The sequence below is a fragment of the Vibrio sp. SCSIO 43137 genome (assembly GCF_028201475.1).
Taxonomy (GTDB): Bacteria; Pseudomonadota; Gammaproteobacteria; order Enterobacterales; family Vibrionaceae; genus Vibrio.
The window spans coordinates 1-115,343 of record NZ_CP116384.1 but is presented as its reverse complement, the minus strand read 5'-3'; the positions used below and the strand labels follow the sequence as shown (position 1 = coordinate 115,343).

At 46.2% G+C, this 115,343-nt stretch carries 89 protein-coding genes and 1 pseudogene; 32 read left to right on the top strand and 58 right to left on the bottom strand.

Features of this window, described 5'->3' with window-relative positions:
* Positions 1 to 414 precede the first annotated feature (414 nt).
* A complete protein-coding gene (locus PK654_RS16330) occupies positions 415 to 3,033 on the top strand; it encodes an AAA family ATPase (RefSeq protein ID WP_271700012.1) in 2,619 nt (872 codons plus the stop codon).
* Between the two features lie 113 nt (positions 3,034 to 3,146).
* Positions 3,147 to 3,704, top strand: coding sequence for a hypothetical protein (locus tag PK654_RS16325; RefSeq protein ID WP_271700011.1), 558 nt, complete (start codon positions 3,147 to 3,149; stop codon positions 3,702 to 3,704).
* 365 nt (positions 3,705 to 4,069) lie between these two features.
* Here PK654_RS16325 and PK654_RS16320 read toward each other — a convergent pair whose 3' ends face one another.
* Complete coding sequence (locus PK654_RS16320; RefSeq protein WP_271700010.1) at positions 4,070 to 4,315, bottom strand: hypothetical protein; 246 nt, start codon at positions 4,313 to 4,315, stop codon at positions 4,070 to 4,072.
* A gap of 2 nt (positions 4,316 to 4,317) precedes the next feature.
* Complete coding sequence (locus PK654_RS16315) at positions 4,318 to 8,790, bottom strand: hemagglutinin repeat-containing protein (RefSeq protein WP_271700009.1); 4,473 nt, start codon at positions 8,788 to 8,790, stop codon at positions 4,318 to 4,320.
* A gap of 367 nt (positions 8,791 to 9,157) precedes the next feature.
* Here PK654_RS16315 and PK654_RS16310 point away from each other — a divergent pair, with 367 nt between their 5' ends.
* Positions 9,158 to 9,316: a hypothetical protein gene (locus PK654_RS16310; protein ID WP_271700008.1), complete on the top strand. Its 159-nt coding sequence runs from the start codon at positions 9,158 to 9,160 to the stop codon at positions 9,314 to 9,316.
* Between the two features lie 268 nt (positions 9,317 to 9,584).
* On the opposite strand, the gene PK654_RS16305 is transcribed toward PK654_RS16310, so the two are convergent.
* The 15 genes from PK654_RS16305 to hpaH form a co-directional block, all read right to left on the bottom strand.
* Entirely contained in the window at positions 9,585 to 9,791 is a 207-nt protein-coding gene (locus PK654_RS16305) for a hypothetical protein (protein WP_271700006.1), read from the bottom strand.
* Positions 9,792 to 9,802: 11 nt separating this feature from the next.
* On the bottom strand, positions 9,803 to 18,850 hold the full coding sequence (locus tag PK654_RS16300; RefSeq protein WP_271700005.1) for a two-partner secretion domain-containing protein: 9,048 nt from the start codon (positions 18,848 to 18,850) through the stop codon (positions 9,803 to 9,805).
* 16 nt (positions 18,851 to 18,866) lie between these two features.
* A complete protein-coding gene (locus PK654_RS16295) occupies positions 18,867 to 20,558 on the bottom strand; it encodes a ShlB/FhaC/HecB family hemolysin secretion/activation protein (protein ID WP_271700003.1) in 1,692 nt (563 codons plus the stop codon).
* A 314-nt stretch (positions 20,559 to 20,872) separates the two neighbouring features.
* A complete protein-coding gene (locus PK654_RS16290; RefSeq protein WP_271700002.1) occupies positions 20,873 to 21,388 on the bottom strand; it encodes a nuclear transport factor 2 family protein in 516 nt (171 codons plus the stop codon).
* A gap of 13 nt (positions 21,389 to 21,401) precedes the next feature.
* Positions 21,402 to 22,340, bottom strand: a complete 939-nt coding sequence (locus PK654_RS16285) for an alpha/beta hydrolase (protein ID WP_271700000.1) — start codon at positions 22,338 to 22,340, stop codon at positions 21,402 to 21,404.
* 514 nt (positions 22,341 to 22,854) lie between these two features.
* Positions 22,855 to 24,303: an NAD-dependent succinate-semialdehyde dehydrogenase gene (locus PK654_RS16280; protein WP_271699999.1), complete on the bottom strand. Its 1,449-nt coding sequence runs from the start codon at positions 24,301 to 24,303 to the stop codon at positions 22,855 to 22,857.
* Between the two features lie 31 nt (positions 24,304 to 24,334).
* Positions 24,335 to 25,552, bottom strand: a complete 1,218-nt coding sequence (locus PK654_RS16275) for a multidrug effflux MFS transporter (RefSeq protein WP_271699997.1) — start codon at positions 25,550 to 25,552, stop codon at positions 24,335 to 24,337.
* An 8-nt stretch (positions 25,553 to 25,560) separates the two neighbouring features.
* Complete coding sequence (locus tag PK654_RS16270; protein WP_271699996.1) at positions 25,561 to 26,007, bottom strand: GlcG/HbpS family heme-binding protein; 447 nt, start codon at positions 26,005 to 26,007, stop codon at positions 25,561 to 25,563.
* A gap of 3 nt (positions 26,008 to 26,010) precedes the next feature.
* The gene (hpaD, locus tag PK654_RS16265; protein ID WP_271699995.1) at positions 26,011 to 26,862 is read right to left on the bottom strand and encodes a 3,4-dihydroxyphenylacetate 2,3-dioxygenase; all 852 of its coding nucleotides are present in this window, start codon (positions 26,860 to 26,862) and stop codon (positions 26,011 to 26,013) included.
* Positions 26,863 to 26,929: 67 nt separating this feature from the next.
* Entirely contained in the window at positions 26,930 to 27,322 is a 393-nt protein-coding gene (locus PK654_RS16260; RefSeq protein ID WP_271699993.1) for a 5-carboxymethyl-2-hydroxymuconate Delta-isomerase, read from the bottom strand.
* An 84-nt stretch (positions 27,323 to 27,406) separates the two neighbouring features.
* A complete protein-coding gene (gene hpaE / locus PK654_RS16255) occupies positions 27,407 to 28,927 on the bottom strand; it encodes a 5-carboxymethyl-2-hydroxymuconate semialdehyde dehydrogenase (RefSeq protein WP_271699991.1) in 1,521 nt (506 codons plus the stop codon).
* A gap of 176 nt (positions 28,928 to 29,103) precedes the next feature.
* Complete coding sequence (locus PK654_RS16250; RefSeq protein WP_271699990.1) at positions 29,104 to 29,874, bottom strand: fumarylacetoacetate hydrolase family protein; 771 nt, start codon at positions 29,872 to 29,874, stop codon at positions 29,104 to 29,106.
* A 2-nt stretch (positions 29,875 to 29,876) separates the two neighbouring features.
* A complete protein-coding gene (locus PK654_RS16245) occupies positions 29,877 to 30,530 on the bottom strand; it encodes a fumarylacetoacetate hydrolase family protein (RefSeq protein WP_271699989.1) in 654 nt (217 codons plus the stop codon).
* A 19-nt stretch (positions 30,531 to 30,549) separates the two neighbouring features.
* Positions 30,550 to 31,356 carry a 4-hydroxy-2-oxoheptanedioate aldolase gene (gene hpaI, locus PK654_RS16240; protein WP_271699987.1) on the bottom strand — a complete coding sequence of 269 codons (807 nt, stop codon included), beginning with the start codon at positions 31,354 to 31,356 and terminating at the stop codon, positions 30,550 to 30,552.
* 10 nt (positions 31,357 to 31,366) lie between these two features.
* Entirely contained in the window at positions 31,367 to 32,170 is an 804-nt protein-coding gene (hpaH, locus tag PK654_RS16235; RefSeq protein WP_271699986.1) for a 2-oxo-hept-4-ene-1,7-dioate hydratase, read from the bottom strand.
* Between the two features lie 475 nt (positions 32,171 to 32,645).
* On the opposite strand from hpaH, the gene hpaC reads away from it, so the two are divergent.
* Positions 32,646 to 33,158 (top strand): 4-hydroxyphenylacetate 3-monooxygenase, reductase component, encoded by a 513-nt coding sequence (hpaC, locus tag PK654_RS16230; RefSeq protein WP_271699984.1) that lies wholly within the window; start codon positions 32,646 to 32,648, stop codon positions 33,156 to 33,158.
* Positions 33,159 to 33,247: 89 nt separating this feature from the next.
* On the opposite strand, the gene PK654_RS16225 is transcribed toward hpaC, so the two are convergent.
* From PK654_RS16225 to PK654_RS16205, 5 genes are all read right to left on the bottom strand, one after another.
* Positions 33,248 to 34,012 (bottom strand): substrate-binding periplasmic protein, encoded by a 765-nt coding sequence (locus tag PK654_RS16225; RefSeq protein WP_271699982.1) that lies wholly within the window; start codon positions 34,010 to 34,012, stop codon positions 33,248 to 33,250.
* A 129-nt stretch (positions 34,013 to 34,141) separates the two neighbouring features.
* Positions 34,142 to 35,437 carry a hypothetical protein gene (locus PK654_RS16220; RefSeq protein ID WP_271699979.1) on the bottom strand — a complete coding sequence of 432 codons (1,296 nt, stop codon included), beginning with the start codon at positions 35,435 to 35,437 and terminating at the stop codon, positions 34,142 to 34,144.
* A gap of 1 nt (position 35,438) precedes the next feature.
* Positions 35,439 to 35,972 (bottom strand): hypothetical protein, encoded by a 534-nt coding sequence (locus tag PK654_RS16215; protein WP_271699976.1) that lies wholly within the window; start codon positions 35,970 to 35,972, stop codon positions 35,439 to 35,441.
* A 277-nt stretch (positions 35,973 to 36,249) separates the two neighbouring features.
* Positions 36,250 to 37,638: a sigma-54-dependent transcriptional regulator gene (locus PK654_RS16210; protein WP_271699975.1), complete on the bottom strand. Its 1,389-nt coding sequence runs from the start codon at positions 37,636 to 37,638 to the stop codon at positions 36,250 to 36,252.
* Complete coding sequence (locus PK654_RS16205; RefSeq protein ID WP_271699974.1) at positions 37,625 to 39,505, bottom strand: sensor histidine kinase; 1,881 nt, start codon at positions 39,503 to 39,505, stop codon at positions 37,625 to 37,627. Before PK654_RS16205 ends, PK654_RS16210 begins: the two co-directional genes overlap by 14 nt.
* Before the next feature lie 387 nt (positions 39,506 to 39,892).
* Here PK654_RS16205 and PK654_RS16200 point away from each other — a divergent pair, with 387 nt between their 5' ends.
* From PK654_RS16200 to PK654_RS16190, 3 genes are all read left to right on the top strand, one after another.
* Positions 39,893 to 40,903: a C4-dicarboxylate TRAP transporter substrate-binding protein gene (locus PK654_RS16200; RefSeq protein ID WP_271699972.1), complete on the top strand. Its 1,011-nt coding sequence runs from the start codon at positions 39,893 to 39,895 to the stop codon at positions 40,901 to 40,903.
* Positions 40,904 to 40,981: 78 nt separating this feature from the next.
* A complete protein-coding gene (locus tag PK654_RS16195) occupies positions 40,982 to 41,596 on the top strand; it encodes a TRAP transporter small permease subunit (protein ID WP_271699970.1) in 615 nt (204 codons plus the stop codon).
* Between the two features lie 10 nt (positions 41,597 to 41,606).
* Positions 41,607 to 43,016 carry a TRAP transporter large permease gene (locus tag PK654_RS16190; RefSeq protein ID WP_271699969.1) on the top strand — a complete coding sequence of 470 codons (1,410 nt, stop codon included), beginning with the start codon at positions 41,607 to 41,609 and terminating at the stop codon, positions 43,014 to 43,016.
* Between the two features lie 119 nt (positions 43,017 to 43,135).
* Here PK654_RS16190 and PK654_RS16185 read toward each other — a convergent pair whose 3' ends face one another.
* Complete coding sequence (locus tag PK654_RS16185; RefSeq protein ID WP_271699968.1) at positions 43,136 to 43,666, bottom strand: GNAT family N-acetyltransferase; 531 nt, start codon at positions 43,664 to 43,666, stop codon at positions 43,136 to 43,138.
* Positions 43,666 to 44,214 carry a GNAT family N-acetyltransferase gene (locus PK654_RS16180; RefSeq protein ID WP_271699966.1) on the bottom strand — a complete coding sequence of 183 codons (549 nt, stop codon included), beginning with the start codon at positions 44,212 to 44,214 and terminating at the stop codon, positions 43,666 to 43,668. The genes PK654_RS16185 and PK654_RS16180 overlap by 1 nt, the downstream gene beginning before the upstream one ends.
* A 268-nt stretch (positions 44,215 to 44,482) precedes the next feature.
* Here PK654_RS16180 and PK654_RS16175 point away from each other — a divergent pair, with 268 nt between their 5' ends.
* The 3 genes from PK654_RS16175 to PK654_RS16165 all read left to right on the top strand — a co-directional run bounded on the left by PK654_RS16175 (position 44,483) and on the right by PK654_RS16165 (position 47,889).
* The gene (locus tag PK654_RS16175) at positions 44,483 to 45,160 is read left to right on the top strand and encodes a helix-turn-helix transcriptional regulator (RefSeq protein ID WP_271699963.1); all 678 of its coding nucleotides are present in this window, start codon (positions 44,483 to 44,485) and stop codon (positions 45,158 to 45,160) included.
* A 238-nt stretch (positions 45,161 to 45,398) separates the two neighbouring features.
* On the top strand, positions 45,399 to 47,303 hold the full coding sequence (locus PK654_RS16170; RefSeq protein ID WP_271699961.1) for a methyl-accepting chemotaxis protein: 1,905 nt from the start codon (positions 45,399 to 45,401) through the stop codon (positions 47,301 to 47,303).
* Positions 47,304 to 47,502: 199 nt separating this feature from the next.
* Entirely contained in the window at positions 47,503 to 47,889 is a 387-nt protein-coding gene (locus tag PK654_RS16165; RefSeq protein WP_271700750.1) for a glycine zipper family protein, read from the top strand.
* A gap of 71 nt (positions 47,890 to 47,960) precedes the next feature.
* On the opposite strand, the gene PK654_RS16160 is transcribed toward PK654_RS16165, so the two are convergent.
* The 3 genes from PK654_RS16160 to PK654_RS16150 all read right to left on the bottom strand — a co-directional run bounded on the left by PK654_RS16160 (position 47,961) and on the right by PK654_RS16150 (position 50,318).
* A complete protein-coding gene (locus PK654_RS16160) occupies positions 47,961 to 48,212 on the bottom strand; it encodes a DUF2999 family protein (RefSeq protein WP_271699958.1) in 252 nt (83 codons plus the stop codon).
* A gap of 336 nt (positions 48,213 to 48,548) precedes the next feature.
* Positions 48,549 to 49,682, bottom strand: a complete 1,134-nt coding sequence (locus PK654_RS16155; RefSeq protein WP_271699956.1) for a LuxR C-terminal-related transcriptional regulator — start codon at positions 49,680 to 49,682, stop codon at positions 48,549 to 48,551.
* Positions 49,683 to 49,733: 51 nt separating this feature from the next.
* The gene (locus PK654_RS16150) at positions 49,734 to 50,318 is read right to left on the bottom strand and encodes a hypothetical protein (RefSeq protein WP_271699954.1); all 585 of its coding nucleotides are present in this window, start codon (positions 50,316 to 50,318) and stop codon (positions 49,734 to 49,736) included.
* Positions 50,319 to 50,507: 189 nt separating this feature from the next.
* Here PK654_RS16150 and PK654_RS16145 point away from each other — a divergent pair, with 189 nt between their 5' ends.
* The gene (locus tag PK654_RS16145) at positions 50,508 to 51,545 is read left to right on the top strand and encodes a hypothetical protein (RefSeq protein WP_271699953.1); all 1,038 of its coding nucleotides are present in this window, start codon (positions 50,508 to 50,510) and stop codon (positions 51,543 to 51,545) included.
* Between the two features lie 10 nt (positions 51,546 to 51,555).
* Here PK654_RS16145 and PK654_RS16140 read toward each other — a convergent pair whose 3' ends face one another.
* Positions 51,556 to 52,515 carry a hypothetical protein gene (locus tag PK654_RS16140; RefSeq protein ID WP_271699952.1) on the bottom strand — a complete coding sequence of 320 codons (960 nt, stop codon included), beginning with the start codon at positions 52,513 to 52,515 and terminating at the stop codon, positions 51,556 to 51,558.
* A gap of 202 nt (positions 52,516 to 52,717) precedes the next feature.
* Here PK654_RS16140 and PK654_RS16135 point away from each other — a divergent pair, with 202 nt between their 5' ends.
* Positions 52,718 to 53,626 (top strand): esterase-like activity of phytase family protein, encoded by a 909-nt coding sequence (locus PK654_RS16135; RefSeq protein WP_271699951.1) that lies wholly within the window; start codon positions 52,718 to 52,720, stop codon positions 53,624 to 53,626.
* A 70-nt stretch (positions 53,627 to 53,696) separates the two neighbouring features.
* Here the strand turns inward: PK654_RS16135 and PK654_RS16130 are convergent, their stop codons facing one another.
* Complete coding sequence (locus PK654_RS16130; RefSeq protein ID WP_271699948.1) at positions 53,697 to 54,344, bottom strand: glutathione S-transferase family protein; 648 nt, start codon at positions 54,342 to 54,344, stop codon at positions 53,697 to 53,699.
* A gap of 92 nt (positions 54,345 to 54,436) precedes the next feature.
* On the opposite strand from PK654_RS16130, the gene PK654_RS16125 reads away from it, so the two are divergent.
* Entirely contained in the window at positions 54,437 to 54,865 is a 429-nt protein-coding gene (locus PK654_RS16125) for a winged helix-turn-helix transcriptional regulator (RefSeq protein WP_271699946.1), read from the top strand.
* 357 nt (positions 54,866 to 55,222) lie between these two features.
* Here the strand turns inward: PK654_RS16125 and PK654_RS16120 are convergent.
* The 6 genes and pseudogenes from PK654_RS16120 to PK654_RS16095 all read right to left on the bottom strand — a co-directional run.
* Positions 55,223 to 55,546: pseudogene (locus tag PK654_RS16120) on the bottom strand (transposase); the annotation flags it as partial.
* Between the two features lie 73 nt (positions 55,547 to 55,619).
* Positions 55,620 to 57,539 carry a methyl-accepting chemotaxis protein gene (locus PK654_RS16115; RefSeq protein WP_271699944.1) on the bottom strand — a complete coding sequence of 640 codons (1,920 nt, stop codon included), beginning with the start codon at positions 57,537 to 57,539 and terminating at the stop codon, positions 55,620 to 55,622.
* Positions 57,540 to 57,705: 166 nt separating this feature from the next.
* Positions 57,706 to 59,277 carry a BCCT family transporter gene (locus tag PK654_RS16110; RefSeq protein ID WP_271699942.1) on the bottom strand — a complete coding sequence of 524 codons (1,572 nt, stop codon included), beginning with the start codon at positions 59,275 to 59,277 and terminating at the stop codon, positions 57,706 to 57,708.
* A gap of 29 nt (positions 59,278 to 59,306) precedes the next feature.
* A complete protein-coding gene (locus tag PK654_RS16105) occupies positions 59,307 to 60,428 on the bottom strand; it encodes a mandelate racemase/muconate lactonizing enzyme family protein (protein ID WP_271699940.1) in 1,122 nt (373 codons plus the stop codon).
* Positions 60,429 to 60,485: 57 nt separating this feature from the next.
* Positions 60,486 to 61,661 (bottom strand): UxaA family hydrolase, encoded by a 1,176-nt coding sequence (locus PK654_RS16100; RefSeq protein WP_271699938.1) that lies wholly within the window; start codon positions 61,659 to 61,661, stop codon positions 60,486 to 60,488.
* Between the two features lie 2 nt (positions 61,662 to 61,663).
* Positions 61,664 to 62,005: a UxaA family hydrolase gene (locus PK654_RS16095; RefSeq protein WP_271699937.1), complete on the bottom strand. Its 342-nt coding sequence runs from the start codon at positions 62,003 to 62,005 to the stop codon at positions 61,664 to 61,666.
* A gap of 236 nt (positions 62,006 to 62,241) precedes the next feature.
* Here PK654_RS16095 and PK654_RS16090 point away from each other — a divergent pair, with 236 nt between their 5' ends.
* Positions 62,242 to 62,901 (top strand): GntR family transcriptional regulator, encoded by a 660-nt coding sequence (locus tag PK654_RS16090; protein ID WP_271699936.1) that lies wholly within the window; start codon positions 62,242 to 62,244, stop codon positions 62,899 to 62,901.
* 80 nt (positions 62,902 to 62,981) lie between these two features.
* Here the strand turns inward: PK654_RS16090 and PK654_RS16085 are convergent, their stop codons facing one another.
* From PK654_RS16085 to PK654_RS16055, 7 genes are all read right to left on the bottom strand, one after another.
* On the bottom strand, positions 62,982 to 63,326 hold the full coding sequence (locus PK654_RS16085; protein ID WP_271699934.1) for a RidA family protein: 345 nt from the start codon (positions 63,324 to 63,326) through the stop codon (positions 62,982 to 62,984).
* Between the two features lie 116 nt (positions 63,327 to 63,442).
* The gene (locus PK654_RS16080; RefSeq protein ID WP_271699932.1) at positions 63,443 to 64,573 is read right to left on the bottom strand and encodes a GGDEF domain-containing protein; all 1,131 of its coding nucleotides are present in this window, start codon (positions 64,571 to 64,573) and stop codon (positions 63,443 to 63,445) included.
* On the bottom strand, positions 64,566 to 65,039 hold the full coding sequence (locus PK654_RS16075) for an oxidoreductase (RefSeq protein ID WP_271699931.1): 474 nt from the start codon (positions 65,037 to 65,039) through the stop codon (positions 64,566 to 64,568). Before PK654_RS16075 ends, PK654_RS16080 begins: the two co-directional genes overlap by 8 nt.
* A gap of 224 nt (positions 65,040 to 65,263) precedes the next feature.
* Positions 65,264 to 66,562 carry a TRAP transporter large permease gene (locus PK654_RS16070; RefSeq protein WP_271699929.1) on the bottom strand — a complete coding sequence of 433 codons (1,299 nt, stop codon included), beginning with the start codon at positions 66,560 to 66,562 and terminating at the stop codon, positions 65,264 to 65,266.
* Entirely contained in the window at positions 66,559 to 67,086 is a 528-nt protein-coding gene (locus PK654_RS16065; RefSeq protein ID WP_271699927.1) for a TRAP transporter small permease, read from the bottom strand. The genes PK654_RS16070 and PK654_RS16065 overlap by 4 nt, the downstream gene beginning before the upstream one ends.
* Before the next feature lie 5 nt (positions 67,087 to 67,091).
* A complete protein-coding gene (locus tag PK654_RS16060) occupies positions 67,092 to 68,117 on the bottom strand; it encodes a TRAP transporter substrate-binding protein (protein ID WP_271699925.1) in 1,026 nt (341 codons plus the stop codon).
* Between the two features lie 259 nt (positions 68,118 to 68,376).
* Positions 68,377 to 69,546 carry a p-hydroxyphenylacetate 3-hydroxylase oxygenase component gene (locus tag PK654_RS16055; protein WP_271699924.1) on the bottom strand — a complete coding sequence of 390 codons (1,170 nt, stop codon included), beginning with the start codon at positions 69,544 to 69,546 and terminating at the stop codon, positions 68,377 to 68,379.
* 234 nt (positions 69,547 to 69,780) lie between these two features.
* On the opposite strand from PK654_RS16055, the gene hpaA reads away from it, so the two are divergent.
* The 8 genes from hpaA to PK654_RS16015 all read left to right on the top strand — a co-directional run bounded on the left by hpaA (position 69,781) and on the right by PK654_RS16015 (position 80,538).
* Complete coding sequence (gene hpaA, locus PK654_RS16050) at positions 69,781 to 70,659, top strand: 4-hydroxyphenylacetate catabolism regulatory protein HpaA (protein WP_271699922.1); 879 nt, start codon at positions 69,781 to 69,783, stop codon at positions 70,657 to 70,659.
* A gap of 53 nt (positions 70,660 to 70,712) precedes the next feature.
* Positions 70,713 to 71,141: a homoprotocatechuate degradation operon regulator HpaR gene (gene hpaR / locus PK654_RS16045; RefSeq protein ID WP_271699921.1), complete on the top strand. Its 429-nt coding sequence runs from the start codon at positions 70,713 to 70,715 to the stop codon at positions 71,139 to 71,141.
* A gap of 844 nt (positions 71,142 to 71,985) precedes the next feature.
* Positions 71,986 to 73,404 (top strand): EAL domain-containing protein, encoded by a 1,419-nt coding sequence (locus tag PK654_RS16040; protein WP_271699920.1) that lies wholly within the window; start codon positions 71,986 to 71,988, stop codon positions 73,402 to 73,404.
* A 368-nt stretch (positions 73,405 to 73,772) separates the two neighbouring features.
* Positions 73,773 to 74,483, top strand: coding sequence for a purine-nucleoside phosphorylase (gene deoD, locus PK654_RS16035; protein WP_271699919.1), 711 nt, complete (start codon positions 73,773 to 73,775; stop codon positions 74,481 to 74,483).
* Positions 74,484 to 74,539: 56 nt separating this feature from the next.
* Positions 74,540 to 76,009 carry a lactate dehydrogenase gene (locus PK654_RS16030; protein WP_271699918.1) on the top strand — a complete coding sequence of 490 codons (1,470 nt, stop codon included), beginning with the start codon at positions 74,540 to 74,542 and terminating at the stop codon, positions 76,007 to 76,009.
* Positions 76,010 to 76,161: 152 nt separating this feature from the next.
* Positions 76,162 to 77,643, top strand: a complete 1,482-nt coding sequence (locus tag PK654_RS16025; RefSeq protein ID WP_271699916.1) for a tetratricopeptide repeat protein — start codon at positions 76,162 to 76,164, stop codon at positions 77,641 to 77,643.
* Positions 77,636 to 79,219 carry a GGDEF domain-containing protein gene (locus PK654_RS16020; RefSeq protein WP_271699914.1) on the top strand — a complete coding sequence of 528 codons (1,584 nt, stop codon included), beginning with the start codon at positions 77,636 to 77,638 and terminating at the stop codon, positions 79,217 to 79,219. The genes PK654_RS16025 and PK654_RS16020 overlap by 8 nt, the downstream gene beginning before the upstream one ends.
* Positions 79,220 to 79,515: 296 nt before the next feature.
* The gene (locus tag PK654_RS16015; protein WP_271699912.1) at positions 79,516 to 80,538 is read left to right on the top strand and encodes a sensor domain-containing diguanylate cyclase; all 1,023 of its coding nucleotides are present in this window, start codon (positions 79,516 to 79,518) and stop codon (positions 80,536 to 80,538) included.
* Positions 80,539 to 80,573: 35 nt separating this feature from the next.
* Here PK654_RS16015 and PK654_RS16010 read toward each other — a convergent pair whose 3' ends face one another.
* Positions 80,574 to 81,929, bottom strand: a complete 1,356-nt coding sequence (locus PK654_RS16010; RefSeq protein WP_271699911.1) for a diguanylate cyclase domain-containing protein — start codon at positions 81,927 to 81,929, stop codon at positions 80,574 to 80,576.
* A 108-nt stretch (positions 81,930 to 82,037) separates the two neighbouring features.
* Here PK654_RS16010 and PK654_RS16005 point away from each other — a divergent pair, with 108 nt between their 5' ends.
* Entirely contained in the window at positions 82,038 to 82,637 is a 600-nt protein-coding gene (locus PK654_RS16005) for an alpha-ketoglutarate-dependent dioxygenase AlkB family protein (RefSeq protein WP_271699910.1), read from the top strand.
* 102 nt (positions 82,638 to 82,739) lie between these two features.
* The gene (nhaD, locus tag PK654_RS16000) at positions 82,740 to 84,182 is read left to right on the top strand and encodes a sodium:proton antiporter NhaD (RefSeq protein ID WP_271699908.1); all 1,443 of its coding nucleotides are present in this window, start codon (positions 82,740 to 82,742) and stop codon (positions 84,180 to 84,182) included.
* 34 nt (positions 84,183 to 84,216) lie between these two features.
* Here the strand turns inward: nhaD and PK654_RS15995 are convergent, their stop codons facing one another.
* Positions 84,217 to 84,468 carry a DUF3081 domain-containing protein gene (locus PK654_RS15995; protein WP_271699906.1) on the bottom strand — a complete coding sequence of 84 codons (252 nt, stop codon included), beginning with the start codon at positions 84,466 to 84,468 and terminating at the stop codon, positions 84,217 to 84,219.
* Positions 84,469 to 84,657: 189 nt separating this feature from the next.
* Between PK654_RS15995 and PK654_RS15990 the strand changes: the two genes are divergently transcribed.
* Positions 84,658 to 85,524: a glycerol kinase gene (locus PK654_RS15990; protein WP_271699905.1), complete on the top strand. Its 867-nt coding sequence runs from the start codon at positions 84,658 to 84,660 to the stop codon at positions 85,522 to 85,524.
* A gap of 46 nt (positions 85,525 to 85,570) precedes the next feature.
* Here the strand turns inward: PK654_RS15990 and PK654_RS15985 are convergent, their stop codons facing one another.
* Entirely contained in the window at positions 85,571 to 85,927 is a 357-nt protein-coding gene (locus PK654_RS15985; RefSeq protein ID WP_271699903.1) for a YibL family ribosome-associated protein, read from the bottom strand.
* Positions 85,928 to 86,202: 275 nt separating this feature from the next.
* Here PK654_RS15985 and PK654_RS15980 point away from each other — a divergent pair, with 275 nt between their 5' ends.
* On the top strand, positions 86,203 to 87,867 hold the full coding sequence (locus PK654_RS15980) for a methyl-accepting chemotaxis protein (protein WP_271700749.1): 1,665 nt from the start codon (positions 86,203 to 86,205) through the stop codon (positions 87,865 to 87,867).
* An 84-nt stretch (positions 87,868 to 87,951) separates the two neighbouring features.
* Here PK654_RS15980 and PK654_RS15975 read toward each other — a convergent pair whose 3' ends face one another.
* The 8 genes from PK654_RS15975 to PK654_RS15940 form a co-directional block, all read right to left on the bottom strand.
* Positions 87,952 to 88,956: an alpha/beta hydrolase gene (locus PK654_RS15975; RefSeq protein WP_271699902.1), complete on the bottom strand. Its 1,005-nt coding sequence runs from the start codon at positions 88,954 to 88,956 to the stop codon at positions 87,952 to 87,954.
* A 15-nt stretch (positions 88,957 to 88,971) separates the two neighbouring features.
* Entirely contained in the window at positions 88,972 to 89,838 is an 867-nt protein-coding gene (locus PK654_RS15970; RefSeq protein ID WP_271699901.1) for an AraC family transcriptional regulator, read from the bottom strand.
* Positions 89,839 to 89,979: 141 nt separating this feature from the next.
* Positions 89,980 to 90,462 (bottom strand): Lrp/AsnC family transcriptional regulator, encoded by a 483-nt coding sequence (locus PK654_RS15965; protein WP_271699900.1) that lies wholly within the window; start codon positions 90,460 to 90,462, stop codon positions 89,980 to 89,982.
* A 127-nt stretch (positions 90,463 to 90,589) separates the two neighbouring features.
* On the bottom strand, positions 90,590 to 90,838 hold the full coding sequence (locus PK654_RS15960) for a hypothetical protein (RefSeq protein ID WP_271699899.1): 249 nt from the start codon (positions 90,836 to 90,838) through the stop codon (positions 90,590 to 90,592).
* A gap of 211 nt (positions 90,839 to 91,049) precedes the next feature.
* The gene (gene putP, locus PK654_RS15955; RefSeq protein ID WP_271699898.1) at positions 91,050 to 92,543 is read right to left on the bottom strand and encodes a sodium/proline symporter PutP; all 1,494 of its coding nucleotides are present in this window, start codon (positions 92,541 to 92,543) and stop codon (positions 91,050 to 91,052) included.
* A gap of 66 nt (positions 92,544 to 92,609) precedes the next feature.
* On the bottom strand, positions 92,610 to 93,299 hold the full coding sequence (locus tag PK654_RS15950; RefSeq protein ID WP_271699897.1) for a 1-pyrroline-5-carboxylate dehydrogenase: 690 nt from the start codon (positions 93,297 to 93,299) through the stop codon (positions 92,610 to 92,612).
* Positions 93,299 to 96,427 (bottom strand): bifunctional proline dehydrogenase/L-glutamate gamma-semialdehyde dehydrogenase PutA, encoded by a 3,129-nt coding sequence (gene putA / locus PK654_RS15945; RefSeq protein ID WP_271699895.1) that lies wholly within the window; start codon positions 96,425 to 96,427, stop codon positions 93,299 to 93,301. Before putA ends, PK654_RS15950 begins: the two co-directional genes overlap by 1 nt.
* A 172-nt stretch (positions 96,428 to 96,599) precedes the next feature.
* Positions 96,600 to 97,412, bottom strand: coding sequence for an AraC family transcriptional regulator (locus PK654_RS15940; RefSeq protein ID WP_271699894.1), 813 nt, complete (start codon positions 97,410 to 97,412; stop codon positions 96,600 to 96,602).
* Positions 97,413 to 97,797: 385 nt separating this feature from the next.
* On the opposite strand from PK654_RS15940, the gene PK654_RS15935 reads away from it, so the two are divergent.
* Both PK654_RS15935 and PK654_RS15930 read left to right on the top strand, forming a co-directional pair.
* Positions 97,798 to 98,901 carry a PEGA domain-containing protein gene (locus PK654_RS15935; protein ID WP_271699892.1) on the top strand — a complete coding sequence of 368 codons (1,104 nt, stop codon included), beginning with the start codon at positions 97,798 to 97,800 and terminating at the stop codon, positions 98,899 to 98,901.
* A gap of 161 nt (positions 98,902 to 99,062) precedes the next feature.
* Positions 99,063 to 100,886 (top strand): SUMF1/EgtB/PvdO family nonheme iron enzyme, encoded by a 1,824-nt coding sequence (locus PK654_RS15930; protein WP_271699890.1) that lies wholly within the window; start codon positions 99,063 to 99,065, stop codon positions 100,884 to 100,886.
* 75 nt (positions 100,887 to 100,961) lie between these two features.
* Here the strand turns inward: PK654_RS15930 and pdxH are convergent, their stop codons facing one another.
* Positions 100,962 to 101,597, bottom strand: a complete 636-nt coding sequence (pdxH, locus tag PK654_RS15925; RefSeq protein ID WP_271699888.1) for a pyridoxamine 5'-phosphate oxidase — start codon at positions 101,595 to 101,597, stop codon at positions 100,962 to 100,964.
* 487 nt (positions 101,598 to 102,084) lie between these two features.
* Here pdxH and PK654_RS15920 point away from each other — a divergent pair, with 487 nt between their 5' ends.
* From PK654_RS15920 to PK654_RS15905, 4 genes are read left to right on the top strand one after another with little or no spacing between them, the layout of a single operon-like run.
* Positions 102,085 to 103,476 (top strand): HlyD family type I secretion periplasmic adaptor subunit, encoded by a 1,392-nt coding sequence (locus PK654_RS15920; RefSeq protein ID WP_271699886.1) that lies wholly within the window; start codon positions 102,085 to 102,087, stop codon positions 103,474 to 103,476.
* Between the two features lie 38 nt (positions 103,477 to 103,514).
* The gene (locus PK654_RS15915; protein ID WP_271699885.1) at positions 103,515 to 104,180 is read left to right on the top strand and encodes a transglutaminase-like cysteine peptidase; all 666 of its coding nucleotides are present in this window, start codon (positions 103,515 to 103,517) and stop codon (positions 104,178 to 104,180) included.
* A gap of 5 nt (positions 104,181 to 104,185) precedes the next feature.
* Complete coding sequence (locus PK654_RS15910; RefSeq protein WP_271699883.1) at positions 104,186 to 106,096, top strand: bifunctional diguanylate cyclase/phosphodiesterase; 1,911 nt, start codon at positions 104,186 to 104,188, stop codon at positions 106,094 to 106,096.
* 14 nt (positions 106,097 to 106,110) lie between these two features.
* Positions 106,111 to 108,225, top strand: coding sequence for a type I secretion system permease/ATPase (locus PK654_RS15905; RefSeq protein ID WP_271699880.1), 2,115 nt, complete (start codon positions 106,111 to 106,113; stop codon positions 108,223 to 108,225).
* A 76-nt stretch (positions 108,226 to 108,301) separates the two neighbouring features.
* Here the strand turns inward: PK654_RS15905 and PK654_RS15900 are convergent, their stop codons facing one another.
* The 4 genes from PK654_RS15900 to PK654_RS15885 form a co-directional block, all read right to left on the bottom strand.
* The gene (locus tag PK654_RS15900) at positions 108,302 to 109,996 is read right to left on the bottom strand and encodes a DUF342 domain-containing protein (protein ID WP_271699879.1); all 1,695 of its coding nucleotides are present in this window, start codon (positions 109,994 to 109,996) and stop codon (positions 108,302 to 108,304) included.
* Between the two features lie 197 nt (positions 109,997 to 110,193).
* The gene (locus PK654_RS15895) at positions 110,194 to 112,212 is read right to left on the bottom strand and encodes a tRNA(Met) cytidine acetyltransferase TmcA (RefSeq protein WP_271699877.1); all 2,019 of its coding nucleotides are present in this window, start codon (positions 112,210 to 112,212) and stop codon (positions 110,194 to 110,196) included.
* A 342-nt stretch (positions 112,213 to 112,554) separates the two neighbouring features.
* The gene (locus PK654_RS15890) at positions 112,555 to 113,538 is read right to left on the bottom strand and encodes a ParB/RepB/Spo0J family partition protein (RefSeq protein ID WP_271699875.1); all 984 of its coding nucleotides are present in this window, start codon (positions 113,536 to 113,538) and stop codon (positions 112,555 to 112,557) included.
* A 6-nt stretch (positions 113,539 to 113,544) separates the two neighbouring features.
* A complete protein-coding gene (locus tag PK654_RS15885) occupies positions 113,545 to 114,762 on the bottom strand; it encodes a ParA family protein (RefSeq protein ID WP_271699874.1) in 1,218 nt (405 codons plus the stop codon).
* Positions 114,763 to 115,343 lie beyond the last annotated feature (581 nt).

Sequence of the window (115,343 nt, the reverse complement as noted above, 5' to 3'; positions counted from 1 at the left end):
GATGTTTGTATATCTACGTGATGTCTTTGGATCTTTAAACTAATTTGGGACAAAACAATTTAGGACTACTGCTATAAGTCTAATTAGCGCGGTCATTAAGTGACTTCGCATGCTTTAATTCTGCTTATTTCCCGAAACTCACGGTAGAGATTTCTGCGTTTGAAATATTAACTTGCATATCTAGCTCAACTTCTCCCAACTCATTATGAAACATGTGACACAAACCATAATCTAACAAAGTTAAATGCTCTAAAGTGGGTTAGCTATTTGATTACACTCAGTATAGCTATAAAAAAATAGCTGATCAGTAGTCGTTAAGCTACAGGTCTCTGGGAATAATGGCAAGCTAAGCTGAATCGTTCGATAGTCAGGTGGTCAAGCCAATGATTAAGATAATTTGAAAGGAGAAACATAGTGATAAGGGCTGAATATTTACGATTTCTTCAAACTCTACAGGACTCCGGTACTTCGGATTCGGTACGTAAGATAGCTAATATAGTTTCAGCTCATTTAGATGAAGTAATCCCGCTGGGCACGCACCAAGGGCAACGCATAAGGAAAATAGTTCAGCTGTGCCATGCTCATTGGGATGGAACTCCTACACAAGTCCCTGCTATTTCACTCAATAACGGTGAACAGACTGCTCAAATTTCTTCTTTGAGAACCATGACGGTTGGTCCTTTTAGAGGGTTTTCAAGGCAAGAAGTGTTTGACCTCAATAGTCGCCTCGTCCTGATATATGGTCCTAACGGAACTGGCAAATCAAGCTTTTGTGAAGCACTGGAATATTCACTGTTAGGTAATGTGGCCGAAGCTGAAAGTAAGCGTTTTCGTGAACAAAACGAATATTTAAAAAATGCGTTTGTTAATGCTTTAACCCATCCTGAAGTTGTCGCACTAGATTACGAAGGAAATGATGTACGAATCGAGTCAAATGAGTCTGTATATCGATTCTGTTTTGTAGAAAAGAACCGTATTGATAATTTTTCCCGTATCGCCGCACAAGCACCCGCGAAACAAACCGAGCTTATTGCAACACTATTTGGCCTAGAAAAATTTACGGAGTTTGTCCGTAGCTTCACCTCAGACATTGGTAATCAATATATCGACGTGCAGGGCAAGCAGGCTATCCAACTGTTGCAGAAACAACAGGGATTACAAGGCGCCGAACAACAGATCCAATTAAACAATACTGAGCTACAACGGATTGCCAGTGAAGAGATAAATTTAGCCAACAACTATAGAGTTGGTGCAACTTATGATCAGTTGATAGTCGAACTTAACGGTAACACTCAAACACTAGGGCTCATAAGGCAACTAGACGCAGAGTTGCAACAGGCTCCGCCGTTAAAAGCAAATCTTGTAAAAGCTAACTTAGTTACAGTAGGGAACGAAACAGCTGCAACGATCAATGAGCTTAGACAAAAGCAAAAACAGCTTACAGAAGCAGGTCAACAAGTGTCATTTAAGCAACTGTATGAGGCTGTGACGCAACTTCAGCCGAGTAGCCCTGATGTATGCCCTGCATGCAAAACTCCTCTACAACAGGTGGTAGTTAATCCATATATGTATGCAGGACAAGAGTTGAATAAGTTGCATCAGCTAGCTGAGTTACAACAAAATGTAGCTCTGCTTGAGCAACAAGCTTTGCAGGGGCTTTTCAATATCTCACAAACATTAAATACTTGTTTGCGATTCTTCCCTCAGAATAACCCATTGCAGTTTCTACAAATAACCAATGGTCAACCAAGTTTGCTATGGTGGGACTCTTTATTGAGCCAATTACCTGACAACTGTAGTGGTTGGCAGCATTTAGTTGGCCAAGTTGAACAACTAGAAGCAATGGACAAACAAGTTGATAAGGCGCTAGGACTAAGGGAAAGCAAACTGTCAGAGTTAAACCGATTACGTGAAATAGACCGCCAAGTTACAGTTTTAAGTACCCAGAAGAAGACGGCACTGAATAACCTAGCTAAAGCAAGAATGCTAATCAACAATTTCCAAACTGATAACGCACAGTTGATCGCGGACGTTGAAGCTGAAAAAGCAGCCGTTGCCAAGAACAAGGAAATTGTTACTGCATATGCAATGTTTGTTCAGAAAATAAACGGCTATAACAATGGATTACCAGCTAAACTGGTCGCTGATCTAGGTGAACAAGTAGTCGAACTGTACAACGCCTTTAATCGAAATGATGTGCAAACTGAACTATTGGCAAGTGTTCAGCTTCCGCTAGCACAACACCAGCGTCTGAAAATATCCTTTAAAGATCAACCCGACAAGTTCTTCGACGCACTTCATATATTAAGTGAAGGGCATGTCCGTTGCCTTGGTCTAGCTATATTGCTTGCAAAAAACCTTAAGGAACAAGCTCCTATTTTGATATTTGATGACCCTGTAAATGCAATTGATGATGATCACCGCGAGTCAATCCGTCGTTCCTTATTTGAAGATGGTTACTTTAGCGAAAAGCAAATTATCCTTACCTGCCACGGAGAAGAGTTCTTTAAGGATATTCAAAATCTGCTGCCAGCAGGTGAAGTTCGTGAGTCTAGGCTGCTAAGTTTTTTGCCTAGATTGGGTGAACAGCATATCCGCGTTGACTTTAACTGTGCACCCAGAAATTACATTTTGGCTGCTGCCAACCATATAGAGCGAAATGAAGTACGGGAAGCTTTATCAAAGGCTAGACAAGCATTAGAAGCTCTTACAAAGGGCAAAGTGTGGAAATACGTAAATCGACATGGTGACGGAAATTTAAGCATTAAGCTACGGTCTTCGTCAGCTCCCATTGAACTTAGGAATTTAACTGATCAGCTAAGAAGTAAAATCAATAAACCTGATTTTCAAGATATAGATAAAAGTGCTGTGTACGACCCAATTAATGTGTTGTTGGGTATCAATGGTGGCAGCCGAGAGTGGCGATACCTGAATAAAGGGACACATGAAGAAAATGATCGTTCTGAGTTTGATAGAGGAACCGTCAATGCGATTATTGCAGCTCTGACTAGCTTAGATCAGGCTTTAAGCTGAGCAATGCTAGTTGGACCTTCGATTCTTTAATGCTGGTAAGAAGATTATATAAGTAATCTTCGACACAAGTTGTGCGGATATATACGCTTATCTGACGATAAGGGGGGAGAGTAATGATTAAGTTTCCAAAGATTGGACATGACACAAGCTTTGAAGAATTTTGCGAATTGATGCCTGAAGAACTACGTAACTTCCCGGAAGATGTCCTAAAACAATGGGTTTATGAACATGGAAAAGGAGATGGAGATGTCATTGATGCCCTTAATCTCATTCCAAACCTATCGCAGTGGGACTTTCAGTTGGTTGATTTGTCTAACGGTGAGATTGAAATCATCAAGCATTATCCTTACGACGAGAAGCGGCTGCTAGAAAAAGGAGAGTGGTGGTTGAGATCAGGACGCAATAACGCGCCGGCTTTTTGTGATTTCATGCTTGAACACGGTACAACCCCCGTCCCTATTATTGTTGCTCAAAACGCCTCTGACCAAAATCATCCGATATTGGAGTTTCGTTATCCAGAGCATGAAGGACCAATGCTAGAGCCTTTTCACTTACTTGAAGGTAATCGTCGCTTTGCCTTTCTTAGAGCAATGATTAACAGTGCAGAAACGACGTTGAAGGATAAACATGCGGTATGGGTAGTCACTTTGCCGGAACAAGCAAATACATAGTATGCTCAGTGAGCTCAGATTTTATATCGCGCACTATGATTTGCGGAACTCGCTTTTCGGCAAAAAAAGAGCTGGGAAAATCCCTGAATTCTCCTAGCTTATACCCACTAGAAGCAGGTTTCCTTCGTACCGAACTGCTCTCATATCTATCCTGTGTGATTCATACCTTGACGAATAAACCGATTCTCACTCCGAACCAAAGTGCCCAGATTACAGCCCTAATACCGCAGGGTTTAACAATATATTCCCGTGGCTGATACCGTTGGAATATGCTGTTTCTGGTGGCGAGAGAGGGTTCCGTGGGTGGATTGGGTGATTGTGGGAAGGGACGCCACTCGGATGAGTGGCGTCTGAATCAATACAATTTAGCTTAGAAAATCATCATCCCAACCCTCAGCTTCCAACCAGAGCATTTGCTCCGCAGACTCAAGAGTTTCTGCAGTACCATCTAAGTGATTATTAGGACCTGACGATCTGTGTTCTGCACTCGACCACACCTCATAACCATTATTGGTGCTTTTAATTGAAATGATCACATCAGTACCATCCGGGTATGTACGATGGATTGTGAACTCATATTGATTTTCAACTATACTCCAACCATCAAGCATTCTTATTGTCCCTTTTTCTTTCTATTTTTCTTAATCTTATCAACTTCCTCTTTAGATAAACGAGTCGTATTAACTATTTTATCTGCTGGAATGTCTCCTTCAACAACCGACTCCCCTGCAACATCAATAGGACTACGAGGCTGTCTATTTAAAGTCTCACTATAAATTTTATCAACATTAATAGGATTCATATCATTAATATTTAACTCATCAATTCTTATAACTGCATTATCTTCTTTCAAAGTCTGTCTGCCTGTGCGAATTGCTGTGTTTAGAGCGTCATGAGGGATTTCTTTAACACCGACGAAGTCTGTATCTCTAGGAAATGGACTTCCTTCAACGTATTGAACAACTCTATCTTCTAATGGGGAACTCTCTGGTAAGGCTGCTCCTACCTCTTGAGTTACTCCTCTGGACTTACCTGTTGAAAAACCATTTTCAGAAATTGATTTGTCTATTTCAGGTGTTACTGCATTAGCCCTAAACACAGATCCCTCTTGTGCTTCAATAGCAAGTCCATGAGAGTCTACATAGATTGTAGATGTACCCTTTTTATCATGTTTTCCGTCCACACTATTTAATTTGTCTGGTAACCTCCCCCCATCCGGAAGAGATACACCCTTAGTTCCCTTAACCAATACAGTACCGACACCAACATCAAGTCCTAACTGCACCGTTCCAGCAGTTCCAGATTTCGCAGCGTTATAGTTATCCCCTTGTAAAGAAGACAAAACAGAGTTTACTTGGCTATCTACGTAGCCCTCATATATACCCTCTACAACTTCCTCAGGATTATTCAGTATCTCTTGATAGCCATATGAAGGCAGTTTTATTCCTTCTTCGGGATTTTTTATTCCCCACTCCAGCACATCAACGACATCTAGAATTGGTTTAGCTACACCAGCAACCGTGCCCGATGCTGTTTCTCCGAGATCTGATTTATGTTCACCAAGGTTGTTAATATAAAAGTCTTGTTGCTCTTTATCTCCTGTTACCAGACCCTCACCATACAAGGTGGCGTCATTGTATCGATGCTCATAGTTATCTTTATAATTAACAAGATCAGCTTTTACACCATCAGGGGTATAAATGGCTTCAGGGTCGGGTATTAAGTCTGGTTGTACGTAGTTTGCACCTAATGAGCTTAAGGCCTCTGACAAATGGTTGAGTGCTTCACCATCTGCCTTGCGCCCCTTAGATTTGTAATACTCCTGCCAATCACTATCAACACGCGTGACTAGCTCTTCAGCCATTCTTTTCTCGGCTTCTTCTGTCGATATACCGAGCTCCTTAGCCATCTGAGGAGCATGCTTTCGTATAGCTTGTATTTCAGGAGTGTCTAGCTGGCGATAATTAACCACCCCGTCACCCTGTGCATCACGATTAATATCTTGATACATCTTGGTGGTATTATTAACTAACTGAGTATTACCAATCAGCTTACCGCTATCAGCCTTAGGTACATTCAGCTGTACATTGGTATAACTACCCGCGGAGAACTCCATACCATCCGATGAATACTCACCAAAGGTATCTGCGTACTCTTCTGCCAGAGCCCCTTCACGATACCTTGTTTGCCCTTGATCGATTCGTACGTGAGCCGCTTCATGTCCCATGGTTTCAGCAACATCTGTCGCTCCACCATTATTGTTATAATCAATCGAGACCCTAGAGTTTGTCGCGTTACCATCCGCTGAATTGGAATATGTCATTCCTCGGAACTTCTCAGTCGCGACCGCTTTAGCGCTCTCGATAGTGACTCCGTAAACACTTGCGTAAGCCTTAGCATACTGATCTAACGCTTGGTCATACTCCTTAACGCTGTAGTTCTCCTTGTTCTCTAAGATATCGACTGACTTGCCGCCATCAGACAGCGCGAGATTCTTCTGTACATCGAGATCTTTTTGCACGTCACCAATATGATCTAAAGTATCAGTAATAGTGATGGACTCTTTAGTAGCCACATCTCCAACAGCTTGACCCAACCTTTTTGTTCTCTCGACATCTTCCGCTATCGCTTTTCGCCCATCTTCGATCAACAGACGGTGATCAACCGTAACATCTATATCCCCCTGCTTACGGTCAACAGTGAACAAGTCCTTTTCTGTATGTTCGGTGTCGCGATTTAAGGCAGTCAGGTCATCAGATTTATCGGTATCACCTATGGTCAGGTTACCTTTACCCACTGTCGCCAGTGTTTTTGATTTGCTATAGCCTGAGGTGTTTTTGTACTTCAGGCTAGAGCTGGTGTAGGTGCTGTCTATCAGTGACTGGTCTTTCGCGGTATCATTTTTGGGTTGAGCCGCCGTTGCCTGACCACTTGCCTCGCCTTCTCCTTTGCTGTTTATGCTAACACCGCTATTTACTGCAAAGTTACGGCTTTGGTTATAATCTGTGTTTGTCAGGTTCGCATACGTCAGCGTCTCTGTGGCCAGATTCAGGTTGCCCTGATCTTTGCCTTCGCCATCGACTGTAGCAACCAATGCACCTTTAATATCGGTGTTGTCCGCGACAGTGATATCTGCGGTGTTTCCTGACGTGACACTGGTCAGCACCGTCTGCTTGCTTCTTTTACGGTCAGACGATGTATGTGTGCCTGCGTTTACTCCCGTAACATCCCCGGCTCCTTCACCAGTATAACTATGGGTTACTCCTTCATATGTTTTAACAGATGCATCTGAATCAGCAGCAGACAAACTTATGCCACCGTTTACCCCCATACTCTTGCTGCTGGAATTCTCTCTGTCCGACACCGATTCTATGTTCAGGTCGCCACCCACATTCATTGTCAGCACATCCGTCGCCGCTACGTTTGCTCCTTTAATATTGGTGTCGTTGTCACTGCGGATATCGATGCTATTGCCCGTTACCGTGCTGTTAGTATGAGTGGTCGTGTTGCTGTTATTGCGCCCTTTGCTGTAACCAAGGTTGACGTTAGCACCACCTGTAGCACCAAACAGGGTCATAGATATTGTGCCGTTGACACTCTCATTACTGCCTTGGCTGTTACTGGTATCTGTGGAGGCCAGCAGGTTTACCTCACCGGCATCAATAGACACCCGGTCATTAGCCTTAAGCTGGCTGCCTTGAACGTCTACCTTATCGCCCTTATTATTCCCCGCATCAATGGTGATGTTTTCACCGGTCAAAGATGACGCCAGTGAATGGGTTGACTGGGATTGGTTCTCTGATTTAGAGGCAGACAAATCCAGCTCCAATCCGGCATTAAAGCCCATGGCAAAAGAACTGGTGCTTTCGGATAACGCCCTGCCCTGCTGGTAGGCCAAAGTGGTTTTTGAAACCACATCTTCTGTCGCCAATACAATCCCTGCCTGATACCAGCTCTCATCACCCTTCACATCCGACACCAAGTCCCGCAGCTCTTCCACGTCCTCAAAGTTCACGCCGGGCTCTTTATCGCGATACTGTTGCTCCAACGTGGCAAGAGTATGCTCAAGAGAGTCCACTTGCTTTTTGTAACGGCTGTAATCTTCTTTTGCCTGCTTAAGCCGCTGAGTAGACTCTTCTAATGCTTTAATCGCCTTCGCAACTTCCACGCCCTGATGTTGCACCACGAAACTAGCTTCCGCCTTACCGTGCACTTCTTTACGTTGGGTGCTTTCAGTGTTTTTTGCCTCCGTAATGCGGATATTGTCCTTGGCGGTCAGAGTGATATCGCCGCTGTTGTTGCCGTCCGTATCTGCCGCAAGGGCTGAGCCGGTCACGCTGATATCTGATTCGGCATTTACGGCAATGTTCTCTGTGGCGTTGAGCTGGCTGCCCTTATGAGTGCCGGTCTGGGTCTTCTCATCCACTTTATCGTAGGTGGCTTTACCCAGTGTGATTTTCAGCTTACCGTCTTTTACGCTCACCAGCTTACTGGTGTCGCCCAACCCGATGGTGAGCTTCTCATGGTCGTAGTAACTCTGGCGGCTCTCTTTGGCGGCGGCAATGTCGACACTTCCGGTATCTGCACTCAGGTTAATGCTGCCTTGGGCATCAAGCTCAGAGCCCACCACACTCACCGAACCGGCATCTACCGTCAAGTTGCCTTGGCTACGCACCGCACTGGCCTGCGCCGTGCTGCTCTGCTCACCTTCGCGCTTGCTCTCCATCTCAAACAGGTTGCCGCCGCTTAAGAAGCGGGTTTTCTTATCCCACTGCTGGCTGAGTTTAAGAACCTCTCCGGCGTTTATCAGCACATCATCCACGGCGGTCAGGTTCACCTCACCGTCACTCACTACTTCACTGGCTACGATGCCAATATCTTTACCTGAGTTGAGCGTGGTGTTGCCTGAGGTGATAAGGTAACCGCTATCGAGCAAGGTGGCGTCTTTTACACTGCCTTTCTGGCGGCCACTCAACCCGCCAAAGCCTTTTTTAATGGTCTCTTTACGGGCGTACTCCCGGTACTGCTGAGCCGTGAGCAAGATGTCACCATCGGCGGTAAGGGTAGCTTCGCCATCGGCTTTCAACTCTGAGCCGACAAGGGAGATGTCATTTAAGAGGAAATAAAATAAAGATATAGACTCCGATAACTCGCAAACCACGCACCAATTATTGACACAGAAACTCAATAAAACATATGCTTACCGCGCACCGGCAAAATCCGGTGCCCGTAGGTTTTGGCGAGCCTCTGATAACTACAAGGCGTATATATCCAACATTTAAGTTGGTCTGAGTATGCGGCTTCCGCACATCTGTAGAATTATGGTGATGTGGATTGGGATACCTTCGGGTATGCCGGATTCCTTGTAGACCGGTTCGCCAACCTGATCCATGTCACCACCTCTGTTTGGCGACCTTGGTGATGACAATTACGTTGTTTACAAGGAACTAATCATGACTACATCAAAACACTCCGACTTCTATCTGCAAGTTGAAGATTTTATTCTGAATGCCACAACCAATAGCCTTGGCGAAATTAGCCCGCAGGAAAATGAAATTCGCATTTTTCTTTTGACGCTATTGAATCATTTTAAGTATCAGGATAAGGAATAACGGATAAAGGAAAGGCACCGTAGTGTTTGCGGTGCCTATGTTATTAAAACTTGCCTTTTCTTGAGGTGTGTGTCCCCAATAATTCGGGGTTTAACAATATATTCCCGTGGCTGACACCGTTGGAATTTTCTGTTTCTGGTGGCGAGAGAGGGTTCTGTGGGTGGATTGGGTGGTTGTGGGAAGGGACACCACTCGGATGAGTGGCGTCTCTTAATCTATTGCAGCTTTGATTGTCTTTATAACCGCTTAACCTAAACTCAGAATATTATTAACTTTCCGAAACCGCTATCTCAGACCACAATGGTTCCAGGTCAATTGATTTCATATAAGAGCCAAAATCAACAAAAGACTTACTGTCAATTTCTGACTTATTAAACCAAGTTGCCTCGCACTCATCACATACATAGATCGTATTTTGCGTTTTTTTAATCGTTGCTTTGACAACTTCACCTTGTTCACAACGTGGACACCACATAAAAAACCTCTCTATTTAAGTGGAAATGCTGTTATCACTTCATTCGTGCCTGGTCTGACAACTACTTTGATATTTGTTTCTCCTTCAGTACCAACTTCTCTTCCCATCGGAATAATATAAGCACCCGGATCATTAGCCACCGGAGTTCCTTTCTTGCTCCATGCCTCATCGATTAAACCCAGAACTTCATTCCGATCAACATTAAACACACTATGCTTCTTTTTGTTGGGGTTTGGATCAGCATGGTCTAAAACATGCTCAATACGATTACCATGTTTTGAACCTTGGCCATATATAAGTCCCGCCGAAGTAGTCCACGACTTACTTTCGGTGTCATAGTCTAACTTTATTCCCTTTGGTGAACCATACCCATTACCCTCGCTATAGTAAACATTTGGTCCTGACTCACCTGTCTGATCTGGAGTCTCCGTCTTGACTAGCACTTGCTCGCCTGAGGCAGGTGTCACAGTGGTCGAGTCTAGCTTATCAGCTTCTGGAGTAACGAGAACAACAGCTTCTGGTTTTTTAATCTCACTACCACTAGGCATCGGAAGTGGATCTGGTATTGGCTGACCGCCAGTACTAGCTATTGTTCCTTCGTTCGTTAGCTTCTCCTGTACCCCGCTAATCACATCATAAGGTTGCTTACTTAAAATATATAAAGCTTCATCTATTCTTGCATTCAGCTCATTAACTCGTTCAATGTCACCTTCAGCTTGTGCTAATTTTATTTCAGTCTCAAGTGTGGACAGCTTATCAGCATGATGGTCGATCATGTCTGCTTGGCCGTCTGCTCCAATCAATCTATCCCATGTTTGCTCAGCACCATCTAAGAGCTTATTAACTCCTTCAAGCGGTTTATTAAGAATTTCTTCAACTTCTTTAGTCGTGACAACTGTCTTGTTACCCGAAGCCCCCGCACCTCCCGCTAATGCAGCATTTTGAGCAGGTAGAGCTATTGCTCCTAGCATGTGATCAACATTCGCATCACCTACTTTGTTGACACGCTCTGTACCAAGTTGAGCTGTACTACTATTAACTAACGAGCTATTCCAATTGTTGTCTACCGTGCTATCTAAATCTCCCCCTGCGGCCTGATTAACCCTATCTTCAAGCTGATTTCCGAAAGATTTCGCTAAATCTTCCTGTGCGGCAGTTTGCTCTCCAGTGGTATTTTCAGTAATGGATTCATAGGTCTCATGACCCAGAGTATTCAGAAGATCAGTTTTAGTGGTAGCGTCACTGACATCTACGTTAACTTCACCGTGCAGTTCATGGTCATCGTCTGTTACTACACCACCCTTAACATCTCGAACATCATTATCTTGCATCGCGACTGATGTAGTTTTATCAGCGTTATAGAAGTTTACCTTCTCAGGTTCTAATCCGTATTTCTTCTGAGCCAACTTGCTGATTTCAGCCTGAGCGGCTAATACCTTATCTGGGTCTGTACTTTTCAGGTCGTTTAGTAAGTCCAGTCCCTCTTGGCTACTAAGCAGCTCATTTTTCAGCTCTGTGACTTTTCGGTTATCGCTGACTGATTTACCGAAGTCGAACAGATCCATGTCGTCACTGTTGACATAGGTTTCAGCAGCACGATAGACGTCCTGACCTGCTTCATGAGTGGTTTCTACGTCTTTCGCAATTGCCTTCCTACCCTCTTCGGTCAGCAGACGGTGATCAACCGTAACATCAATATCCCCCTGCTTACGGTCAACAGTGAACAAGTCCTTTTCTGTATGCTCGGTGTCGCGATTTAGGGAAGAGGTGTCGTCGGAGTTTTCTGAGTCCTTGATGGTCAGGTTACCTTTACCCACTGTCGCCAGCGTTTTTGACTTGTTGTAGCCTGAGGTGTTTTTGTATTGCAGGCTGGTTGAGTTGTTGGTGGCATCTATTTTACCGCCGTTTACCCCAACGCTTGTGTTTACCCCCATACTGCGGCTTTGGTTATAGTCCGTATTGGTCAGGTCGACATACGTCAGCGTATCTGTAGTCAGGTTCAGGTTGCCTTGGTCTTTCCCCTCGCCATCGACTGTAGCAACCAATGCACCTTTAATATCAGTGTTGTTCGCGACGGTGATATCTGCCGTGTTTCCTGACGTCAGCGTGGAGAGCACCGTCTCTTTGCTTCGGCTACGGCCGTTTGAGGCATTCAGGCCGCCGCTGGCACCGGTAAGGTCTCCAGCATTACCATCAAAATTATCTATTACACCACCCTTTCGTCCTGCGTTGTCTTGCGGGACTTCACCACCCGACAAGCTCAATCCGCCACTGATGCCCATGCCCTTATGGCTGGCACTGTGCCGGTCTTGTACCGAAGCCACATTCAGGTCATTGCCGACATTCACCGTCAGGCTGTCACCGGCATCCACATTAGCCCCTTTCACATTAGTATCCTGTGCCGAGACAATGCGGATGTTCTCACCGTTTAATACGCTGTTGGTGTGAGTCGTTGAAGACGACTTACTTTGATTACGGCTGAGGCTGGCGTTCAGGTTAATACCACTGGAGCCACCATAGACTGTCATCGAGGCACTCACCGAGCCGGATTCACTGTCGTTTTTCTGGTTTTGCGTATCGACAGACGCCAGAAGGTTTATCTCATTACCTTCTACACTCAAGATGTCGTTGGCTTTTATGGAGGAGCCCTGAACCTTAACTTCTTTGCCTTGCTCGTTTCCGGCACGAATATGAACGTTTTCACCACTCAGAGTTGAGGCCACCGAACTAGTCTGCTGGCTGTCACTGGAGGTTTTGGTTGCATCCATATCGAACTGAAGCCCGGCATTAAAGCCGTAGGTTCCGGTACTCTTCGCTGCTGCTGCGGTCTGCTGAACCAACTGAGTAGACTTGGAAGCCACATCGGCCGCGGCCAATGCGATGCCGGTCTGGTACCAACCTTCATCACTTTTTACCTCGGCTATCAGGTCGTTCAGCTCTTCAATATCTTCATAAGCCACCCCTGGTTTACGTTCAGCGTACTCCTGTTTTAGGGTGTCTAGTGTGTCTTCCAGTGAATCAAGCTGCTTCTGGTACTGCTTATAATCACTCTTGGCTTTTTTAAGGTTACTGGTCGCCTCCTGAAGTGCCTGAGCGGCTTTCGCCACCTCGGCAGCCTGATGCTGCACCACTAAGCTCACTTCCGCCTTACCGTGCACTTCTTTACGTTGGGTACTTTTGGTGTTTTTCGCTTCCGTAATGCGGATATTGTCCTTGGCGGTCAGAGTGATATCGCCGCTGTTGTTGCCGTCCGTATCTGCCGCAAGGGCTGAGCCGGTCACGCTGATATCTGATTCGGCATTTACGGCAATGTTCTCTGTGGCGTTGAGCTGGCTGCCCTTATGAGTGCCGGTCTGGGTCTTCTCATCCACTTTATCGTAGGTGGCTTTACCCAGTGTGATTTTCAGCTTACCGTCTTTTACGCTCACCAGCTTACTGGTGTCGCCCAACCCGATGGTGAGCTTCTCATGGTCGTAGTAACTCTGCCGGCTCTCTTTGGCGGCGGCAATGTCGATACTTCCGGTATCTGCACTCAGGTTAATGCTGCCTTGGGCATCAAGCTCAGAGCCCACCACACTCACCGAACCGGCATCTACCGTCAGGTTGCCTTGGCTACGCACCGCACTGGCCTGCGCCGTGCTGCTCTGCTCACCTTCGCGCTTACTCTCCATCTCAAACAGATTACCACCGCTTAAGAAGCGGGTTTTCTTGTCCCACTGCTGGCTAAGTTTGAGAACCTCTCCGGCGTTTATTAGCACATCATCCACGGCGGTCAGGTTCACCTCACCGTCACTCACTACTTCACTGGCTACGATGCCAATATCTTTACCTGAGTTGATCCTAGTGTTACCGGATGTAATGAGGTAACCGCTATCAAGCAAGGTGGCGTCTTTTACACTGCCTTTCTGGCGGCCACTCAACCCGCCAAAGCCTTTTTTAATGGTCTCTTTACGGGCGTACTCCCGGTACTGCTGAGCCGTGAGCAATATGTCACCATCAGCAGTAAGGGTGGCTTTACCATCGGCCTTGAGGGCTGAGCCGACAAGGGAGATGTCACTGTCACCACCGGCTTGCTGTACTCCGGTGTGCTTTTGAGCCGTGATGGTCAGGTTACCGCCGGCATCAACCTCACTGCCCTGCACGGTTTCATGCAGGCTTTCAATAATGGTGGTTTTGCTGCGGCCAAAGGATTTCTTAGTTTTCTTCTTGTAATAGCTGTACTGGCTATTGTTCACCGCCAGAATATCTACATCGCCTTTTGCCGTAAGCTCTGCATCGCCTTTCGCTTTTAGTTTGCTGCCCGACAAGGTGATGTTTTCTCCGGCATTGATAGTGACCTTGTCACCGGAAAGCTGGCTGCCCTGATGGGTTTTACTGTGATTGGTGGTTGTGACGTTTCCGCGATTTTTATGGCTGTAATTCTGATTCAACCCGCTATTAATAGTGACACTATTGCCCGCATTCAGGCTCAGCTCATCGTTGGCGGCAATGGTACCAGCAGTAAGCTGTATGTCTTTACCTGCTGATACACTGATGGCGCCGTTACTGGTAACCTCTGAACCAAGGTGCTTGACATTACGGTTCACCTCCCTGCCATAACTACTTTTATCGAAGCTCACCTCTTTAGCGGCCTCAAAACGAACATCCCCGCCGGCTGCCAGCCTCATATCGCCGCCAGATTTAAGCTCCGCCGCCTGATTGACGATATCCTTTCCGGCAGTGATGGTGAAACCAGATGTGGCAGTTATCGAGCTTTTAGCGCCTTTTTCTGTAAAGGTGTGGGTAATACCTGTCGCTGCTGCATCCTGAGTTAATTGGCCGGTTCCAGCAGCATGAATCTGCTGTACCCGGGTTTTATTGACCACACTTCCTTCAGTAGAGGTAATATCAACCTTATCCCCGCGAATGGTGCCGCTGATATTGGTGATATCCTGTTTTGCCAACAGTGTGGTGTCACCTTGGGCAGTAAGGCTGCCGCCGATATTATCGATGCCCTGTTGGCTGACGATATTAAGCTTATCTGTGGCCGCTACCGTGCCGCTGTTATCGAAATCGCCGGCGTTAATGGTGGTGTTGTTACCAGCTAAGCGCGCCCCGCCAACCATGTTCTGTTTAGTGGCTTTGGCAAGATACAGCTTAGGTGCCAGTACTTTCCTGCCGTTCACTTCTATCTCTTCATACCAGAGGATATCCTGAGTGAGGTTAGCCACCTGCTCAGGGGTTAAGGCAATACCGGCGGAGAGGTTCAGTGCGCTTTGCTGCTGAGCGGCTGCGTCCATCAGTTGCTGCATCTGGCTCAGGTCACTGCCGACACTGTCATTAAGATAACGCCTGCCCGTCTGCTCAAAAATGGCCTGTGTAACTACGCGGGTATCGTAAAAAGCATCACCTAAAAAGGTCACATCGCGGTTAGGGTTAAAGCCCAGCTTGTTCTGAAAATATTCGGAGCCTAAGTAGGTGCCGATATTGGTTAGCGCCGGACTGGTCTCTATCAGGTAATTCCCTTTGGGGTCGGGGGAGTAGATAAACAAGCCGTGAGGACTATCCGGTAACTGATAAGCAGGAAACACAACCGTATTACTGCCGGGTAAGTTAATCGCTGCCGAAGTCACGGCTATATTCGTATTCCCGGAGGCCGACTGGGTATTTTGTGCCTGTGTAGAACCTTTACTTAAGGTTACCGGGCCAGCATTAGCTCTGATGGTGGCGTTATTTACCTTGTTGGTAACATTCAGGTTTAGGTTATTGGTAGCAGTAATGGAGGCGTTTAGGCTCTTTCCTGAGCTGGTTTCAACCTTACGGACATTTATTCTTTGATAAGCTCTTCCATGTGAGTTTCTAAAATTTTGGTACTCACGGCTAAATTTATGCGTCGACCAAAGACTATAGTCATAATAAGTTGAATACGTTTTAAGATCATATCCTTGGTTTGTCAGTGTATTTGCAGAAATACTGACGGTATCAGCAGCGATTAAGCTTGCATTATTAGTGACTGTATTACTATCTATCCCCAAGTTTTCTCTGGCTTTTATCGTGCTAATCTTTACATCGCTCTTTCCTTTAAGCACATCTTTTTTTACTTCTACGCTAAAACTCTCTGGAGACAGAAGTGTAAAATAAGTTCGTGTACCACCATAGTGGCCACGGCTATCATCATAATCTTCTTCTCTGTAGTTAAACCTTAATCTATGTTCCGTATGCTCAAGTGTTGAAAGTTCTGGGTAACTCGCACTAATATCTTTTGAACTAATTAACTCTACAATATCTCCTACTGCTTTATTCTCCACCGTATCCGCATATATCCCGATATCCCCGCCTAAGGACTCAATGGTACCTGAGCTGTTGGTCATCCGGCTGCTGCGTTGCTTAGCCGCATTTCTGGCTATCAGCAGGTTTTTCCCCACCACAATATCGCTGAAGTTCGTCAGGGCATTAGAGTATAGATTGGCGTGATTACCGGCATAAAGCAGGCCATGATTAGTTACATCACCCGAGAGAGTGAGGGTGGCATCCTGTAATGCTACCACTGAGCCACGGTTGTCTAATGAAGCCGCCGTTAGGCCTAAATCCGTCAGAGCCTGCAGACGACCATGATTGGTTACACCGTTCGCTGACAAGGTGGTATTGCTACCCGATATCAGCCCGGTAGTCTGATTCGTCAGGTTGCCGGTCAGGGTAATGTTGGTGTTGCCGGAAGAAGAAAGCTCCGCACGGTTATCCAGACTTTGTGATGTCAGGCTCAGGTTTCTTCCTGCCACGATATTGTTGGCAGTGGTCAGGCTGCTTTTGGTATCCAGTACGATATCCCGGCTGGCCGTCAGCTGGCTATTAAGCTCCAGCGTATCGGCATTAAAACGGATATCCTCCCCTGCCTTAAAGGAGCCACCGGTTAATTCAATATGATTGGCGGTGCTGGCGATACTGGTGCCTGCACTCACTTGCCCTGCCTGATTAAGATTATCGGTTGTCAGGCTCATCGCTCCGTTAGTGCGGGTAGCACTATTGGTTCCCAGAGTAATGCTGCTGTTGGCTGCCGTCAGGCTGACATCTTGCTCGCTCAGCATGGTGCCTTCGGAGCGTAGCTCACCGGCACTTATGGTCAACGCACCTTGGGTTTCCAGTGTGCCTGTACTTTGGTTGGTCAGTTGTTCTTGTGTGGTAAGTGATAGCGTCTGGTCACTCTGTATCCTTCCGTGGTTATCAAGAGAATCCGCGTTCAGAGTTAATGTTTCTGTCGCCAACATGTTGGCAGCAGTACCGGTTGTAACCGCATCACGGGCAGTGACACTTAACTTCCGGCCAGATTGCAGTTCACCATCTAAGGTCAGGCGGTCTGTGGTTATCCCGGCGTTATGCGCCGCGCTGCTTCGCCCTGCAAGGGTAAGTTGTTTACTGGTAATCGTAAGGGCTTCATTGGCTTGAAGCACTCCCTGCTGACTGAAGGTCTCAGCATTCACCGTCAGGTTAGCCGCCTCTGTTTTACCGGTTTGAGTCAGGGTGTTGACGGTCAGCGAGGCATCGCCCTGCGCCGTGAGTTGTCCGTTCTGGTTAAGGGTGTCACTGTGTATGGTCATCCCTTGCTGACTGGTCAGCGCCGCCGTATCAGCAATATCAAGCTGGCCTGTTGTGCGCAAATCGAGTGTGCCACTGTTTAAGGTCGTGGCGAGATTAGCCTGATTGGCCTGTACATTGGCATTCTCTGCATTTATCCTGCCTGCACCGGTCACCGCTATTATCTCTCCCGACAGAGTGAATGTGTCAGACACAGAGACGGTTCCATCATTGCTCAGTTGAGTCAGGTTATTCAGGCTCACTGTTTTACTGTTTATCTCACTGTCACTGTCCAGCGTGATATTGGCTGACTGGCTGGTGAGAGTGTCAACGGCGTTAATGCGGCTATCGGTCAGTTGGGTATGGTCAGCGGTTAGCTTGATATCCCCGCCAGTCAGGCGGTTACCGTCTCTATCCACACCGGATGCAATGGTTGAGCTGGTTAGCTGAACGTCATTGCTGGCGTTTAGGCTGACTTCTTTTTCACTGGCTAAGGTGCCGTTAGTGGCGCTAATGTTGTCAGCCGATACACTCAGGCTGTTTTCTGCAAACTGCTTACCGGTTAACGCCACCGTATCACTGCTGCTGATGGTGATATCGCTGCTACTGCTGGCGTCAGCCAGTTGTATTTTGCCGTCAGCGGTCAACACCAGCTTGCCCTGAGTGGCGGCCAGATTGCCTACATTGACTCCCACACCATCTTCGGTGGCTATCAGGGTAATGCGTCCGGCGTACATGCCGCCAAGGGAGGAAGAGTCGATGGCCAGTTGTGGTTTATCGCCAACCGTAGCGGCTTTTTCTGTGACCTGATTGGTCTGGTAGCGGACGTTGTTCTGACCGGTAATCACCGTCAGCTCTTTGGCATTTATGGCGGCGTTTAGCTCAGCGGTGCGGCTGATAATATCAAAGTAGCTCTGGCGGGTGGCATCCAGCCCCAAGCCTTCAATCGTAACTGCGCCTTCGGCCACATCAAAGCTGGTGACCTCCCCGTTAGTGATGTCTGGCGCCCCCGTTGATAGGGTGACTCTCGGGGTGTTGATAAAGCCGCAACCACTGCAGGTGATGCCATAAGGGTTAGCCAGTATCACATTGGCCTGACTGCCAAACACTTCGGTGTAGCCCTGAAGCTGACTGGCATTGGCGCCGGTCACTTCATTTAAAATCACCGAGGCCGCCCCGCCCGTCAGGTTAGGGTTGTTTTGCAATATGCCGCCTAACTGCGACACACCAAGGTGCTCTGTGGAGTTGTTTAAAATCAACCCCGAAGAGTCAACATCAAACTGCTGATACTGGTTATGGGAGAGCCCTTTGCCATTAGGGGTGGCAATGTTCACCACTTCTACCCCGTTTACTGCATTGGTCACCGTGGTATTGCCGCCACTCACCACCACATTGGCCAGTACCGGCTGCACATTAATAAGCCCGCAAAGGAGATAAACCAATCCGCGCTGCCATCTGGCTACCGGTTTTGCCGCAAGGTCTGAATGGAACGATGGATGTCTTTTCATATCGGTAACTCCCTGCTTAGTGAGTGGCAATGTTGATTTGGTAATACACTACGGTGTCGTCAGCATTCAGGCGCTGAGGCGAGTGCAGTGGCGCACCTAGCGTCAGGCTGGTGCTGATATGGGCATTACGGGTGTTCAGGCTCAGGCTGGTGCCCAGTAATGAGCCCCTTTCCAGTTCGTCACGGCTGTCTGTCACAATGGCGCCGCTGTCCAGCGCCAGTTGGGCATTAACCCTTCCCAGATAAGGGAGCTGACCGAGCGACCAGTTCACATCATTTCGCCAGTAGTAGCCTTGGTCACCGGAAACAGAGACGTCTTTAAACCCCCTGACGGAGTGAAGCCCGCCGATACTCAGGCGCTGACTGCCGTACAAGGTATCGTCACTCCACTGGCCAAACAGGGTGCTACTTAAACGGAGCGTTTTTGTCAGCGGATAGCTGTAACTGGCGGTAAGGGTGGCTTTACTAAACTGCGCTTTGGGCATCGCTGTAGTTTTATTGCTGTCCTCTTCACCACCAAACCAGTCAGTTCCGACGACATAGCGGGGTGAGATACTGAGAAAACCACCGGCCAAGCGAGTGCTGTAATCAAGAGAGAGTGACGCCGATGACAACCGGCGTGAACCCGTTTGCAGCAAGTTGCCCAGAAGGTAGTTTTTCTCTTTGCGGTGATTTACGTTCAGCTTTAGCGAGGCTTTGCTCTCACTGTCGCGATAAAACAGCCTTTTGAAGTCAAGATCGTGGCTATTGGTACGACCGGTCGATTCAAATTCCAGCGTGTTATTGTCGATGGTGCGTTTATAGTCGCTGTAAGAGGTGCGATAGCCGATATTCCAGTAGCCTGACGGGATATCAACACTCAGAGAAATACTCTGGGCATCTTTACTGGTGCGCAGCTCACTGCTTTTACTTGCTGATAGCTGCCAGTTATCCAGCATATTCAGCGCGTTCCCCCAGCCAAGGTTGGCAGAAAGCTGAGTTTCGCCCGTGGATTCCTGACCGCTGTTGGCAAAACCGAGTGACGCTGTGCCGGCGCTGTTTTCCTTCGACTGGATATCAACCACAGAGTAGCCCTGCTTACTACCGGGCGGCAGCTTAATTTGTGCGTTATAGCGGGAGAGGCGGTTAATTTGCTCAAGCCCCTGTTCGATATCTCTCAGGTTAAGCACCTTTCCGGTTAGCCCGGGTAAGGCATGCAATAGAAAGTCCGCCGGCTGGCCATTAAAACGAAGGGCTTCAACTTTGCCCTCAATGATCAGAATTGTGAGTTCGCCGGATGACAGTTCCTGAGGAGTAAGGAAAGCACGCGAAGTAACATATCCGGCATCGACATAGTGGTTGGTGATCAAACGAAGGTAGTTATTGATGCTATTTAAGCCAATGCAGGACGGCTTAAAGGCAACGACTTTCAACAGGTCTTGCGCAGTAAATACCGTATTACCCTGAAAACCCACCTTCTCTACCTGAAAACAGGCGGATTGATCACTATCCGGTTCAGTAACCGGCTCCGGCAAAGCCGGAAGGGGCTGAAGCTTTTCTACGGCTTGTTTATTCTGCTCTAACTGCTGTAAACGCTCTTTTTGTTGTCGCTCAATATCACTCTGAACCGCGGGTGAAATATCACTCAAGGGAGAAGAGTGAGCCAGAAACGAAAAACAACTTAAAAACAGAGCCAGAAAAGCCCTTATTGTTTCTTTTCGGTACGCCATACGTATAAACCCTGCCTAACCAACTAATTAATTGTTTTTATTTGTCTAATTTTTAGGCTGGTGACTATACAAAAATGGAATCCACTTCAAAAGATAAAATTTACATTTACATACAATTTCTCTTATATTTTTTGAAATATTTGACATTGAGCCGATAAGAAAAGTATCAATAAGAAGCTTAATGGGGCTATATTGTGATATGCAGCGAAGGTATTTATCAGATAAAGGTCTGCACGAGTAAGTCAGGTTTTCTACATAAAAAAGCTCCGCTAACTAAGTTAACGGAGCTTTTGACTGAGTGGATAACTCTTAATCTATTTGCTGTTTTTCACTGCTTCGATGGCCTGACCAAGGACATCACGGGAGCCTTGTTCATCACCTGCATGCAGGGTCAGTGAGGCAATCTGCCAGTCGTTAGCCGTTTTCACCATCTCATAGGTGTATGTCCCTGCAATTTGCCAGTAACCGTCTTTGCCAATGTAGTGGCTGGCGACGATATCTGCGGTAACGGTGGCTTTATTACCTTTTTGCACAACCTTAATGTTGGTCAGATCGTGGTAGGTAACATCAAAGCCCGGAAGCAGCGCAGCCCAGTTGTTCATCAGGTCGCCACGTTTAATTGTGGCTGCCTCACCGCCGAACGCAGAGGTGTAGTCCACTAATACTTCCGGCGCAAAGATCTGCTCCAGCTGCGTGTACTGATTGTTATCAGCCAATGTCCCCATGCTCTGTGCTGTCAGGGCAATCTTAGCTTCATCACGGGTCAGTTCATAAGCCTGTACATTCATAACCGTTAAACCTAAAAGTAAAAGTAAGCCTTTCTTAAACATGTGCTCCCCCTGATTAACGGTTAGATGCGAAGAAGTCTGTTACTGCGTCTGTTGCTGCCTGAACATCTTTCTCTACGTCATAGAAGTCAAACTGAGAAACGTTTTCCAGCCATACTGCTTCTACGTTATCACCCGCTTTCTCAAGGTAACCGTGAGTACCGGCAGGAATCGCCATTGATTCAGATGCCACCAGCAGGACAGGTTTATCTTGCTGAGCCGCTGTAGCATGCGCATCGTAAGTCAGCCAGCCGGCCCATGAACCAAGGTTAAACTGGTTGTCCCACTCAGCAATACGGCCGCGGTCATCTTCTGTGTAATAAGGTACTTTGTACATTAGTGAAGCGTCGTTAGTGTTACTTGCACCTTCAATATATTGCGGCTTATCGCTGGTTAAAGCAGAGATACCGGTCTGAATCAGGTTCGCCACAGATTCAGCACCACCGTATACTGCATTTACAATTGAACGGTCATGTAGCCATGGGGCAACCGCCGCTGCTGCTTTCACGTCGTCATTGCCCAGTACCGCATCCAGCATATAACCTGAAGAAGCACATACACCTAAGCCATAAGCGTTTGATGCATCTACGCCTTTGATTTGTCCCAAAGAGGCAAATACCGCTTTGATATCAGCAATTTTACGCTGTGGATCTTCCAGATATTTCTTCTCGTCTGCTGATTCACCCCAGCCACGGAAGTCAAAAGTAACCGCTGCGTAGCCTTGTTCTGCAAGGTGCTCAGCATAAGTTGCCGGCATCTGCTCTTTTACTGTTGTCCACGCGCCTGTCACAACAACAACCGGTGGGTTTTCTACGTTATCAGGCAGATAAACGTTGGCTGCAAGCTTACCAACCTCAGTGTTTAAGGTAGTGTGTTTGATTGTTGTATCTGCATAAGCGTTAGAGGCCAGAACTGCAGATGTAATTGCTGTTACCAGAGCTTTCTTTACCATCATATTTCTCACAATGTTATTGCCATTCACGGCAGGTTGATCGAACAGCGGCTTACGTCTTGTTGCTTTAGTAGTCGCTGCGTATTGTCTTGGTTGATGGTTATAATTTAGGGGATAGCCTGATAAAGATATTGAAGATAATTGATTTAGTTTTTTTAAAAAATTGCTCGGGATAAATACCGTTTAAACTGAAAACTAACCACTCTCAGTCTTTAATCAGTTTTGTCGTGTCAGAGTCTTTCGGCAGAAAGGCGAGTTACAAAACGGTGATGAAAAACCTGGTTCAACAAAGAAAAACAACGGCTTTTTTGGTGACTTTTGCAGCCGCAGGCAAAAGTTACTCGCCCACGCAAGGGCGAAACAAAAAGGTAGGTCTGAATGAAAACTCAGCCACAAATAATGAAAGGAGAAATAACATATACACTCTCACCGGAGTAGAGATTTCTTTAGATATGTATTCCCACGCGGGAAGCGTGGGAACAACAGTGTTAATCTAATACTGCAAAAAGGGTTACTCCTACAAGCCCCCCATCAGCATATATTTAGATTCAAGATAGTCATCCATACCTAAGTGTGAGCCTTCACGGCCAAGGCCGGACTCTTTTACTCCGCCAAACGGGGCAAGGGTTGTAGAGATAAGCCCTTCGTTAATGCCGACAATACCGGTTTCCAGTTCTTCCGCCACATTCCATGCACGGGCAAGGGAACGGGTGTAGATATACGAAGCCAGACCAAATTCTGTGTTATTTGCGCGTTCCAGCACCTCTTCGTCTGAGCTAAACTTAAACAGTGCCGCCAACGGGCCGAAGGTCTCTTCACTGGATACCTTCATAGTATCGTCCACACCGGTAATCACATGTGGTACCACAAGCTTGCTGTTTCCTTCAGGCAGCGAACCGTAGATCACCTTGGCCCCTTTATCGCAGGCGTCCTGAATATGTTCGGCAACCTTACTCACCGCGGCATCGTTGATTAACGGGCCAATAGCCACATCTTTTTCAAAGCCATCTCCCACTTTTAGGGCCGACACTTTGTTCGCCAGTTTTTCAGCAAACTCGTCGTACACCTTTTCATGTACAAACAAACGGTTAGCACAAACACAGGTTTGGCCGGCATTGCGGAACTTAGCGATCATAGCGCCTTCAACGGCGGCATCGATATCGGCATCTTCAAATACTATAAATGGCGCGTTACCACCCAGTTCCAGCGATAACTTCTTCACCGAGGAAGCAGACTGCTCCATCAGGATCTTGCCCACATTGGTGGAACCGGTAAACGACAGCTTACGTACTGTTTTACTGTTAGTCAGTTCTCCGCCGATAGCAATGGCATCGCCGGTAATTACGCTAAATACACCTTTAGGCAGCCCGGCACGCTCCGCCAGTTCTGCCAGAGCGAGTGCGGTATATGGGGTATCCGGTGCAGGCTTCAGAATTACCGGGCAACCAGCAGCAAACGCAGGGCCGCATTTACGAGTGATCATGGCCGCCGGGAAGTTCCACGGCGTAATCGCCGCGACCACACCAATAGGCTCTTTGGTCACCAGTATACGTGCGCTGCTTTTATGGGTAGGAATAATATCGCCGTAAGCACGACGGGCTTCTTCAGCAAACCATTCAATAAAACTGGCCGCGTAGGTTACCTCACCTTTCGCTTCAGCAAAGGGTTTTCCCTGCTCTGTGGTCATGATCGTCGCCAGATCATCTGCATGCTCCAGCATTAGCTCATACCAGCGGCGCAAAACTTTAGCCCTGTGCTCGGCAGTCTCTTTTTTCCATAGCTTAAAGGCAGCTTGTGCGCTCTCAATGGCCTGCTGGGTCTCTTCCGCGCCCATATCCGGCACCAACCCAATTACCTCGTCAGTAGAAGGATTGGTAATCTCGGTGGTTTTACCGCTATTGGCTGATTTCCACTCGCCATTGATATAGCACTGCTGCCTGAAGAGTTTTGTATCTTTTAATTGCATGACTCAGATCCTTCTAATTATTCCGCCTGTCCTAAGAAATAGAGCTGGCTGATGAGATGTTTTTCTCTTGTTGCGGCATCAGGGTGTAATGGCAATAGAGATATAAAGTAGTTGCGATTAATGCAAAGCTGGCCAGAAACAGAGGCAGCATAGCAAACCCGACATGTTCCGTCAGTGTTGCCACCAGCTGAGCAAACAGTGCCCCCAGCAGCAGTTGAATAAAGCCCAGCAGCCCAGAAGCCGACGCCCGGTTAACAGGAACGGCAGAGATTGAAAGTGACTGCAGGTGCGGCTGGCTTAACCCTCTGCCAAAGGTAAATAGCGCCATGGTCAGAAACATTCCGGCAAAGCTGATGGGGTAAAAGCCGATAGCAACAAACATAGCAAGAGCGCCGGTTAAGGACAATCCATGCCCCAGCAATACCATCCGGCTATGTGACAGCGCCGATGAAAGCTGCGCACTGACAAAGCTGCCCGCCATAAAACCAAGGGCAACAAATAAGAACCAGAAGCCGTAGCGGGTCAGGTTATCACCCATGGCTTCGCTGGCAATAAAAGGGGCGCAGGTAACAAAGGAGAAAAAGCCACAGGCAATCAGAGTACTGGATATGGCTAAGGAGACATAAACCCGGTTTGCCAGCAGCATCTTATAGGTTTCAAAAAAGCTGGCTTTGGGTTTTACATTCTTCTCGGTAATGGGTTTGGGATACTGGAAAAACACCCCCAGCCAGACCAGAAGCGCCATCAGCATCGGCATATAGAAGACGGAGTGCCAGCCCATATACTCGGAACTGATACCACCGACCGTCGGGGCAACCGCCTGCGAAACGGCCACTCCCATGGTGATATAACTAAGCTTCTCCACCGCTTTTTCAGACGGGTAGAGATCCACCAGAATACTTCTTGCCAGCATCATCCCGATACAGCCACCGGCAGCCTGCATTATCCGGCTTAGCAGTATAAGCTCTACAGAACCGGCAATAATACCGACCCCGCCTCCGACAATGTGCAAGCCAAATCCCCAAAGCAACAGGCGTCTTTTACCATACTTATCAGCAATCGGACCGCCAAATAGCTGGCCAATAGCAAGAGTGGCAAGATAGGCGGTAAAACTAAGCTGAATAATATTACTGGAGGCAGAAAACTCACGGGCAAGCAGTGGCATGATGGGGGCGACGATATTAAGGGCGACGGGGCTGACCATCGCCATCAGTATCAGAAACAGGGTTAACTGGGTATCTTTATTCATGGTGTGCCCTATTCTGAAGGGCAATAGTGATTATCTGCATATTTCAGAAAAGCCTCTACTCCGGCTTTTGCGCAGGCGGCGTCCTGCTCCTCACTGGCACCCGACACCCCTACAGCACCAAGTAACTCACCTTCGGAACAGACGGGCAGGCCGCCGCCAAACAGTACCATCCGTTTTTGCTGAGAAAGCCCCTGAAGCAGTGACGGTTTATGTTTCAGCCTCTCATTCCACTCCTGAGTAGAAAAACCAAAACTCACCGCCGTGTAAGCTTTATCAGCAGAAATCTGAGTGCAGGGAAAGGCAGTATTATTCACCCTTAACTGCGCCAGCGGATGGCCATGACGATCCAGTACCGATACGCAAACCTTAAGCTTATTCAGCTCAGCATACTCTATAGATGCCTGAGCAATCAGCAGGGCAGACTGCCAGCTCAGGCTGGTATCGGTGACCACCATGTATTACACCTCGAACAGTACGTTAACCTGACCGGTACCTGAGCTTGGGAAGTACTCACTAACAATGCGTCCCTTACCCTGATATTTATCCCAGCCAAGCGCACCAAACAGCATAGCAGTATCGTGCATGCCGCCTTCACCATCACACTTCTCAGCGTACTCCGGCAGCATCTTAAGGAAAGTGGCGATATCGCCCTTCTGCCACATATCCAGCACATGCAGATCCATCTGACGGTTGAACTCTTTAGAAATGGTGAAAGTACCGTTGTTGGCGGCGTACTCTTCGTTTGGCCAGATACGGTGAGAAAGAGAACCGGAAGCCAGCAGCATAACGCGGTTGTCACTTGCTTCTATCGCTTCACGGATAGCTTCACCCAGAATACGGGATGACTCAAGGCTGTGAACGGTACACATAGCAGCGATAGAAACCACTTTGAACTGCTTGTCATCATTCATATAACGCATCGGAACAAGGGTACCGTATTCCAGCTCAAGAGAGTCCACCTGATGAGACAGGGTAAACACTCCTTTTTCTGTCGCCACGTCAGCAATCAGATCGCCCAGTTTCGGGTTACCTTCATACTCGTATGGCAGATCTTTAATAAAGTGCGGAAACTCATTACTGGTAAACAGGCCTTTAAAGTTGGCTTTAGAGTTGATGTGATAACCGGCATTGACCAGCCAGTGGGTATCCAGCACCACTACGGTATCAACATTATTGTCACGTGCGATCTGTGCGATCTCTTTGTGACCATCAATAGCGTGCTGGCGGCAGCCGAACAGTTTACCCGGCTGTTCTGACATCAGCATGGTTGGTACGTGAGTAATTTTTGCAGCAACAACAAGTTCACCCATCTTGTTTCTCTCCTTGTTTATTCTGGTTAAAACTCGCTCAGGCTCTAACCATTATGTTCAGATTCAGTTATTTGGATTTTGCTTTCAGCTTTTCGTGAATATTATTTTTTTTGTAGTTGAGTACCGGATGCAGCTCGGTCAGCTCAAAGCCGATACTCAGATACCGGGTAGAAAAAATGGGCTCCAGAAATTCAGTAAATGCCTGAAAAACTGTGTCTCCAGCCCCTTTAAGTGTTTCAACCGGTCTGCCACTGCCGACTTTCGCCGTCAGATGGATAAAGCTGTTTTCAGGATCCCCTTCCGCGACACGGAAATGCTCACAACGTATTGCCCTGCTTCGTATTCCTCCCAGCGGGAAAACGCCGGTAGAGACAGCCGTCTCATTCAGCACCTTTAACAGTTCAGGCACATCCAGCTGGTCATCGAGGTTGGCAGAGTATTCAACGATAAAATGCGGCATCGGTTATCCTTATTTATTTCAATTTTCTCGGGCTTCCCGCTTTGGGAAAAAGCCTCCCCAACCACAAGGGGAGGCAGACACACCTTACTTACCCAGAACCGGGACAGTATGGGTATCGAAAGCGATACAGACGTTCTTGGTTTCCATATAGAAGTCGAAGCTCCAGTCACCACCGTCACGGCCAATACCGGACATCTTCACTCCACCAAACGGTGAAGGAAGGTTACGGTTGTTCTCAGAGTTCACCCAGACCATACCTGCTTCTACTGCATGAGCCATACGCAGTGAACGGCCGGTATTGCTTGTCCAGACATAGGCGGCCAGACCGTAGTCGGTGTCGTTGGCAATCTGAATCGCTTCTTCTTCTGTCTCAAAGGTCAGGGCAGTCAGCACCGGACCGAAGATCTCTTCACGGGCTATACGCATGGTGTTATCCGCTTCAGTAAACAGAGTCGGAGTGATGTAGTTACCGTCACCAAGGTCGGTAATCTTCTTACCGCCGACCGCCACGGTTGCGCCATCTTCAATAGCCGCATCCACATAACTCAGCACTTTGTTGTAGTGAGAGGTATGCACCAGCGGGCCAACTTCTGTGGCCGGATCCAGTGAGTGACCCACTTTGATATTCTCAACACGCTGCTTAAGGGCAGCAATAAACTTGTCCTTAATTCCGGATTGAACCAGCAGACGGCTTGAACTGGTACAACGCTGACCGTTCAGGCTGTAAATCATAAATACCACAGCATCCAGCGCACGTTCGAAGTCCGCATCATCAAATACGATAACCGGGTTCTTACCGCCAAGCTCAAAGTGAGCACGCTTAAGGGTATCGGCAGCCTGCTTCTGGATCATGGAACCTGTCACGGTTTCACCCACAAAGGCGATAGCTTTAATAGCGTCGTGCTGAGTCAGCTCTTTACCCGCCACTTCGCCAAAGCCGTTAATCATGTTCCATACACCGGCAGGCAGACCGGCTTCTTCAGCACACTCAGCCAGAATCGCAGCCGTCAGCGGGCTGAACTCGGCCGGCTTATGAACAATAGTACAACCTGAAGCCAGTGCCGGAGCAATCTTCCATGTTGACAGCATAAATGGTGTGTTCCATGGCGTAATAACTGCCACTGGGCCAATCGGGGAACGAACGGTAAAGTTAGTGTGTGTGTCCTGCTGAAGGGCAAGGCCGTTACGCGCTTCAGGCGCTTTATCCGCGAAGAAGCGGAAGTTGGCAGCACCACGTACCGCAGCCTGACGCATAAAGCGCAGCGGCTGACCACAATCGGAAGATTCAACCAGTGCAATCTCTTCGGCACGGGCTTCAATTTTGTCCGCCAGTTTATGCAGGATAGTTTTACGCTTTGCGCCGCTCATCGCTGCCCACTCTGCCTGCGCAGCACCCGCAGCGCTACAGGCCGCATCAACATCTTCTTTAGTCGCTTTTACCACTTTACCCAGCAACTGACTGTCGATAGGAGAAGTGTTATCAAAGGTTTCGCCTTTGCTGCCCAGTATCCACTCGCCGTTAATGTAGTGGCCAAGTGTTTTCTCTTTAAAGCGCGCCAGATAGGTTGCCGCTTTATCGATATTGTTCTGAAGTTCCTGACTCATATGTTTCATCCCTTTTAATCTGTTAACCGTTTTTCAGCACCAGCGTTTAGTTCACTTGGTAGATATCGGTAAACAAACCCTCTGCGCCAAGGATGGCGCAGAGGAGCCCCATGGATGGGTTTACGCGTGTTTGTGTCCGATATATGCCGGTGTGACTCATACTTAGCAACCGTTAATTAGTAATTCTCTCCGTAGAACTCTTTCTCAGAGACCATACGGGTTTCCAGTGAACCAACCTTTTCGATAGAGCAGACAACCACGTCGCCCGGCTGCATATCTTTCAGCCCTTTTGGTGTACCTGTGGCGATCATATCGCCCGGCTTGAGGGTCATAATCTTACTCAGATACTCAATCAGGAACGGCACATCAAAAATCATATCGGCTGTAGTTCCCTGCTGAGTTACTTCACCGTTTACTGTGGTCTCCAGCTTAAGGTCACTGATATCACCCACATCGTCTTTGTCGATAAGCCATGGGCCAATCGGGCAAAGTGAATCGCGGCTCTTCACCCGCAGGTTCGGACGGTAATAGTTTTCAAGGTAGTCACGGATAGCAAAGTCATTACAAACCGTATAACCGGACACATAATCCATCGCTTCATCACGGGAGATGTTTTTGCCTTCCTTGCCAATCACCGCGACCAGTTCACACTCGTAGTGCATAAATTCGATATCATCAGGACGATAAGAAGGCTGCTTGTGTCCCGTTAATGTATTCGGGCCTTTGATAAACACCAGTGGTTCTGTCGGCGGAGCAAAAGCCAGTTCCGATGCATGGTCAGCATAGTTAAGACCCAGTGCAAATATGGTTCCCGGTTTCTCTACCGGGCTCAGCCAGGTCACTTCTGCTTCATTCAGTTTTGCGCCGGCCTCGGTGATCAGTTCACCTGCTTCTGTTACCTCAACCTGATAAACCTCTTGTTGAAAGAGTACGCGTGCTCTTTTCATTGTTACTCTCCCTTCACACTGTTATTAAGCTGAACCAGACCATTTAAGGCCGAACTTACTTTGTCACCGGCCTGAAGCGGAATACGCTCACCCGGGAAACCAACGGCAATTACATCACCCTCTTCAAGGGTCATAATGGTGGATATCAGGCTGATTAGCTGCTCAATGCTGCGGTGAAGGTCAGTTACCTTAAGCACCCGCTGCTCGGTACCGTTTACCGACGTGGTTACAGAAAGTTCCTGTAGTGACTGAATATCGGACATAGCAACAGGGGTTTGCGCCACCGGCGCAGAACCATCCAGACATTTACCCTTAATATCCGGGCGGTAGTAGCTGGTTTCCGGCAGAGAGAAATCGTGCATCAGCGTCAGGCCACTCAGATACTCAAGGGCTTCTGACTCTTTTACCCGGCAACAAGTTTTACCGATAACCGCAGCTATACTGGCACCCACCACCAGTGACTCTCCGTCCTGCGGAAGCTCGATAGCCGCTTGGTCAACAGACCAGGTATTATGGGTTTTGAAGTAAAGCACTGGCTGAGTCGGTGCTTTTACATATGGTTTTTCGTTAAAGGTAGCGTCAAGCTGAGCAAGTTGGCTAGCGTCATTTAACGCCACACACACCAGCTTTCCTTTTACTAACTGATCAGAACTCATTTGAAATCCTTTTATCTGTTTAATAGCCGCTGGAAACCGATTCGTTTCCGGCTGGCTGACCCTGATTCTTTACTTTTTTAATTAGCTGTTCGGCACCGTTGCGCAGCAGAAGCGTGTCTACACCAACACCGACAAAGTTTGTTCCAGTTTCAGCAAAATGCTGAGCTTTTTCCAGATTGAGTGACAGGATCCCCGATGCTTTGCCGGAGCGTTTTATCACTTCCATTCCCCACTCTATCTTTGCCACTACTTCAGGATGGTCGGGATTACCGACATGCCCCATGGCACCGGAAAGGTCAGACGGGCCGATAAAGACACCATCAACACCGTCGACCTGAACAATCTCTTGCAGATTGTCCATTGCTTCTAATGTTTCCACCTGAACGATCAGGCAGATCTCCTCATTCGCTTTCTGCAGATATTGCGGCACCTTGTTCCAGCGCGCAGCCCTTGCCAGTGAACTGCCCATTCCGCGGATACCTTCCGGCGGATAGCGCACGGCTGAAACCAGCTCTCTGGCCTGTTCTGCCGTGTTCACCATAGGTACCAGCAAGGTTTGAGCACCAATATCCAGTAATCTTTTAATCATCGAGACCGAGCCGATTTCCGGGCGGACAATCGGCGAAACATCATAAGGCGCCATCGCCTGAAGATGATGCATAATGGTTTTCAGCTCAAAGGGAGCATGCTCTCCGTCAATGAGCAACCAATCAAAACCGGCTCCCGCGCAGATCTCTGCGCAGGAGGTATCCGGTAAACCCAGCCATAACCCCCAGAGGGTCTCGTTGTTTTTTAATGCTTTCTTAAACTTGTTCTCGGGTAACATACTGAGCCCCCTAAACAAATTTCACAGAGATACCGCCCAGCGGACCAAAATCAGCATGAATGGTATCGCCTGCTTTAACCGGTACCGGACGGGTAAAGGAGCCTGACAGGATCACTTGCCCCGGCTCTAAGCCGATATCGTGCGGAGCGAAACGCTTACATACCCAGCAGATACCGTTAGCCGGGTTACCCAGCACACCTGCCGCAAGTCCGGTTTCCTCTATCTGACCATTGAGATAAAGCATGGCGCCTGCCCAACGCATATCAAAGTCCATCGGCTTAATAGGACGGCCACCGACAATAATGCCTGCGTTTGCAGCGTTGTCGGCAATGGTATCGAACACCTTACGGGTATAACCACTCTCAGGATCGGTGCGGTGACAGCGGGCAGCAATCAGTTCAAGGGAAGGAATAATGTAGTCGGTAGCGTTCAGTACATCAAAGATGGTGACATCTTCACCTTTTAGTGGCTTTTTCAAAACAAACGCCAGCTCAACCTCGATACGCGGATCAAGGAAATCATCTACCGGGATCTGAGCCCCATCTTCAAAGAACATATCATCCAGCAGTACGCCGTAGTCAGGCTGATCGATATTAACCGCCATCTGCATGGCACGTGAGGTTAGGCCAATCTTATAACCTTTAACCTGAGCACCTTCGGCAATCTTACGCTCTACCCATTTGCTCTGAATAGCATAAGCATCGTCCATGGTCATGTCAGGGTAATCCAGAGTAAGCGCCGGGATCTGATAGCGCTCTTTTTCTGCTATATAGAGTTTTTCAGCTGCATTTTTAATCTGCTCTTGGGTAAGCATAACTTGACCTTCCTTTGCCAATTTCTTGTCACTGACTGATTGTCTGACTTATTTGTCTGCGGCCTGTTTTCGAACATGAGTTCCGGCACGCAATTAGTTAACATATTAAACATCTTAATTAACATCTTAACTAATTACTAGACCAAATTGGTCAACATTCGCTGCAAAAACGCTACATTTATTGCCTAAACTAATGAATAGTAAGGAGTTTTATCAACAAAAATATTGAATTTTTGTTAACAGATATGAGTATTTGATCACATTTCAATCTTGCTCCGAAACCTTTTTAATTTTACTTTTTGTCCAATCATGTAGTATTCAGCCCTTTGCTAAGCCTTGTTAATAAAGGCCTACAATAAATAGGCAAAAAAAATCTCTCTATGAAAAGTGCAAGCTTTCCATGATTTCGTCTATTTTATTTTTTTGATTTAGCACAGAAAATTAACATCACATTAACCAGTAAGGGACTGAAGAGATGTCTAATCAACCACTATTTAGAGATGCAATGGCAAACCTGGCAGCAGCAGTAAACATTGTTACCACAGGGGGCGAAGCAGGGACAATAGGATTAACGGCAACTGCAGTATGCTCAGTCACAGACTCACCGGCGACCATTATGGTATGTGTAAACCGTAACAGCGCCTCAAACGAACTCATTAAGGCAAACGGAAACGTCTGTATTAATGTGTGCGCGGCAGAACACCAGCAACTTTCACTGGATTTCGCCGGCATGACAGATCTCACCATGGAAGAGCGCTTTGCTAATCCAATCTGGAACAAAAATGATAAGGGTGTGCCGGTACTAACAGGCTGTCTGGCAAGCCTTGAAGGCAAGGTAGCGAATATTTCTGAAGTGGGTACCCACAGCGTGTTCTTTGTAGAAATAGATAATATCGTAGTAAATAAAGACAAAGATGCCCTAGTCTACTTTGCCCGCGAATTTAAAACCGTCGAGTGTGCAAAACCAAAGGAAGAAGCACTGGCTTAATCTGACAAATCACCGATAAGCGATTTTGTGTTGTAGTGTCTGTTGCAGGTTGAAAGCGAGCCTTTCACCTGCTTTTTTTTGCTTGTAAGTTAAGGCTCTATTGCCGTTACCCCATATTTACTTAGTAACACCTGATACTCTGCACTCTGCTTAAACACCTTCATCGCTGCTTCGAATTTATCAGCTAAGACTCTGTTATTATTACTAAAAGCAATATATTGAGGAATGGGAGGCAAATGGGGCTGGAGAAAATGTAACTGCTCAGAGAAATCTTCCTGTTTCTCAAAATATTTCATGCGATTGATTTCACCAATTCCAACGGTAAAACGTTTCATAAACAATTGCTTTAGCAAAACCATCTCATCATGAGCAGTATCATTGATATTAGGCCAGCTTACGGCATCAAACTTTTCACCATAACTAAAGCCGGAAATAAATCCTATTTTATACGGTTTCAAAGAGGCAAAATCACCCGAATAGTGAATACTATTTTTATCGCTTTCTCTTATAAACAGGCCATTTGTGGTATTACTCAGCACATTTCCCGGCCTGAACAGAGCAAATTCTTCCCGCTCTGAAGATTTACCGATATAGGTAATAGCATCCGCCTTACCTTGTTTAATCAGGTACAGAGCCCGTTTCCACGGCAGGCTTTGAAACTCAATCTCTAAATCCAGAGCTCTCCCCACCTGTTGAACCATCTCGATATGCACACCGGAGAGCTCTCCTTTTTCCGTCATTATTTCAAACGGCGGATAACTGGCATCACTTCTGACAACAATCAGTTTTTGCGAATGCGCCCATGTTGCGGAACAAAACAGCAATAGCAACATGGCACATAGAGTTCGTTTCATTTATGTATAGTTGCTTTTTCATTATTGATAATAACTCTCAACTATAGTGGCGGATAAATAACAGCTAAAGCAAAAATTATTCATTTTTTGGCATTGATCAGAATATATATGCAGTGAAACCTGGCATATTTAATTTGCTGAGATTTTAAACTCACCAGCCCCATCTTTACTAATGACAACATTAAGAATATGCGATGGGCTAGCATCCCCACTACTACCCCGCTCTGGCCCCATAATCATATCGCGAGTTAAAAGATCCGATATGTTACTAGTAGAAACCTGAACAGTAGCCTTTCTACCCTCAGCTCTACTATAGCTGTTCAGCCCTATTCTATAGGTGCCTTCTTCCAACATATCTTCATCACAAGTCGCGAAGTAATGCTCCGGGCCATATGCAATAATATTATCTACATCCAACTCACCTACAACACCCTTTTGATTTGAGTAATAAACATGAGAGCCATTAGGTTCAAAGGTGTGTAAATCTACATCACCTGTTCCATTCCAAATAAGAGTTGCAGTAAAAGCCCCTTGTAAAGCTGTTGGTTCAGGGGATTTTAATGACGCCATTTGATTCTGGATGTCTTTGAATATCTTTGGAGCTGTTTCCAAGCTGGTATTTAAATATGTTGGAATCAGCATATGCCCACTTGGATCGGTTTTTAAATGTGAAACGGGAATACTCACGTTAGTATCCGGCACAGATCCTACAGCCCTTAATCCATTGATGACAAAATCTAAACTAGCTAAGGTATATGGGCCATTCAGCTCTACAGATGCAGGCGCTATGTGCACTAAACCTAAATTTGGCTCCTCAATATTTTCTAACTCAAGAGCTGAACGATAAGCGCTGTTAGCAAATAAATTCCCTTGAGAATGGGCTATGAATAGCATTTTTGCACCATGTGAGCCTAACGTTTGTATTCTGGTATTATGTCTGGAGTAATCAGAAGCCGTTGGTGGATTGGATAACAACTTGCTAATCAAGGCTACTGTTTCTGCCGTAGCCCAATCATAAAGATCTTTCAGCAACCCCAAAACCAAGTCCGTTGGAGCTGAAACTATATTTTTAACCTTATCGAAGAACCCATCAGAATCCCCAGTCACAGCAGACCAGAAGATATCAAATCGGTTACCTAAATTAGGTTCAATTTCCTCCGCTCGCTGCATAAATACTTCCGCGATATCTTGAAAAGCACTTGCGTCAACTTTTGAACCTGTGACGTTGTAAAATGTTTCATAGGCCACTGGTTCTGAGTTATATTCATTGCCCATTATTGTCTGGAAAGTGAAAGTTGCTAATTTTGCATCATTTTTTGTATTCCAAACACCATTAAAAAAACCAACCAAGTAGCCATCATTACTACATAAAGATGCATTGGCCCCAAAACTCAATAGTCCAGCAAGTAAAATTCCTTTATTCATCTTATATTCCTTCACAATCAAGTTCTTTAGGTAGTCTGGTTACTGTTCCATCCAGAACTTCATTATATGCAGAATATGCCAGTGCCCGTTTTTTAGTATTAGCCGTGTAGTTTTCTATTTGTTTCAACATTTTATAGGCATCTGCCGGATTTTTAAACGCCTGACTTAAACATCCTATAGCCTTAGTTGATTCGTTATCTATTTCCTGAACAGCGTTAAAATTTGTCGAATCGACGACTATTGAAGCCTGAACTGATTTAGCTACATTTCTTATCTTACTTTTTTGGCTATCTGATACTGGAAGGCTGTCAATATGCTGTGAAATATCATCCCTGATACCATCATTATCTGTATCAGGTCCTTTCAGAGAATCACTGACATCCAACTCAGGTAATTCCCCGGATTCAACTAAGAGTTCGGTTGCTTGACTTGCCTTATCAACCGCTGCTTTTTGTTCAGTCTGAGATGAACTACTTCCATCGTTACAGCCAAACAAAATAACAACTGAGAATGAAACTAGAAGTAGTGATTTCATATCTTTTCCTTACTGAATTACAGAGCTCACTCAGCAGCTCCACGCATATGGCTTAATAATACTAAGAGAACAACTTGTCACATTCAAAAGACAATAAATCTTATTGCATTGGGATACGTAAGAGGTCGCTCAGGGACCTCTAGCCGTTTTTCTGGAGTAGCTAATTGGGAGTGTGTTTTTCAGCGTCGCAAACAGCTGAGGGGTCAATATATTCCTTTGTTGAAAATGCTAAAGACTATGAGCACTGCGATAACTTCTGTCTTTCTGAGTCACCTGACTAGGTTTGGATATAGTCTTTACGCTGAATCTGATACTGCTTCATTTTGTTGTTCAGGGTTCTGCGTGGCAGTTCAAGTTCCTCTGTTACGGCCAGTATGTTTCCTTTGTGCCTTTGCAGGGACTGGATGATTAACTGCCGTTCAAAGCCCTGTACCCTCTCCGACAAGTTAAAGGTCGCCGGAACTGACGTTTGTTGGGCATGGTTACCCAAAATAGCACCGATAGAGCTGGCACTCCCCATACCAAGCACAAAACGTTCTGCGGCATTTTTCAACTGGCGCACATTACCCGGCCAGTCATAGTCGACCAACTGAGCAAGATCCTGTTCACTCAGTTCCGGATAGTCGCGCTCATACTGAATCGCCGCTTTACGGGCAAAAAATTCAAACAGCATAGGGATGTCTTCCCGCCGCTTGGAAACTGCCGGCAGATGCAGCTCCACCACATTAAAACGGTAATAGAGATCTTCGCGGAAACGTCCTTCGGCAGAAGCCTGCGACAGGTCTTCCTTAGTTGCGGCAATCACCCAGAGATCCAGTGGGATCTCCTTATTAGAGCCGACCCGCTCCAGCTTTCGCTCCTGTAACACCCGCAGCAGTTTGATCTGAAAGTTGATCGGCATACTCTCTATCTCATCCAGAAACAGGGTGCCTTTTTGGGCGTGTTCTATCTTGCCGATACGCTGGCTATCCGCACCGGTAAAGGCACCTTTTTCATGGCCAAACAGTTCACTCTCAAACAAATTTTCTGGAATCGCTCCGCAGTTTACCGCTACAAACGGGTTGCCGCTTCTGACACTAAAGTCATGCAGGCAACGGGCAATTAGCTCCTTGCCAGTTCCCGTAGCCCCATTAATCACCGTATCTACTGGTGTCTGTCCCAATAAGACGACTTGTTTACGCAGTTGATCCATCACCGACGACTGACCGATTATACGACTCTCCAGTGAGTGCTTGTGGCTCAGCATGCGTTGCAAATTTCGGTTTTCAAGCACAAGCCGCCGCTTTTCACTGGCCCGTTCAATGCGATCTATCAGCAATTCCGGCTCAACGGGTTTTTCAATAAAGTCATACACACCGTTTCGCATGGCTTCCACCGCCATCTTTACATCACCGTGAGCGGTCACTAGCAAAACCGGCAGGTCGGCGTCTACCTTCTGGATTTCATTGGCGAATGCCATACCATCCATCTCCGGCATGCGGATATCGGAAACCACTATGGCGTTGCAACCCGGCTGAATGGCTGTTAATGCCGAGCGGGCATCGGAGTAATCCTCTACCTCTATTCCCGCCAGATTGAGCCACTGTTTGGTGGCTTTACGTATCGCCTGCTCATCATCAACCAGAATCACCTTCACTCCGGCCATATCATCTCTATCCTTGTTCATAATCGATTTCCTCTGCGGCCAGCGGAAGCCTGACCTTAAAACGACTTCCCTTACCGGGCGTTGACTCGACATCCAGATGACCACCAAACTGTTTGATAATGCCGTAAGAAACGGATAAACCCAGTCCCATTCCTTCACCCGGCGGTTTAGTGGTAAAGAAGGGGTCGAACAGGGTCGGAAGATGTTCAGTTTTGATACCACAACCATTATCTATGATGGTAATAACCGCCTCACCCTGTTTCTCACCATTGTTCTGATTAGCACCGTAGCGGATAACAATTTCTCCCTTCCGCGGGCAGTTTTCTGCATCTATGGCATCAATAGCATTACGGATCAGGTTCACTAAGATCTGCTCCAGTTTTATCTCATTGGCAAACACATAAACGTCCTGCTTCTGTGGCTGCCACTTCAGGGCAATGGCGGTTTTCTCCATACGTGGGGTCAGTACCAACAAGGCATTTTCGATCACCTGCCTTATCTCAACCGGGCCCGGCTCTCCGACGGATTTAGCGGCAAAAGTTTTAAGGTGAGTGATAATGCCGGAAACGCGGCGGATCAGGTTATCTATCTCCTGCAGATTCTCTTCTGCCATTGAATACTGCTGGCGATCCATCAACAGGCGGGTACTGGCCAGATAGGTACGGGTTGCCTGTAGCGGCTGGCTGATCTCATGCACCAACTCAGCAGAGATCTGTCCGAGAGCACCTAGCCTCTCGGCATGAATCAGCTCTTCATGGGTCTGGCGCAGCGCCTTTTCGGTGCGGATACGTTCTTCTATTTCCCGTTTAAGCTGGCTATTGCTCCGGAAAAGCTCCTGTGTCCGCTGGGTCACTCTTGACTCTAACTGCTGCTGATGGCGATAACGGCTGAGAAGGAACAGCCCTGCTACTGCAAAAAGTGCCGCCACCAGCACAGAAATCAGTATGGCACTTGTCTCTCTCTGCTTTAATTCCGACAAGTCACTTAGGTAGAACAGGCTCCAGTTCAACCCTTCTATCTCCCGGTGGTGCAGCATATAGGAACGGGCAACAGGTCTGGCACCTCTGGCATCACTCTGCTGTGTCAGTTGAATAATCGGTTTGCCTTGCGCTGAAGTTTCCAGCTCAGCCAGACCTAAAGGAACAATTTGATATGAGCGATATTTCTGAGCCTGCTCCAGCCTTGCACGTGTCTGCAAGGAAAGAGGCGTCAGGCTGCGGTATCGCCACTGTGGATTACTGGCTAAGAAGATCACGCCGTCGTTATCGCTCACCCAAACCTGTTCACCGCCGGCACTCCAGTTGGCTTCAAGATCCGACATATTAATCTTAAGTACTGCAACACCAATCACTTCACCGTTTGAAATAACCGGGCGGGATAAGAACAACCCCGGTATTCCGGTGGTCACGCCAACAGCAAAGAAGCGGCCTGCACCGCCATTAATGGCGTCTTTAAAATAGGGGCGAAAGTGGTAATCACTGCCGATAAAACTTTCAGGCTTGCTCCAGTTGCTACTGGCAATCACAAGGCCTTTATGATCCATCAGGTATAAGGTGTCAGCATCGGATTCCTTCTGCCAGTCTTCCAATTTGTGGTTGACTGCCTGTAACAGCGGTATTGATTTATCACCTCCCAGCAACTTAAGAATTTGACTATCCTGCGCCACTATATAAGGAAGATACTCAAAACGGTTATGCTCGGCCTGTACTGTTGAGGCATATAAATTCAGCCGCTCTTCGCCAACATGGTGAAGCTCCTTATAGTAGGCACTCTTTGTGGTCTTCAGCAGCACTGCTGCCAGTAACAAACCTGTAACTAATGCAGCAATCAGGATCCAGCCATCCACCTTTCTGGTGTTTAGCAGCCTGCTTATTCCGGTTTGTGACATCCTGTCGCTCCACTCTGGTATCGGTATTCAGCCTATTGGCCCCTTGGTAAGCAATTTATACGCCATGGTTTAAACTGAATTTTTCAGCCTAATCAAGACAATAAGTTAACGCTGTTTTACATCAGACACTCTGCCTATCAATAAGCCAAAAATGGCCGATTGTCGACCTCTTCGCCCCATAACGTGAGCCAAATTTGGCTTATTTTTGTTCAGTCGTCGCAGCCTCCTCTCTGCACAACACAGAATAAAACGAAATTACTCTTTTGTTATCAGCTTGTTACATTTTAATTTCATATTGGCCTGACATGTTGGCAAACCATTTGCTCTAAGGCATGAGTACAAATGAGTTTTACTACCCTACAACAAAGATAAAACAACAAGGACGAAATGATGAAAGCGATGAAAACATCACTGATTACCTCTCTGGCTCTGGCTGGTTTTATGGTGGCGGAAGCCAATGCCGCCACTGAATGGAACGTCTCTCTGTGGGGCAAACGCAGGGCCTTTACTGAAAACGTAGAAAAGCTGGCAGAGCTGGTAGAAGCAAAGACCAAAGGTGAGTTTAAGCTGAAAATCTCTTACGGCGGCCTGTCTAAGTCCCGTGAAAATCTGGATGGTATCTCTTTTGGTGCCTTTGAAATGGCGCAGTTCTGCTCTTTCTACCATGCCGATAAAAACCCGACGATTACCGTTACCGAGCTTCCTTTCTCGCAGGATGTGTCACTCGCTCAGGTCAGCAAGATATACTCCGAGGTGTTCAAACATCCTGAAGTGAAGAAAGACCTTGCCCGCTGGAATGCTACTTTGCTGATGCCGACTCCGCTTCCTCAGTACAACATTGTCAGTAAAGGTGATGCTATCAACTCACTGGATGATTTCGACGGCCTTCGCGTACGTGGCCCGGGCGGCATTATGGGCGTACTGGGCAAACTGGGCGCAGTAAAAACCGGCGTTCCGTTCTCTGAAGTACGTCAGTCTATGGACTCAGGCGTAATCGATGCGGCCTCTTTCGCGCCCCATGCCCATCTGGCGACTAACTCCTACAAAGTGGGAAGCTGGGCAACCACTAACCTGAACCTTGGTTCAGCTAACTGCCCGGTTATCGTTAACACCGAAGCACTGGAATCACTGAAACCAGCACATCGTGAGGCACTACTTGGCTCAGTAGACGAAGCGCTTGATTTCTACGTGCAGAACTACGAGCAAAACACCACTGCCAAGTACGAAAAAGCAGTTAAAGAGCAGGGACTTAAGATGATCACCTTTACCCCTGAGCAGACAGAGAAGCTAAACCAACTATCAGAATCTGTACGTCAGGAGTGGGTGAAGAAGTATCAGGGCAAATTTGATGCTCAGGCGGTTTACGACTACACCGCTAAGCTTTTTGCTAACCAGTAATCCAATGATCTGAATCAGTGGCTCTCTTCTAGCCACTGATTCTGCTTTTCCTGACTGATTTTAAAATAGGAGGCTGATATGTCGGCCGCTGCTTCTGTTTTACAGGACAACTCTGCCTTAAGCCGGACAGACCGATGGTTTTTCCGCTTAGAGTCGATTCTCAACCTGACGGGCGGATTAGTGATCTTCCTGCTGGTTCTTCTCGCCACCGTTAACGTGCTCGGACGCTGGCTGTTTTCCGCCCCTATCAGTGGTTATGTGGACTGGGTGGAACAGGCGATGGCCTTTATCGCTTTTCTCGGTATTGCTTATACCCAGCGAATGGGCGGCCATATCCGAATGGACATTGTGGTCGGCAGGCTACACGGACGCTGGCTCTGGTTTACAGAGCTGACCACAACCGTACTGATGCTGATCGTCACTTCAATTCTTATCTACGGTTCATACCTGCACTTCTGGCGTGCCTACTCCATTGGTGACTCATCACTGGATATCAATCTGCCGACATGGCCGGCCAAGCTGGTTGTGCCTGTTGCCCTGTCTGTTCTGGCCCTGCGGCTGATGCTGCAAATCTGGGGTTACCTTCGGGCACTAAGACAGAACAGCGAGAAGCCTGTAGCAGTACCGCTCATTGAATCGGCAGCGGAAGTTGCTGCAAAAGAAGCAGATACCGTCAGCGGACACGACGAGTAGGAGGTTTATCTTGTCACAACTATTTCAAACCATGGCGGAAATGGAGAGCATTGAGATTGGTCTCTGGGTCTCCGGCGCCATGCTTATCTTTGTAATTCTCGGTGTTCGGGTTGCCTTTGCAGCCGCAATTGCCGGTTTTCTTGGCTTGTTGTGGATCTTTAGTGCCAAACTGGGCTTTGAGCGCGGCTTTTTAGTTGCCGTGAAGATGGCAGGGACCATTCCCCACTCTAAGGTCTCCTCTCTTGCCCTCTCTCTGATCCCGACTTTTATCCTGATTGGTTTTCTTGCTTACCATGCAGGGTTAACCAAATCTCTGTTTGAAGCAGCAAAACGCTGGGTTGGCTGGCTTCCGGGCGGAATGGGTGTGGCGACGGTATTCTCCACTGCCGGTTTTGCCGCTGTATCGGGCGCTTCTGTAGCGACCTCTGCGGTGTTTGCCCGTATTGCCGTACCGGAAATGCTTAAGCTTGGCTATGACAAGCGCTTTGCGGCCGGTGTGGTTGCTGCGGGTGGTACTCTCGCTTCCCTGATCCCGCCGTCGGCCATTCTTGTTATCTACGCCATTATCGTGGAACAGGATGTCGGCGCACTGCTGATGGCCGGTTTTATCCCCGGTTTTGTCTCTGCCCTGATTTACGGTGGCTTGGTGGTCTTTCTCGCCATGACACGTAAGGATTTCGGCCCGCCGGTGAAAGGCTACAGTTGGAAGCAGCGCTTTGAGTCTCTTCCCGGTGCTATGCCTATCTTCTTTGTGGTGGCCATTATTATGGTCTGCATCTATGGTGGTGTCGGTACGCCGACAGAGGCCGGTGCGCTGGGTGCAACAGTTATCCTGCTGGTTGCTCTTTATCACGGCAGCCGCTGGAAGGAGCTGAAAAGCTCGCTGATGGAAACCGCCAAGCTGTCAGCCATGATCTTCGCCATTATCTGGGGGGTACTGATTTACGTGCGCTTCCTCGGCTTTGCTGATCTGCCTAGTGCATTCTCTGACTGGATCGTAAGCCTTGAACAGAGCCCTATGCTGACACTGCTGTTGATCCTGTGCGCCTACGCCTTGCTCGGTATGTTTATGGATGCTATTGGTATGCTGCTACTTACCCTTCCTGTGGTTTACCCGGCCATTATTGCCCTGAATGGCGGCGTTGATGTGGCGGCGGCAGACTCTGCTTTTGGCGTCTCCGGTATCGGTTGTGCCATCTGGTTCGGGATTATTGTGGTGAAAATGGCGGAGCTGTGTCTTATCACCCCACCTATCGGCCTGAACTGCTTTGTGGTGGCCGGCGTCCGCCCTGAGTGTTCTGTTCAGGATGTATTCCGCGGCTGTACACCATTCTTTATCGCAGATGTACTGACCATAGCGGTATTGATCGCCTTCCCGGGAATTGTACTCTGGCTGCCAGCCCTTATCGGTTATGCCTGATGTCCTGATCCTGAAATAAGGAGACCAGCCTGAGTCAGGCTGGTTTTTCTTTTCTGATTAACTACTTTTCTCACCGAGCGGAACCGGATCATTTTGCACGGTTTTACAGTGTAAAATGATCATCTCTCAGCGTCAGATTTGGTTAGCGCATAAACCACCGTATCCCACCAGCGCTGTTTAAAATATCTGTGCTGACAAAAGTGAGCTTCTTTTTCCATACCCAACTGACGGCAGAGAAAAATAGCAGCACGATTTTCGCTGATGGTTTCTGCATAGACGCGGTGCACATTTAACTGTTCAAAGGCATATTGCAGCAAAGCACCGGACGCTTCCAGCGCATAACCTTTGCCCTGAAACTCTCTTGCCACCCCGCACCCCATCGACGCCTGTCTGTGCTCTTCCAGCCTGACACCACAGGTACCGATCAGTTTTCCTGAGGCTTTATCGACTATTGCAAGCTGAAACTTACTACGGGGACTCTCTTGCGACTGTTCAATAAACAACTTAACCAGAAAGCGGGCTTTCTCCTCGCTGCAATCGGCTTCACTATAGAAACGCTGATACTTCTCATCCTGCGTCAGCTCTGTGTAGTCATCTGTATCCTGAGGGAGAAAGTCGCGCAATATCAGTTGCTCCGTCTCTAACTTCATTACTCTGCCCTGTTCCAGTTCTTCTTATGCATGGCATAAATAGCGTGATCAACAATTCGGCCGTTGAGGTTTTCAGCCTGGCTGATAATCCCTTCCAGCGAGAAGCCCAGCCTTTCACACACCGCCCGGCTCGGCTGGTTACCTTCTGCTGCTGAGATCTGTACCTTCTCCATTTCCAGCTGATTAAAAGCCATTTCAATCAAGGCAGTTACCCCGCGGGTCACTATGCCTTTGCCCTGATACCGGCGACTTACCCAGTAACCTATCTCAACGGATTTAAGAGAATGGTTGATTTTATTAAAGCTGATATTGCCCACCACTTCTCCGTGATAGATAAGAGCACAAGTCATGCTTTTGCCGTCGGCATAATCGTGCAGAGATCGTTTTATAAACTCAGAGAATGCCGCTTCTGTCTGACAGTGTGGCGGCCACGCCAGCCACTGATTGAGATAATCAAAATCCCTTTTGGCCAGCTCCACATAACAGGCAGCAAAAGAGGGTTGTACAAGGGCAAGCTCCAGCTCGCTATCTACCTGAAGGGAAAACATGAAACAACTCCATATTCAATACCGGAATATGAATAACTTAACCTATCGCAAGAACGATTAGAACTCTGTATAACCATTTTCTGACAGATGTTTAAAGTGGCCATCTTCTCCTAATAAATCTGAACCCCAGTTTCATTTAGGTAACTTTACACATGGCCCACTAATGAAAGTAAAGTTGTATAGCGACACATACTCATGAGATTTATTGCAATAAAAAGGTTAATTTAAGAGAATTACCGCAAGATAAAGTTAACATTAGTGACCAGAAATGACCCCTGCTGCATATAGTTCACTCCATTTAGATTTTACTGACAAAGACAGAGTGCATTTAGAATCGAATTTTCGCCTTGCAGAGACGATTGCTGAGTTTATTGGCCCTCACTGCGAAGTAGTAATCTACTCACTCGAAAACCTTAAACACTCTGTAGTAAAGATTGTGAACAGCCAGAATACAAAGCAAGAAGTAGGTTCTCCGATTACCGATGCAGGCCTGAGAATACTAGACTCATTCGCGAAGAAAGGAGATGTGGCAACAGAAAATCATTTTACTACAGCAGAAGATGGTTCTTTATTTAAATCAACCAGTTGTGTGCTAACAGGAGAAAACCATAAACCGATAGGGCTACTCTGCATCAATATGAACTTGTCTCATCCATTTCCGGAGATCATTAAAACCCTGATGCCGGACATAACTGATACTCATCTGAAAATTCATAAACAATTAAGTTCGTCACCTGCATCAATTATCAAAGATGCTATTGAAAGTGCGGTGGTCGAAGTTGAGAGCGATGCAACTATCAACCTGAAAGGAAAAAACAAGGCCATTACCAAAGTTTTGTTTGACAAGGGCATCTTTGAATTTAAGGAAGCGACAGCCATTGTGTCAGAGCAGCTTGGGATTACCCGTCACGCGATATACAAATATAACCGCGAGTTCAAATCATAAGAAAATCTTTATCAAACAAGCCTTACAGTAAATTGTTCTATTAATGTTCAATTCACCCGCCGATATTCTATTCTGATCACATATCTGCCAGAATTTTCTGACATTGCCCCATATCTTATGAAGTCAATGGTACATATTTTGTTACAAATTGCGCTACACTGCGGCAAATTCTCATGTGAAATGCCTTATCCATCATAAGTTTCACTTCCCTACACGCTAAAATTTCGATGGTACCATTATGAAATTAGGATTTAAAAAAGCGCTGCTTGTCTCCTCCTCCGTGCTGCTTACCCTATCCGTCGGCATCACCAACTACATCGCATACAGCAATGAAAGAGACTCCCTGACTGAATTAATTGCTGACGCCACCACCAAAAGAGCCAAATCTGAAAGTAAAAAAGTTCAGGACTTTATGGAGTCTATCGGGCGCTCCGTTCACGGTATGGCGGAAGATTACCGTCAAAATACCACTAACGCACCTGATGATGTTTCCAGATTGATGGCGATGGGCCGCGCCAGTAATATCGATATTCTGACCGTTGGTTACAGTGACAACACGGCATACACCAATGACCTGAATGTAGACGGCTGGGATCTGGGTAAGGCGCCGGAAAGCTATAAACCAGCGGAAAGTTTCTGGTATAAAGATGCCCGCGCAGCTTCCGGTACCATTTACACCGATATCTATGTAGACACCACCACAGATACCACCATGGTAAGTGTGGCTGAGAAAATTCCGAACGGTGCCCTGATTGCCGATATCACGCTGGATAAGTTGAACGACATTGTTGATTCCATCGATATCGAAGGGGCAAAAGCCTTTATCCTTGACCAGAATAGTGCGGTTCTCGCTTCCAATCATCCGGATATTAAAAACACCTCTATTCTGCTGGAAAACGGTAACTTTAAGCAGCTTGCTCAGGACATCACCCGTAACAACACGCTGGCAACTGAGTATGAAATCAACGATGTTGACAAAGCCCTCTTCTCTCACCAGATCGATATCGGTGATAAGAAGTGGTTCCTCTCTATCGAGCTGGATAAATCGACCGCTTTTGCCAAATTGGCTGAAGTAAGAAACCGCGCCATTATCGCAACGATTGTTTCTTTGATTATTTCACTGATTCTGTACACATTGATTCTGAACTATGTCTATCGTCCGATTCCGCTGCTTAAGAAAACCATTAACGGTTTATCTCAAGGCACTATAGACCTGACCCAGCGCCTGGAAGTCAACGGCCATGATGATCTGGCGGACATCTCTTCCGGTGTAAATCAGTTTATTGCTAATTTCCAGCAGATGATGCGTGATATTCAGGAAGCCTCAAATCAGATGCAGGAAAACATGGTTCGCCTGCGCGACCGTTCAGCAGAGAACGCCGAGTTCCTGCAGAACCATCTTTCTGAAACAGAGCAAATCGTCGCCGCTATTGAAGAGATGAACGCAACGGCTGAGTCTATGGCATCAGATATCGCTCATACCGCTGAGATCACTCAGCAAGCCAGCGACACCAGCATGGAGTCCAGAGAGACAACCGAGCAGGCTCAGTCCACTGTGACAGCGCTGATTTCAGAGGTGACTCAGTCTTCTGAAAACGTTCAGAAGATGAATGACGAAACAGAAAACATCAACAGTATCCTGACGGTGATTGGTGATATTGCTGAACAAACCAACCTTCTGGCCCTGAACGCTGCGATTGAAGCTGCGCGTGCAGGTGAACAAGGTCGCGGATTTGCCGTCGTTGCTGATGAGGTCCGTAACCTTGCCGGCAGAACCAAAGAGAGCACAGCGGAAGTTGAGAAAGCGCTGGAAAGCCTTGTTGCACGTACTCATAGTGTGGTTGAGTCTATGGACATTACCAAAACCCGTTGTGAAGAGACGGCAAACAATGCCGGACAAGTCGCAAGTAGCCTGATGACCATGGGGGATTTTGTCGAAAACATCAACGGTCTGAGCACACAGGTTGCCACAGCAGCGGAAGAGCAGAGCAGTGTCACCAGAGAAGTGAGCTCCAACATGACGGCAATTAGCGAAATTGTTACTGAGCTTGACGCCAACGGTAAGCAGGCACTTACTGACGCAGAAGAGATTGCTAAGATAAATGAGCAGCTAGTGACCATAGTAAAACGCTTCTCTATCTGATAAGCCATGCTGATTCAGTCGCTACAAACCTAACCTGAAAAGGGAAGCAAAATGCTTCCCTTTTTATTTTTCAGTGCTTAACCTTATATAAACCTAAGTTACCTCAAAATATAAGGTTTAGGGCTGCTTACTTTTCCTTACATATTCAGCTATTCAGATGAAGTAGCATCTGGGACAACATTCATTCAGGATTACTATGATGTATAAAATTATCTCTGTTTCTATTGCGGCTTTGGTACTCTCAGCTTGTGCTTACAATCAAAAACCGGTTGTCGATATGGAAGGTGTCGATCAGGCAAAGTATGAGCAAGATTTTGCCTACTGCCAGTCATACGCGGAGAAAGTCGATAAAGGTGCTGCGGCTAAAACAGAAGCTGTCAACAGTGGCCTTACAGGAGCTGCCGTTGGCGCGATTGCGGGTGTACTGCAAGACGGTATCGGCGGTGCACTTGTCGGTGCGGCAGCAGGTGGCGCGATTGGTGCCGGGGCAGGTGCGGCAGGTGGCGCAAATGATGCGACCAAAACTCAATCTAAAGTGCTGCGCAGATGCCTGACTAAGAAAGGTTATACGGTTTACGACATGTAATAAACAGCCGAAACAGTACAAACAAAAACAGGCAGAAATTTCTGCCTGTTTTCACTTTTAACACTTGCCGATTACTTTTGAAGCTTCTCTTTCGCTGCTTCTACTTTCGAAAAGTCCAGACCAAGCTCGTTAACGGCTTCTTTAATCAAGGCTGGATTTTGCATCACCTGCCCCATAAGAAGCTGTAACTTCTCCTGAGGTAATCCAAGCTGACCAAGTGTCGCCATCGCTGCCAACGGGTTTTGTGTCAGCACTTCAAACAGCTCGTTAATCTGCTCATCACTGATATTGTTTTCTTTTAATATTGCAAGAATCGGGTTCATTGTCTGTCAGTCCAGAGTTTGAAAATAAAGAAGGCAGTTTAGCATAAGGGTTAGGGATAGAGGGAAGAAATAAAAAAACCAGCGGTCATATTGAAACTTAACCCCCCGCGAGATTAAGCGCCCCTATGCGCTGGTTTTTTATAAGCTGGATGATAGTAGCCGCTATCATGGTTCAGCTAATTTGTATTCGCCTGTTATTGTCAGGCTTTGTTTTCATTTAGAAGTCAACTGACATTGTTGTAATTCTGGGTTAAAGCATAGGTACTGGTTATATAAAAGAAAATAGTAACTAGTTACTAATTGATTAATCAATAACCATTAAACAGCCCTGAATGACTAATTAATCGTCTCCAGATATAGCTTGTGGTATGCATAAATCTCGTTTCTGTCCTTCACATTCAGCTTCTTTTTCACATTGCCCCAGTGAATATGTGAGGTACTTTTCGCCAGATTATACTGGTTCATAAAATCAACTACCCTGCCACCATTGGCGAGCACCTCAACCAGCTCTTTCTCCCTGCGTGTCAGACCTTCACTCTCCCAAATCAGGCACATACCATTCACCGTCACTGTTTTTTCAGGTTTAATGGAGAGCATTCGTAACACTGTATCAGCACCAATAACATCTTCCCCTTCCCCGAGAAGCGTACAGAGGCAGTTATAGCCGTTAATCTTGATATCACAAGTTGGCAGTGCCGCTGGCTGAGACTCTGACTTAGACAGCGCAGCAATACCTTCCCTTAACTTATTTAACTCTGCTCTGTCCTTAATAAACAGATAGCCGTCTTTATTGCTGATTGGAAATGAAGATTCAGCTAATAACTGCTCTGCTTTTTCATTCGCTTTAACAACCTTTGAATGTCCGTCGACCAGTAAAGAAGGCAACTCCTGCTGCTCAAGGAAAAAGTTAAGGCTTTCAGGAGAAGCCGTTGTTGCCCGGTGTTGCATTCCAAATTCCCACACCTGAGTGAAGATATCCTGCATGTTCCTCAGCAGTTCCAGAGTCGCTTGTTTCACTTTCTCGTCTCTGCCGTCAAAAAACATATTAAGAGAGATCCAGCTATCAACAGAGGAATGGAGCTCAACCACCACCGTATCGCTGATGCCCTGTGGCTCCAGCCATTGCCAGAACTCTGTCTTTTCCAGCTCATCAATAGGCAAATAAGACGACATGGCATAAGGTGCAACAGGATGGTGTTTGTTCTCAATTTCTGTCCAGGGGTCTACCTTGTAGAAATGAGTAATATAAGACCCTACTTCTTCATTACTCAGGCCGTAAAGCATAGGACTTTGCAGATCGAAGTGAATATCTTTAGAGATATAAAGATCAGATGTGCTCTTGTTACGCAGCATAATGATGCCCTTACGAGCACCGGTAATAGTTGCTATCTGGCCCAAAACGTCCTGCCATAATTCGATATCAGTTACCGTTTTCAGCAGTAAGGCCTGAAGTTTAAGTTGTCGTTCCATTTTTATAGCATGTTGCCGGCATCGGCTAATGCCGGCAATCGTCAGTCAGTTCTATTTTTTTATAATTAATGCACCGTAATCTAAGCTGTCTTCACAAGGGAAGTAGTGGTGCATTTCACATAAGATCTCAAAACCGTGCTTCTGATAGAGCATCAGTTCAGGATCAATGGAGTATCCGTCCGGTCTTCTGGTTGTTATGTATTCCTTAATTCCTAGTCCGGTTTTACGTGTCCATGCTGCAAAGCCGGGAACACGACTTCCGAGTACCAACATATAGCATATACCCGATGCTATAAAATAGTCGTGGGCATATTTGATAATGAGATCTGCCACACCATGTTTCAGCCCTGCCATCCCTATTCCGTACAAGATATGACCATCAGGCACATGAGACTCTTTAATATAACCGCTATCGGTCTGTTCAAACCATGTATCATCCGATGCCCGGTTTACTCTCTGTACAGCAGCATATCCTACAATAGTGCCGTCTTCCTCTTCGACAACAAAACTTCCCTCGGGAAAAATCTCGTGTCTTGAGCGGATAATATCGTAACTGGCCCCCTCTTCCCCCCAGACTGTAACCTCTAAATCAGCGATCTCCTGATAATCTTGCTCTTTGACTGTTCTTACTTTCACGGTAAAACTCCATCTTATGTAATCAGAGCCTTAATATCCGTCCGTTAAAAGTAAAAATCAGTACAACATAAAGGTAATTACCGCTCTGTTACCCATCTATTACCATTTCATTACCCTTTGTTTTTACTGAGTTTTATTATGTCAGACTTAATAATTGATCACTCATATTGAGCAATTAAGGATTCAGCTATGACCCACCAGCTTATTGATGGATACCCATGTGATCAGTCAACAGAAGTAAAATACATTCCCAGCCACCAGTCTCCTCTGGTGACTCAGACTATTCTTGTACCGGGAGGCGGCTGTAGTTATTACCGGGCAATGAAAGGTGATGCCTGCACCTTCTGTGCTTTTCCGGGCTTTACCAGAGAAGTGATTATGGGTTCGGGAAATGAAAACTACTTTGGTAGCTGGAAACTGGAAACGGACACCTATAAAAAGATGTTTGATCACCTCACCACTGGGAATGAACAAGTAGAAAGAATGGCGGTGTTTAACGGTGGCAGCTTTTTCCCCGACTCAGAATTACCGACAGAGTTTCAGCACCATGTTTATCAGCATGTCGCCAATCACCCTAATATCAAACAGCTTTTTGTTGAGGCCTATCCGCGCTTTATTACCCAGCGAAAACTGGAAGATGCCCTTATCCAGCTAAAAGACAAAGAGCTGATTGTCGGTATCGGCTTTGAAAGTCATAACGATACCGTACGTAATGTGATGCTGAAAAAGGGTATCGACAGACAATTGTTTGAAGCCAAAATCGAAATCATGCAGCAATTAGGTGTTCGTACCTCCATCTATGTGTTTCTGAAAGCTCCGGAACTGACGGAATGGCAGGCCTATCAGGAAGTGATCAATACCCTGAGTTATCTGGCTGATCTCGGTATTGATGAGATGGTTTTATCCTGTGCCTTTGTACCGGAAGGCACTCATCTGGAACAGCTGTATAATAAAGGGGAGTTTCGCCCGCCATGGCTGTGGACTATCTACAACATAGCCTTACAGGCCAAAGCGAAAAACTGGCCACTGATCATTGGCGGGTTTGATGATACTCCCCCTCCTATTGCTGGCCCTTCAAACTGTCCGCAGTGCGATCCCACCATGCTTACCATGCTGGAAGGAATCCGTGAATCGGGCAATATCCCCGATCAAATCCCCAACTGCAGCTGTAAAACAGACTGGAAAGAAGACCTGTCAGACAAAGAGCCTATCTCCAGAATTGCCTAGGATCAGTCAATTATCGCTGTTCCCTGCTTAGCTTACTGTTAACCAGTTGCCTCTGTTGAGGGGGCAACTGAATTTTCACTCCTTGCTCCTTTTGCTGAGAAACCACCAAATGACAAGTGTCAGGAGAGTGATAACCCTCTATAACCTGATTATCTGGCAATGCATTATCTGCATGCTCACCAGCCAGAACATTATTTCTAATAACCCTGACTGAGTACTCCAAAGCGCCTCTCTGCCTTGAATCAGATAAATCAGCATTGCAATCCGCAAGCACAATCTCATTCACGATAGTGACCCTGTTGATAGCGCTGGCTAAAAATAGCAGCACAGAAGCTGTAAACAGCGCAGCAACGATTAACACACCGCCCATGCGATAGGGTCGTCCGGCTCTCTCCGCCAGCTTAACAACAGGCAGAGACCATTTTCTCCGGACAACCTTATCATCCACCGGCTCTTTCCGGCTTAGTTCCTCACTGGTTACTGTGTGACTGTTTTCCGTTGATGAGTCATCTGGTATCACCTCTGCATGACTGGGCCGTCGGGTGTTTCTCTTTCTTTGCCGCTTTGCCTTAATCTCAAGATCGATAAAGGCCTGACTCCACTGCGCTGCCAACTCTCCATCACAGAGCAGCTCAAACATGCGAAGCACGGTTTTTCTCGACCCTTTACTCGGCAAAACACCGTTATACAACCAGGTTTTAACACTCGCCTCCCTGACCGTTTCTACTCCTGTAAGCTCAGCGGTAAGGTCTGCATAATCTGATTTTGTCAGACCCGTGATTTGAAGAAGCTCCTTAAACAGAGCAGAAACCGTCTCTGCTGAAGGAACGCGGTTTACTTTTGTGTAAGTTATTTTTCTTTTTGACTTAACTGCCAACTTGAATCCCATCCAAATTAATTGATGATTATTGTCGCCGGAATCAGCAACTATTGAGCTAAAGATCAATAGCAACTGTGGGAACGGATACATCTGTCGTCTCCCATTTCCGGGGACTCCCTGATGTTCCAAACGTCTGTTAATCAAAGACATAAACTCTATCCACTGGAAATATGTGAATAAGTTCGTCTATAGTGAAGTTCAGGAACATACAGGCACAGTTATATAAGCAAGGCAGAACAAAGCCCTAAAACACTTGCTTAAACAGGGATCTAAAAGAGATAACAACAAACATATGCATGGTTTAATTACAGGTTTAGCTTTACTTATATCCCTTAGCGCGGCGGCAGCCGGGAAGCCAAAGGACATTCAGACAGAAGCAGACAACAACTTTCGTATTCTGCAGAGCGTCAGGATTGATGATCACTTGGTGGAAATATCCGATATCGCCTTCGATAAAGATGAGAATATCCTCTATGCCATCGGCGATAAGGGCGATCTTTACCACCTTAAAATCGGGTTCGGTAAACAACGGATTACGCAACTGAAGGTGCTACACCATTACCAGCTTAGACCCTACTTTTTAGGGAAGATTGATAGTGAAGGGCTGGCACTACAGAATGACAAAGACAACATAAAAGGTAACACTCAGTTGCTGGTCTCTTTTGAACGAACTCCGGCCATAATCCGCTTTGATAGCAAAGGGGAAGAAATAGAGCCGCTAGCACTACCTGAAAAACTAAGCAAAAAGTCTTTCTATAACAGCAAAAATAAGATGCTGGAAGCTTTGGCCTACGATACTCAATTTGGCTTGATCACCTCGCCACAGGATTCAAAAGATCATTGGCACAGAATCTTTAATATCACTTCCGGAAAGACATATAAATTTAACAAGAGCTCAGAAATTTCCGGCTATGAGTACACACCGCAAGGTGATGTTATTGTGATTGAAAGGCGGGTAGATAAGATAACAAATGTCGACGGTAAAAATGAGAAAGTCACCACCAAACTACTACTCAAACATGTTGCTCTGTCCGGCTGCAAAGAGCGCTGCGCGTCGTCTGTTATCAAGCCGTTTGATATCGACAATCCGTTAACAAAAAACTACGAGAGCCTGACCCGGATATCGGACAACACCTATCTGATGGCCAACGACAATGACCAAAGTGACGATACCTACTTTGTCTATTTCAGGTTTGAGTAGATCTTTTTTGCGGGGACACACACCACAAAGTGTGTGGGTACAGAAGCTTATTTAATTGACATACACCTGATTAACTCACTACCCTGCCTATATTTTCAATGCTGGAAGCCGCTGTACTTTGCCAGATTGGTGATTGTCTGATTCGATCAAAGTAGGCGTTTAAATGTGGGTAAGGAGACCAGTCAAAAGGAACGGATTCTTTAAAAAACTCCACATGAATCATAGCGTAATCCGCAATAGTAACTGACTCTCCTACCACAAACATTCGATTTTCCAGATGGCTATTTAATACAGAAGAGAAACGAGCTAACTGCTCTTGTGCCCACTTGATAACTGCCGGTTCGCCCTCACTTTGCATAAATTTAGGCTTGGCTACCGCTTCCAGAGCTAGAGTCCCAAACGCCTGATTAAAGTGCGCTAACTCCCAAGAAAGCCAGCGGTTTATATCAGCCCTGACAGATAATGCTTCCGGGTAAATATCCTGACCTTGAACGGTGTCTGCCAGAAACTGATTAATAGCGTTCGATTCCCAAAGTGACAAATCACCATCCACTAAGCATGGCACCATACCGTTTGGGTTAAGGGAGAGATACTCCGCTTGTTTGTTATCACCTTTAAATAAATCAAGAGAATGGGTTTCAATATCTATGCCCAGATGCTTAACAACAGCAAGTACTTTACGAGAGTTTGGTGAGCCCGCAATGACGTATAACTTCATTTCATTCTCCTTATTAATTTAACTTGTTTTTTGCAAGTTAAATTAACCCTAGTCAATCCACTTTCTTTTTGCAAGTTAAATTAGCACGTCGTATGATTAGCCCTATGGTAGATAAAAAGACAAAAAACTGGGCCGGTTGCCCTGTACGTTTCGGCATGAGTCAGTTTGGTGACAAGTGGAGCTTTTTGATCATTCGTGACCTGATGTTCAAAGGAAAAAAGTACTACAACGAGTTTTTGGATGCCGGTGAAGGTATTTCCACAAACATACTTGCCAGCAGGCTGGCTGACCTCGAGGCCAATGGCATTGTGACTAAGCAAACCGATGAAGTGAAACGTTCAAAGTATGTTTATAAGTTAACAGAGAAAGGAAAAGCTCTGTTACCTATGATGCTGGCCATGATCGACTGGTCGAATACATACGACTCAAAAACAGAAGTGCCAGAAGGCTTTGCAAAACAGCTCCATGAAAACCCTGAGCAGTTAAAAAATGAGATTCTGGACAAGTTAGGCGGCGGTTGAATCATTGGTTCTTTTTAACGGGGACATATATGGTCACTCCAATCAAGTAAAGATTGAAGGTTTGTTAGTTACAAAGCCATAGTCGTTTGTCCGTTACATAAGATTCACCTGATTAATGGTATTGGCATCAGTTAAGAATACGGTCTTTTGACATATATCCGGCGTCTCTGTTTCGCTTTAGTGCGAAGCGCCCTAATGAGATTCAAGAGCCCTGTTTGCCTGTTACACACACTATGCTTTCACTATCAAGCAGTTGTCCTCGACGAGGTTCTAAACAGGGCGAATGCCGTTTTTTCATTAACTGTGTTGCTACCGTTTCCTGTTTGTTGTCTGGTTTTCAGTATTTTGTGTTGCTAACTAAGCACATGCTTTAGAAGCTTGGAACTCTGTTTTCGTTGCTAATACCACCCAGATAATACGAGCAAGCTTATTAGCTAAAGCTACGGTACATTTACATGGGTGCATACGCTCTTTTAAGCCATTCATCCACTGGCTGAGGCGGTCGTCTTTGCCCGAGCTTCTGCTTAGTATTGCTCGCGCTCCATGAATGAGAAGCTTTCTGAGTGTCCGGTTTCCCCGTTTGCTGATTTTACCCAGCCGGTTGATATCTCCACTGGCGTATTGTCGAGGCGTTAATCCAACCCAGGCGGCGAACTGGCGGCCATTTTTAAAGCTACCCACTCACCAGAAAATAGACCTCCTCAATAAGCACTCCCACGTACTAGCGTGAGAGTGCTTTTTAGTATTGCTGATCTCAGCTTAGCTTAAACTTACTAACCATATCCGAGAGTTGATCATTAAGCTTTTTGATCTGCTGAACCTCTTTAAAGCCGTCCTGAACGTTTTCTTCCAGTTGCACCACTATGGTATTAATGGTGCCCATACTCTGGCTCAGTTCTCGGGTAACACAGCTCTGTTCTTCTGCTGCGGTAGCAATCTGCACACTCAGCTCATCGATATCTGACACATACTTTGTCATGGTATCCAGACTGTCAGCCACATTGGTTGCATCCGAAGCGGTGGTATTGCAGCGTTGCTCTGTCTGGTTCATGGATTCAACCACCTCCAGACTGCCTTCGCTCAATGCCGCAAGGGCTGATTCAATCTCCTTGGTGCTGCTTTTTGTCCGGCTGGCAAGGTTGCGCACTTCATCGGCCACCACAGCAAAACCTCGTCCCTGCTCTCCTGCCCGTGCTGCTTCGATTGCCGCGTTCAGCGCCAGCAGGTTTGTCTGCTCTGCTATCTCGCTGATCACACTCAATATGGCGTTAATACTGTCGGTTTTGTCTGACATTCTATGTACGTTCTGCGAAGCACTCTCTACGTCAGTAAGCAGATCTTCAATACTCTCTTTTGCTCCGTTTACTATCTCTCTGGAACTCAGGCTGGCCGCATTGGCCTCACTGGTTAAGCGGGCAGTGTTACTGGCATCGGAAGCCATGGATTCGGCTGTTGAGTTCATCTCTTCTATAGCCGTGACTGCCTGCTCGGTTTCCTGAACATGCCCCTGAATGATATTGGTGTTTATCTCACTCTGTTCACTCAGTTTACCTATGTTGCTGTTCAGCAGTTGTGTTACATCGCGTATCTGTACCATCATGGTATTCAGGTTTTCAATCAGCTTGTTAACACCTGTAGCAATTTTCCCCAAATCATCTCCGGAGCGGATATCCAGACGCTGCGTCAGATCACCATGCCCCTCGCCCAAACGCATAATAGTCTCTCTCAGGGTCAAAATGGGTTTATACAGTAGCTGCAGTACAACAAAAGCCAGAACAATACTCACCAGAGTAGCAACAACCACACGAATAATTGCCGACTGTTTTGCATCCGTCAGACTTGTATAAGCACTCTGTTTATCCTGCAGCAGAATGTAATACCAGCTCTTATCGGCAATACGGATCTGATGAGAAAAGCTCATCATCTCATGGTTATCTATCTCCATCTCAGAGGAGAAGCTGGCCGCTTTCAGTGCGTCAGCAATAAAGTGTTTGATTCTGTTATCGTCTAATCCGAGCCCACTCAGTTCAAACTGTTCTGTATCAGAAGAGGCGAGAATGGTGGAGTCGCTGTTTACAATCAGCGCAACAGCTCCTGAGGTGGTATTTACTGACTTAACAATCTGGCCTAAAAAGCCCAGCTGTAAATCTGCCGACATCATGCCGCTATGAGTGCGCCGCACGATAGAAACCCAGTACTGGTTGCCCGCTTCACTGCCCTGATAGGGCTCTGTAATTGAGGCTGTGGTACTGTTTCTGCCAGCCTGATACCAGCTACGCTTGGTGACATCATCATAGTATTTATGATTCGGCCAGGTATCCGCCGTCTGGTTCCAGTAGGCATCACCGTTGGTAAATCCCACCACGGCACTGTTCAGGTTCATCGCTTTAGCGATGACCTTGGTCAGGGCGATATGATCTTCTGCGCTGCCCTCAAAGGCACGGTTTTCATACTCTTGCCCCAACTTTTCCAGACCCTGAACTTTCTCGTTAAGCTGGTTCTCCACCAGCCTTGCCTGACTGGCAGCATACTCTGTGTTGTATCTGGCAATTTGATCCACCAATACTTTCTCTACATCCGTATAAGTGATCAGGTTAGAGAGTGATACCGATAAGGCGACCAGTGCTACCGTTGATAACAGCAGCAGTTTCTTAAATCCCAGTTTTTTTAGCATAAGCTCTCCCCTTAGCCTTTGCTCTTTGACTCTTTTTTCTGCTGAAACCGCCCCCGTTTAACCACCACGGTGCTGATTCAGCCGTAAAAAAGCCCGGAAAAGAACAGAGCAATTCCGGGCTGGTATTGAACGAGTTGTAAGTTTGTCTTAACGGTTTATCCGCTGATTAACCGATAGACTTCTCTTCCTGAAGCACTACCGTTTCTGCTTCAGTCTCTGCGACTTCATCGGCCTTCTTTTCGCCTTCACCAATCCACTTGAAGAAGCCGTAAAGCATGATGAAGATAACAATCATCAGAGGCAATGATGTCACAATCGCCAGCGTCTGAATGGTACTTAGCGGCGCGTCGATAAACATCATAGTCAGCGGTACCGCAGCCAGAATGCCACACCAGAACAGGCGTAGTGCTGTTGGCGGGTTAGCATTTTCATCCAGCTGGTTAGCGGCTGTCGCGGCCAGTGTAAAGGAGGCTGAATCCAGTGTTGTAGCAAGGAACAGTGTCGACATTACCGCAAAGATAACGATAAACAGTGAGCTGGCTGGCAGGGTTCTCAGAACCGCAATAACCGTCTCGGAACCACCGGTATTGGAGAGCATGTCCGTCACATCCACCAGTTCGTTCAGGTGTGTACTCATGCTGTAGCTACCCAGTACGCCGAAGAAGATAAAGCAACCAGCACTTCCGCCCAGAACCATACTGATGATAACTTCTTTCAGGGTACGGCCTTTAGATACCTTAGTAACGAACAGAGCCATAAATGGTACGTAAGTCATCCAGTATGCCCAGTAGAATACTGTCCATGAAGTCGGGAATGAACCACCTTCTACAGGGTCAGTCCACAGGCTCATACGGATAAAGTTTTGCAGCATTAAGCCGTAGCCGTTGGTCATCTGGTCGATGATGAATGAAGTAGGACCAACAACCAGTACCAGCAGTACAAAGATTACCGCCAGCTTAGTGTTGTAATCACTCAGCTTAGCCATACCTTTTTCGATACCGACATAAGAGCTGATGGTGAACAGAGCCGTAATAGCCAGCATCAGGCCGACGTTCATACCAAAGCTGCTCTTCACACCGATCAGTTCAGCAATACCTTCCGTTACCATTGGTACACTCAAACCAAGAGTAATACCCATTGCACCTACGCAGCTGAAGATAAAGATAGTATCAATCAGTTTACCAACTGCCGGGTTGTAGTAACGGCCAAGGATACTTTCACATACTGCACTCAGTTTTAGCTGAGGGTTCTTACGAACGTGGAAAGAGTAAGCTACCGGCAGTGAGGCGATACAGTACAGTGACCATGCTGAGATACCCCAGTGGAACATGTTGTAGCTTGTCGCCCACTCTGCGGCTGTCGCTGAGTATGGTTCGATGCCCATTGGCGGACCCATGTAATAGTAAGCCCACTCAACGAATGCCCAGTAAACCGTTGCGGAACCCAGACCGGCACAGATCATCATGGCAAGGTAGGTGAAAAATGTGTATTGAGGAGCCCCTTCACCAAGTTTGATGCTGCCGTGTCTACCAAATCCAAGCCACGCAAGGATAATGACACTGAAGAATCCGAACAACAGGAACACTTCACCGAACTGCTCTGTCAGAATGTTAAATAAGGTTTTGGCAATGGCATTACCCTGCTCAGGGAACAGCGACAGGCCGGCCACGATGGCAAAAATCGTTGAAAGACTTATCGTCATTAACGGTTTGTCTATTTGTCTATTTCTCTGTTTCATTTGAAATATCTCTATTTAGTAATCGTTATTTAAGCGTCGACCCGGTACTGCTCAATGATGGAATCACTGAGTTCAACACCAAGACCCGGCTTATCAGGTACAGGTACGTAGCCGTTTTCAAACGGCAGACGGTTTGTAACAAGGTCAGTAAAGAGAGGACTTTGGCTTTGTGAGTACTCCATAAGCGTGCCGTGCTCACAGGCAGCCAAAAAGTGAACGGATGCAGCCAGCAGAATGCCGGTACTAAACCCGTGCGGAACAAGCTGAACGCCATGCATCTGCGCCAGATCGTAAATTTTCTTCATCTCAGTAATACCACCACAGCGGGTAATATCCGGCTGAACGATATCCACCTGAGAGTGCTCAAGGAATGACTGAAACTCGTAGCGTGTAGTCAGTGACTCACCGCCTGCCAGTTTCGCTTCTGTTTTGTTGGAAAGCTTGGCGTAACCTTTCAGGTCATCAGCCAGTACCGGCTCTTCCACCCAGTTGAGGTTAAACTCCTCCAGCTTTTTGCACATAAAGGCTGAGTGGCCGGAAGTACGCCATTTCGATGCCAGATCAATCTGAACTTCAATATCGTCACCAACGGCTTCACGCACATTCTTAACAATCTGATAGTCCGTTTCCGGATCATCACCGAATACGCCGCCGCCGAACTTAATGCTGGTAAAGCCCTGTTCAACCAGCCCTTTCGCAATAGCGCGGTTATCTTCCGGTTTGCTGGCCGGAATAAAGGTACCGTAGGCTCGGATCTGGTCACGGTATTTACCGCCCAGCAGGGTATGAACCGGCACACCGTAGAACTGTCCGGCGATATCCCACAATGCAATATCAATAGCACTGATGGCATGAATGCCTGCACCACGGCGGCCAAAGTAGTTCGACGCCCAGTACATCTTGTTCCACAGCTTTTCGATCTCCAGCGGGTTTTCACCCAACAGCAGCTCTTTCAGGCCGTAGCAGTAAAGGTTTGAATTGGTGGTTTCAATGCAGGCACGAACCACAGCCGGAGAGCTGTCAGCTTCACCGAGTCCGGTAATACCCTGATCGGTATGTACCTTTACGATGACCGCATCTTCGCCCCACTCACACTCTTCGTGAGCTTCGGGGACGCGCAAACATATCACTTCAATATCTGTTATTTTCATGGTTTTGTTTTCTCTTGCGATACTTCGGCAAGAGCTCCGTTTTTAAAGGAATTTGGTTTAAACAGCTTCTTTGCAGATCAGTCGTTCCAGACGCTGGTCTTTCTGATACAGAGAACAGAAAGCAAAACCCACATCTTCGATGGCTGATTTCTCACCCTGAACCACCTTGTTCAGGCACTCGATAACGGCATCGCCGCCTTCAATAACACTCTGCTGCGCAGACATAATTCCGCTGACATCCACATCGATATCTTCAGTAATCTGAGCCGCATTACCGCTGACACGTACAACAGGCACAATTGGGTTGTTAAATCCTGCACCACCTGTAGTCCAGAGGATCACCTGAGCACCCAGTGCGGCGAAGTGCATGCCTGAGCCGCCACATAGGTGGGTCGCTTCTGAAAGGTAAAATCCGGCAGTGGTTGGTTTCTGGATACCCTGAGGATTAATCTCAAGTACGTCCTGAATCGGGCGGGTACCGGTTTTGTGCAGGGCGCCTAGTGCTTTCTCTTCCAGTGTGGTCAGCCCGCCAACGCTGTTACCAATACTCATGGTTTCCACGTCGGTGCCTTCAATATGCCAGCGACGCTCTTCTTCCATAATCAGACGTTCAATCTTGTCCGCCACTTCATCCGTTACCGCACGCTCGCGCAGAATGTCTTCGCAGGTAATCAATTCGATAAGCTCACCGGCAACACAGGTCGCACCTAAGTCCACCAGTTGATCGGCCGCATTACCGACGGCAGGGTTAGAGGCGATACCTGAGCTGGTATCTGATCCACCGCACTTGATACCAACAACCAGTCTGGAAATTGGCGTCGGTTCCGGTTTCACTTTTCCGGCAATACTGACCAGCTCATTGGCAAGCTGAATGCCATCATTAATGGTTTGACGGGTACCACGCGACTTGATGATGGAAAGATTAAACACCGGCTTTTCTGCCTGTTTAATCGGATCGATAACCAATGCAGGGTCGATACTTCCGCAGCCCATATTCAGCACAAGCACACCGGCAACATTGGGGTTCAGTGCCGCACCAATCATGGTGTTCACCATCTCTTCGTTACCGCCATACATGCAGGTGTAATGGTTAGTTACAACCACACACTCAGGTACTTTCTGTTTGATCGCCTGAGCAATACCTTCAGCACACTCATCAATGGCCAGAATCATAATGTGGTTGCGGATACCAACCTGTCCGTCCGGACGCTTATAACCTTGGAAAAATTGCATAGTTAACACTCAATCTGCATCTGTTGGATAATTTGCTGGATAATGTTTTCAGGGATATCAACCCGTGTGCTACGCACATTCTGAACATGCACAAGGTCACCTTCAGCGATAGGTTTCACCGCGATACCCACCGGGTAACCGGCTTTACTTACCATCTGCTGATCGGCGATCTGCTCAAGGGCAATTTTGTTACCGAAAGGGATAGCCTGAAGTGCTTCAAATTCCCCCACTATCTGGTTAGCTTCATCAACCACTTCAATCTTGTCTTTTTTATCTGCATCTTCGAGTAGCGTTGCTACGTTGTCTTTAGATGCCAGCCGAATGGCTTTTTTTAACTTGCTCATCTTATTACCTATTGGCGATTGTCCGACAATCTACAGTGAGGCAATTATACAAAGAGAGAAGTATTTAAATGAGAAATCGATCATGTTTACTTCATTTCTGGATTTTATTGTTAAATTGTTAGACAATCGTCACAGTAATCTATATAAAGACATATGCGTAATATCCACCTAAAATGAGTGGTAAAATGTAGTGCTGATAAGCACTTAGGTATGAACTGAAGCGTGGTTTGGTAAAAATGGCGAAGTTTAATAAAAGTAGTCTTGAAGTGCAGGCGGTCGATTATTTAAGAGATCTAATCTTGACCGGCAGCTATAAAATGGGTGAAAAGATCGTCGAAAGTGCTCTTGCAAAAGAACTCGAGCTCTCACGAAGTACCATCAGGATGGCACTAAACACACTCTCTCATGAGGGGTTAGTGGTTCAGAAGCCTTATGTCGGCTGGCAGGTAATCGAAATTGACGAGCACGATGTGTGGGAGATCTATCATCTCAGGATCGCCATCGAATCACGCTCTGCATGGCTGGCCGCCACAAAAATAGACGATGACGGAAAAGCAAAGCTGCGCCAGTTAATCAATGAGTTTACTGAAGAGGCGAAAAACAACCTAATCAGTACTCAGCGTAAAAGTAAGTTTGAGCTGGAATTTCACTCTTTGATCGTGTCCCTGAGTGATAATGGCCGCCTGATGGAAATCTACCGCAAAGTATCTAACCAGATGCTGCTATTCTTTAATATTGATCTCGATTCTTACGAACCCCTGAATATCGTTGCGGCTCACCAGCCACTGGTTGATGCTATCTGTAATAATGATCCTCAGTCCGCCGCTATTCATGCAGAACAGCATATTTCTACCTTTAAGGATGTAGGAAAAAAGCTGAAAGAGCGCCAGCGTTAATAGCGATAAGCTAAACCCTGACGCGATCAAAAAAGGCTTCTCTATAAGAAGCCTTTTTAAATCTTGCAGAATGCTCTCTGTTATACAGCAGCAACCACAGAGATCTCTACCAACAGCTCTTCACGAGCCATAGAAGCCTGAACACAGGCACGGGCTGGAGCATGGCCTTCCGGTACCCAGTTATCCCATACTTCATTCATGGCAGCAAAGTCATCCATAGTTTTGATATAGATGGTAGCAGACAGCAGCTGTTCGCGGCTTGAACCGACACTTTCCAGCAGCTCATCTACTTTCTCAAGCATGGTTTCAGTCTGTTCTTTGATGCCCTTAGTTGAATCTTTTGCCACCTGGCCACAGAAGTAGACAGTGTTGTTATGAATAACGGCACGGCTCATGCGCTGTTTTGTTTCTCTTCTTTCAATCATTGTTTTAATTCCGAATCAGTCTTGTATCTTCTTAATCAAGATACTGAATTTAATGGGCTAATAAAGCGGATACCCGCGCAGTGTAACTAACTCATCATTTTCACGCCAGACTAGTTTTAGTAAAAGCCCTGCCTTTGCCGCAGTTTCGACTGTTTCTTCATCCGGTACATTCTGCTGTCTGCAATCATCACCAGTTTATCAATGTCTGCCGCTTCATCCGGGTATGATGCACCACCAATGCTGGTAGAAAAGTTGAATGAAAAGTCGAGCATGGCACTCTCAAACGGGCGCAAAAACTGGCTGGTAACATGGTTACAAAATTCTGTCTGCTTGTTTTCAAACTGAGAACCGGATTTAAGCACCAGGGCAAACTCATCACCACCAATACGAAAAGCAATAGATTGATGTTCACCTAACTGCTTCAATCTGGAGGAGACTTCCATCAGTACTGCGTCTCCTGCATGATGGCCATAACTATCATTCACTTTTTTAAAGTCATTCAGGTCGAGCAGAAACAGACTGAATGACTCTCCTCTCTTACTGTAGCTTTCAATCAGGTTAAACAGAGCAAGCCTGTTCAATAAACCGGTCAACGGGTCGGTAAGTGCTAATCTTTTATTAAACTCAAGCTCTTTGTAAAAAACAAACACCAGAAGGAAAATACAGATCATAAGGCCGATAACCAGATAGAAGTCAGCCGTTGCCAATGCTTTTGCCTGTGCCCTTTGATCTTCATACAGTGGGCTGGCGACCCGGAAATTCTGGTTTATATAGTCGATCATTGAAAGATACAGGGTTTCAGATTGACTATGGAACTGTTTGATTGCCTCTGCATCACCGCTATCTGCCGCTTCCAGCAAAGTTTCCAGACTGCGGAACTCAGAAAAAAGCTGAAGGAAAAACTGTTTGGCGTGAACAAGCTGCATAAAACTGTCGGCTTCGCGGTTGTTGATCATAAGATCAAAGCGGCTCCAGGTTAGCTCATACTTCAGCCATACATCCCCTAAGCCATCCAGACCACTCTGCATGTGGACTGAGTGCGCCACCAACTCAGAAAACTCTTTCGTCAGCTGAAACAAAAACCAGGTCGCCTGATTCTGTTGATCCGTATAGGTTTTCGCCAGAAAATCCGTTTGATAATAGATCCAGATATCAGCAATAAACAGCACCATTGCAAGAACAACAAGCAGCAGTTTCAATGCTCTCAGATAGGGGTGGGTCAGTTGTATCTTCTCGATATCAGTCATTGCCTATTATTTTTATCGATTCTACCTGCCAGACCATTTGCGAGTGATACTGACTTTTATCTATTTCAGGGTAATCTTCCAGTGAATAGATAAGCCAGTAAGGCCCCTTATCACGGATTTTCATTTTCTGACCATTTTTGAGATAAGTGAGTACCGGATGATAGGCAGAAATGTCTTCCCCGGAGATATCAACAGCGTAGTCATTAAGGGCTCTGACATTTATACGGTCAGGCACGCCTTCTGAGGTGTAATGTAACAGCAGGTTTTCCAGACGAACACCGGTAAAGGTGTTCACCCCTTCATACCACGGCAAATGCGTAGTGAATGTCTGGGAAGGCATAGCGGCAAGCTCTTCATAGGAGAGCGAAACAGAATCGCCATTAGCCAGTTCAATAGTCAGGTTACCCGCCTTAAGAAAAGGGCTGGATAACAGAAATAACAGTAAAATCAGGCTTCTTAATAACATCCGGTATCGTCACTATTTTTATTGTTAACTTTATCAAGTATAGGTAAGAACGCCTCGTCTATCGAGTCAAATTATAACTATCTAATAACAATAAGCCCTACAAGTTGTGTTATTTCAGACATAAAAAAGCTTTGAACCGAAGTTCAAAGCCAAATTCAATCACGAACAAAGGGAATGACGGTTCAGCAGGGTAGCGCCTGTGCACTACCTCACTGAACAGAAATTTAATACATCATACCCGGCAGAAGCAGTGCCACTGCAGGGAATGCCACTATAATGGCCAGCCTTATCATATCGGCAACCCAGAAAGGCAGAATGCCTTTAAATATGGTTCCTGTACTGATGTCCTTAACCAGACCGGACAATACAAACACGTTCAGCCCTACCGGCGGGGTGATCAGGCTTATCTCTGTCACCACTACGACCACGATACCAAACCAGATTGGGTCAAAGCCCAGTTCAACCACGACAGGGAAGAAGATTGGCACTGTCAGCAGCATCATGGACATACTTTCAAATACACAGCCCAGAATGATATAGATTAATAAGATGATACCCATGGCCATCATTGGCGAGATATCACCGATCTGAATCAGTTCAATCAGCGCGGTAGGCAAGCCTGCACGGTTAACAAAGTTAGACAGAATAAGGGCACAGATAACAACGGCAAACAGTGATGCAGAGGTCTTGGCTGTATCCACCAGAATATCGCGCAAAATGTCGTAGCTCAGCTTACGTCTGAACAGGGCAAGGAAAAATGCACCTGTTGCACCAATACCCGCCGCTTCTGTCGGTGTAAAGACACCAGCGTAAATACCACCCATCACCAGCACAAACAGCATCAGAGTAGAGAAGATGCCTTTCAGGGCAACCATTCGCTCTTTCCAGTCCGATCTCTCACCCGGAGGCGCGTTTTCCGGTGAGCGGAATACTACCCACTTCACTGTCAGAAGATAAAGAGTAATACCCAGCAGTCCCGGCAGGAACCCAGCCGCAAACAGCTCACGGATACTGCTCTCCGTCAGCAGACCATAAATAACCAGCATAACACTTGGCGGAATAAGGATGCCTAACGTACCACCCGCCGCAATCGAAGCCGCAGCCAGACTATCTGAGTAACCGTATTTACGCATCGGCGGCATGGCCACTTTAGACATGGTTGCCGAGGTTGCCAGACTGGATCCACAAATGGCTGAGAAGCCACCACACGCCAAGATAGTTGACATGGAAAGGCCGCCCTTGCGGTGCCCGACAAAAGCATTACAGGCACGGTAAAGCTCTGCAGATAAGCCTGCTTTAGTGACAAAGTTACCCATCAGGATAAACAGGGGAATCACGGAAAGCCCGTAATCTTGCCCGGTATCAATGATACGGCGTGCTGCCATAGACATGGCTGCTGTCCAGTTATAGTCATTGATGTACCAGAAACCGATAAAACCAACCACACCCATAGCAAATGCCAGAGGCAGCCTTAAAAAGACCATGGCGATCAGAGCCGTAAAACCAATAATTGACTCAATCATTTACTGCTACTCCTCTCTTCCGACATAGCAACACCGGAGCGGAAAATAGGTAATCTCGCGGTATACACAATGGCATTCAGGAAAGTAAGAAAACCACCAGCGAATCCGGTTATGGATATCAGGTAAGTAACATACCCTAACGGAATTTCAAGGATCTCAGACACTTCTTCATACTCAAGGGAGCGACCAGCCAACTTCCAGTTAGTCATCGCTACCAATACCAATGAGACGGCACAAATCAGGTTTATTACTGCCTGGCGAAGGTCAATCCAACGATCCGGGAAATAAGCATCCAGCAGATCTACACAGATGTTCTCTTCTTTCCATGATACGAGAGGAAAAGCCATAAACACCATGACAGCCAGAAGAACCTCAATCATCTCTGTCGAGCCATCAATCGGTGAATTTAGAAAATAGCGTCCGAAAACATCGACAAAGGTGATACTCATCATTAAAAACAGGCTGAGTGCAGCGAGGGACTCCAACCCCCGCCTTACTATCGCCGAAATATTCTCAGCTATCATAGTGATTACAACCCTTTACCCAGTTGCTCTTGGTAGTACTCAAATGCCGCCGGTCCGTCGACCTTACGTTTCTTAGCAGTCTTGTACCAGCTATCGACAATCTCTGTAGTCATCGACTTCAGCTCGCTAACCAGTTCAGGCGAAGCATCAGTAAAGACGTGACCAGCCGCTTTCGCTTTGGCATAGGCGTTGTTGTCGTAGTCGTCCATCATCTTACCGAACAGACGGGACAGCTTCTCACCAGATACTGCCATGATAGCGTCACGGTCTTTCTTCGAGATACCTTCAAAAGCATCTGGATTCATTACGATGGCAAAGCTACCGCGGTACAGGCCACCCGGGAACATAAGGGTGTTGTTTGCCACTTCGGCAAGACGGAAGCTGCTCAGTGATTCAACCGGCAGATAAGTACCTTCTACAACGCCCTGTGAAAGAGATTCGTATACTTTAGGTGTCGGAATAAATACAGGGGTAACTTTCATATCTTTAGCGATGTTTGAGATTACACCACCACCAACACGGATTTTCTTACCTTTCACATCAGACAGTGAAGTTACTTTATCTTTAGTGATCAACTGACCCGGTCCGTGTACACCTACCGCCATTACTTTAACGCCGCGGTGCTCTTTACCTTTCTTCAGGTATTTCTCGTAAGTATTCCAGTACGCTTTAGAAGCCAGCTCAGAACTTACGCCGCCCTTAAAGGTCGGGATTTCAGGTAGTTGAGTCAGTTTGAAACGACCGGCTTTATGACCGTGGAAAATCCAGGTAACGTCGCCGATACCATCAGTAACAACGTCGATTTGTGACTGAGGAGGCGCCAAATCGTACTCGATCTTAACTTCAACACGGCCTTCAGTGGCTTCTTTGATCCACTCACCCCATGTAGGCCAAACCACCTTGTTAATTCCGTGGTTCGGAGATGCCCACGAACTGATTTTCAGTACTTTCTCCGGTGCGGCATTAGCACTTGCGGACGCAAGGAGTAGGAGCCCGGTGCTAACTACCATAGAAATTTTTGATTTAATCATGACACTTCCTTGTTTTCTGTTATTGATATTTATAGCTTTGTTACGTTATGGCAAAAAACCGATAACATGTTAATAATCTATCATTATCAATTTAGTTAATATGTTAAGAAGATCAAGTTTGTAACAATTCTATTACTTACTTATTATTAGACATTGGTCTATATTGACTTCTTAACTTCCAGTTAACTTATTAAAAAAGCTCAACTTTTTACAGGAGAGCTTTCTAATTTAGTGTAATGTAATAAGATACGATTTTCGATTACACCATAGTCGGATCGGGTTCCAGCCCCATCAGGCTACGGCCAAGGATCTGCTTACAAACATCGTAGTCTGTGTATGCGTGAGCCCCTGTCATATGCGAGTCACGGAACAGACGCTGTGCTTCGTTAGTCGAGAACCAGCAGTTACCACCGATTACGTCGAACAGGCGGTCTACCGCATCAATACACATCTTCACCGCATAAGCTTGGTTAGTACGCCAGTAAGCCAGTGTTTCTGCACTTGGGTACTCTTTGCGGATACCATGCTCTTTATGGTCGTCCCAGGTTTTTTCCAGCATGGCACGGGCGGCATACACCTGATGCGTTGATTCAGCAAGGCGCATAAGAGCAGGCGTTGCAGCACCCACTTTTGCACCTGTATAAGCGCGTACGCGGTTTTGAGTGATGATCTTGTACAGCTCCAGCATACGCTCTGCGATACCCAGACCGATAGCCGCAAAGCCACAGGCAAAGTACGGACGATAAGGCGTATAAAAAATATCACTATCAGGGTAGAGGCCGAATCCGGCAGACGATCCTTCCATCATACCTTTTGCTGTTTCGATTCGGTGTTCAGGAATAAAGACGTCCTTAAGAGATAGGGTCTTTGTTCCGCTCGACTTCATACCAGCGGCATGCCAATCATCAATAATTGTGTATTCATGTCTTGGTACCACTCCAAAGCAGTAGACTTTGTTTCCGTCTGCGTCTTCGCGGTTGAACCCGAGAATGGCCCACTCTGCGTGGTCACATCCACTACTCCAGCGCATGTCTCCGTTGAAGATAACGCCACCTTCAGTCTCTTCTGTTTTTCCGAATGGTGCGATACTACTACTTGCTGTTGCATCTGGATTGTCTCCCCAAAATTCTTCCTGAGCTTTTTCCGAGAACATTGCCATCTGGTGGCTATGCGTCGCCAGCAGGCTTCCACCCCATGCCGTACCGCCACAAGCACCGGCCAGCGCTGCGACACAGTCAGTAAACTCAGGCAGTGAGATCTCTAAACCGCCATATTTCTTAGGCTGGAAAGCACGGAAAAACTTAATTTCCCTTAGCAGGCGTATATTTTCTTCAGGTGGAGTTCTATCGATTTCAGCTTGTGCAGCATTAGCAGCAATCGTAGGCAAAATTTCTTGTAACTTTTCTAGTAGTGGATTTTCTCGTTTCATGGTTACTTCCTTTTAATCTTACGATTTTAGCCCTTCCTGTATACGTCTTGCCGGGGCTATCGAACGATTGTTATTATCATGTTAACAATCTGCTGTTTAAATGGATTAACCATGAGAATAATTGCACTTTTCGCAGAATTAATTAATATGTTAACTGTTTTGTGAAATTATTGTGAAGTTGAGCGTGTTTTAACTGTTTTGTTAAAATTTCAGCCAAAAACAGGGAGAAAGCGGGTGGCAGATAAGATTCCCAACATAAATATTGGCCAGGTTTATGATCAGCGTTATGCCGATTCTGAGCTTCATTTTGAGCACTTGGACAATCTGGCGAATTTTTTTGGCAGAAATATGCCCGTACATTATCACGACCGATTTTATCAAATTCATATCATTCTTGACGGAAGCACTCATGTACATCTGGATGAAAAACATTATACAAATGAGGGAATTACCTTGTTTTTCACCCCTCCGGCCGTTCCTCACTCTTTCGTTACTGAGTCTAGTTCTTCCGGTTATGTCTTAACCATTCAGCAACAACTTGTCTGGCGACTACTGGACATGGAGTGTGGCTTGAATAATATAATGGTTGATCAGATGAAGCCGTTTTGTATCGGTTTATGCAATGAGAATCCTATTCTCTCTCTGGTGTCTCACCTTAAGAGAGAGTTAGATTCCAGCGGAATGATGCAAGAGAAAGCCACTCAGTCATTACTACAACTGGTACTTATTGAAGTTATGCGGCTCGGCATCAGAAATAAAGCGGAAAAGACCAATCGCAGTGTCGATATAACCATATTTCATCACTTCAACCATTTGGTTGAAACACACTATACCGAGCACTGGGCGTTAAATGAGTATGCCGACCGGATTGGTATTTCGGTCTCAAGATTAAATGATATCTGCCGCAGGGTAAGCGGCTTATCATCAAAAAAAATAATAATAGACAGACAGATGCAGGAAGCAAGGCGCGCTTTGCAGTTTACTTCAAAGAGTGTGTCAGAAATCGGCTACGACCTCGGTTTCCGGGATCCGGCCTATTTTGCCCGGTTTTTCAGAAAATACTCTGATATGACCGCATCAGATTACAGAAATAAAGTACAAAACAAAAAATAACAGCTATAAGCCAATGACCTTGATGGCATTTTAAAAGGAAAGCGAAGGTATTTATGACAAAGTATAAGGATTCTCTCCCGCTACAGCTTATCAAAGCCAGGGATGTCACTCTGGACTATTTTCGTCCCGTATTGTCAGAATACGAAGTGACCGTACAGCAGTGGCGGGTGATGCGACTTATCCACGCCTATGATGAAATTGACTTTACTACCCTGTCAAAAGAGAGCTGTATCTTAAGCCCGAGCCTGACAGGCATTATAAACCGGCTGGAAAAGCAGGAGTATGTCTGCAAAATCAAATCAGATGTAGACCAGCGAAGAGTCAATATCCGGCTGACAGAAAAAGCGCAGGCCCTTGTTAAAGTGATGAGAGTCGATATCGACAAGCAGTATGTCAAACTCAAAGCCAAGTTTGGTGAAGAGAGATATAACCAACTCTCAGATCTGCTTGAAGAGCTGATAGAGATCAGAGACGAGCTGTAACTCTCAATGATCTGCTAACTGATGCTCCTGATATGCTCCGGTGTTATGTCTAAGCCGGGGTATATCAGCAGCAGCGTCAGGCTACTTGATTGTTAAGGTATGCCCTATAGTTAACTTTTTGTTAACCCCTTCCCCGTTACCCTTCTCTGCATAATTATTGTTCTGACTTGCCACGACAAAAATTAATCTAAATAACGAAAAATAGGTTATCTTCGACCAAGTACTGGCTTCTGTACCAGAAAAAAATGTAATGTTCTATAAAAAAAGAGTCAACTTACTCCCTTTAGAACCGGCTTTTTCTTTCGTCATTGACAAGATTGGCGTTAAAGTAATAGCTCTAATTAACATAAATAATATTAAGACCTTACAGAGAGATTTAAAATTTCAAAATAAATATATTTTTTCATTTGCACTGGATTAAAAACCCAGACTAACCCAAATATAAACTCCGGCATTGAGCTATTCTTTAGCTTATGAAATTTTCTTGTTATATAGCCGTTCTTCTCATGATATTAACAGAACCTGTACGATTTAAGACTGAATAGTCATGTGTAAAACCCAAACAATCCAAGCATGTAATCCATTACAAACTGATTACTTTAATTAGAGCTCACTAAATAAGAAAAAAGGAAAATTATACAGACATCTATCCGCCAGATAAATATTAGCAATCAATAATATCATGCAGTTATACGTGAATTAGCTCAAAAACAGAACAGTAGTGAGCCTTATAAATAATTTAACCAAGTTAAACTTATTTATAAGGTTAAGAATGTAAATTTAATTTGCAAAAGATTACAAATTAATCAAAAATAGCAAACCCAGTAATTAATGAGACAGTATTATGATGAACATGTATCTTCCTCTTTATACTGCCTTTGTTTTATGTCTTGCTTCTTGTATCGGTCTGATTATAAAAAACATCAAGATAAGAAAAAAGAATCAGGAAGCACTGAATGAAATAAAGGTTATTCAAAAAGAAGTAGAAAAAAACCACCTTTATCATAAGGGTACTGAGTTACCTAATATGAACTTCCTGATGGATAAAGTGGCACGAATGTCACGCAGCTCGGTGGACTATCATGTTTCTCTGATCAAGATGGGTATCTCAACACCCGCTTTCGATAACATATACAACAACAAGCACACCATTCATGCTCTGTATAAATCGATTAATCACGCATTAAAGCCGTTTGCATTGATCGTTCATGATGCTGAATATCTGATTATTGTATTTGCTTCTCCTGATCCATTAGACGAGTCTAAATCTCAACGCGTACAAAAGAAGATTATGCGCCTTCTTCCCAAAGTAATAGAGTGTCAAAAAAAGAAAGTACTGATTGATTACGCTATCTCTTCTATGTCGGTCTCGAACAGTTCACCGCTATGCAACATGGAAAAAGTTCAGCGCAGGCTCTCTTTCTCTATGATCAAAGCTCTGCAGCGGGTTGATAGCATGTTTTATCATGACGAATCTCTGTACAAAGAGAACATGATGCAAAAACACATTATTGAGGAGTTACAGAAAAGTCTGGCATTCAGGCCAAGTGATTTTTACGTAATGCTACAGCCTATCTATAAGGCGACTGACGGGCTTAATCCTGTCAGCTTTGAAGCTCTGTTACGCTGGAAAAATAGGAGCAAAGTCGGCCCCAACGTGTTTATCCCGATCATCTCAAAAAAACCGTATCTGCATTATGAGCTGACCAAACTCGTTATTTCTAAGGTATCAGCACTAATAGCCGATCAGATTGCCAGTGGTAAACCTCTGGTACCGATCAGCATCAATATCGGCGCTGATGACCTTGCGGTAGAAAGCTTTGTTGAAGACGTATATCAACTGACTAATAACCGTAAAGCCATCAGAAGCAACCTGATTTTTGAGATCATTGAAAATGAAAAGCTAACGGCTTCTGAATGCGTTCAATCCAATATGAAAAATCTGTCGGCGCAAGGCATTAAATTCGCCATCGATGATTTTGGCAGTGGTTATGCAAACTTTGAAATCCTGAGGCTACCGTATGTCTCCTTTGTAAAGATAGACAAGAAGTACACCAATGAGATTAATGAGGACAAAACCTCCAGCGATTTTATCAATAATATAATCCAGCTTTGCAGCAGCTTTAAGCTCAAAGTCGTAGTGGAAGGGGTAGAAAATAACAACCAGTTTGACGCCCTGCGTAAGTACCAGAATGTTCACCTTCAGGGTTACTATCTATCACGGCCGCGTTTAGCAAAAGAGGCGTTCAACTTACTTGAATGATGGTTAAACCAATCATTCAATCCGGTTTCTGATCTCGAAAAGGCAAAATATTTTTGCCTTTTGTTGTTTTCAGGCAACAGATTTCGTGATCTATCTTCTATTTTTATTGTCATTATTTTTGAAAATTACTGGCAAATTTTAACGCAATCTATTGCGTCAACTGGGCAAAACGATTGCTTTCTCCGTTTAAACATATTTGGTTATCAATATTGAGACTAAGGGTGATCCAAAGTTAATTTGTGATCATGATCTCATAGAGCGGCGAAAATACGGTCTAATATTCGTTTCAAGCGTGTCAGAGCTATCAACACGATCCGTTACTGACAGGTAATGTTTAACAAATTTGATCCAAAACTGGAGATATCAAGATGGCAACCCCACATATTAATGCTCAACCAGGTGACTTTGCAGAAACAGTTCTGATGCCAGGTGACCCACTACGTGCAAAATATATCGCAGAAACATTCTTAGACGATGTTAAGCAAGTGTGTGACGTACGAAATATGTTCGGTTATACCGGTACTTATAAAGGCAAAAAAGTGTCTGTTATGGGACACGGTATGGGTATCCCTTCTTGCTGCATTTACGTTCACGAGCTTATCGCTGAGTACGGTGTTAAAAACGTAATCCGCGTAGGTAGTTGTGGCGCTGTACGTGACGATGTGAAACTGATGGACGTTGTTATCGGTATGGGTGCATCAACTGACTCTAAAGTGAACCGTATCCGTTTTAACGATCACGACTTCGCAGCTATCGCTGATTACGGTCTACTTGAAGAAGCGGTTAAGCAAGCGCGTATTCAGGAAGTACCTGTAAAAGTTGGTAACGTATTCTCTGCGGATCTTTTCTACACTCCTGAAGCTGACATTTTCGAGAAAATGGAAAAACTAGGCATTCTTGGTGTAGATATGGAAGCAGCTGGTATCTACGGTGTTGCTGCGGATCTTGGTGCAAAAGCACTGACTATCCTGACGGTTTCTGACCACATTATCCGTGGTGAAAAACTAAGCTCTGAAGATCGTCAGAAGTCATTCAATGACATGATGCGCGTATCTCTGGAAACAGCAATCAATCTGTAATTCTTTGTCTGCCGGTTAACTGCCGGCAGCTAATCTAAATTCCCGAGGGGGCGATCGTGTCAAATGGCAAATTGCCGAAGGACGCAAATGGTTTACAACTCAACTTTTGTAAAACATTGGCGTGTGACAACTTTGGATTGAGTGATGCAGAACGGTATGTTCTTCAACACGTAAACCCTAAGCGTCCAGCGATGGTTTGCCGAGAATGTGGTGCTTTCCCCCCCTTACTTAACAATCAGGAAGTAGTTAACGAACTGCACCGGCTACGCCGCGTACATAGTGACGGACTTCCCGCCTGCCGTAATAACGATTGCGACAATTTTGGTCTGTCGGTACACACCCATAAACATCTTTATCACGCCTTTGGCTATAGTGGCGATCGTCAGAGATACCGCTGTAAAAAGTGCCAGTCTACCTTTGTAGATAAATGGTCCGGTGCCAATAAGAAACTGGCATTTCAGGAAAACCTGTTAGGACTGCTCTTTATGAGTTTTTCTGTGCGAGAAGTGTGCAGAAAACTAGAGATCAATCCCAAAACGTTTTATGACCATGTCGATCATATTGCCAGCCGTTGTCGTCGTAAGCTGGCCATGTTTGATGCCCGCTGGGTCAACCATGAAGAACATTACCATTTAGCATCAAACTACATGCCTTTGCAGTCGCAAAGCAAAAACGGTGTCCTCTGGTTTGCCACCGGAGAAGCTGAATCGGGCTATATTTTGTCTCAGCATATTAACTACTCTCTGGATGAAGAGCCTGAAGGCGCCATCGATCATGACCCTTATCAGACACCGGCCCGCTTTGTTTCTAAGTACTACCTTTCTGAAGCAAATATAGATATTTCGGTGCAATCTTCGGATCTTCGTGAAAGAATTGACCAGAAGTATCAGGTTATTCTGGCACGGGGCAACGTGGAAGATCCTATGGGCAATATGACTAAGTTTAGTTACCCGTCCAAAGGCGCACTGATAAGAGCACCTTATACTTCCTATGCGCACTTTATGCATGTTCTGGAGATGTGCGATCCGGACAAACAGGTTTCCGTCTATCTGCCACAGGATCCCGTTCTGCGTTCTGCAGCACTGACCATTAGTCTGCCAAGAATCAGACGTCAAAATATTGACCTTATGTATGTCGAAGAGGACTCTGGCTGGGACAATCAGCAGGTACCGGAGAAAATAGACATCGTACATATGGGATGGTGGAAAGATCGATGGGCCATTTCCGAACAAGAGAATGCCCGCAAAGGTATCTGCTACCTTGCCGGCAGCACACCTTCCGCTGAACACTGGCTACAAAAGGCCAGCGTGCACAATACCCGTTTCTATCAGGAGCGTTTTCAGACCCTGTTCGCCAGCTTTATTAATGAGCCCCGCCGGAAACTTCGCCCGGGCGGCATACTTCCTATGCTGGATATTTTCCGCGCATGGCACAATTTATGCTACCAAGGTAAAGACGGAGTCACTCCGGCACAGAGACTGGGCTTAACCGATGAACCGCTGACGCTGAAACAGCTACTTTCCTAGTTTTCTGCCCCTGATACTCCATGACTTTGTGAGTCGGCACTAACTTTTACCGTTTGGCAAACGTTTAGTGTATATATCGTTAGTGCATACGCTAAAACTGCTAATATAATGACTCAGATACCTTTATTGTCTAACTTCATGGACTTAGGCCTTTGGATAAAGCGCATACGTTATTAGAGAATGAATTAGAGCAGCTCGCCGCCAGATTTGAGGCCGAGCCTGAAGCTGTATTGGTTTCCGCTCGTCAATGCTTAGGGCGGGCTGATCAGATCCTCTATCCTGAAGGAGGCATCAAAGCCAGTATTATCATCTCCCTGTGTTATTGGCACCTGATGGATTACTCTCAGGGGCTGAAAGCGATAAAAGAAGCACTTATTCGTTTAAACCGCTTAGATACCGACCTGTTCCTCCCCGAAATCTTACACGTTCATGCTCTGCAATTCTGGGGACAGGAGAAATACTACTCTGCCCAGCAATTCTGGATCAATGCACTTGAGCAAGCCGCTCTGGTGGGCGAAACCGTTATTGAAATAGAGTGTCTGATCGGACTCGGTAATGTCTGGAGAAAAACCCAGCAACACAAACTTGCCATGTCCACCCATGCCCTTGCCGTTAATGTGGCAAATAATGCCCGCATAGATTGGCTGGAAGGCAAAGCACGAATTAATCTGGCTAAAGACTATCATCTGCTGAACAACTATATTGAAATGTTCTCCGTTCTGGATAGCGCAGAAGAGTTTCTTCAGCACAGCAGCAATCAGAGATGGAATGCCGAGATCTGGGATTTGCGCGGGCTGGCACTTCTCGGACTTGAGCGGGTAGATGATGCTGAAAAAGCCACCATCAAAGCTTATGATCTCGCCATCGACAATAACCTTACCAGACTCAAAGCTCACGCCTTTATCAACCGGGCAAGGCTGGAGCTTATCCGTGAAAATCTGGACAACGCCAATCAGTTACTGGCCGATGCAGAAACATCAGCAAAAGCCCTTTCTGATGGAGAACTTCTGTCGCAAATCTGTTTCCAGCAATCTGCTGTAGCCGAAAAACAGGGTGATTACCAAAACGCATTGAGTGCCTTTCAGCGCTATCGCCAACACTCTATAAATCAGCTGAAAGAGCAGACTAACCGCCTGAGTATGGATAAAGCCCGTACCTCTAAACGCCAGCTTGATCAAAGAGCGCGTAAGCTGATTAATCGTATCCGCAGACAAGTAGAGTTCCATCACGGCCCTCAGGGATACTCAAATCAGGTTTCAGAAACCTATTGGTGGGAGCAACTGGTGCTGTTTAAGAGTGAGCTTTCCGGTTCTACTCATGCCGTTATCCTTATCCAGCACGCCAACCCTGCTTATCTCGAAGTATGCATCGAACTGGCGCAGTGCCTGTGTAACAGGGACGATCTTATCTCGCGTATCAGTGAAGACAGAGTGGGCTTACTGGTGGGTGTCAAAGGCGAAAAAGCAGAGCAGCTATACCAGTTTATCTCACAGACATTAACTAACTACCCGTGGGAGAGACGGGGCTTAAGGCAAAATAAACCATTGGTAGAACTACACGATATTCTTACTTTCCCGTTTACTCTGGAGCAGTTGGATGAGTTGCAACAAAGGGAGAACCGAGAGCATGGATAACCTACTCAGTAAGGTATCAGACGCAGGCTTAGATCCCTCATCAGTCAATGGTGAAGAAGCGATCATCTTCTGGGATCATATTCTGCAGCATGTCGCCAGTTCACCGATTGAAAAAGCCTATTGCTACCTGATTAGTGCTGAATATCGTGCACTGCTCAATCAGACCAGCCAGAGTATTGATGAGTTAAAGAAAGCTTTAGAGCTACTTATCCTGCCCGACAATGTCGAAGAGATTGTTACCATCAGAAACAGCCTGAGCGTTCGTCTGGTAGAGTCGGGTCAGTACACTGAAGCATTGCAGGAGTTCGTTGACCTCTCTTCCCTTGCAGTAGAGTACAGTCTTATTGATGAGTATGCCCTGGCCGTACTCGGTATGGCCGGATTATGCGATGCCTATGGCGATCACTCCAAAGCACTTCGTTATTACCAGAAAATCGATGGTATTGATCACGCCCTTACCAGCCGCTCTTTAAGGCTTCGTTATAAGCTGAATATGGTCTCCTGCCTTATCTCTCTCGACCGCACAGAACCGGCAACCGAGCTGCTGACTGAGTGCGAAGAATTGAGCATATTGGTCAGTGATAAATTACTCGCCGGTCAGGTGGTACTGCACCGCGCACAGTTGCAAAGACGCAACGGACAGAATCTTGAAGCACTGAAAACCCTGACCAGTGCCCACTATCTGGTAAACAGTAAAAACGCTTACTGGTTATCAACCATGCTGCGTTTAGAGCAGGCGCGTAACCTGACAGAGACAGGTAAGTTTGAAATTGCCGATATCATTCTGAAAAGTACCGCCAGAAAAATCCGCACCAGTACCTCACCTCTGCTGTTGCAGGAGCTGTATGACTCAATGAGCCGGGTACTGGTGAGTCAGGGGCATTTCAAACAGGCACTGACATTCGAAAAAATGGGTTACCGGGTATCCACTGACCTGATCAAGAGTATTCCTATCAGCGATTTGGGCGCACACCAGCTAAGGCGGTTATCCCGCTTTGAACTTCAGCTTAAGCTGATTATGTCCGAGCAGGAAAACAAAGAACTTAAAGAAACCACCGAAACACAAAAAGATACTGTGGCTAAGTTGCAACAGGATGTCTTCACCGATCCGCTCACTTCACTGCATAACCGCAGATGGATGGAAGTGAAACTGAAAGATCTGCTGCTGCACGACACACCTTTCGCGTTTTTGGTAATTGATATCGATCACTTTAAGTCCATTAACGATGAACTGAGTCACCTGGTCGGTGATAAGGCCATTGTCAATGTCTCAGAAGAGTTGCGCTCACACTTTAAATTCCGCGGCGCTTCGTGTGTGCGGTTTGGCGGCGAAGAGTTTCTGGTTATTCTTGAAAACGCCACCATTGAGCGGGCTCAGTTACATGCTGAACACTTCAGGGAGCGAATTTTTCAATACGGCTGGAAAGAAATTCTCGGCGAACGCGGTCTTACAGTGAGTATCGGTATTACCCTTCATATTGACGGAGAGAATACCCAGCGAACATTTTACCGTGCGGATAAAGCGCTTTACCGGGCAAAAGCCAATGGCCGGAATCAGGTGTGTGTAGAAGAGTAGTACGCTACAGACAAGTTAGTCCGGTTACCTTTGGCAAACCAATCGCATAGATTCAACATTGATAACGGCTTATCAGATAAACGCCGGCTTTAAGCGTCTCAAACCTTAAAGCCGGCTACTCTCTTTAGCCCTGAAGCCATAAATCTAGGTTTTACTGTGATTTTTCCAGGCTCAACTGGTAGTTAAATCAACAAATAAGTAAATTATTTAAAAACTAATAGGAAACTCGGGAATATATTCGCTAACATTACGCTATAGGTATTAAACAAACCTCACGGATTCACTTTGGTTATAAAATGACAAAAGAAGACTTTCAACAAGCTGCTGAAAATTTACGCAAAGCTGTCCCTTTAATGATAAAAAATCAGGTAGCAACCACGCCTGAAAACTATGCATTGTGGTACACCTACGTGGCGGAAACTCAACCAGAACTCAATGCAGAACTGGATAAGATCATTGAAGAGTACGGCCTCTGCCTGCCAAGCCATAGTGAAGGCCTGTATAAAACTTATATTGCCAGCCAGACTGAAGCGGACGTACAGGAGCTGCGCAACAATCTGGAGATCTTGATCAATGAGATCTTCACCTCCATGACAGATACCCTGACTGACACCAGTAAATTCCAGAATAATATAGAAAGAAGTCTGTCTAACTTAGAAGAAATGGAAAAAGAGGGCATCACCTTCGAAGAACTGTTGTCACTGGTACGCAACTTTGTTGCCCAGTCCAGAGAGATTCAAAACTCCACTCAGTTCTTCAATAACCAGTTAAGTACCGCCAGTGAAGAGATAGCAAATCTTAAAAAAGAGCTGGAAAAAGTACAGCGCGATGCCTTATACGACAGTTTGTCTGGATTGCTGAACCGTGGAGCCTTTGACCGTGATATTGCTTCATTCTGTAACTCTGAAGAGTCTCACCCTATCTGCCTGATCCTAATCGATATCGACCGCTTTAAAGATCTGAACGACCAATACGGACATGTATTCGGTGATATGGTGATTAAGGCAATTGCGAGAAGACTACAACTACATTGCCGTGACGGTATTGCGGCTTACCGCTATGGTGGTGAAGAGTTTGCCCTGCTGGTACCAAATAAACCGCTGCGTATTGCCCGCCAGTTTGCCGAATCCGTCCGTCGCTCTATAGAGAAAATATCCGTTAAAGATAAACGAACGGATGAACAGGTAGAGAATATCTCTGCCTCATTTGGTGTATCAGAGTTTGAGTTAGGCGAAAGCCCGATTACCCTTATCGACAATGCCGATAAACAGCTTTACAAAGCAAAAAGTCTGGGTAGAAACCGGGTAATGCCAATCTAAACACGGCAGATAACAAAGAGTGAAAAGCGAGCTATTTAGCTCGCTTTTTGTTGCTTCTTATCCTGATACATCTCGGTATCAGCCATGTGGAGAATAGCATCTGCATTGACAGAGCTATCATGGTAAATGGCAAATCCAATGCTTACTTTCGGCACGATAGTAATGGTTTTAGCGAACACCGTTTTACGGCATATCTCTTTTCTTAACGCCTGAACCACCTTAGCAACACTCTGGCTATCGGTTACACGGGGAAGAATAATCACAAATTCGTCTCCTCCCACCCGCGCAGCGATATCAGAAGCCCGGATGACCTTTTTAATTCTCTTGGCTACTTTTTTCAGTAACTTATCGCCGATAACATGGCCATAAGTATCATTCACCTGTTTAAAATCATTCAGATCCAGGTTGAGCAGAGAAAAGGAGCTGCCATTAGTGCCTGCACTCTCTATTAGTTGCTCAAGGGTATAAAGCAGATAGCGCCTGTTAGGCAGTTTTGTCAGATCATCCTGTAAAGAGTGACCGTGAGCAACGCGATACAGATAGAATATCGCGACATACATTAACAGAAGTATCATCAGTACCGGATAGCCGACAATTCTGGCGGAATACCTCTGGTACCACGGAAAGCCGGACTGGTGGGCTTTGGCAGAGACCGCCATATACCAGGAGCCCGAAGGCAGAGTCACTACTTCATCGGCAAAAACCGAGTCAAATACGGCCAGATCACCGAAGAACACCTCGCCATTCCGGCCTCCGCCATCCAGCCCCCGTATAGCAAAAGAGTAGTTCTCACTAAGTTGATACACACCCGAGTTGGTGAACAAGGTCTCGACATCCATAACGACACTACAGCTTCCCCAGTACTGTTTATTTTCCGGAGGGTCTGTAAACACCGGCGTACGGGCGATTAAACCTAATCCGCCCTGAACTAACTGTACCGGACCGGCAATAAAAATAGATTCGGTAAGATAAGCCTGCTGCACGGTTCTCCACTGCTCAGGAATGGTTCTGTAATCCAGACCAATCGCCTTTTCATTCCCTTCCATTGGGTGAACAAAAGTGATGATGTCATTCGGAGCCATTCCGATACTTCTTACATTGGATGTCTTATGCAGCAGCTCATTAGTAATTCTTGCCCACTCTTGCGGCGTAGAGTCCGGGTTAGCACTGGCAAGAGTGGCTAAACTGTTGGCGAAATAGATATCAGAATAGATGTTAGTTTCCAGGCGTGAACGTACAATAGCCAGATCCTTCTGCGCTTCCAGCTTAAGCTGCCCGTTTTGCAACGTCTGGTTGTGGCTCTGGATATACTCGATAAGATAAACAGCACCCAGAACAAACAGACTGATCAGAATCACAGCTGGTACTTTTACATCAACTTTATACCTCATTTACTCGCACCCTGACCTGCCAAAGAGTTAACATACCATTTACAGAATAGCGATAAATCTGAACAACTGACAGTAATCAGCGGCAAATTGACTTTAATACGGATACTCATGACACAAGATCTCTTATGTGAAAAAACAGGCTGGATTGAGCTGACGGACAGTAAAATATACTGGCAACCTAACTTTCTCTCTGAGGAGCTTTCTGAACACTTGTTTCACCAGTTACTCAACTCGCTCAACTGGAAACAAGAAAAAATACAGATGTTCGGACGTCAGGTTCTTCAGCCACGGCTTCAGGCATGGCACGGAACAAAGTGTTATACCTACTCCGGCCTGACCATGCAGCCCGAGCCCTGGACAGAACCGCTAAGCGTTATCAGACAGGCGTGTGAGCTGGTTGCAGGACAAGAGTTCAACTCTGTTCTGGCCAATCTGTACCGCGACGGTAACGACTCAATGGGCTGGCATCAGGATAACGAAAAGGAGTTGGGCCACCAGCCGGTTATCGCTTCTGTCAGCCTTGGGGAGAGCAGACGCTTTCTGCTCAGAAACAAACTCAGCGGAGAAAAACATGAGTGGCTGTTAAATTCAGGTTCTTTACTGATCATGGCGGGTAATACGCAAAACGACTGGCAGCACTCTGTGCCGAAAACCAAAAAAGCCAAAGGTAATCGGATAAACCTCACATATCGCCACATTGTTAATTAATTGTTTCTTATTTTATACCCGACTATGTAACACCTCACATTACTTAGGTAACTGATTGACTAAAATAGCCCAAATTAAATTTTTCGAAGGATTGAATAATTTATGCAACAGAGTTTCACGTTTTTGCTATTTCTGCTCACACTATTTTCTCCGGCCGCTCTCGCTTCTTCAGGTGAAATAACCGCCATTTCAGGATTAACCAGCTCCACTATTGGTTATGCCTCTCTGATTGTTTTCACCATTGCTTATAGCCTGGTTATGGCGGAAGAGTACCTGCAACTGCGTAAATCCAAGCCCGTTCTGTTGGCTGCAGGTATCATCTGGATCATGATAGGCTATGTCTACCAGCAACATGGTCAGACAGAGGTGGCACAGCGGGCCATAGAGCATAATCTTCTGGAGTATGCCGAGCTGCTGCTGTTTCTGTTAGTCGCCATGACCTATATCAGTGCTATGGAAGAGCGGCGAATCTTCGACTGCCTCCGGGCATGGATGGTAGGCAAAGGGTTCAACCTAAGATCTCTGTTCTGGATCACCGGTATTCTGTCGTTTTTTATCTCCCCCATTGCCGATAACCTGACAACGGCACTATTAATGTGTGCCGTTGTGCTTAAGGTTGGCGGAAATAACGCCAAGTTTATCAATCTCGCCTGTATAAACATTGTTGTTGCCGCGAACGCCGGTGGGGCTTTCAGCCCCTTCGGCGATATTACTACCCTGATGGTGTGGCAGGCCGGAATCGTCTCTTTTACCGAGTTTCTGGCGCTGTTTATCCCCTCCGTGGCAAACTACATTGTTCCGGCGGTGATTATGTCCTTCTTTGTGCCGAAAGAGCAGCCGGAAGCCATTCATGAATATGTTGAGATGAAACGGGGCGGTAAGCGTATTATCGGCCTGTTTTTGCTGACCATAATGACTGCCGTTGCATTCCACGGTTATCTGCACTTCCCTCCTGTGATCGGTATGATGATGGGTCTGGCCTATTTGCAGTTCTTCGGTTTCTTCCTGAGAAAAACCCTGCCGGCCTCTATTGCCCGAAAAAGGGCAAAAGCCATTGCTGCCCATGATGAAGCCGCTTTAAAACGGTTAGGCTCAATTATTCCTTTTGATGTGTTTCGCAGAGTATCTCACGCAGAGTGGGACACCTTACTCTTCTTCTACGGCGTCGTTATGTGTGTTGGCGGACTAAGCCTGCTTGGTTACCTGAATATGGTTTCTGAAGTGATGTATACCCAGTGGGATCCTATCTGGGCTAATGTTGTGGTAGGCGTGCTTTCAGCCATCGTGGATAACATTCCGGTGATGTTCGCCGTGCTGACTATGCAACCGGAAATGTCTCTGGGCAACTGGCTGTTGGTAACCTTAACCGCCGGAGTCGGCGGCAGCCTGCTCTCCATTGGCTCAGCTGCCGGTGTCGCACTTATGGGGGCAGCGCACGGCAAGTATACCTTCTTCGGGCACCTGAAGTGGATGCCCGTTATCGCCCTCGGCTATGCACTGAGCATTGGCGTTCACCTTATGCTTAATTACGCCTCATTTTACTGATTAAGACATTAATCCGGCGAACCTAATGAAGCGCTTACTTACTAAGCGCTTCTACTTTCTTAAGAAAACTGTCGCGTAAATGTTCCTGATCGTACTCAAGATGGTAGGTATTATGAAAACCAACCGTCAGTTCAACCCCGTTACCCCGCATAAACACGTTGTAACCGTCATAATCAGAATATGCCTCTACTCCTTCATAGATTTTTCCATGTTCGGTAGGCGTACCATTGTCCATTACGGTTTCATAGGCTCTTAGTACTTTGCCCGGATCAAGCTCATTTCTCATAGCTAGCTCCTGTTCTTCTCTGTAGACACAACTAAAGTATGGTAATGAGACGGTGAGTTTTCCATTTCTGCACTGAAATTCGCGGAGTCAGCGCACGCTTTTTCCTTTCGCCGGATTCAGTCCGGCATTCATTCGAAGGCGCTGCTGTGATAAATTTGAACAATCAACCGGGTTAAACAGGCACGTTAAATGACAGCAAAACTATCCACTACGGCTCTGGCAAAACTGACGGGAACAGATGCTAAATCTCTGTTCCAGAAGTTAAGTTATTATGGCTATGTCACCCGCCATAATGATAAATGGCTGCTGACCAGCATAGGGGAAAAGTTCGGTGGTGAGTACGCTTCGCATAAAGAGTACGGTGCTTTTATTGTCTGGCCGAAAAATCTGGTTATTGATACCAGTATTAGCGCTGGTAATCATATGACCGCCACCCAGATAGGAGAAAAGCTCTCTCTCAGTGCTAAGAAGGTCAATCAGATCCTCAATGAACTGGGCTGGATTGTGCGCAAAGAGGACGGCTGGCACCTGACTGAAGCAGGCATCAAAGCAGGAGGGGTACAAAAAGAGGCTAAAGGGGCTTCAAAGTACTTTATCGTCTGGCACGACACCATACTTCGGGATATTAACTTCCGCCGCTCTGTCAGTGAATTCACCGGCGCAGATTCTGAACTTAACTCGACGGATAAGTCCTTCTCCAGCTTCCAGCAGAAATTTGCCGCCAAACACAGAACCTCCGACGGCCATTATGTGCGCTCAAAAGGCGAACTTCTTATTGATAACTGGCTCTATATGGCCGGACTGGTACACGCCTATGAACGTAAACTTCCCATTGAGGAAGAGGTGTACAGCAACTTCTATCTCCCTTCAGGACGTGTCTATATTCAGTTCTGGGGCAGCGATAATGGCAGCACCTCAGAACAGAGCAGACAAGAGAGACGAAAACTCTATCAAAAACACAACTTTCAACTGATAGAGATAGAAATAGAGGATCTGGACAGTCTGGATGAAAAACTACCGGCGGAACTCCGGCGATTCGGAGTAAAGGCCTACTGAGCAAAAAAATAGCCGCTCTAAGTAGCGGCTATTTTTAAACTTCGGATTAAAAAGATTTCGGTGCAAAGCCGGTAATAACTTCCAGCCTTAGCTCTTTACCAAGCTTAGTCAGCGGATGCACAACCACCAGCCCTTTAACCCGCTTTTTCAGCTTACCCAGATCGGCCTGCTCTTCTTTTGTCAGTGCACGCTGGAAAGGCATATCATTCAGATTCTTACGTTCTTTGTTCAAATCGTACTGCTGCTTATGCTTGAGTTGATTGAGTTTTTTGTTCAGGGTATCAATCTCTTTTTCAAACTGGCTGATAATCGGCTTGTCGTTACGGCTTCTGGCCGCATTCAGCTTGTGCTGGTATTTATCCAGACGGTTTTTCAGCTGCTGAATCTCTTTACTGATATTCATTAATATCTCACCTTATAAAATGTCACGCTATATCTATCATTCCGGACGAATAAGTCAACGCAATTCTTCACCCTTTCCCCTTAACATTTCCCTTGTCATAACAGCAAACTCACCTCAGGTGGAACATAAGTCACAACAATTAATCGTTTATAAAGTATTCATTCAACTTGTCGATATAAGTTTATATGATGATTTCATTAAAAATAATAATACCTAACGTTTTATTGACTAAACTAATTATAACAATAAAAACATACTGACCTGGACACACGATGATGAACTTAACGATTAAAGCAAGGCTGTACATTTTAGCCATTCTGCCCCTTCTGCTGATCGCTACCGGCACCATGTACTTTACTTACTCTGAGCTTCAGACACTGAATCAGGCTCATACTGACTCCTCTAGAGAAGGCATGATGCAGGCCAAGCAGGACGAATTAAAATCCTACCTAGAAATTGCAGACACGGTACTCAAACCACTTAAAAACTCCAATGCCTCCCGGGAAGACGCCATTGCCATGCTGGCTAACATCAAGTTTGGTGAAAGCGGCTACTTTTTTGGCTATGACTCAAAAGGGGTCAGAGTACTTTTTGGTCAAAGCCAGAAAGGCATAGGTGACAATTTCTGGAATCTGAAAGATATCAACGGATTTTTACTGCTTCAGGATATTGTTAAGCAGGCTAAAAACGGAGGCGGTTATACTACCTACTACTTCCCTAAACCGGGAGAAGATACCCCTTCACCGAAACTGGCTTACTCGATCTATTTCCCGCAATGGGATCTGGTTCTTGGTACCGGATTCTATATTGATGATGTTGAGTCCACACTGTCCGCCATGCAAAAAGAGTCGGAAGAGCTAGCCGACGGCGCCATTGTCACCATTGCAATCACCACTCTGGTTATTGTTGTTCTCGTTGGCGCATTAGCCGTATTAGTTAACCAGAGCATTATCCGTCCACTCAATGCTTTCGACCGTTCTATCGCCTCATTTGCCTCTGGTGATGCGGATCTGACTGCACGAATGGAACCTTTCAATGTTCCGGAGTTTAACCGCTTAGGTGAGAACTTTAACGCCTTTGTTGCCAGCCTTCAGGCGATTGTTAAAAATGTCACAGGCGTAAGTGCTGAGGTTGCCAGCGAAACAACCAATATGTCCGGACGTGCCACACGGGTTGACGAACTGGCGGGCGAACAGCGTGAAGAGACCGAGCAGGTTGCCACCGCTATGACAGAGATGACCACCACAGCTAACGAGATCTCCAGTAACGCCACTCAGGCAGCACAGTCAGCAAAAGATGCCGAGGACAACTCTACTGAAGCAATGCGTATTGTTAATGCCGCAGCCAGCTCGGTTGAAGCCCTAGCCGGTGATGTTGATCAGGCTAATGAAGTGGTATCCCAGCTTGAAGGCGATGTGCAGAATATCTCCTCTTCCCTTGAAGTGATTCAGGATATTGCAGAGCAAACCAACCTGCTAGCACTAAACGCGGCTATTGAAGCGGCTCGTGCCGGTGAACAGGGGCGCGGTTTCGCCGTGGTCGCTGATGAAGTACGCAAACTGGCCAGCCGGACTCAGGAAAGCACGCTGGAAATTCACAAGATGATTGAACAGCTTAAAGCCGCTTCCGATGCCGCGGTTCAGACCATGGAACAGAGCAAGACCCGCAGTGTGCAAACGGTAGAAGAAGCCAATGCAGCCGCAACCGCTCTGGAGCAGATTCAGCACTCCATCAATGTGATTATGGATATGAACTCACTGATTGCCACGGCTACCGAGGAGCAGAGTCAGGTAGGCCATGAAATCTCTGAGCGCATTGTGGTTATCTCAGAACAGAGCCACCAGTCCGCTGAGTTAGCCAATGAAAACCGCAGCGGCAGCCAGCAGCTTAACAGCAAAGCCCAGGAGCTCTCTGAACTTGTGGGACGCTTTGCAGTGTAAACCATAGCAGAAACCAAACAATGAAGGGCTACCTATTTTGGTAGCCCTTATTATTTTTATCTGCTATTTCGTCTCGGTTGCAGATTAATTTCTGCCAGCACGGATTAACTGTGTAATCCATTTTCCCATATACTCAGAAACAGAGAGCAGTACAGAGAAATGGCTCTCCCCTTTTAACAGGTCGATAGTATTTTCACTGTTCTCACGGCTATGTTCTGAGGCAAAACGAACTACCTTATCAGGATCAAAGGCTTCATCATTATCACCTATCCATAACGCAAATTCAGATAAGTGATTCAACTGTTCTGCCGGTGATTCAGGTGTCATGGCATTAGACATGTTAACGGTGTTAAAAGTGACAATCTTCGGGTTTTGCTCAAGAACCGTTTGGGGATAGTGAAATTGAACCGCTTTGGCGTGTCCTCTTAACAAGCCTCCACTCATACTGTTAATAACAAAATCCGAAACATTTACAGAAGAGAACTCAACCTGTCGCTTATCTTCTTTGTCATAACCCGTTTCAGAACGAAAACCAAAGTAAGGCGCAACAAACAGATAACCCGCTACAGGAGTGGCTTCACTCCAGCTTGAGTAATTCAGGATTAACCCGGCTCCGGCGGAGTGGCCGGCAAGGAAAACCGGCCGTTGCGGATGTTGCTCCTGTACCCACTCAATCAAGCGACTAATATCTCGCCATACCTGTTCCTTTGAGGGCGCATCTCCTCTTTCACCAGCGGAAAAGCCGTGACCACGTATATCCGGCATATAGCTTGCCACCCCATAATCATCCCGCAGCCCGATGCCTATATGCTGATAAGAAAGACCGCTATGTGCACCACCACCGTGGTAAAAAATCACAACAGCCTCAGCCTGAACAGGACGGTATGCCCGCAATGCCAGTGAGATACCGTCTGTCGCTTCGACATACTCTAACGGCGCCAACGGCTGCTTTTTCGCTCCCTTTAACTGCTGCAGAGAGAAAAAACGCTCATTTTGCTCTATCCCCTCTACTGCAATGTCCTCTTCTGCAATAACAATAGAAGGAAACAGAAATAGTGCGCTTAATACAAACCAGAATCGAATCTTCATAAAATCTCCTGCTGATTACTGCAGAGGAAGATAAATATCGGTGATCTGATCCGCTTCCTGCACTTGCGGAAACAAGGTTACCCGTTCAAAAAACAGCGGATAATCACGCAGTTCGTACCCGCTTTCAGCTAACCATTCAGAATATAAATAGGAGACGGTTTCAGAGAGTGTGTCATCAGAACCAATATGACGAACAACAGCACAGCGACCAGCGGGTATCGCATCATTCACCACACCAAAGTTATTTTCCTCCACTTGCTTTGTTACCGATGCACAGAGATCACAACGATACTCCTCAGGTGCAACAGCAGCCGGATCATCATAAACAATATTAAAAGTCCGGCTGACCGATGGCGGAAGCTTGTTCGCTTTACGCCATTCAATAAACTGGTTAATGGTGTGACCGATTAGCTCTAACGAGCCAATGTGTGTCAGGGAGGCAACGTTTACTCCGGCAAACTCAATCACATCCACCTGAGGCTTTCTCTGTTCTGATTTCATCTGTTCCACTCTCATCTGTTTAAAGGTCTGGTATTTTTCATACCATGGTGTCCACTGAGGTTGCTTACGGAACTGAGAAGGCGTCTGACCTATTGAGCGACTGAAGGCTCTGGAAAAGGCTTCGGCACTGTCATAGCCGTTATCCAGCGCAATATCGATGATCTTCATCTCTTTGTTAAAAGCAAGCTGATAGGACGCCCGCTTGGTTCTCGCCTGTCTGATATAGGCGTTGACCGTCATGCCGAATAAAGCAGTAAACTGACGATGAAAGTGATACTTAGAGAGGCAGGCAACCTCACTCAGTTTTTCAACACTAAGTGATTCTTCAAGATGGCTATCAATATAATTTAGTACCTGATGGTAGCGCTGCTGATAATTCATAAGTTCCTTTCACCTCTTAGCGAACCAACTCAGACTAACCTTATCCTTAACAGATAACTTGATAGTAGTTGCTGAAATCAAAAAGCCCGCGAATAAGATCAACGGACTAGTTTATAAACGCAGAACGCAGCGCCATCTGATTTAATAATCAGTGATCAGATCCGGGTTAACACCAAAACACTTTTTATGCTCAGCAATAACCACTTCACTGCGAGTCTGAATAACACCGGGAAGGGTGCCCAGTTTTTGCGACATAAAGCCCTGATAAGCCTTCATATCCTTGACGCGGATTTTAATCATGGCATCAAAATCACCGGAAAGGGAAAAACACTCTTCTACTTCCGGTAACAAGTTAATGGCTTTAGAGAATTTCTCGAAAATAGAGAAACTGGATTGATCAAGACGGACATGAATAAACACCTGAACATCCAGACCCAGTTTCTCGGTAGATACCTCAGCATGGTAGCCTTTGATATACCCTTCTTTCTCCAGCCGTTTAACCCGGTCAGAACAGGGGGAAGTTGTCAGGTGAACTTGTTTAGCCAGCTCTACCATAGAGAGGCGACCATTGTTGACCAGTATTCTTAATATCTCTTTATCGGTTCTGTCCAGTTGCTGAGCCATATCCTTGCGCTATATTTGTAATTTAAATGTGAGTGTATTGTCAGAGAAATGAAACAAAAAATCCAGATATCTGATTATCTGGATTTAACAATAGGTTCGTATGATGGGTAAAATGGCTGAATAGCTACTATTGTAACGCGCCGGCCTGCGTCGCTGAAGAGACAGTCGTAACCTGAGGTTCTTGCATCATATTCTGACAATTACAGTCACGACAAAAATAAGCAGGCTCCATCTCGTAATAATGGTTACCTTTAGCAACATGGCTGAAAAACTGAGTGAATTTCTGAGTAAAAGAGCTGGGAGCTTCCTGAGAACGACGCATAAGAGATTTATGAGGAGTCACTGATTTACACGATTTGCAAAATAGTTCTGGCATCGGAATTCCCTTCGAAGTCGTTACTTTTTGTGTGAATTTTGTTGAAAATCCGACCAATAGTAATATGAATTTCATAAAAAACTGATAACCCAATCCAAGAAACCGACAAACTTTAGAATTATTTTTGAGTTATTTGTAATTGATCACAAAAAAAGGATGTCAGATCTCTCCAACATCCTAATTTATATATAAGTTTTTCCTGATGGAACTATCAGTCTAGTTCAGTCAGAAGCTTCTCAAACTTCTTATGCTGCTCTTCAACCGCCGTTTCCGGCTCTTTAGAAGCAAGGCTTACCGCCACAATAGCAATAGTAGAGAAGATCATGCCCGGTACGATTTCATACACATCGAAGATACCGCCAGACAGCTGCTTCCAGATAACGATCGTCACACCACCAACGATAATACCGGCTAGGGCACCGTTACGGTTCATACGAGACCAGTACAGGCTTAGTACAATCGCCGGACCAAATGCTGCACCGAAACCAGCCCAAGCATAAGATACCAGACCCAATACCGAGCTATCCGGATTGGTTGCCAGCACCAGAGCAAATATAGAGATAAGCACGACGCCGACACGACCTACTTTAACCACCTCTTCAGAGCTTGCGTCCGGTCTGAACACTTGCTTGTAGAAATCTTCAGCCAGTGCAGAAGAAGATACAAGAAGCTGAGAATCCGCTGTACTCATGATAGCAGCAAGAATCGCCGCAAGAAGAATACCGGCAATAACCGGGTGGAACATAGCGTTAACCAGAACCATAAAGATCTTCTCACCGTCAGCCAGCTGACCGCCCTGAGCATTGGTCACATAAACCAGACCCACCAGACCAACCAACATAGCACCAACCATAGAAAGAGCAGACCACACTACCGCGATACGACGGGCAGTATCCAGATCCTTATTAGTTCTTGATGCTTTAAAACGTGCCAGAATATGCGGCTGACCAAAATAACCCAGACCCCATGCAACCAGTGAAATGATAGCAATAGCGGATAACGGCTCACCTTTTGAGTCTTCCCAGAAGGTCATTAGTTCAGGGTTAATCGCAACCAAGTCAGCTTCCAGCTGACCAAATCCGCCATTCATAGCTGCCACAGGAACAATCATCAGTGCAGCTGCCATTAACAGGCCTTGTACCAAGTCGGTCCACGACACGGCAAGGAAACCACCAAACAGTGTGTAGGAAACAACACAAACCGCACCAACCACAACAGCAATGCTGTAATCCAGACCAAACACTGTTTCAAACAGCTTACCGCCGGCAACCAGACCTGAACTGGTATAGAAAAGGAAGAAAAGCAGAATGAAAAACGCAGAGATAGTCTGAATCATCTTAGAGTTGTCATTAAAGCGACGGGCAAGAAACTCAGGAATAGTCAACGCATCAGTAGCAATACTGTAGGTTCTCAGACGCTTGGCACTGATAAGCCAGTTTGCCCAGGTACCCACCAGCAAACCACCAGCCAGCCAGAAAGCTTCAATACCGGCAGCATATGCGTAACCCGGCAGACCCAGCAGCAGCCATCCACTCATATCCGAAGCACCGGCTGATAAAGCTGCAGGCCACGGCCCAAGAGAGCGTCCGCCCAAAAAGTAGTCGCTGGAGCTGGATGTGCGCAGATAGGCTACGTAGCCTATACCGAGCATCATAATTAAGTAGGCAACAAAAGTTGCGGTAATAGCAAAGCTATTTTCAATCATCAATAGATCCTCTAATTTATTGTTCTTCCTGACCCCAACTCCTTTGGGGTCTATGGAATCAAAGGCTTAATGCCCGTCACTACCCAGTTCGAGTAGCGTGGCATTTCCGCCTACCGCAGTAATGTTAATTGTGCGCGTTCGTTCAGTAACAAAACGCAACACCAATTTTGGATCCTGAGACTGCGGTAACTCATCAAGATCCGTTTCAGAAACCAGCGCAGTAATCGCACCGGAACGTAAAGCAAGCTTCTGGTTCACCTGTTGAACCGTCTGCCCGCTACCGACCAAAGCAAAGTTACGGATATCTTCATCTATCAGCGACGGATAGTTCTGCAAAGACTCCAACTGAACTAAGCCGGCAGGAAAGTTAGCCTGCGATAAAGCCTCACTAAGCTGAGACTTCACCTCAGGATTATCACTACATACAATCACGCTGTTTCCGGCTGCCAACATGGCAGCCAGAATCGCGCCTGTTGCCAGCAGTGCATTCTGATGTTCTGACTCTATCGCCAGAACAGCAACGCCACGGCCGGCAGTATAAAGTTCGTTGGTCTCACCCGTCGGGCCGGTGAGCTCATGGACAGGACTGACAACCTGCTTGCTGCAAACCAGCTGATACTGGAATGACTGCTGGAAGCCACCTTTTAATTTACCTTCTAACGAAAGTAAGTATTCACTCTTATCATCATAAGAGAGTAGGTTCCACGACTCCCATGCAGTAAAGGAGTGATTAAAACAAGTCTGGATAGTGCTCATTATGCGTCTCCTTTCTGGTAGCTGGTCTGGGTAAAGCGATAGAGATAGTGTGGTCCGCCGGCTTTTGGCCCTGTACCGGATAAGCCCTGACCGCCAAATGGCTGCACACCTACAACCGCACCAACCTGATCACGGTTGATATAGCAGTTGCCTACCCGCACTTCCCGCTCAATTTTGCGGTAAGTGGTTTCATTGCGGCTATGAACACCCATGGTCAGGCCATAGCCGGTGCTATTGATCCGCTGAACCAGCTTATCCATGTCTTCTGCTTTAAAGCGGACGATATGCAGAACCGGTCCAAACTGCTCTTTTTCAAGTACCGAGATATCGGAGATCTCAAACGCTGACGGCGCAACAAAATCGCCATTGGCACACTCATCAGACAGAACCAGCTCTTTCACCAGAGTCTGGGTCTGTTTCATTTCAGTAATGTGGGCAACAAGTTTCTCTTTCGCCACACTGTCGATAACAGGACCAACATCGGTTTTGTGCAGATAAGGAAGACCAACAGACAGCTCGTCCATTGCCCCTTTGATCAGCTCGATAATACGATCAGCAATATCCTGCTGAAGGAAAAGTACACGAAGTGCCGAGCAGCGTTGTCCAGCAGAGGCAAAGGCGGAACGAATCACATCGCGAACAACCTGTTCAGGAAGTGCAGTACTGTCGACTATCATGGCGTTCTGCCCGCCGGTTTCAGCGATAAACGGAACCGGGTTAGCTTCCCGCTTCGCCAGAGACTGATTAATCCGTTGTGCGGTTTCGGTCGAACCGGTGAAAGCCACACCTGCAATAGCCGGATGTGACGTCAGTGCACTACCCACTTCGGCACCACGTCCCGGCAGAAGCTGGGCAACCCCGTCAGGGAAACCGGCCTGCTTCATAAGCTCAAACGCTTTCGCCGCAATCAGAGTAGTTTGCTCTGCCGGCTTGGCAATAACCGTGTTGCCTGCCATCAGGGCAGCACTAATCTGGCCAAGGAAAATAGCCAGCGGGAAGTTCCATGGACTGATGCAGACAAAGACACCACGCCCCTTCTGAGTAACCTCTTGTACCTGTCCGGTAAAACTCTCAATTCGTCTGGTGGCAAATACTTGCGGCTGGTTAGCGTAATAGCGACAAAAATCGACCGCTTCTCTTACTTCATCAATGCTGTCATGGATGGTTTTACCCGCTTCTTTGTGGCAAAGGGCCACCAGTTCTGTCAGGTTCTCTTCCAGCAAATCAGCCAGATTAAGCAAACACTGAGCGCGCTCCGTGGCCGCCAGCCCTTGCCAGTCACCGAAAGCATGATGAGAAACCTCAATAGCTTCGGAAACATGATCAAGGGAAGCAAAAACCATTTTTCCGGCTTCAACTTCTCTGTTGTACGGGGCCGTCACACTGTCAGGTGTCACCCCCTCCTTGATCATGCTTTCGTAAAGTGCAACGCCATTAATCACAGGACCAGCCATCCATGTTTTTTCTAAGTGAGCGTTCACTTGCTTCTCAAAGCCTTCCAGCTCTGAGTCGATATCAATGTTCACACCCGCTGAGTTTTTACGGTCAGCAAAAATGGCCGGTGGTAACGGAATCTTGTTGTTATGTAATGTTTCGCAGGCCAGAAGCATATCGACCGGATGTTGTGTCAGAGTCTCAATCGGGCATCTTGCATCCACCAGACGATGAACAAAGGAGCTGTTAGCCCCATTTTCCAGCAGGCGGCGAACCAGATAAGGCAGAAGATCCTTATGGTTGCCCACAGGAGCATAGATACGGACATTCGCCTTATAAGCTTCCATGGCATGGTTATACAGAGACTCACCCATACCGTGCAGACGCTGGAACTCGTAGTCGTTGTGATTGGTCATCACTGCAATAGAGGTCACCGTCTGGGCATTATGGCTGGCAAACTGAGGGTAAATATTGCCACGTACAGCATTGCTAAGCAGGAAGCGGGCGCAGGCAAGATAAGAAACATCCGTCGCTTCTTTACGGGTAAATACTGAGTAATCTTCGTAACCACCCTGTTGTGCCCATTTTACTTCACTATCCCAGTAAGCTCCCTTAACCAGACGAAGAGGAATCAAATCTCCCTGCTGTTTTGCCAGAGCTGTCAGCCATGTCAGAACAGGAAGTGCCCGCTTGGAGTAGGACTGAACGACCAGACCAAACTTACCCCAGCCTTTTATCTCCTCGCTCTGATAAAGCTTTTTAAACAGACGCAGGGAGAGTTCTAACCTGTCCATCTCTTCGGCATCTATTGTAATGGCAACATCCAGCTCACGGGCTCTGCTTGCAAGGCGGATAAGCGTACCGTAAAGCTCACTCATTACCCGCTCTTCATTGGCCACTTCATAACGGGGATGCAGGGCAGATAACTTAATGGAAATTGACGATGTGGCCAGATCTTTATCCTGATTGTGACTGCCAATGGCTTCAATGGCACTCAGGTAATCTCTGAAGTACTTTTCAGCATCTGCCGTTGTCAGGGCAGCTTCGCCCAGCATATCGAACGAGTAATCATAGCCGCGCTCCTGCTGAGGCTGGCCATTCTTCTGTGCTTCTGCAATAGTACGTCCAAGAACAAACTGATGACCCATGATCTTCATCGCCTGATGCATTGCCTGACGAATCACAGGTTCGGACATTTTGTTAACCAGACGGCTAACTGCCTGTGTCGGACTCTGAGTCTCGTTTTCTGCCAAACCGACCACTTTGCCGGTCAGCATCAGTCCCCATGTAGAGGCATTTACAAATACGGAGTCTGAGTTCTTCAGATGCGATTTCCAGTCAGCAACACTGAGTTTATCGCGGATTAAGGCATCTGCGGTGGCGCTATCAGGAATACGCATCAGCGCTTCCGCCAGGCACATCAGCAAAATACCTTCCTGAGTATCCAGGCTGTATTCCAGCAAAAGTGCATCGATCATCTGAATCGATTTTTTATCGGCGCGGATAGTTTTTATCAGGCTGGTCGTTTTCGACTCAACTTCATTTTTTTCCGACTCAGATGGCGTTGCCAGCGGAAGTAGCTCTTTCAACCATGTAGATTCATCAACCATATATAATGGCGAGATCAGCGACCATAACTCATCGAGAGGCTTCTCGATAAATTCTGGCTTTAATACATCAGACGCTGTGAACATGCGCTCTCCTCAATCTTACTCCTGAAAAATTCAGGATTGCTATACATGGCGAGCAGTGTATTTTGAGCCTGAGAAGGATAGTTGTCAAAAACTCCTGTTTTTTTGTGAAAAACTCGGTTTTGTAACAATTTTTAAACAATATCACGCAGTGTTTGCAATCTATGGCAACATTTTATTTCGAAAAGTAACGTTTTTTATACTGGGAAGGAGAGAGCCCCTGCAGGCGGGAAAAAGCGTGGGTAAAGGTGCTCTGGCCGCTGAAACCAGTCAAATCAGCAATATGGCTTAAGCTAAACTTACCTTTTTCTATCAGACTCTTAGCAGCATCAATCCGCTTACCGAGCACATACTGATGAGGCGTTACACCGGTCTGCTCCTTAAACAGGGTGTGGAACTGACTTTCACCAAGGAAAACACTGCCGGCCAGTTGCAGCACAGAAATCTTCTTACTCATATGAGTCTCGATATAGCGGTCTATCGCTTCAATATCGATACGCTGTTCCCGGTATTCCGACGATGATAAAGAGGAAATATGGCGATGCAGTAAAGCCAGAATAGTATCGTTACAGGCGTGGCTAAGTAGCAGATCGTCCGGGCTTGTCTGCATTTCCATCACCAGCATCTGTATAAGCTGGCGTATCTGGCTATCGAGCTGAAAATAGATATCGGAACGCACCAGTTCATTTAACCGGCTAAGAAGCAGCGGGCTGTTATCGGTTACCTCAGGCAGGTTTAATACTAAAATATCCGACGATTCAATTACCCCGCCAAAAGCGTGCCCTGTGTATGCAGAAACCACACAGCCCTGTCCCGGCCCGATTAAACTGCCTACACCGTTTACATCAAACTCAGCCTGCCCCTTAAGACCAATAACAATCTGGGTGTAGTCATGATCATGACAATCCATATAAGAAGGCAGGGTCACTAACTCCGCCGGCTTAGGCAGTATCAGTGAACTCATGGTGGCTTGCTTGTCTGATGACATAAAGAGACGAAACCCTGTATTTAAAGAGAAAATCAGTAACTTCCGGGATTTCCAATAGAATAACCCCGGACAAAAGACATTTTACTTCTCCATGAGAGCTGGAGTCAAAAAGCCTCTAAGGTATTAAAAGTTAACGGAACAATGATCAAGTGCACATAAATTACGGTCAATGCTTGCTCAATTTCCGAGTTCAGAGTTAATTGTTATCTGGACAAATATATATTCTCTACAGCTCAAAATGAGATACTTTTTTTAAACATCTCTGATGAATGATGGTATGCTCACTGTTTGAAAAATTTTGAGACTCAGTTGTAACTGGCTGAGTGAAATCACGAATTATTAACCTAATTCTTTAAGTATAAATACAATGTTATTGCAGGGACCTATGATCACAAGCCGTATCCCAGCGCTTTTGCTTGCGCTAACTCCCTTTTGGTCAACTGCGTCATTTGCTACAGAAGAGGTTCAACAAGTTGATCCTGTTGTAGCGATTGATGAAAAAATTGATCAAAAGAAGGCCGATATTGACGCAGTGAATCAAGAATATGATTCAGAATCGGCGAACCTGAAGCAACTTCAGCAAGAAGGAGCAGCACTGAAAAGAGAAGGGACCGAGTTAGAAGCGAAGCGAAACCGCTCTAAAGCCGCTCTGGACAAGCAGTTCTCCCGCCTTCTTGACGATCCTGAAACCGACTTATCCAGTTTTCAGAATGAGTATCGCTCTTCATGGGAAGCGGTGAAAGATAATCAGGCCCGCCAGCTTGCTAACAGCCAGCAGATCACCGAAAGCGAAGTTCGTCTTTCACAAACCAAGCAAAAGAAAGCACGCTTTACCAACGAGTATGAGAACCTGAAAGAGTCTCATATTGAAGCACGGGTAAAACGTATTGCTGCAGAGCTTCGTGAAAGTAATGTTCTGGAAACCAGCTACACAACCACCTGTTCTACCACAATGACACTCGGTGAGTGTGCCAGTCAGGGTAAATACCTGACCAAGCAGAAAGCGGTGAAAACCTTTAAGTCAAAACTACTTTCAAGCCTGACTGAAGCTAATGTCGCTAAGCGTAATCTGGATGGTGTTCAGTTGAATATCCATGTTCAGGAAAGCCAGTTAATTAAAAGTGGTTTCTCCGGCAGTAACTCATATTTCACCCAGATGCAGGCTCAGCTTCAGGCTAAACCGGAAGCCGTGGCAGCATGTAAACTGCTTAACGTTGAAGCACGCTACTGTCTGAAAGGCAAATCGACTACCAAGTCAAACACGGATAAGCAGTGGGCTAATGTGACGGTTCGTTCTGATCAGTACAACGACTCAGTAACCATTAATGGTGTTAAATACGGCAGCACTCCGGTAGAGATCGTACTTCCGGCCGGCCGCCATCAGGTTACTGTTGCAAAAGAAGGTTATGAGACTTATAACCGCGTTATCACCATCAATGGAAACGATACGGTTTGGGTCAAGTTGCTTCCAAGCAAAAAAGAAGGCTAACAGAATTAAGGCAGAGTGATAAGATTTCCTGCCTTAATTCACAAAGCTGATTATTAAGCGCCATTTTGTCATATATCATGCAATGATAAGTTCTGACAAAATGGCGTTTTCGTATAGAATGGGTGAATTGCCCAATTAATCAATAAAGTAGTATTAGAACTATGCGCCAAGGTTTACCTGCATTATTGCTGGCACTTTCACCCTGTTTTGTACCATTAACCACTTCCGCGGCAGAAGCGGCTGTGGCATCGGTACAAAGTGTAGAAAGTCTGCTTACCACTAAACAGGCTGAAATGGACGCTTCTGCAAAGCAGGTAGCGGATCAAAAGGCTAAGATCAGACAAGCTCAGGAAGAGCAGTCCCGTCTGGAAGCCGACGCAGCTCAGCTGGACAAGAAACTCAATCAGAGTAAAAAGGCACTCGACAGAGACTTTGCCCGTATCTCAGATGAACCCGATTTTGATATCCGCCCGAGTCAGGGCGCTTATCAGTCAGCTTGGGCAGATGTTAAGCAGAACCAAAAGACCCGTTTAGAAGCTGAACAAAAACTTCAGGAACTCTATTCTGATCTGTCGCTGTTTGAGATCGATCAGAAGCGTCTCAAGTCTGAACTTGAAAACCTTGAGCAGGACAAAGTTCGTGCAAGAGTCGAGCGTCTGCGTGAAGAACTAAGCCCGAGCAATCAACTGAAAGTGAGTTTTACCAATGTGTGTAAAACCAATATGACCATTGGCCAGTGTACCGAACAGACACGAAGTCTGGCACTGCAAAAAGCTGTCGGTAAGTTTCAGTCTCAGTTGATCGACTCAACCACAGAGTCAAAGCTGGTTAAGCAGCATCTTTCTCAGACCTCACTGAACATCCATGTTATCGGAGATAAAACCTCTACCGCTAATTTCTATGATGAAATGAGCTACAAGATGGTTCTGGATGTCAACCTTGAAGCCCGTCCGGCCAAGAACACACCGTGTAAGTTACTCAATGTTGAGTCTCGTTTCTGCTTTGATCAGGGCGAAGATCAAGGCGACCAAGCACAACAGAAAGAAGTTCAGTGGGTAACATTAACCATACGCTCTAACCAGTATCAGGACAAAGTTTCCATTGATGGTGTCAGCTATGGCAGTACACCTCTGGATATTATGCTGCCGGTAGGGCCGCACCTAGTCAGCATTGAGAAAGAGGGCTACCGCTCTTTCAATCAGGAGCTGAAAGTCAACTCAGATCAAACCCTTCGTGCAGTTCTTCGTGAAACAGAAAACCTGCCTCATTCGGGCCGGGTATTTGCTGATGCACTGGCCAACAAAACCAAAGCGCCGGAAATGGTGGTTATCGGTTCTGGCCAGTACCTGATCGGTGAAAACGGGGCGAAACAAGTTAACATCGGCAAAGCCTACTCTATTTCATCCACTCCTATTACCGTTGGTCAGTTTGAACTGTTTGTTAATGCCACCGGCTATCAGACAGACGCAGAGCTAAAAAACATCTGTACCACAGTTGAAGAGTCGCAAATCATTCCGGTTACCGGAAGTTACTGGCGCAATCCGGGCTTTAAGCAGTCCGCTGACTACCCTGCCGTCTGTATCAGCCAGACTGATGCCAAAGCTTACGCCAAGTGGTTATCTAAACAGACTGGTTATAAATATCGCCTTCCGACTCAAACCGAATGGGAAGTTGCCGCCAGAGCCGGTGCACAAACCGCCTACTGGTGGGGTAACTCCTTTGGTGCCGGTCAGGCAAATACCGGCTGGGGTGGAACCAAGTGGTCAAATATCAGCGCTTCTCCGGTACGTACTTTCGCACCGAACGGCTTCGGCTTATACGATATGGTGGGTAACGTCTGGGAATGGACTCAGGACAGCCGTGGTATAACCAAAGGCGGAGCCTGGAGCTTCTCACCAAATCAGGCCACTGCTTATAGCCGCTTGTTCCTTGCGCCAAATACTGCAGCCAACTATGTCGGTTTCCGTATTTTCCGCGAACTCTGATCAAGGCTGAAAATTGACTCAGACAAAAACACCTCGCTAAGCGAGGTGTTTTTTTATCCGTTGAAAATAGCTTCATTAAGGAGCCAGCCTTTCTACATCCCAGCCACTTTCACCGCGGGTAAAGATAAATCTGTCATGTAGGCGGTGCTCACCACCCTGCCAAAACTCGATGGATTCGACCTTTATACGGTACCCACCCCAGAACGAAGGAACCGGAATTTCGCCTTTCTCAAATTTCTTTTTCAGCTCAAGGTACTTCCCTTCCAGCAAGCCACGAGCTGACAGGCGGCTACTCTGCTTACTTGCCCACGCCGCAATCTGGCTCTCTTTCGGGCGGGAGGAGAAATATTTCATATTTTCTATTGCTGATAACTTTTCAGCCGTACCGGTAATATGAACCTGACGTTCTATCGGATGCCATGGGAAGTGAATACTTACTTTTGAGTTATGCTCAATCTGCTGAGCTTTTCTGCTGGCCAGATTGGTATAAAAAACAAACCCGCTATCATCCACATCTTTTAGCAGAACAATGCGCTGAAACGGCTGACCATGTTCATCCACGGTAGCAACGGTCATCGCAGTAGGGTCAGTTAAACCGGCATCAACAGCCTGTTGCAGCCAGAGATTAAACTGATCAACAGGGTTCTCCTGCAAATCCTTACGGCGTAAGCCGCCTTTTAAATACTCTCTGCGGATATCGGACAGATCCATTTTCATTCCTCACTGTATTTTGTTGATTCTGCGCTTTATATAATTGTTACCGTAGAATGACTATGGCTTCGAATCAGTGCCTTAATCAGAAGCCAATATATTCTCACTGAAAAAGCATGTTGAGATTACTTGGGTATACGCAATAAAACAAGGCAGAGTCCGGTCTTATATAGCGGCCTTTACCTTAGAATGACTATGGCTTCAAATTCGCGCCTTAATCAAATGTCACTATATGGTCGTTAAAACACGTAGCTGAAGTAAGACGGAATCCGGTCAAATGAGCATCTGAGTCAGGAAGTAACTACTTGAACCTCAAATAAAAACCAGCTTAACCTTAACATTTTTGCTTACACAGAATAAAATCGAATATTAATATATACTCAAGTTACCCCAAAATCCTTGTCACACAAGGGTTGACAAGCAATGGGGTTGCAGAATCATCCATTTCCACCATCAATATGGTGTCGCAACAAGCCAGGGATAGCGAATGAATAGTAAAAACTATCAAAAGCTAACAGATAATGAACTCGATTACGTAGACGATAAAACTGCGGCACTTTTACTCAATACTCCAAGCAGCGCCCGGGTGTTACTCTGGGTTATGGTGCTTTTTTTCGCTGCAGCCATTGGCTGGGCAGCATGGGCAGAGATCGACAAAGTAACCGTTGGTCAGGGTAAGGTTATTCCTTCTTCTCAGCTTCAGGTGGTACAGAACCTTGAAGGTGGTCTGGTTAAGCGTTTGTTGGTTAGTGAAGGCGAACAGGTTGAAGAGGGGCAGCAGCTTATTCTTATTGACGATACCCGCTTCCGTTCCGACTTCCGTGAAAGAGAACAGCAGGTCGCTAACCTGACCGCCAGCGTACTTCAGCTTTCCGCTTCCATTACCAGCGTGGTGATCAAAGAAGACTTTACCAATCAGAACTGGCAGAAGAGCGTAAAGATCAACTTTAATAAGCTCTCATTCCCTCCGGCCATGAGCGAAGAGCAACCGGCTCTGGTGAAACGCCAGATAGCGGAATATCGACAGGATCTGGAGAATCTGGATAACCGTATTTCTGTACTTGCCCAGCAGGTAAATCAGAAGCAGCAAGAGCTGGTGGAACTGAAAGCGCGGGCAAGAAACCTGAAAACCAGCTTTAACTTTGCCAAACGTGAGCTGGAAATAACCGAGCCTCTCGCTGAAGATGGTGTGGTACCAAAAATTGAGCTGTTGAAGCTTCAGCGCCAGTTAAACGACACCCGTCGTGAAATGACATCGACAGAACTGAAGATCCCAACCCTTGAATCAGCTATCCGTGAAGCGACTCTGAGCCGGGTGGATGCCGCCCTGAAGTTCCGTTCAGAGCAGCAGGAGAAGCTGAATCAGGCGCAGGATAAGCTCTCTGCACTGACAGAGTCTGCTGTCGGGCTAGAAGACAGGGTAAACCGTACCGTAGTGGTCTCACCGGTAGCCGGAACCATCAAAAAACTCTACATCAATACCGTTGGCGGGGTTATCCAGCCGGGTATGGATCTGATTGAGATAGTCCCTTCCGAAGATACGCTGCTGGTGGAAGCCAAGATCGCACCTCAGGATATTGCCTTCCTGCGTCCGGGCCTTCATGCCGTGGTGAAGTTTAGTGCCTACGATTTTACCCGTTACGGTGGTCTGGAAGGCGTGTTGGAACATATTAGTGCCGACACCATTCAGGATGAAGAAGGAAACAGTTTCTATCTGGTAAGGGTCCGTACCGATGAACATAAATTTGGTGCTATGGGTGAGCTGCCTATTATTCCCGGTATGACTACCTCAGTGGATATTATTACCGGTAAGCGTACTGTACTGGATTACCTGCTTAAGCCTATTCTTTCCGCCCAGCAAACGGCACTGAGGGAATAATCAATATGCTGCGTTTAACTGATAAAAGAGAATTATAGATGAGAAGAAAGCTGATACCGCTTGCTCTTCTGATGTTCTCTGTTGCATCAGTGGCATTGAATACTCAGGAACAGAGCTGGATAGATTCTGTAGAAGGCTTTTATGGTAACCGGGCTGGTAAACGGGTAACGGCCTGGCGCAATACCATTGCAGAACTTCAGGGAAAAAGTGAAGCGGAGCAGATGACCCGGATTAACCGTTTCTTCAATCAACTTAACTTTGTCGACGATATTTATCTTTGGGGAAAAAACGACTACTGGGCAACTCCGCTGGAGTTTCTCGGCAGCAATGCCGGTGATTGTGAAGACTTTACTATCGCCAAGTATTTTTCACTGCTTGAGCTTGGTGTCTCCGATAAGAAATTACGTTTGGTCTACGTTAAAGCCCTCGCGCTTAACCAGTTCCATATGGTGCTTGCCTATTATGAGACACCAAGTTCTGTACCGGTACTACTGGACAACATTGACCCTGAAATTAAACCTGCGACCAAACGTCGCGACCTGTTACCTATCTACAGCTTTAACGGTAAAAACCTGTGGCTGATGAAAGAAAAAGCAAGCGGAAAACTGGCGGGCAAATCGTCCAGACTCAGCTTGTGGAACGACTTACGCTCCCGCAATAAAACGCTGGATTTTAATAAACCAATAATAAACTACGATGAGTAAATACCATGACATTATATAAACAACTTGTCGCGGGTATGCTGGCTGTTTTCCTGTTACTGATGGGATCAGTGCTTGCAGTGGAGTTTCAGACCACTCGTAACTTTTTGACGCAGCAGCAACGTTCAGAAATGAACAATACCATTAATACCGTCGGGCTGGCGCTGGCTCCCTATCTTGAACAGAAAGACAGGATAGCAGTGGAATCGGTGATTAACGCTCTGTTTGACGGCAGCTCTTACTCCGTTGTCAAACTGACTTTTCTGGATACGGACGAAGAGATTATCCGTTCTTATCCGGTGGTCGCCAATGGTGTGCCAAAGTGGTTTACCGAGCTCAACTTTCTCACAAAGCTTCATGATCGCAGGGTGGTCACCAGTGGCTGGATGCAACTGGCAGAAATCGAGATAATAAGTCATCCCGGTGACGCTTATGAGCAGCTCTGGCAGGCGCTGATTAAGTTACTTACTGCTTTCTCGGGTATGTTTATGATCGGCATTGTTATCGTGTCACTGATGCTGAGACGTGCCCTTAATCCGCTCACCCTGATCACCAGAAAAATGGAAGAGATCGCCAACAACCAGTTTGGCGAACCTCTGGCTAAGCCAGCGACAAAAGACCTTATTGCGGTAGTCGATGGTATCAACTCTATGTCCCTTCAGGTTGAAAAGAGCTTTAAAGCACAGGCTAAAGAAGCAGAACAGCTTCGTGAACGGGCTTATATGGATCCGGTATCTCAGCTTGGCAACCGTTCATTCTTTATGGGGCAACTTAACCAGTGGCTGCAAGAGTCAGCTAAAGGCGGCGTGGCGTTACTTCAGGCGCAGTTTATTAAAGAGGCTTATGACGACTCAGGCTATGAATCCGGTGACGCTCTGGTTAAAGAGCTGGCCGATCAGTTAAACATAACCACAAATTCTCCTGCCGTGACAATCGCGCGTATTAATACCGAAGAGTTTGGCTTTATCTTACCGAATATCAGTGAGAATGAGCTGAAACAGCTGGCAGAAAACATTGTTCACAGTGCGCAGAACATGCGTCCGGATCCAACAGGAATGGCACCTATCGAGCTGTCACTTGGTCTGGTGTATAACGAAGAGCGTAAATCCTCCACTGAGATTCTGTCACTGGTGGATAACGCCCTGTCGCTGGCTCACTCTCATCCTGAGCAAAACTACGGTCTGGTTTCTAATGCCAATCAGACCGTTATGCGCGGTAAACAACAATGGAAAGCACTGGTGGAAGAAGCCATCAGCAATCGCACCATTGAGTTTAAGTTCCAGTCAGCTAATCAGGGCAGCGGCGAAACCTTCCACAGAGAGGTATTCTCCTCTATTGAGAAAGATGGTGTCCGCTATACCGCCAACCAATACCTGTTTGCTCTTGAGCAGTTAAATGCCGGTTATATCTTTGACCAGTACGTTATCGAAAGCATGATCAAGAACCTTGAGAAAGGTTACCTTGAAGGCACATTAGCGATTAACCTTACTGTCAGCAGTATTTCTGAACCAAGCTTTATCCGCTGGCTAACTAAGATCCTCAGTCAACATCCGGATGTTGCACATCTGCTGCACTTTGAAATTCCGGAAATCTGTTTTGTTAATAACCAGCACCATACCGCCCTGCTGTGTCACGCCATCCGCACCAGCGGCGCCGAATTTGGTGTCGATAACTACGGACGTAACTTCCACTCACTAGACTACATCAATGAGTTCAGACCTAAGTATGTGAAGCTTGATTATCTGTATACCCATCAGCTTGAAGATGAGAAGCAGCGTTATACGCTGACCTCTATATCAAGAACCGCACACGATTTGGGTATCACAACCATAGCGTCAAGGGTGGAAACACAAAACCAGTTAGACTTCCTGTCTGAGCACTTTATTCAGGTGTTCCAGGGATTTATTGTCGATAAGTAAAAGGCCGTAATCAAATGCACGATCCATTACTAAACTCTCTGATTTTTGTCAGCAGATACTACGGCCTGGCGAACTCGCCCGACGCATTAATTAACGGCCTGCCACTGTCAGACGGTCGCCTGACTCCTTTCCTGTTTCCCCGTTCTGCCGAACGGGCAGGCTTGGTTGCCAAAGAAAACCGCGCTGAGCTGGAGAAAATTTCTGACCTGATCCTTCCGGCAGTACTGTTGTTAAAAGATGGTGATGCCTGCGTTCTGGTCAGCGTAAACAACGAGACTCATGAAGCTGAGGTGATCACTGCCGACTCGGAAATGATGCCGGTCTCTATTCATATTGAAGATCTTAAACGTCAGTATACCGGCCGCTACTTTCTGGTTAAAAAGCAGTTTCGCTATGATGAACGCTCACCGGAAATTCTGAAAACGCGTGACGGTCACTGGTTTTGGGGCACACTGTTTGAGTCCAAACGTATCTACCGGGACGTCTTAATCGCGTCGCTGCTGGTCAATATTTTTGCCATAGCCGCACCACTATTTACCCGTCTGGTGTATGACAAAGTCGTTCCCAACCTTGCCTTTGAATCCCTTTGGGTACTCGCTTCCGGCATCTTTGTGGTGTTTATTTTTGATTTTGTCCTGAAACTACTAAGAAGTTACTTTATCGACGTAGCAGGAAAGAAATCCGATGTTCTGATCTCTTCAAAACTGTTCAGCAAGGTGATGGGGATCCGTATGGAATCACGTCCGCCTTCTGTTGGTGCTTTTGCCCGCCATTTGCAGGAGTTTGAATCCATCCGTGAGTTCTTTACTTCGGCGACCATCTCTGCCTTGATCGATCTGCCGTTTGCCCTGCTGTTTTTGCTGGTAATCTGGCTTATGGCCGGTAATCTGGTGATTATCCCTATTGTCGGTGTTGTGGTTCTGATTATCCACTCACTGTTGATTCAGGGACCACTGAGAAAAAGTATTGAAGAGGGCTCACGCTTAGCATCGCAGAAATACGCCAACCTGATCGAGAGTCTTGCAGGACTGGAGTCCGTTAAGCTATTCGGGGCACAAAGCCAGTTCCAGTATCGCTGGGAGGAGGCTGTTGCTCATATGGCGAACTGGAACATTAAGAGCCGCCGCATAACGGATACGATACAGAATATGGCAGGTCTGGTTCAGCAATCCTGTAATGTAGGTATGATCATTCTCGGTGTTTACCTGATTGCTGACGGCGAGCTGACCATGGGTGGCCTGATTGCTGCCACCATGCTTAGCGGCCGTGCAATCGGGCCTCTTGTACAGCTTTCACTGCTGTCTACCCGCTACAATCAGGCAAAGTCGTCCATGACCATTATCGAGCAGGTTATGTCTATGCCCGATGAACAGGAAGAAGGTAAACGCTATATCCATCGTCCGATCATTCAGGGAAAAATTGAGCTGGACAAAGTCACCTTCCATTACCCTGATGCACCAATCGCCTCAATTAGAGATCTCAGCCTGCGTATTAACCCTGGTGAAAAGGTCGCTATTATCGGCCGGATCGGTTCAGGTAAAACCACTCTGGAACGCCTTATTATGGGGCTATATCAGCCAACTGAGGGACATGTACGTATCGATGATACCGATATCAATCAACTTCACCACGTTGATGTCAGACGTAATATCGGCTGTGTTCCTCAGGAGAGCACCCTGTTCTTTGGTTCGATCCGTGACAATATCACCTTAGGTCAGACTCTGGTTGACGATCGCGAAGTAATGGACGCCGCTAACCGCGCAGGTGTAACCGTGTTTACTCAGCAAGATCCGGCCGGACTAGAGCGTCAGGTGGGTGAAGGGGGTTTATTACTTTCAGGCGGACAGCGTCAGGCAGTTTCTATAGCCCGTGCCCTATTGGGTCGTCCTCCTGTACTGCTGCTTGACGAACCAACCAGTGCCATGGATAACCGAAGTGAAATGCATATTAAGCACCAGCTCGCTCAGTTAAAGAAAAGCGAGACCTTAATTCTTATCACTCACAAAACATCCATGCTGGATATCGTCGACCGTATTATTGTAATGGAGAAGGGCTGCATTATTGCCGACGGGCCAAAACAGCAGGTACTTAACGACTTGAAACAAGGAAAGGTAAGAGCGGTCAGCTAATCCCGCTTTCTTCCCTGAAAAGCAAACAGGCAGCGAAAAAATCGCTGCCTGTTTTTTTATACCCATAAATAAGCAGTTACAAATCCTGCTCTTCAGCCTCATCCTCATCAACCCCTTCAACCATAGAGCGACATTTAATCTCATACTGGTTAAACGAAAATAGCGCGGCAGCATGCTCGCGTTTAGTAATCACAGTCTCATCACCAAACAGAACCGTGACTCTGGTATAGACATGATTACGGGCAGAAACCGTGTTCACTTCCAGCAGTCGTTTTAGCTCAGCTTCGGCATTTTCCAGCTTATTCTTCGCCTCTTCCATGCGCTTGTTAAGCTCTGCTTTTTTCTGCTCAAGTTCGATAACACTCTCTTCGGAACGTTCAGATTTCGGCGTTTTCTTCAACTCAATTTCAGCACGCACTGCTTCCATTGTGTTGTCCTGAGCTACCCGGTACCTTTCCTTTAATTCGTTAATACCTTGCTTGTATTTGTTATAACGGACAAAGGCCTGCACCGTTGTTGCCGTATCCCCTTCAACACCAAGGTTAGCGCAAATAATATTTCCGCCTGCTTTCGCTAGACCGCCACCTAAAGTACCTTTTTTCTCCGTGCTATCCAGAACAGTTAAGTTTCCGGCACACATCACTGTACTATTCATACAGTGAAGCTCCAGATTGATATCATTGGTTGCCTGAAGGAAGGCGTACTGAGCATACTTAGATTTGATGCTGCCGTTAGTTTTTACCACGCAGGCTTTCTCTTCCCCGTCGTCTACCGCATGGCCGATAATACCTTTTCCGACAATAATATCTTCCTGAGCTTGTACATCGGCAGACTCAATAAAGCCGCCAACGGTTAATGAGCCCGTCGCCCTGACCACCATTCCCGGTTCAATATTGCCGGAAACCACGACACTGCCCTTAAATTTAACGTGGCCGGTAGTTACATCAATATTAGTCAGGCTAAGTGCAGGGTCGACATCCACACTGTTTTTCTTAATCAGAGGCATACCGGGATTGGACGAGCGAAGCAGGTTTGGATCTTTTTTATCGTAGACTGAACCTTTGCCTTCTTTCAGCGGAGTATCTTTACCCGCCTTTGGATGCAGTACGGCTCCCATAACGGTACAGCCGGGAGTCCCTTTAGTTGCAGGGACTCTTTTCATCAAAGTTTCGCCCACACCAACGGTAATGGTTTCCCCTAAGTCTCGCATATCCACTTTATGAGTCTTCTCATCACTCTCCTGAGGAGCCAGCACTCTGTCATTAACATCATCGACTAAAGGGATAAACTGAGCATCCTTACCGTGCTTGGCCGGAGTGCCTACGGCAACAGGCTGTTCAAAAGTTTCACCTGCGGCAAGGGTGCTGCTGACAGACAATACTTTCTTTAAAGCGAGTTTATTGATGCCTTTTGTTACATGTGCTTCCGCTAATGCCCTGAGCACCTCAGGTCCGCTCAGAGGCTTACCGCCATACGCACCTGTGACGGTCATAGTAGCGAGCATATCGTGGTCAGTGATGGCCACCGATACTTCGGAATTCTTTTTGATGGCGACCGTTACACCGTCATAAGCGGCTTTTTTATTTTCTTTTGCAGCTCTTACAAACTGATTTGCTGCCTCATCATCATAGAAAAAGGCCACAGCGCCAAGGGAAGCAAGCACCTGTTCAAGCCCACTGGTACTAAAAGTCGGCCCAACCTCTTCACCCTGCGGGAGTTGTGCAATAACACTGTTTGAATCGTCAGCTAATCTGGTAAGTTCTTTCCACATTTCACATAAAGCTCAAGTTGAATTCCTGAATCAGTCTATCTAAAGTATGTAACATTTTGTGAAAGTTTGCGTAAAATTTAGGCTCTGGTCACTGTAAAAAATCTAAATTGTAATGAGTGATCTATTTTGAATAATTTACAGTGTAAACCGTTTGCTTAATTTACACTGTAAATGCCCTACCCTGTTTACAGTGTAAATTAGAGTAGGCTTAGAAGGGATTTTCTGACTTCAGCTTCAGACTGTTTTCGACCAGTGAGCTGATACTCGCTGCTAATTTGCGCCCAGCTTTTTCTTTGCAGTATTTTACTGACTAACAGAGGCGATGGCTGTGTTCGGTTGTTCGTCAGGGTATCTAATAATAAGGCTTGTAATGCAAAAAAGGCACTTTCATAGCTACTGCCTCCCTGAGCATATAAGCGTATCAAAGCGGAATAGTTCTCTGGTAGAGGCTGTCGTTTATGGCAACGGCCCCTTAGTAAAGCGATAACAAGCTTAGGATCAAGCTGTGAAAAAGTATCCGGCAACAGAGAAATTAAGTTTGGCATAAAGTAATCAAATGCAGCTTGATGCCAGGCGTTGGCTCTAATCACCCGCAGCATCAACAGTGAGTGCGTTCCGCTGGCATGGTCACGTCGGCTACCCAGCTTGACGGGTTCAAAACTGTTGTTTTGCCAAAAGCTAAACAGTTCAGCGGTCACACCATAGCTGGTGGAGAGGTAGTCAACACCTAAAGGATTTTGATCATAAAGCTGTTGAATAAGCTCTGTTCCAAAGCCTTTGTTCTGAAGTTGCGGAGAAACAGCAATCCGCATAATGCGTAAGCCTTTGCATTTAAGTGCGTTGCTCATTCCCATCTGACTCGCTATTAATGCCGGTACTAAATGCCCTTTTGGCCGCCTCACTCCGCAGGTAATATCGTCGACAAGCCTTCCGTTGATCCCGCCTTCCTGTTTAGCAATAACACAACCGACTAATTGCTCACCAATAGAAGAGGTAAACAGATGTACAGAATCATCTTCAAGTAGCTGCATCAAGTCATTTGGTGTGGTTTGATAATGAGCGTTAACCAACAAAGAAAAACAGTCTGTAAGCAGTGCTGGCTTATTCAACAATTGCTGCTTGGGAATTAACTGAAAGTCAGCTTTTTGCTGCGACGCTTCTGCTGACAAATTAAGTGGCGACAATTCAGCATTAAGCAGAAACGATTGAAACACCCAACTTTCCAGCGGATCATTTTCGTTCCAGCGAATAGCCTGACTCAGATGCTCCCCTTTCCAGCCGGGATTATGCTTATCAAGCCAGGGATAGAACTTCACCGTGAATCCACGACCACAACCTTCATAACCATGTACTGTGCTGGAAAATACCGTTCTGTGGTAGCGGCTGGTCAGAGATATAAGCAAAGGCAGGGGAATGGCTGCCGCTTCATCGATCATAAGTAGATCACAGTCATGTTTATCCAGTTCAAGTTCATCAGGAGAGACAAACGAGAGAGACGAGTCTGCCAGCCGAATGCTGTTTTTATCTGTCACACAGGTGTCAGGCAACAATTGAATAGCGTGCTTAAACAAGGGGTCTACCGCTTTGCGAGCAGGAGCCGTTATCAGGATACGGATATTTCGTTCTTTCATCAGTGTAGCTGCCGCGATGCCTAGCGCAGAACTCTTTCCCCTTCCTCTGTCTGCGGTTAGTACTAACGGCCGCTTACGGTGTCCTGTGGCAACTTTCTTGATTAGTTCAACTGCCTTTTTCTGCTCATAAAAGGGCGCCAAAGTTTGTTGCTCTGCAATAGGGTTAGGTTGTTTAAACTCCTGACTATCCTGTTCAATACAGATAGCGTTTGCCAGTTGCTGCTCAATCCAGTCACAGGCAACAGTTCCCTGATGGGTAAAGTTTATAAACATCACTCCCCCACCCTTTAATGTGCCTGATGCCGCGGTAAAGCTGTTAGCATCAAACCCGCCTGAAGAGTCATAGAACAGGCAGTCAGACTCCATACCGAGAACGGCACTCCCCTGCTTATAATTTAACGCCATAGCACCGTCTATTGAGACAGTTCCTAAGGTAATGACGTCAGAGTAATGTTTCAGCTGAGCAAACTGACTCACTAACGCTTGTTGCCACTCAATGCTCCCTTTCAGGCGAACCAGAAAGCGGTGATTCTGTTGCTCCGCCATCAGAGTGAGTTTAAATAATTGTTGTAGCAGCAAGTTCATAGATTGGAAGCCCGTTTTATCGTAATCAACTTATACCCAAGTGACCTCGAGATACAGGATTCAGAGCTGCATCAAGGTGTTCAATTCAAGGAAGATAACTGTAGGAATGGCACTCCCTTTCAAAGTTATCTGACACAGAAATGGGCGCCTTGATGCGCTCCCAAAGGGCGAGTTATATTGGCTCCTGCCCTGTGTTACTGATCCTCACCGTAGAATAACTATGGCTTCAAATCAGTGCCTTAATATGAAGCCAATATATTCTCGCTGAAAAAGTATATTGAGGTTATTTGGGTATATGGTATCACAGAGATGAAAAAAGCCGCTAATGCGGCTTTTTTCAGGTCAGATAATTTCTATTTCATCTTTTGACTCAATGAAAGAGAGAATTTCCTGCATAGTCGTGTCATCAACTTTCTTCAGTTGAAGAGCAAGATTGCTGCCCTTTCTGGTGTAATGGGCTCTGCCTTTTACTAACTCAGTCTTGGACGAAGTCTCAGCCTGCTTAGGCAACATTTCAGAAATCCAGCCTTCAATCTGCTCAGAAACCTCTTTGGTAATTCTGGCAACACCGGAGGCAGAACTACGCTGCCATACATGTTCGTCATTCTCGCTGCATTTGCTAAGCAGCAACTGTTTAGACTTATCATCTAACTCATTAAATTGCTTATGCAGCTTAACAATAGTAGGACGACCAAGCTCACTTACATTCGGGTAAGATTGCAAAAGAGGCAATGGCAGAGATGCTGCTTTAAGTGCTCCGCTAACAATCGCTTCGCTACACTGGAACATCTTAGCCAACGCTTTTTGGTCTTCTGCGTCACCGCTTTCCAGTTTCACCAACATCTCTCTACCACGCTCATAAAGAGATAAAGGCTTGTGGGCATTAGCTACGTCAGAAAGAAACTTAGCCTCTTCGGTTCCGATGCCTTCAGCAACATAGATAAGAAAATCTTTCTCAGCCAGAATACACGACATGCGACGGCGGCTACCGTCAAGGACTTCAATAACACCATCTTTACCATATCGGCCGACAGCCGGATATTGCTGACCTCGTTCTTTTAGCGTAACCAGCACATCGGATAATGCGTGTTCCGTCAGAAAAGATTGTTCACGGGCATTCTGATCAAAAACCGTAGTGGTAGATGCCACTTTATCAGCCGCAACACGAACCAGCTCAAATTTGACCATGTCCTTTCCGGCTACCGCCAGTTCGATGACCTGAGCTTTATCCTTCGCGGCATTCTGTGCCTCTTGAGGCGTAGTCGCTCTTCTCTTATTCGCCTTACCAAATAACTTGGCATTGAGTTCAGAAGTTTTAATTGCCATTTACCATTACTCCTGGTTTAGTGAATTCCAATGACTGTGCAGAACACGTTCTAATTCTAATGCACTTTTCTGTATTGCATCCTGTGCGGTGGCCAGTGTTTTCTTACCACCTTCAAAGTCACCAACGGTTAAGTCAAATACAGTACTGTAGGTGTCAGCACAAGTTTCAAACGCCCGGCTTCTCGGGATAGTTGCCATCATTACCTGTTCATTTAGCAGGTAGTTCATCTCAGTTAATACTGAAACCTGCTTTTTATTGTCGTCTTCGAACATAGTTGGCATCAGACGGACAAACTCAAGCCCCTTCCAGTCTTCCGGAAACATTTCATACACAGTTGGAAGATGCTGGAAAAAGTTAACCGTTGATGCCCAGTCCAGACGCTTGGCGGCACAAGGAATAAGTAACGCATTGGATGCGTACATTGCATTCCATACCAGAGGATCGACGTGAGGACCAGTATCAATCATTATGATGTCAAAATCTTCAGCGATCTTATCGATCAGGTTCTCTTTCAGAAGCTTAACAATATCAAGTGATTGGTTCTCTGACAGATACTGCCACGCTTCCGCATTAAACATAGCATCTTCAGGGAAAGCAGAGATGGTTTTTAAGTTAGGGTACTGGGTCGGAAGCAAGACATTTTTGTTAAGAAACTCCCTGTCGATGACCGTCCCCTCAGGCACATTCTCCAGCATGACATCTACAGCAGAATAGATATTATCGTGATCATCCATACTGATTTGCGGATTAAGGAACAGACGCAACGAGCCTTGTGGGTCAAGGTCGATCAAACAGATGCGGTAACGCTTATCCAAATTAAGCGCCAGACAGGCTGCAAGATGAACCGCAGACATTGACTTGCCGGTTCCGCCCTTCTGGTTCTGAACATTAATCACCCAAGGTTTATTAGAAACACTCTGTTTACGCTCATGAAATGCCGGCACTTTAGCCGCGTCCATTAGCATATGTGCTTCAGTCAGTGAAATAGAATAATGGTTAGCATTGTTTTTAGTAAACTGATGACCACTCTCTTCAAGTTGGCTGATAGCGTCGTCCAGTTTACGTCTGGTTAGCCCCGAACGAGTCTCCATCAATGCCTTAGACATAGGAGGAAAATGATCGTCACTTCTCTCTTCCAATACTATTTCAATCCGGTCTGCCTGAACTTGTTTTGTCTGTTCAGCCAGCTCATATAGATTATTTATAGTTTTATCCCGTTTCATCAACTAATACCCTTTTGAGAAAGTCTAATCCGGATTGTACAGCATTATAATGAAAAAACAATAAATAGCTGAACGTTAATTTCTGAGCATAATATCATTAAAATACAGATCAAAACGGCTATAAAACGGTCAAAATTAACTTTATATAGCCAGACAAATGTTGTTCATTTTCTCTCAGATTTAATTTATTACAGTGTCACTTATTTACACTGTAAAAAGGATTAATTTAACGGAACGATATATTTAACTGTATAAAGTACGGAGAGTGTAATTTTGATATTAACAACTATTAAACATTATCCGGAATTCACACCACTGTACGGAAAGATGATCAAGGTAGCCTCTTGATCATGCTTTCAGATAAAAACCAGCTTAACGGAACGATGATCAAGCGTAAAAGTACAGATTAGCATGGTATAAAAGATAGCTAGGATTAAGATCAAGGTACGGATCAATGATCAAGGAGATAACCGCAACCGGAAGCATGTAAATTCTTAACTAAATTACGGTGGTTGCTTGTCTGACATAGCTTATAGAGAATAAACTGAAAACAGGCCACACTTTTCAGCCCATTACGATTA

Bases quoted from the DNA above. Each gene is read 5' to 3' on its own strand.
- PK654_RS16325 (WP_271700011.1), top strand. From the start codon at position 3,147: ATGATTAAGTTTCCAAAGATTGGACATGACACAAGCTTTGAAGAATTT.
- PK654_RS16320 (WP_271700010.1), bottom strand. From the start codon at position 4,315: ATGCTTGATGGTTGGAGTATAGTTGAAAATCAATATGAGTTCACAATC.
- PK654_RS16310 (WP_271700008.1), top strand. From the start codon at position 9,158: ATGACTACATCAAAACACTCCGACTTCTATCTGCAAGTTGAAGATTTT.
- PK654_RS16305 (WP_271700006.1), bottom strand. From the start codon at position 9,791: ATGTGGTGTCCACGTTGTGAACAAGGTGAAGTTGTCAAAGCAACGATT.
- PK654_RS16300 (WP_271700005.1), bottom strand. From the start codon at position 18,850: ATGAAAAGACATCCATCGTTCCATTCAGACCTTGCGGCAAAACCGGTA.
- PK654_RS16295 (WP_271700003.1), bottom strand. From the start codon at position 20,558: ATGGCGTACCGAAAAGAAACAATAAGGGCTTTTCTGGCTCTGTTTTTA.
- PK654_RS16290 (WP_271700002.1), bottom strand. From the start codon at position 21,388: ATGTTTAAGAAAGGCTTACTTTTACTTTTAGGTTTAACGGTTATGAAT.
- PK654_RS16285 (WP_271700000.1), bottom strand. From the start codon at position 22,340: ATGATGGTAAAGAAAGCTCTGGTAACAGCAATTACATCTGCAGTTCTG.
- PK654_RS16280 (WP_271699999.1), bottom strand. From the start codon at position 24,303: ATGCAATTAAAAGATACAAAACTCTTCAGGCAGCAGTGCTATATCAAT.
- PK654_RS16275 (WP_271699997.1), bottom strand. From the start codon at position 25,552: ATGAATAAAGATACCCAGTTAACCCTGTTTCTGATACTGATGGCGATG.
- PK654_RS16270 (WP_271699996.1), bottom strand. From the start codon at position 26,007: ATGGTGGTCACCGATACCAGCCTGAGCTGGCAGTCTGCCCTGCTGATT.
- hpaD (WP_271699995.1), bottom strand. From the start codon at position 26,862: ATGGGTGAACTTGTTGTTGCTGCAAAAATTACTCACGTACCAACCATG.
- PK654_RS16260 (WP_271699993.1), bottom strand. From the start codon at position 27,322: ATGCCGCATTTTATCGTTGAATACTCTGCCAACCTCGATGACCAGCTG.
- hpaE (WP_271699991.1), bottom strand. From the start codon at position 28,927: ATGAGTCAGGAACTTCAGAACAATATCGATAAAGCGGCAACCTATCTG.
- PK654_RS16250 (WP_271699990.1), bottom strand. From the start codon at position 29,874: ATGAAAAGAGCACGCGTACTCTTTCAACAAGAGGTTTATCAGGTTGAG.
- PK654_RS16245 (WP_271699989.1), bottom strand. From the start codon at position 30,530: ATGAGTTCTGATCAGTTAGTAAAAGGAAAGCTGGTGTGTGTGGCGTTA.
- hpaI (WP_271699987.1), bottom strand. From the start codon at position 31,356: ATGTTACCCGAGAACAAGTTTAAGAAAGCATTAAAAAACAACGAGACC.
- hpaH (WP_271699986.1), bottom strand. From the start codon at position 32,170: ATGCTTACCCAAGAGCAGATTAAAAATGCAGCTGAAAAACTCTATATA.
- hpaC (WP_271699984.1), top strand. From the start codon at position 32,646: ATGTCTAATCAACCACTATTTAGAGATGCAATGGCAAACCTGGCAGCA.
- PK654_RS16225 (WP_271699982.1), bottom strand. From the start codon at position 34,012: ATGAAACGAACTCTATGTGCCATGTTGCTATTGCTGTTTTGTTCCGCA.
- PK654_RS16220 (WP_271699979.1), bottom strand. From the start codon at position 35,437: ATGAATAAAGGAATTTTACTTGCTGGACTATTGAGTTTTGGGGCCAAT.
- PK654_RS16215 (WP_271699976.1), bottom strand. From the start codon at position 35,972: ATGAAATCACTACTTCTAGTTTCATTCTCAGTTGTTATTTTGTTTGGC.
- PK654_RS16210 (WP_271699975.1), bottom strand. From the start codon at position 37,638: ATGAACAAGGATAGAGATGATATGGCCGGAGTGAAGGTGATTCTGGTT.
- PK654_RS16205 (WP_271699974.1), bottom strand. From the start codon at position 39,505: ATGTCACAAACCGGAATAAGCAGGCTGCTAAACACCAGAAAGGTGGAT.
- PK654_RS16200 (WP_271699972.1), top strand. From the start codon at position 39,893: ATGATGAAAGCGATGAAAACATCACTGATTACCTCTCTGGCTCTGGCT.
- PK654_RS16195 (WP_271699970.1), top strand. From the start codon at position 40,982: ATGTCGGCCGCTGCTTCTGTTTTACAGGACAACTCTGCCTTAAGCCGG.
- PK654_RS16185 (WP_271699968.1), bottom strand. From the start codon at position 43,666: ATGAAGTTAGAGACGGAGCAACTGATATTGCGCGACTTTCTCCCTCAG.
- PK654_RS16180 (WP_271699966.1), bottom strand. From the start codon at position 44,214: ATGTTTTCCCTTCAGGTAGATAGCGAGCTGGAGCTTGCCCTTGTACAA.
- PK654_RS16175 (WP_271699963.1), top strand. From the start codon at position 44,483: ATGACCCCTGCTGCATATAGTTCACTCCATTTAGATTTTACTGACAAA.
- PK654_RS16170 (WP_271699961.1), top strand. From the start codon at position 45,399: ATGAAATTAGGATTTAAAAAAGCGCTGCTTGTCTCCTCCTCCGTGCTG.
- PK654_RS16165 (WP_271700750.1), top strand. From the start codon at position 47,503: ATGTATAAAATTATCTCTGTTTCTATTGCGGCTTTGGTACTCTCAGCT.
- PK654_RS16160 (WP_271699958.1), bottom strand. From the start codon at position 48,212: ATGAACCCGATTCTTGCAATATTAAAAGAAAACAATATCAGTGATGAG.
- PK654_RS16155 (WP_271699956.1), bottom strand. From the start codon at position 49,682: ATGGAACGACAACTTAAACTTCAGGCCTTACTGCTGAAAACGGTAACT.
- PK654_RS16145 (WP_271699953.1), top strand. From the start codon at position 50,508: ATGACCCACCAGCTTATTGATGGATACCCATGTGATCAGTCAACAGAA.
- PK654_RS16140 (WP_271699952.1), bottom strand. From the start codon at position 52,515: ATGTATCCGTTCCCACAGTTGCTATTGATCTTTAGCTCAATAGTTGCT.
- PK654_RS16135 (WP_271699951.1), top strand. From the start codon at position 52,718: ATGCATGGTTTAATTACAGGTTTAGCTTTACTTATATCCCTTAGCGCG.
- PK654_RS16130 (WP_271699948.1), bottom strand. From the start codon at position 54,344: ATGAAGTTATACGTCATTGCGGGCTCACCAAACTCTCGTAAAGTACTT.
- PK654_RS16125 (WP_271699946.1), top strand. From the start codon at position 54,437: ATGATTAGCCCTATGGTAGATAAAAAGACAAAAAACTGGGCCGGTTGC.
- PK654_RS16115 (WP_271699944.1), bottom strand. From the start codon at position 57,539: ATGCTAAAAAAACTGGGATTTAAGAAACTGCTGCTGTTATCAACGGTA.
- PK654_RS16110 (WP_271699942.1), bottom strand. From the start codon at position 59,277: ATGAAACAGAGAAATAGACAAATAGACAAACCGTTAATGACGATAAGT.
- PK654_RS16105 (WP_271699940.1), bottom strand. From the start codon at position 60,428: ATGAAAATAACAGATATTGAAGTGATATGTTTGCGCGTCCCCGAAGCT.
- PK654_RS16100 (WP_271699938.1), bottom strand. From the start codon at position 61,661: ATGCAATTTTTCCAAGGTTATAAGCGTCCGGACGGACAGGTTGGTATC.
- PK654_RS16095 (WP_271699937.1), bottom strand. From the start codon at position 62,005: ATGAGCAAGTTAAAAAAAGCCATTCGGCTGGCATCTAAAGACAACGTA.
- PK654_RS16090 (WP_271699936.1), top strand. From the start codon at position 62,242: ATGGCGAAGTTTAATAAAAGTAGTCTTGAAGTGCAGGCGGTCGATTAT.
- PK654_RS16085 (WP_271699934.1), bottom strand. From the start codon at position 63,326: ATGATTGAAAGAAGAGAAACAAAACAGCGCATGAGCCGTGCCGTTATT.
- PK654_RS16080 (WP_271699932.1), bottom strand. From the start codon at position 64,573: ATGACTGATATCGAGAAGATACAACTGACCCACCCCTATCTGAGAGCA.
- PK654_RS16075 (WP_271699931.1), bottom strand. From the start codon at position 65,039: ATGTTATTAAGAAGCCTGATTTTACTGTTATTTCTGTTATCCAGCCCT.
- PK654_RS16070 (WP_271699929.1), bottom strand. From the start codon at position 66,562: ATGATTGAGTCAATTATTGGTTTTACGGCTCTGATCGCCATGGTCTTT.
- PK654_RS16065 (WP_271699927.1), bottom strand. From the start codon at position 67,086: ATGATAGCTGAGAATATTTCGGCGATAGTAAGGCGGGGGTTGGAGTCC.
- PK654_RS16060 (WP_271699925.1), bottom strand. From the start codon at position 68,117: ATGATTAAATCAAAAATTTCTATGGTAGTTAGCACCGGGCTCCTACTC.
- PK654_RS16055 (WP_271699924.1), bottom strand. From the start codon at position 69,546: ATGAAACGAGAAAATCCACTACTAGAAAAGTTACAAGAAATTTTGCCT.
- hpaR (WP_271699921.1), top strand. From the start codon at position 70,713: ATGACAAAGTATAAGGATTCTCTCCCGCTACAGCTTATCAAAGCCAGG.
- PK654_RS16040 (WP_271699920.1), top strand. From the start codon at position 71,986: ATGATGAACATGTATCTTCCTCTTTATACTGCCTTTGTTTTATGTCTT.
- deoD (WP_271699919.1), top strand. From the start codon at position 73,773: ATGGCAACCCCACATATTAATGCTCAACCAGGTGACTTTGCAGAAACA.
- PK654_RS16020 (WP_271699914.1), top strand. From the start codon at position 77,636: ATGGATAACCTACTCAGTAAGGTATCAGACGCAGGCTTAGATCCCTCA.
- PK654_RS16015 (WP_271699912.1), top strand. From the start codon at position 79,516: ATGACAAAAGAAGACTTTCAACAAGCTGCTGAAAATTTACGCAAAGCT.
- PK654_RS16010 (WP_271699911.1), bottom strand. From the start codon at position 81,929: ATGAGGTATAAAGTTGATGTAAAAGTACCAGCTGTGATTCTGATCAGT.
- PK654_RS16005 (WP_271699910.1), top strand. From the start codon at position 82,038: ATGACACAAGATCTCTTATGTGAAAAAACAGGCTGGATTGAGCTGACG.
- nhaD (WP_271699908.1), top strand. From the start codon at position 82,740: ATGCAACAGAGTTTCACGTTTTTGCTATTTCTGCTCACACTATTTTCT.
- PK654_RS15995 (WP_271699906.1), bottom strand. From the start codon at position 84,468: ATGAGAAATGAGCTTGATCCGGGCAAAGTACTAAGAGCCTATGAAACC.
- PK654_RS15990 (WP_271699905.1), top strand. From the start codon at position 84,658: ATGACAGCAAAACTATCCACTACGGCTCTGGCAAAACTGACGGGAACA.
- PK654_RS15985 (WP_271699903.1), bottom strand. From the start codon at position 85,927: ATGAATATCAGTAAAGAGATTCAGCAGCTGAAAAACCGTCTGGATAAA.
- PK654_RS15980 (WP_271700749.1), top strand. From the start codon at position 86,203: ATGAACTTAACGATTAAAGCAAGGCTGTACATTTTAGCCATTCTGCCC.
- PK654_RS15975 (WP_271699902.1), bottom strand. From the start codon at position 88,956: ATGAAGATTCGATTCTGGTTTGTATTAAGCGCACTATTTCTGTTTCCT.
- PK654_RS15970 (WP_271699901.1), bottom strand. From the start codon at position 89,838: ATGAATTATCAGCAGCGCTACCATCAGGTACTAAATTATATTGATAGC.
- PK654_RS15965 (WP_271699900.1), bottom strand. From the start codon at position 90,462: ATGGCTCAGCAACTGGACAGAACCGATAAAGAGATATTAAGAATACTG.
- PK654_RS15960 (WP_271699899.1), bottom strand. From the start codon at position 90,838: ATGCCAGAACTATTTTGCAAATCGTGTAAATCAGTGACTCCTCATAAA.
- putP (WP_271699898.1), bottom strand. From the start codon at position 92,543: ATGATTGAAAATAGCTTTGCTATTACCGCAACTTTTGTTGCCTACTTA.
- PK654_RS15950 (WP_271699897.1), bottom strand. From the start codon at position 93,299: ATGAGCACTATCCAGACTTGTTTTAATCACTCCTTTACTGCATGGGAG.
- putA (WP_271699895.1), bottom strand. From the start codon at position 96,427: ATGTTCACAGCGTCTGATGTATTAAAGCCAGAATTTATCGAGAAGCCT.
- PK654_RS15940 (WP_271699894.1), bottom strand. From the start codon at position 97,412: ATGTCATCAGACAAGCAAGCCACCATGAGTTCACTGATACTGCCTAAG.
- PK654_RS15935 (WP_271699892.1), top strand. From the start codon at position 97,798: ATGATCACAAGCCGTATCCCAGCGCTTTTGCTTGCGCTAACTCCCTTT.
- PK654_RS15930 (WP_271699890.1), top strand. From the start codon at position 99,063: ATGCGCCAAGGTTTACCTGCATTATTGCTGGCACTTTCACCCTGTTTT.
- pdxH (WP_271699888.1), bottom strand. From the start codon at position 101,597: ATGGATCTGTCCGATATCCGCAGAGAGTATTTAAAAGGCGGCTTACGC.
- PK654_RS15920 (WP_271699886.1), top strand. From the start codon at position 102,085: ATGAATAGTAAAAACTATCAAAAGCTAACAGATAATGAACTCGATTAC.
- PK654_RS15915 (WP_271699885.1), top strand. From the start codon at position 103,515: ATGAGAAGAAAGCTGATACCGCTTGCTCTTCTGATGTTCTCTGTTGCA.
- PK654_RS15910 (WP_271699883.1), top strand. From the start codon at position 104,186: ATGACATTATATAAACAACTTGTCGCGGGTATGCTGGCTGTTTTCCTG.
- PK654_RS15905 (WP_271699880.1), top strand. From the start codon at position 106,111: ATGCACGATCCATTACTAAACTCTCTGATTTTTGTCAGCAGATACTAC.
- PK654_RS15900 (WP_271699879.1), bottom strand. From the start codon at position 109,996: ATGTGGAAAGAACTTACCAGATTAGCTGACGATTCAAACAGTGTTATT.
- PK654_RS15895 (WP_271699877.1), bottom strand. From the start codon at position 112,212: ATGAACTTGCTGCTACAACAATTATTTAAACTCACTCTGATGGCGGAG.
- PK654_RS15890 (WP_271699875.1), bottom strand. From the start codon at position 113,538: ATGGCAATTAAAACTTCTGAACTCAATGCCAAGTTATTTGGTAAGGCG.
- PK654_RS15885 (WP_271699874.1), bottom strand. From the start codon at position 114,762: ATGAAACGGGATAAAACTATAAATAATCTATATGAGCTGGCTGAACAG.